General features: G+C 52.8%; 96 protein-coding genes and 1 pseudogene. 37 read left to right on the top strand and 60 right to left on the bottom strand.

What is annotated here, in order from left to right; all coding sequences use genetic code 11:
- Nucleotides 1-137 precede the first annotated feature (137 nt).
- Nucleotides 138-1,919, top strand: coding sequence for a GGDEF and EAL domain-containing protein (locus HFD87_RS19125; RefSeq protein ID WP_167423803.1), 1,782 nt, complete (start codon nt 138-140; stop codon nt 1,917-1,919).
- A 24-nt stretch (nt 1,920-1,943) separates the two neighbouring features.
- Here the strand turns inward: HFD87_RS19125 and HFD87_RS19120 are convergent, their stop codons facing one another.
- Nucleotides 1,944-3,527, bottom strand: coding sequence for a diguanylate cyclase (locus HFD87_RS19120; protein ID WP_033759894.1), 1,584 nt, complete (start codon nt 3,525-3,527; stop codon nt 1,944-1,946).
- 398 nt (nt 3,528-3,925) lie between these two features.
- Entirely contained in the window at nt 3,926-4,099 is a 174-nt protein-coding gene (locus HFD87_RS19115) for a hypothetical protein (protein WP_010256913.1), read from the bottom strand.
- A 518-nt stretch (nt 4,100-4,617) separates the two neighbouring features.
- Here HFD87_RS19115 and HFD87_RS19110 point away from each other — a divergent pair.
- Nucleotides 4,618-5,529: a GNAT family N-acetyltransferase gene (locus tag HFD87_RS19110; protein WP_033774047.1), complete on the top strand. Its 912-nt coding sequence runs from the start codon at nt 4,618-4,620 to the stop codon at nt 5,527-5,529.
- Nucleotide 5,530: 1 nt separating this feature from the next.
- Here HFD87_RS19110 and HFD87_RS19105 read toward each other — a convergent pair whose 3' ends face one another.
- The gene (locus HFD87_RS19105; protein ID WP_010256916.1) at nt 5,531-5,776 is read right to left on the bottom strand and encodes a hypothetical protein; all 246 of its coding nucleotides are present in this window, start codon (nt 5,774-5,776) and stop codon (nt 5,531-5,533) included.
- A gap of 381 nt (nt 5,777-6,157) precedes the next feature.
- On the opposite strand from HFD87_RS19105, the gene HFD87_RS19100 reads away from it, so the two are divergent.
- Together HFD87_RS19100 and HFD87_RS19095 are read left to right on the top strand one after the other, a co-directional pair.
- Nucleotides 6,158-6,703 carry a chorismate mutase gene (locus tag HFD87_RS19100; RefSeq protein WP_045139838.1) on the top strand — a complete coding sequence of 182 codons (546 nt, stop codon included), beginning with the start codon at nt 6,158-6,160 and terminating at the stop codon, nt 6,701-6,703.
- A gap of 22 nt (nt 6,704-6,725) precedes the next feature.
- Complete coding sequence (locus HFD87_RS19095) at nt 6,726-7,916, top strand: cytochrome P450 (RefSeq protein ID WP_167423802.1); 1,191 nt, start codon at nt 6,726-6,728, stop codon at nt 7,914-7,916.
- Between the two features lie 20 nt (nt 7,917-7,936).
- Here the strand turns inward: HFD87_RS19095 and HFD87_RS19090 are convergent, their stop codons facing one another.
- The 7 genes from HFD87_RS19090 to HFD87_RS19060 all read right to left on the bottom strand — a co-directional run bounded on the left by HFD87_RS19090 (nt 7,937) and on the right by HFD87_RS19060 (nt 16,827).
- The gene (locus HFD87_RS19090) at nt 7,937-8,941 is read right to left on the bottom strand and encodes a substrate-binding domain-containing protein (protein ID WP_167423801.1); all 1,005 of its coding nucleotides are present in this window, start codon (nt 8,939-8,941) and stop codon (nt 7,937-7,939) included.
- Between the two features lie 29 nt (nt 8,942-8,970).
- A complete protein-coding gene (locus HFD87_RS19085; RefSeq protein WP_022624228.1) occupies nt 8,971-10,380 on the bottom strand; it encodes a sucrose-6-phosphate hydrolase in 1,410 nt (469 codons plus the stop codon).
- The gene (locus HFD87_RS19080) at nt 10,380-11,750 is read right to left on the bottom strand and encodes a sucrose-specific PTS transporter subunit IIBC (RefSeq protein ID WP_010256928.1); all 1,371 of its coding nucleotides are present in this window, start codon (nt 11,748-11,750) and stop codon (nt 10,380-10,382) included. Before HFD87_RS19080 ends, HFD87_RS19085 begins: the two co-directional genes overlap by 1 nt.
- Before the next feature lie 67 nt (nt 11,751-11,817).
- Nucleotides 11,818-13,353, bottom strand: coding sequence for a carbohydrate porin (locus HFD87_RS19075; protein ID WP_064689869.1), 1,536 nt, complete (start codon nt 13,351-13,353; stop codon nt 11,818-11,820).
- Nucleotides 13,354-13,510: 157 nt separating this feature from the next.
- Entirely contained in the window at nt 13,511-14,437 is a 927-nt protein-coding gene (locus HFD87_RS19070) for an aminoimidazole riboside kinase (protein WP_022624231.1), read from the bottom strand.
- A gap of 219 nt (nt 14,438-14,656) precedes the next feature.
- The gene (locus HFD87_RS19065) at nt 14,657-15,628 is read right to left on the bottom strand and encodes a ParB family protein (RefSeq protein ID WP_010671957.1); all 972 of its coding nucleotides are present in this window, start codon (nt 15,626-15,628) and stop codon (nt 14,657-14,659) included.
- Entirely contained in the window at nt 15,625-16,827 is a 1,203-nt protein-coding gene (locus tag HFD87_RS19060; protein WP_010256940.1) for an AAA family ATPase, read from the bottom strand. Before HFD87_RS19060 ends, HFD87_RS19065 begins: the two co-directional genes overlap by 4 nt.
- A 2,042-nt stretch (nt 16,828-18,869) precedes the next feature.
- On the opposite strand from HFD87_RS19060, the gene HFD87_RS19055 reads away from it, so the two are divergent.
- Nucleotides 18,870-19,943 carry a RepB family plasmid replication initiator protein gene (locus tag HFD87_RS19055; RefSeq protein ID WP_010256943.1) on the top strand — a complete coding sequence of 358 codons (1,074 nt, stop codon included), beginning with the start codon at nt 18,870-18,872 and terminating at the stop codon, nt 19,941-19,943.
- A gap of 1,363 nt (nt 19,944-21,306) precedes the next feature.
- Here the strand turns inward: HFD87_RS19055 and HFD87_RS19050 are convergent.
- From HFD87_RS19050 to HFD87_RS19035, 4 genes are all read right to left on the bottom strand, one after another.
- On the bottom strand, nt 21,307-22,494 hold the full coding sequence (locus tag HFD87_RS19050; protein ID WP_167423800.1) for a diguanylate phosphodiesterase: 1,188 nt from the start codon (nt 22,492-22,494) through the stop codon (nt 21,307-21,309).
- 251 nt (nt 22,495-22,745) lie between these two features.
- Entirely contained in the window at nt 22,746-22,955 is a 210-nt protein-coding gene (locus tag HFD87_RS19045) for a YdgH/BhsA/McbA-like domain containing protein (protein WP_010256949.1), read from the bottom strand.
- A gap of 200 nt (nt 22,956-23,155) precedes the next feature.
- Nucleotides 23,156-24,940, bottom strand: a complete 1,785-nt coding sequence (locus HFD87_RS19040; protein WP_167423799.1) for a GGDEF and EAL domain-containing protein — start codon at nt 24,938-24,940, stop codon at nt 23,156-23,158.
- Nucleotides 24,941-25,460: 520 nt separating this feature from the next.
- A complete protein-coding gene (locus HFD87_RS19035) occupies nt 25,461-25,685 on the bottom strand; it encodes a DUF3606 domain-containing protein (RefSeq protein WP_033770153.1) in 225 nt (74 codons plus the stop codon).
- Nucleotides 25,686-26,053: 368 nt separating this feature from the next.
- Here HFD87_RS19035 and HFD87_RS19030 point away from each other — a divergent pair, with 368 nt between their 5' ends.
- Nucleotides 26,054-26,293 (top strand): hypothetical protein, encoded by a 240-nt coding sequence (locus HFD87_RS19030; RefSeq protein ID WP_022624236.1) that lies wholly within the window; start codon nt 26,054-26,056, stop codon nt 26,291-26,293.
- Between the two features lie 175 nt (nt 26,294-26,468).
- Nucleotides 26,469-26,957 (top strand): Hsp20 family protein, encoded by a 489-nt coding sequence (locus tag HFD87_RS19025; RefSeq protein ID WP_010256958.1) that lies wholly within the window; start codon nt 26,469-26,471, stop codon nt 26,955-26,957.
- A gap of 73 nt (nt 26,958-27,030) precedes the next feature.
- Here HFD87_RS19025 and HFD87_RS19020 read toward each other — a convergent pair whose 3' ends face one another.
- The 3 genes from HFD87_RS19020 to HFD87_RS19010 all read right to left on the bottom strand — a co-directional run bounded on the left by HFD87_RS19020 (nt 27,031) and on the right by HFD87_RS19010 (nt 29,589).
- Complete coding sequence (locus HFD87_RS19020; RefSeq protein WP_167423798.1) at nt 27,031-27,795, bottom strand: MerR family transcriptional regulator; 765 nt, start codon at nt 27,793-27,795, stop codon at nt 27,031-27,033.
- Between the two features lie 195 nt (nt 27,796-27,990).
- On the bottom strand, nt 27,991-28,200 hold the full coding sequence (locus tag HFD87_RS19015; protein WP_010256969.1) for a CsbD family protein: 210 nt from the start codon (nt 28,198-28,200) through the stop codon (nt 27,991-27,993).
- Nucleotides 28,201-28,371: 171 nt separating this feature from the next.
- Nucleotides 28,372-29,589: a diguanylate phosphodiesterase gene (locus tag HFD87_RS19010; protein WP_010256973.1), complete on the bottom strand. Its 1,218-nt coding sequence runs from the start codon at nt 29,587-29,589 to the stop codon at nt 28,372-28,374.
- Between the two features lie 959 nt (nt 29,590-30,548).
- Here HFD87_RS19010 and HFD87_RS23025 point away from each other — a divergent pair.
- Nucleotides 30,549-30,782 carry a DNA polymerase V subunit gene (locus HFD87_RS23025; RefSeq protein ID WP_243207491.1) on the top strand — a complete coding sequence of 78 codons (234 nt, stop codon included), beginning with the start codon at nt 30,549-30,551 and terminating at the stop codon, nt 30,780-30,782.
- A gap of 75 nt (nt 30,783-30,857) precedes the next feature.
- Here HFD87_RS23025 and HFD87_RS19005 read toward each other — a convergent pair whose 3' ends face one another.
- Entirely contained in the window at nt 30,858-31,187 is a 330-nt protein-coding gene (locus HFD87_RS19005) for a hypothetical protein (protein WP_010256979.1), read from the bottom strand.
- A 650-nt stretch (nt 31,188-31,837) separates the two neighbouring features.
- On the opposite strand from HFD87_RS19005, the gene HFD87_RS19000 reads away from it, so the two are divergent.
- Complete coding sequence (locus HFD87_RS19000; RefSeq protein ID WP_022624241.1) at nt 31,838-33,496, top strand: methyl-accepting chemotaxis protein; 1,659 nt, start codon at nt 31,838-31,840, stop codon at nt 33,494-33,496.
- A 600-nt stretch (nt 33,497-34,096) separates the two neighbouring features.
- Entirely contained in the window at nt 34,097-36,022 is a 1,926-nt protein-coding gene (locus tag HFD87_RS18995; RefSeq protein ID WP_022624243.1) for a methyl-accepting chemotaxis protein, read from the top strand.
- 55 nt (nt 36,023-36,077) lie between these two features.
- On the opposite strand, the gene HFD87_RS18990 is transcribed toward HFD87_RS18995, so the two are convergent.
- The 3 genes from HFD87_RS18990 to HFD87_RS18980 all read right to left on the bottom strand — a co-directional run bounded on the left by HFD87_RS18990 (nt 36,078) and on the right by HFD87_RS18980 (nt 40,636).
- Entirely contained in the window at nt 36,078-36,878 is an 801-nt protein-coding gene (locus tag HFD87_RS18990; RefSeq protein WP_167423797.1) for an MBL fold metallo-hydrolase, read from the bottom strand.
- 77 nt (nt 36,879-36,955) lie between these two features.
- A complete protein-coding gene (locus HFD87_RS18985) occupies nt 36,956-38,071 on the bottom strand; it encodes a metallophosphoesterase (RefSeq protein WP_167423796.1) in 1,116 nt (371 codons plus the stop codon).
- Nucleotides 38,072-38,308: 237 nt separating this feature from the next.
- Nucleotides 38,309-40,636, bottom strand: coding sequence for an FdhF/YdeP family oxidoreductase (locus HFD87_RS18980; protein ID WP_167423795.1), 2,328 nt, complete (start codon nt 40,634-40,636; stop codon nt 38,309-38,311).
- A gap of 267 nt (nt 40,637-40,903) precedes the next feature.
- Here HFD87_RS18980 and HFD87_RS18975 point away from each other — a divergent pair, with 267 nt between their 5' ends.
- Nucleotides 40,904-41,434: a cyclophilin-like fold protein gene (locus HFD87_RS18975; RefSeq protein WP_231905497.1), complete on the top strand. Its 531-nt coding sequence runs from the start codon at nt 40,904-40,906 to the stop codon at nt 41,432-41,434.
- Between the two features lie 173 nt (nt 41,435-41,607).
- Here the strand turns inward: HFD87_RS18975 and yajD are convergent, their stop codons facing one another.
- Entirely contained in the window at nt 41,608-41,955 is a 348-nt protein-coding gene (gene yajD, locus HFD87_RS18970) for an HNH nuclease YajD (RefSeq protein ID WP_003850685.1), read from the bottom strand.
- 334 nt (nt 41,956-42,289) lie between these two features.
- Nucleotides 42,290-42,457 (bottom strand): hypothetical protein, encoded by a 168-nt coding sequence (locus HFD87_RS18965; protein ID WP_009093121.1) that lies wholly within the window; start codon nt 42,455-42,457, stop codon nt 42,290-42,292.
- Nucleotides 42,458-42,744: 287 nt separating this feature from the next.
- Between HFD87_RS18965 and HFD87_RS18960 the strand changes: the two genes are divergently transcribed.
- Nucleotides 42,745-45,849, top strand: coding sequence for an efflux RND transporter permease subunit (locus tag HFD87_RS18960; protein WP_167423794.1), 3,105 nt, complete (start codon nt 42,745-42,747; stop codon nt 45,847-45,849).
- Between the two features lie 59 nt (nt 45,850-45,908).
- Here HFD87_RS18960 and HFD87_RS18955 read toward each other — a convergent pair whose 3' ends face one another.
- Entirely contained in the window at nt 45,909-46,934 is a 1,026-nt protein-coding gene (locus HFD87_RS18955; RefSeq protein ID WP_163763602.1) for an alpha/beta hydrolase, read from the bottom strand.
- A gap of 68 nt (nt 46,935-47,002) precedes the next feature.
- Nucleotides 47,003-48,127, bottom strand: coding sequence for an MFS transporter (locus HFD87_RS18950; protein WP_243207490.1), 1,125 nt, complete (start codon nt 48,125-48,127; stop codon nt 47,003-47,005).
- A 202-nt stretch (nt 48,128-48,329) separates the two neighbouring features.
- On the opposite strand from HFD87_RS18950, the gene HFD87_RS18945 reads away from it, so the two are divergent.
- Nucleotides 48,330-49,226, top strand: coding sequence for a LysR family transcriptional regulator (locus tag HFD87_RS18945; RefSeq protein WP_010257019.1), 897 nt, complete (start codon nt 48,330-48,332; stop codon nt 49,224-49,226).
- Between the two features lie 63 nt (nt 49,227-49,289).
- Here HFD87_RS18945 and HFD87_RS18940 read toward each other — a convergent pair whose 3' ends face one another.
- Nucleotides 49,290-49,466 (bottom strand): general stress protein, encoded by a 177-nt coding sequence (locus HFD87_RS18940; RefSeq protein ID WP_010257023.1) that lies wholly within the window; start codon nt 49,464-49,466, stop codon nt 49,290-49,292.
- 124 nt (nt 49,467-49,590) lie between these two features.
- On the opposite strand from HFD87_RS18940, the gene HFD87_RS18935 reads away from it, so the two are divergent.
- Nucleotides 49,591-49,776 carry a hypothetical protein gene (locus HFD87_RS18935; protein ID WP_045139850.1) on the top strand — a complete coding sequence of 62 codons (186 nt, stop codon included), beginning with the start codon at nt 49,591-49,593 and terminating at the stop codon, nt 49,774-49,776.
- 44 nt (nt 49,777-49,820) lie between these two features.
- Here the strand turns inward: HFD87_RS18935 and HFD87_RS18930 are convergent, their stop codons facing one another.
- Together HFD87_RS18930 and HFD87_RS18925 are read right to left on the bottom strand one after the other, a co-directional pair.
- Nucleotides 49,821-50,108 carry a type II toxin-antitoxin system RelE/ParE family toxin gene (locus HFD87_RS18930; RefSeq protein WP_010257030.1) on the bottom strand — a complete coding sequence of 96 codons (288 nt, stop codon included), beginning with the start codon at nt 50,106-50,108 and terminating at the stop codon, nt 49,821-49,823.
- Nucleotides 50,108-50,347, bottom strand: a complete 240-nt coding sequence (locus tag HFD87_RS18925) for a type II toxin-antitoxin system RelB/DinJ family antitoxin (RefSeq protein WP_010257033.1) — start codon at nt 50,345-50,347, stop codon at nt 50,108-50,110. Before HFD87_RS18925 ends, HFD87_RS18930 begins: the two co-directional genes overlap by 1 nt.
- Before the next feature lie 359 nt (nt 50,348-50,706).
- Between HFD87_RS18925 and HFD87_RS18920 the strand changes: the two genes are divergently transcribed.
- The 4 genes from HFD87_RS18920 (at nt 50,707) to HFD87_RS18905 (ending at nt 55,869) form a co-directional block, all read left to right on the top strand.
- Entirely contained in the window at nt 50,707-52,680 is a 1,974-nt protein-coding gene (locus HFD87_RS18920; protein WP_167423792.1) for a methyl-accepting chemotaxis protein, read from the top strand.
- Nucleotides 52,681-52,784: 104 nt separating this feature from the next.
- The gene (locus HFD87_RS18915; protein ID WP_010257039.1) at nt 52,785-53,801 is read left to right on the top strand and encodes an NAD(P)-dependent alcohol dehydrogenase; all 1,017 of its coding nucleotides are present in this window, start codon (nt 52,785-52,787) and stop codon (nt 53,799-53,801) included.
- A 220-nt stretch (nt 53,802-54,021) separates the two neighbouring features.
- Nucleotides 54,022-54,801 (top strand): MBL fold metallo-hydrolase, encoded by a 780-nt coding sequence (locus HFD87_RS18910; protein ID WP_010671936.1) that lies wholly within the window; start codon nt 54,022-54,024, stop codon nt 54,799-54,801.
- A 75-nt stretch (nt 54,802-54,876) separates the two neighbouring features.
- Nucleotides 54,877-55,869: a GlxA family transcriptional regulator gene (locus HFD87_RS18905; RefSeq protein ID WP_167423791.1), complete on the top strand. Its 993-nt coding sequence runs from the start codon at nt 54,877-54,879 to the stop codon at nt 55,867-55,869.
- 91 nt (nt 55,870-55,960) lie between these two features.
- Here the strand turns inward: HFD87_RS18905 and HFD87_RS18900 are convergent, their stop codons facing one another.
- Entirely contained in the window at nt 55,961-56,362 is a 402-nt protein-coding gene (locus HFD87_RS18900; protein WP_010257048.1) for an H-NS family nucleoid-associated regulatory protein, read from the bottom strand.
- A gap of 275 nt (nt 56,363-56,637) precedes the next feature.
- Here HFD87_RS18900 and HFD87_RS18895 point away from each other — a divergent pair, with 275 nt between their 5' ends.
- Both HFD87_RS18895 and HFD87_RS18890 read left to right on the top strand, forming a co-directional pair.
- Nucleotides 56,638-58,200 carry a sensor domain-containing diguanylate cyclase gene (locus HFD87_RS18895; RefSeq protein WP_167423790.1) on the top strand — a complete coding sequence of 521 codons (1,563 nt, stop codon included), beginning with the start codon at nt 56,638-56,640 and terminating at the stop codon, nt 58,198-58,200.
- A gap of 68 nt (nt 58,201-58,268) precedes the next feature.
- Nucleotides 58,269-58,706, top strand: a complete 438-nt coding sequence (locus HFD87_RS18890; RefSeq protein WP_167423789.1) for a VOC family protein — start codon at nt 58,269-58,271, stop codon at nt 58,704-58,706.
- Between the two features lie 237 nt (nt 58,707-58,943).
- Here the strand turns inward: HFD87_RS18890 and HFD87_RS18885 are convergent, their stop codons facing one another.
- Nucleotides 58,944-59,345 carry an H-NS family nucleoid-associated regulatory protein gene (locus HFD87_RS18885; RefSeq protein WP_010257055.1) on the bottom strand — a complete coding sequence of 134 codons (402 nt, stop codon included), beginning with the start codon at nt 59,343-59,345 and terminating at the stop codon, nt 58,944-58,946.
- Nucleotides 59,346-60,217: 872 nt separating this feature from the next.
- Here HFD87_RS18885 and HFD87_RS18880 point away from each other — a divergent pair.
- The gene (locus HFD87_RS18880) at nt 60,218-60,403 is read left to right on the top strand and encodes a DUF2256 domain-containing protein (protein ID WP_010671932.1); all 186 of its coding nucleotides are present in this window, start codon (nt 60,218-60,220) and stop codon (nt 60,401-60,403) included.
- Nucleotides 60,404-60,455: 52 nt separating this feature from the next.
- On the opposite strand, the gene HFD87_RS18875 is transcribed toward HFD87_RS18880, so the two are convergent.
- The 3 genes from HFD87_RS18875 to HFD87_RS18865 form a co-directional block, all read right to left on the bottom strand.
- Nucleotides 60,456-60,758 carry a hypothetical protein gene (locus tag HFD87_RS18875; RefSeq protein WP_029519489.1) on the bottom strand — a complete coding sequence of 101 codons (303 nt, stop codon included), beginning with the start codon at nt 60,756-60,758 and terminating at the stop codon, nt 60,456-60,458.
- A gap of 105 nt (nt 60,759-60,863) precedes the next feature.
- Entirely contained in the window at nt 60,864-61,406 is a 543-nt protein-coding gene (locus tag HFD87_RS18870; RefSeq protein WP_033770122.1) for a YfaZ family outer membrane protein, read from the bottom strand.
- Between the two features lie 63 nt (nt 61,407-61,469).
- Complete coding sequence (locus tag HFD87_RS18865) at nt 61,470-61,706, bottom strand: YgdI/YgdR family lipoprotein (protein WP_010257065.1); 237 nt, start codon at nt 61,704-61,706, stop codon at nt 61,470-61,472.
- A 972-nt stretch (nt 61,707-62,678) separates the two neighbouring features.
- Between HFD87_RS18865 and HFD87_RS18860 the strand changes: the two genes are divergently transcribed.
- The 3 genes from HFD87_RS18860 (at nt 62,679) to feoB (ending at nt 66,106) form a co-directional block, all read left to right on the top strand.
- Entirely contained in the window at nt 62,679-63,059 is a 381-nt protein-coding gene (locus tag HFD87_RS18860; RefSeq protein WP_010257071.1) for a YgiW/YdeI family stress tolerance OB fold protein, read from the top strand.
- Between the two features lie 495 nt (nt 63,060-63,554).
- Nucleotides 63,555-63,779 carry a FeoA domain-containing protein gene (locus HFD87_RS18855; RefSeq protein WP_022624265.1) on the top strand — a complete coding sequence of 75 codons (225 nt, stop codon included), beginning with the start codon at nt 63,555-63,557 and terminating at the stop codon, nt 63,777-63,779.
- Nucleotides 63,779-66,106: a Fe(2+) transporter permease subunit FeoB gene (gene feoB / locus HFD87_RS18850; protein ID WP_132499694.1), complete on the top strand. Its 2,328-nt coding sequence runs from the start codon at nt 63,779-63,781 to the stop codon at nt 66,104-66,106. The genes HFD87_RS18855 and feoB overlap by 1 nt, the downstream gene beginning before the upstream one ends.
- Before the next feature lie 436 nt (nt 66,107-66,542).
- Here the strand turns inward: feoB and HFD87_RS18845 are convergent, their stop codons facing one another.
- A complete protein-coding gene (locus HFD87_RS18845) occupies nt 66,543-67,580 on the bottom strand; it encodes a tyrosine-type recombinase/integrase (RefSeq protein WP_111534863.1) in 1,038 nt (345 codons plus the stop codon).
- A 933-nt stretch (nt 67,581-68,513) separates the two neighbouring features.
- Between HFD87_RS18845 and HFD87_RS18840 the strand changes: the two genes are divergently transcribed.
- A complete protein-coding gene (locus tag HFD87_RS18840) occupies nt 68,514-68,984 on the top strand; it encodes an SgcJ/EcaC family oxidoreductase (RefSeq protein WP_033770116.1) in 471 nt (156 codons plus the stop codon).
- Between the two features lie 294 nt (nt 68,985-69,278).
- On the opposite strand, the gene HFD87_RS18835 is transcribed toward HFD87_RS18840, so the two are convergent.
- The 5 genes from HFD87_RS18835 to ssuD all read right to left on the bottom strand — a co-directional run bounded on the left by HFD87_RS18835 (nt 69,279) and on the right by ssuD (nt 76,391).
- Complete coding sequence (locus HFD87_RS18835) at nt 69,279-70,496, bottom strand: monooxygenase (RefSeq protein WP_167423788.1); 1,218 nt, start codon at nt 70,494-70,496, stop codon at nt 69,279-69,281.
- Nucleotides 70,489-71,949 carry an MFS transporter gene (locus tag HFD87_RS18830; RefSeq protein WP_033781082.1) on the bottom strand — a complete coding sequence of 487 codons (1,461 nt, stop codon included), beginning with the start codon at nt 71,947-71,949 and terminating at the stop codon, nt 70,489-70,491. Before HFD87_RS18830 ends, HFD87_RS18835 begins: the two co-directional genes overlap by 8 nt.
- A gap of 359 nt (nt 71,950-72,308) precedes the next feature.
- The gene (locus HFD87_RS18825) at nt 72,309-73,718 is read right to left on the bottom strand and encodes an LLM class flavin-dependent oxidoreductase (protein ID WP_167423787.1); all 1,410 of its coding nucleotides are present in this window, start codon (nt 73,716-73,718) and stop codon (nt 72,309-72,311) included.
- Nucleotides 73,719-73,786: 68 nt separating this feature from the next.
- Nucleotides 73,787-75,199, bottom strand: coding sequence for an FAD/NAD(P)-binding protein (locus tag HFD87_RS18820; protein ID WP_062759505.1), 1,413 nt, complete (start codon nt 75,197-75,199; stop codon nt 73,787-73,789).
- 19 nt (nt 75,200-75,218) lie between these two features.
- A complete protein-coding gene (gene ssuD / locus HFD87_RS18815) occupies nt 75,219-76,391 on the bottom strand; it encodes an FMNH2-dependent alkanesulfonate monooxygenase (protein ID WP_010257094.1) in 1,173 nt (390 codons plus the stop codon).
- Nucleotides 76,392-76,665: 274 nt separating this feature from the next.
- Between ssuD and HFD87_RS18810 the strand changes: the two genes are divergently transcribed.
- Together HFD87_RS18810 and HFD87_RS18805 are read left to right on the top strand one after the other, a co-directional pair.
- Nucleotides 76,666-78,555, top strand: coding sequence for a sigma-54-dependent Fis family transcriptional regulator (locus tag HFD87_RS18810; RefSeq protein ID WP_050680244.1), 1,890 nt, complete (start codon nt 76,666-76,668; stop codon nt 78,553-78,555).
- Nucleotides 78,556-78,674: 119 nt separating this feature from the next.
- Nucleotides 78,675-79,601, top strand: coding sequence for a sulfonate ABC transporter substrate-binding protein (locus tag HFD87_RS18805; RefSeq protein ID WP_170933491.1), 927 nt, complete (start codon nt 78,675-78,677; stop codon nt 79,599-79,601).
- 314 nt (nt 79,602-79,915) lie between these two features.
- Here the strand turns inward: HFD87_RS18805 and yahO are convergent, their stop codons facing one another.
- From yahO to HFD87_RS18790, 3 genes are all read right to left on the bottom strand, one after another.
- Nucleotides 79,916-80,185, bottom strand: coding sequence for a DUF1471 family periplasmic protein YahO (gene yahO, locus HFD87_RS18800; protein ID WP_010257103.1), 270 nt, complete (start codon nt 80,183-80,185; stop codon nt 79,916-79,918).
- A 275-nt stretch (nt 80,186-80,460) separates the two neighbouring features.
- Nucleotides 80,461-81,597, bottom strand: coding sequence for an HlyD family secretion protein (locus HFD87_RS18795; protein ID WP_167423786.1), 1,137 nt, complete (start codon nt 81,595-81,597; stop codon nt 80,461-80,463).
- A gap of 1 nt (nt 81,598) precedes the next feature.
- A complete protein-coding gene (locus tag HFD87_RS18790) occupies nt 81,599-81,925 on the bottom strand; it encodes a DUF3302 domain-containing protein (RefSeq protein ID WP_010257107.1) in 327 nt (108 codons plus the stop codon).
- A 594-nt stretch (nt 81,926-82,519) separates the two neighbouring features.
- Here HFD87_RS18790 and pqiB point away from each other — a divergent pair.
- The 3 genes from pqiB to HFD87_RS18775 all read left to right on the top strand — a co-directional run bounded on the left by pqiB (nt 82,520) and on the right by HFD87_RS18775 (nt 84,848).
- Complete coding sequence (pqiB, locus tag HFD87_RS18785; protein ID WP_029519692.1) at nt 82,520-84,172, top strand: intermembrane transport protein PqiB; 1,653 nt, start codon at nt 82,520-82,522, stop codon at nt 84,170-84,172.
- A gap of 140 nt (nt 84,173-84,312) precedes the next feature.
- Nucleotides 84,313-84,564 (top strand): type II toxin-antitoxin system Phd/YefM family antitoxin, encoded by a 252-nt coding sequence (locus HFD87_RS18780; RefSeq protein WP_010257113.1) that lies wholly within the window; start codon nt 84,313-84,315, stop codon nt 84,562-84,564.
- Entirely contained in the window at nt 84,561-84,848 is a 288-nt protein-coding gene (locus tag HFD87_RS18775) for a type II toxin-antitoxin system RelE/ParE family toxin (protein WP_010257115.1), read from the top strand. Before HFD87_RS18780 ends, HFD87_RS18775 begins: the two co-directional genes overlap by 4 nt.
- 269 nt (nt 84,849-85,117) lie before the next feature.
- On the opposite strand, the gene HFD87_RS18770 is transcribed toward HFD87_RS18775, so the two are convergent.
- Together HFD87_RS18770 and HFD87_RS18765 are read right to left on the bottom strand one after the other, a co-directional pair.
- On the bottom strand, nt 85,118-85,408 hold the full coding sequence (locus HFD87_RS18770; protein ID WP_010257118.1) for a helix-turn-helix domain-containing protein: 291 nt from the start codon (nt 85,406-85,408) through the stop codon (nt 85,118-85,120).
- 30 nt (nt 85,409-85,438) lie between these two features.
- A pseudogene (locus HFD87_RS18765) lies at nt 85,439-85,714 on the bottom strand (SAM-dependent DNA methyltransferase); the annotation flags it as partial.
- A gap of 177 nt (nt 85,715-85,891) precedes the next feature.
- Between HFD87_RS18765 and HFD87_RS18760 the strand changes: the two are divergent.
- Entirely contained in the window at nt 85,892-86,083 is a 192-nt protein-coding gene (locus HFD87_RS18760; RefSeq protein WP_241773195.1) for a hypothetical protein, read from the top strand.
- Nucleotides 86,084-86,187: 104 nt separating this feature from the next.
- Here the strand turns inward: HFD87_RS18760 and arnF are convergent, their stop codons facing one another.
- Genes arnF through arnB form a run of 7 tightly spaced genes read right to left on the bottom strand, consistent with a single transcriptional unit; the run spans nt 86,188 to nt 93,536 of the window.
- Nucleotides 86,188-86,553: a 4-amino-4-deoxy-L-arabinose-phosphoundecaprenol flippase subunit ArnF gene (gene arnF, locus HFD87_RS18755; RefSeq protein WP_167423785.1), complete on the bottom strand. Its 366-nt coding sequence runs from the start codon at nt 86,551-86,553 to the stop codon at nt 86,188-86,190.
- The gene (gene arnE / locus HFD87_RS18750; protein ID WP_010257131.1) at nt 86,550-86,870 is read right to left on the bottom strand and encodes a 4-amino-4-deoxy-L-arabinose-phosphoundecaprenol flippase subunit ArnE; all 321 of its coding nucleotides are present in this window, start codon (nt 86,868-86,870) and stop codon (nt 86,550-86,552) included. The genes arnF and arnE overlap by 4 nt, the downstream gene beginning before the upstream one ends.
- Entirely contained in the window at nt 86,870-88,537 is a 1,668-nt protein-coding gene (arnT, locus tag HFD87_RS18745) for a lipid IV(A) 4-amino-4-deoxy-L-arabinosyltransferase (RefSeq protein WP_167423784.1), read from the bottom strand. The genes arnE and arnT overlap by 1 nt, the downstream gene beginning before the upstream one ends.
- Nucleotides 88,537-89,439: a 4-deoxy-4-formamido-L-arabinose-phosphoundecaprenol deformylase gene (arnD, locus tag HFD87_RS18740; protein ID WP_167423783.1), complete on the bottom strand. Its 903-nt coding sequence runs from the start codon at nt 89,437-89,439 to the stop codon at nt 88,537-88,539. The genes arnT and arnD overlap by 1 nt, the downstream gene beginning before the upstream one ends.
- Nucleotides 89,439-91,418, bottom strand: a complete 1,980-nt coding sequence (gene arnA, locus HFD87_RS18735) for a bifunctional UDP-4-amino-4-deoxy-L-arabinose formyltransferase/UDP-glucuronic acid oxidase ArnA (RefSeq protein ID WP_167423782.1) — start codon at nt 91,416-91,418, stop codon at nt 89,439-89,441. Before arnA ends, arnD begins: the two co-directional genes overlap by 1 nt.
- Nucleotides 91,415-92,398: an undecaprenyl-phosphate 4-deoxy-4-formamido-L-arabinose transferase gene (arnC, locus tag HFD87_RS18730; protein WP_167423781.1), complete on the bottom strand. Its 984-nt coding sequence runs from the start codon at nt 92,396-92,398 to the stop codon at nt 91,415-91,417. The genes arnA and arnC overlap by 4 nt, the downstream gene beginning before the upstream one ends.
- Nucleotide 92,399: 1 nt before the next feature.
- Entirely contained in the window at nt 92,400-93,536 is a 1,137-nt protein-coding gene (arnB, locus tag HFD87_RS18725; RefSeq protein WP_167423780.1) for a UDP-4-amino-4-deoxy-L-arabinose aminotransferase, read from the bottom strand.
- 696 nt (nt 93,537-94,232) lie between these two features.
- Between arnB and HFD87_RS18720 the strand changes: the two genes are divergently transcribed.
- Nucleotides 94,233-94,811 carry a YceI family protein gene (locus HFD87_RS18720; protein WP_167423818.1) on the top strand — a complete coding sequence of 193 codons (579 nt, stop codon included), beginning with the start codon at nt 94,233-94,235 and terminating at the stop codon, nt 94,809-94,811.
- A 22-nt stretch (nt 94,812-94,833) separates the two neighbouring features.
- Here HFD87_RS18720 and HFD87_RS18715 read toward each other — a convergent pair whose 3' ends face one another.
- The 4 genes from HFD87_RS18715 to HFD87_RS18700 all read right to left on the bottom strand — a co-directional run bounded on the left by HFD87_RS18715 (nt 94,834) and on the right by HFD87_RS18700 (nt 97,847).
- Complete coding sequence (locus HFD87_RS18715) at nt 94,834-95,619, bottom strand: anti-sigma factor (RefSeq protein WP_167423779.1); 786 nt, start codon at nt 95,617-95,619, stop codon at nt 94,834-94,836.
- Nucleotides 95,616-96,065, bottom strand: a complete 450-nt coding sequence (locus tag HFD87_RS18710) for a sigma-70 family RNA polymerase sigma factor (RefSeq protein ID WP_010257152.1) — start codon at nt 96,063-96,065, stop codon at nt 95,616-95,618. Before HFD87_RS18710 ends, HFD87_RS18715 begins: the two co-directional genes overlap by 4 nt.
- Before the next feature lie 87 nt (nt 96,066-96,152).
- Nucleotides 96,153-96,689, bottom strand: coding sequence for a tetratricopeptide repeat protein (locus HFD87_RS18705; protein WP_010257155.1), 537 nt, complete (start codon nt 96,687-96,689; stop codon nt 96,153-96,155).
- Nucleotides 96,690-96,833: 144 nt separating this feature from the next.
- Nucleotides 96,834-97,847 (bottom strand): Gfo/Idh/MocA family oxidoreductase, encoded by a 1,014-nt coding sequence (locus HFD87_RS18700; RefSeq protein ID WP_033786442.1) that lies wholly within the window; start codon nt 97,845-97,847, stop codon nt 96,834-96,836.
- A 108-nt stretch (nt 97,848-97,955) separates the two neighbouring features.
- On the opposite strand from HFD87_RS18700, the gene HFD87_RS18695 reads away from it, so the two are divergent.
- The 3 genes from HFD87_RS18695 (at nt 97,956) to HFD87_RS23090 (ending at nt 100,450) form a co-directional block, all read left to right on the top strand.
- A complete protein-coding gene (locus HFD87_RS18695; protein WP_167423778.1) occupies nt 97,956-98,966 on the top strand; it encodes a LacI family DNA-binding transcriptional regulator in 1,011 nt (336 codons plus the stop codon).
- 602 nt (nt 98,967-99,568) lie between these two features.
- Nucleotides 99,569-100,012 (top strand): PACE efflux transporter, encoded by a 444-nt coding sequence (locus HFD87_RS18690; RefSeq protein WP_033744181.1) that lies wholly within the window; start codon nt 99,569-99,571, stop codon nt 100,010-100,012.
- A gap of 234 nt (nt 100,013-100,246) precedes the next feature.
- On the top strand, nt 100,247-100,450 hold the full coding sequence (locus tag HFD87_RS23090; RefSeq protein WP_010257166.1) for an Hha/YmoA family nucleoid-associated regulatory protein: 204 nt from the start codon (nt 100,247-100,249) through the stop codon (nt 100,448-100,450).
- Nucleotides 100,451-100,987: 537 nt separating this feature from the next.
- On the opposite strand, the gene HFD87_RS18680 is transcribed toward HFD87_RS23090, so the two are convergent.
- Complete coding sequence (locus HFD87_RS18680) at nt 100,988-101,200, bottom strand: DUF333 domain-containing protein (protein WP_223566314.1); 213 nt, start codon at nt 101,198-101,200, stop codon at nt 100,988-100,990.
- Nucleotides 101,201-101,858: 658 nt separating this feature from the next.
- Between HFD87_RS18680 and HFD87_RS18675 the strand changes: the two genes are divergently transcribed.
- A complete protein-coding gene (locus HFD87_RS18675; protein ID WP_167423777.1) occupies nt 101,859-104,756 on the top strand; it encodes an autotransporter outer membrane beta-barrel domain-containing protein in 2,898 nt (965 codons plus the stop codon).
- 40 nt (nt 104,757-104,796) lie between these two features.
- Nucleotides 104,797-105,114: a NirD/YgiW/YdeI family stress tolerance protein gene (locus HFD87_RS18670; RefSeq protein WP_010257173.1), complete on the top strand. Its 318-nt coding sequence runs from the start codon at nt 104,797-104,799 to the stop codon at nt 105,112-105,114.
- Between the two features lie 62 nt (nt 105,115-105,176).
- On the opposite strand, the gene HFD87_RS18665 is transcribed toward HFD87_RS18670, so the two are convergent.
- The 4 genes from HFD87_RS18665 to HFD87_RS18650 all read right to left on the bottom strand — a co-directional run.
- On the bottom strand, nt 105,177-106,421 hold the full coding sequence (locus HFD87_RS18665; RefSeq protein WP_167423776.1) for an HlyD family type I secretion periplasmic adaptor subunit: 1,245 nt from the start codon (nt 106,419-106,421) through the stop codon (nt 105,177-105,179).
- On the bottom strand, nt 106,418-108,640 hold the full coding sequence (locus HFD87_RS18660; protein ID WP_254920086.1) for a type I secretion system permease/ATPase: 2,223 nt from the start codon (nt 108,638-108,640) through the stop codon (nt 106,418-106,420). The genes HFD87_RS18665 and HFD87_RS18660 overlap by 4 nt, the downstream gene beginning before the upstream one ends.
- Nucleotides 108,641-108,781: 141 nt before the next feature.
- Nucleotides 108,782-109,996 carry a TolC family protein gene (locus HFD87_RS18655; protein WP_167423775.1) on the bottom strand — a complete coding sequence of 405 codons (1,215 nt, stop codon included), beginning with the start codon at nt 109,994-109,996 and terminating at the stop codon, nt 108,782-108,784.
- Between the two features lie 394 nt (nt 109,997-110,390).
- The coding region (locus tag HFD87_RS18650) for an Ig-like domain-containing protein (RefSeq protein WP_243207489.1) at nt 110,391-115,343 on the bottom strand (4,953 nt) is incomplete at its 5' end.

Raw genomic sequence — 115,343 nt, 5'->3', positions numbered from 1 at the left:
AGCAATGGCGTGCAGTGGGATAAAAAATAAATGGTCATGACTCTTTCTTTTTGCAGAATTTGCCTGTAGTCATGACATCATACCCTTCAATTTTTCTGTTTAATTTCGCGCCGTAACCAGCCGGTGCGGAGGAATCCATGCTTATGAGTCTCAGCGGCGGCGACGATTGCCGCACGCGAACCCTGCACGCGCTGCGCAGTAACGACGAAAGTCGTGACGATGTGTTGCGACAGTTCGTCCGGCTGGCCAGCCAGGCACTCGGTATACCCGGCAGCTTTATCTCCGTACTGGATGATGAGATGCAGCATGTTAAGGCTGCGAAAAATTTCACACTCACTCAATCCTCCCGGCAGGACTCGCTCTGCCGGCATGCAGTGGACAGTGACAGCACCGTGGTAGTACCCGATACGTTGCTGGATACCCGCTTTGCTGAGCATCCGCTGATTGTTGGCGCGCCTTTTATCCGCTTTTATGCCGGCGTACCGCTTAAAAGCAGCACAGGTCTGATACTGGGTACGCTGTGCGTGACTGACACCGCGCCTCATCCCTTTAATGCGGATCAGGTCGCCATGCTAAAGATGCTGGCGGCACTGGTGATGTCATTTCTTGAGGCCTGGTACTCGGCTGGCTTTGCCGACCCGGTAACCGGTCTGCCCAACCGCCAGCGTCTGATTCGCGACCTGCAGTTTCTTGCCGCCTCCGGTGACACCACGCCACGGCGGCTGGTGCTGATTGACTGTATCGATATGCCGCGCGCCTACGAGCTTGCGCGCTCAATGGGCATGGGACCAGTTGAAAGCCTGTTGAAAGATGTGGCGACACTGCTGCCGCTGCGCCTGAGGCCTGCGCCAGGAGAGATGCTCTACACCGTAGCCACCGGGCGCTTTGCCCTGCTGACACGTCAGGAGAGCAGACTCACTGCCAACTGGGTGGCAAACAAGCTGGCCGGGATCAGCGCGGATCTCGGCGATGGGCTGTCGGTTGCACTGATGACCCACACCGGTGAGGCGAGTTTCAATACCGGGGAGATGCCTGCCCAGGAGATCCTGCGGCGTGCGGTCAGCGCGCTGCACGAGGCCATCACACGCGACGTCGCCTCGATGCCTTTCAGCGAGGCCACTGATACGCGCCATACGCAGGACTTTACCCTGATGCATGACCTGGCCATCGCGATACGCCAGGATAAGGGATTGTGGCTGGCGTATCAGCCTAAAATCTGTCTGCACAGCGGCAAGCCGATTGGCCTGGAGGCCCTGATCCGCTGGCAGCATCCGCAGCGCGGCGAACTGTCTCCTGCACAGTTTTTACCCTTTGCCGTGCAAACCGAGCTGCTCAGCGAACTGACCACCTGGGTGACAGAGCACGCAATCGCCCGGCTCTCCCGGCTGCGCAACAGCTATATTCAGTTGCCCATCACCATTAACGTCAGCAGCAGCGATTTTTCACGTGACGGTTTTGCCGACGAGCTTGAAGAACAGATGATCAGGGCGAAGCTCCCGGTTTCGCTGCTGGGCATTGAGTGTCTGGAGACGGAACGGATTCTGGAGAGCGCGACCGCAATGCGGGGGCTTGAGATGCTGAAACTTCGTGGATTCGGTATTTCACTGGATGACTTTGGTACCGGCTACAGCAACATCAGTTATCTGCGGCGCATTCCGCTGGATGTGATCAAGCTGGACCGTTCACTGATCAGCGAAATTTCATCTGACACCGCATCGCGCGTCATCGCCCGCAGTATTATTGCGATGCTTAAAGATCTCGATTATATGGTGCTGGCTGAGGGCGTGGAGAATGCGGAAACCGTTACGGCGCTGACCGAGTTCGGCTGCGACCAGGCGCAGGGCTTTTTCTACTCCAGGCCGCTGCCGGAAGCGGCACTGGATGAGTGGCTCGGCTGGCGATTACGCAGTAAGTGCTGAGCCTGTCCCACCCACCCCGGAATCTTACCCGGCCGAATCAGACGCGCTGAACTCCTCAGCTCCGGCAATGATGACGGTATTACGCCCGGCGGCTTTTGCTTCGTAAAGCGCTTCATCGGCACGCCGCAGCAGAGAGTCGCGATCGCTATCCTGATCGCTGCGCGAAGCCACCCCGGCTGAGATGGTCATCGTTCCGGCAAACGGAAAGGTGGTGGCGCTGACGGTCTCACGGATGCGCTCCGCGGTGCGGACGGCATCAGCCAGCGTGGTATGCGGCAGCAGCAGAATAAACTCCTCGCCACCAAACCGGCTGACGATATCGCCGGTGCGACAGGCCTGACGCAGCAACGCTGCCAGGCTCACCAGAACCGCATCGCCCGCGTCATGCCCGTACCAGTCGTTTATCTTCTTAAAATGGTCAATATCAATGGCGATGGCACACTGTTCATGCTCACTGTCTGACTGCGCCGCCAGCGCCGAAAATCCGCGTCGGTTGCAGAGCCCGGTCAGCGGATCGGTCATCGCTTCATCGTTTAGCGCGGCAAGATGACCCGCAACGGCGTGCCGATGCGCCTGCACGGCTTCTTTGAGCCGATCAGCCTCGTAATACCAGGTTTTAACCGTGGCGAGAGATTCCGCCTGGGCTTCGCTGCCGCCATCGCGCACTCTGTCCGCCAGCTTTTCCAGTGGAGAGGCGATTCGACCGGCCATAAAGGCAATAATGGCCGCTGTTACGGCAATAATGCCCAGAACGAACCAGACGGCGCTTTCTGCCGTGCGCATCAGAATATGCCTGACCGTTTCAGAGGTGCCGGTAATAAAAACGTTCCAGCCGGTTTTATGCAGTGTGCCATAGCCGGTCAGATAGTGCTGCCCCTCACTCTCCAGCGTGAAATGCCCGCTTTCCGTCGTGGCGAGCCGTTTCTGCAGTGCCAGACTCAGCAGCATCTTTGTTCCGACGCGCGCCGCGTCATGACTGAAAATAATCAGCCCTTCATTGCTGACCACGCTGACCGTTGAACCATTGGAATAGAAATGCTGGCTCAGGATTTCGCTCAGCATGCTCTGTTTCTTGAGATAAATAGTCCCGCCAATGTAGCCCAGATAGCGGCCATCTTCGCTGAACAGAGGTTGTGATAAAAACACCACATAGTTACCGGCCGCGGAGGTAAAAGGAGCTGAGATAAAAGGCTTTTGGGTCGCTATGGCCTGCAGGCTGGCAAGTGAGTGCAGCTTCACGCCAATAAGATTCAGACTATCGGGTGAGGTTGCTGCAATAATGGCACCATGATTTACCACCACCACCGAGTTGAAAAAACCCGACTGCATTCGCAGGCGATCGCTCTCTCCTTCCAGTCGTTTAATATCACTAAGCCCCTTGATCTGCGACGCACTCCAGGCCAGTTCACGTTGTGCTGTCGCCAGGTAACGATCGGTGGTATCAGCCAGCTTGCGGGCATAGGCAATGTTCCCTTCAAGCAGACTGTCTTCGATGTTGGCCTTCTGAAACAGCAGCAGCGCACTCAGCAGCAGACCGGAGGTCAGAATGACGCCCCCGATGGAAAGCAAAGTCAGCAGCGAGCGAAGGCGCATTTTTTCATGGGGCATTGCAGTCGGGATCCGGATTAAGTGTCATCTGAGTGTAACAGTAGACGTTTCACGTCAAGGGCCGAACAGAAGATGATTTACACAGGATCACGGCGCATTGCCGGGCGCAGCACACAACCGTCCAGCCCTGCATAAAGGATTGTTTAGCGTTTCGATAGCCCTGATAAGCAACAGCAGAAAATGATTAAGCGGTAATAATGATACTGAGCAGGCCGGTATCTGTGCAGATGACGCACTATTATTACCGCTGACCGTGATAACAACGCCATATGGTCGCTGAAAATAACGGGGCAGGCTCTGCCCCGTTTATCATTACGTTAAAAATATGCGTAGAACAGTTAAATAAAACCTGCATCAATAATAAGTAATTGTGCATCAGCCTTATCTTTTAAGCGAATTTAACGCCAGAACGATTTAATATAAGAGCGGCTGCTGAGCCTTTTAATAAAATGATGCGGACAGGTATAGCGGCGCCCTTCCCACTCCAGATTAAACCACTGAAATTCATCATTTTTAATTTTTTCCAGCAAGGTCATTGCCTGCATCGGCGTCTGAAAAGCATAAGCTTTCATCACGCCCTCCTGGGTGCATAAATCAATATGAACCATGTAACCCCCGGGTGTTAAAAAGATCGAACATTTTATAATTATTGAAAATCCTCTTTATCATAATCCATTTATCGGCTGCCGATTATCTGATTCCGTATTATTTACGTAAAAATTTCGCATCTATTTCCCATTTAAATTTTTGGGCAACCCTGCCTTATTTCATCAATTAATTTGACCATGTATACGAAATCCAGCCAGACCCGAATAGGTCGTAACCCATGTTTAATGCAGCTCAGAGGGTGGCGACGATAAGCGATCGCAGAAGATGACGTATACCTGCTCACATTGTCAGCATTGCACCGTCTGGCAGGTCCAGAGCCGTCATGCAGAGGGGATGTAATGGTGCTGGCTGAGAGGTTGAGATGGTCATAAACAGAGCACATCGTTTACACTCTCATCAGCCTCATCTGCAATCCGGTAACGGTACAGATGTATCGCGGAGCGAGGCAGGAGATCACTGACGGCGGGCAATAAGGAATCTTATGCTGGATTATATGGTGTCGCTCTACCGTACTGTTCCTGTCTCATCTGAACGTCTCAGCGACTGGCTTGCCAGCTGGCTGGCGCAGCAGCAGACACGATGCCACGATCACCATTTTTCTTCCGCCTTTCCATGGCGTGAAACCGGTCTGCCTCAGCACGCCTTTTTGCAGCGAGAACTGACGATAAACGGCCAGCGTTATCTCACCGGGCCGCGCTATCTGGGTGGCGATCCTGCACAGCCCTTTATTGAGGTTGTTGCGCGTGACGGCATCATCGATTACAGGGTCGCTAGCGCCATTATGCAGGCATGGCAGCCGCTGAAACCTCTGAAGCTGCGCATCCTGTTGCCTGCGACTTATCCTGACATCGGTATAACCGATCAACTGCTTTTCCTCAGCGACCTGGCTTCACTCTCTGTTCCTGTCGACGAAGATATTTCACTGGTGACAGCCCGCCGGAAGGATTATCCCGCCTGTATCACGGCGATTAACCGCGCCTATCGTGCCAGCTGGCACACGCTGCCGCATCTGCGCGATCAGCTACTGGCAACCAGCAGGCAGGAATTACGGGAGGATATCGCCGCGGGACATGTGTTTCTGATTATCTGGCAGGGCATAGTGGCAGGGCTGATGATTTGTGTCCCCCGGCGACTGACCTTTATTGAGGGGTTTCAGATTATGGATGAGGTGATTATGCCCGCTTATCAGGGCCGTGGACTCGCCGCGCGCGCTCAGCAGCGTTTGCTGCAGCAGCTTCATCATCATTATGGTGAGAAGGCACTGCTGACCGGTACCATTCTGCCCGGTAACACCCCTTCACTGCGCAGCGCGCAAAATGCCGGGCGACGCTGCGTGCTGAAATATCAGTTTTTTACCCCTGCCGATTTACGTGCGAGCCGACGGGCAATTTAAATCACCATAAAGCCAGCTCAATCAACTTATCCTGCACACTGTAAACGCGCTGCTTAAGGCTCAGGCTCTCGTCTGCGCTGATCCATTTTGCAGCAAACGCACCATTAATTTTTTCCAGTGCGATTTTGGTGCTGCTTTTCAGACCTTCGTGCCAGTTCGCGTCTGAACGTTTTGCCGCCTGTTTTTCCAGGCTCTCAACTAACGCCGCGACACTTTTACCACCGGTAGTAGCTTCGGATACAGACATACCTACCTCGTTTTGCTGCTAAAAAACGGCCACACTCGCGGAACATATTATACCTGAACCCTGATCGGCATGGCGCTTTCCTGTGCGCACTACCCGGCATGCCTCGTAAACTCATTCTGGCATCACAGAGATGACGTAAATGGCGCAACGCCACCTGCATCAGAAGGAATCCATTCAGACGTCATATCCAATCAACCCGCCAGCATTGCAAATTAATGTGAAGTTTTAATGACCATAAAGATAAAAAATAACTTTAAAATTAATGACCTGTTCTCATTTTACTGACCCGCCTTGTGATTCACATTTTGAAAACAAAATAATCACACTTAGTTATTTTTTCATGCCTAAATTAGTGCCAGTTTTCATTTATGGAGCAGGCAAATGACGCACTTTGTGGCAATTTTTTTCTCTTCACTGTTTATGTGCAGTAACGTTTTTGCAGGTTCGGTTTCATCTGTTTCTCTTGGATCACTCTCTTCTGCGCTCAATGAACGGATGCAGGTGATGAAAGCGGTGGCGGGTTATAAAGCACTGCATCATTTACCTATTGAGGATCTGCCACGGGAGCAGGTGGTGCTGGATCATATGCTGCAAAACGCACAACAGGCCGGGCTTGAACCCCACTCCGTGGAGCCGTTTGTTCACGCTTTGATGAACGCCAGCAAGGCGATCCAGTATCGCTATCGGGCTGACTGGCTCTCATCACCAGACAGCGCTGTTCCTGTCAGGGATCTGACCGAGACCAGACAGCAGATACAACAGCTGGATACCCAGCTCCTGACGGCGATCAGCCAGCGCCTGATGACTGGCGCCTTCTCGCAGGAGGACAAAGAATTTCTGATGTCACACCTCACGGCACCTCACCTCAGTGAAAGTGATAAAAACAGCCTGTTCGCTTCCCTCTCCCGCATTCAGCGCCAGCACTAATCCTCTATCAGCGGAGAACGCTATGCAGCTTCATGAACTCATGGACCCCGACTACTCTGACAATCCCTTTCCCCTTTATCGAAAACTGCATCAGCAAGGACCGCTTATCCCTGCCGGAGATAAGATCATCATCAGCGGCAGTCACGCGGTGGTGGACGCCCTGCTGAACGACCGGCGGGTCGGTAAAAATTATATGGAAAGTGTCAGAGTAAGATTTGGTGATGATGCAGCCGGACTGCCGCTGTTTCAGGGTATCAGCAGAATGTTTCTGGTGCTGAACCCACCCGATCATAACCGGTTAAGAGGACTGGTTATGAAGGCGTTCAGCGGCCGGGAGATTAAATCTCTTCGGGAGATGGCGCTGACGATAGCCAATGAACTGGTTGATGAACTGGAAGGGCGTCGTGCCTGCGATCTGGCTCAGGCATTCGCTTTTCCGCTACCGGTGCGCATTATCTGCCGGATGCTGGATGTTTCAGAATCTGATGCACCAGAACTGGGTCGCCTTACCTCTGCACTGGTCAGGGTTTTCGATCCTCAAATCAGTCCGCCAGATTTGCTGAAAGCCGCTGAAGCTTTTGCCGTACTGGAAAGTTACTTCAGTGCCGTGATCGTATCCCGACGTGATAGCACCGCCAGCGATCTGGTGTCGCTTTTTCTGCGCAGCGGCAGTGACGGCGACCGGCTGGATCACGATGAGATCATCGCCAATGTGATACTGCTGTTTCTTGCCGGTCATGAAACTACGTCAAACATGCTGTGCAACACCATTCTGGCCCTGCATGCTCATCCGCAGGAACTTGCGAGCCTGAAACAGAATCATGCGCTGATACCCGATGCCATAGAGGAATGTCTGCGCTACGACAGTTCGGTCCAGATGCTTTACCGCACGACTCTGGAAGAGATTGAGCTGGCAGGAGAGCTCATCCCGCCCGGAACCCGCTTCTTCCTTAGCCTTGGTGCAGCCAATCACGACCCGCTGGTATTTACCTCTCCGGAACGGCTGAATATCCGGCGGCATGAGGGGCGCTGTCTGGCATTCGGTGGCGGTATACATCACTGTATGGGCTACCGGCTGGCACTGGCAGAAATGGAGCTGGCGCTGGAAGTATTACTGACCCGATTGCCAGAGATGCGGCCCGTGGCCGCTGGCGTTCGCCGCAACCACAGAGCCAACCTGCGCGGCGTCAGCGCCCTGCCAGTCGAATGGTAAAGCACTGCAACGCCCGGCAGTTAACCGCGCAGCCGCAGCGTGGCGGGCAGGATAAGCTGACTGTCAGCGGGATCCTCACCAGCGATCATCGTGGTCAGCATAGAAAAGCAGGCCTGCGCCAGTGCCGGGACATTCTGCTCAACCGTGTCGATCGGAATGGAGAGTGAATCATAGAGATAGTGATCGTCGAAACTGGCAATGCGGATGTCGCTGGTCAGCAGGTTATGCTCGCTCATGTAGCGCAGTACTCCCTCCAGCAGACCGCAGGCGGCGGTGAACATCGCTTTAGGTGGGCGTCCCAGCCGGCAACAGAGCGCGGCAAACATCTCATAGCCACTGCCGGGATGGTAGTTACCCTGAATTATCCACTCCGGCCGCAGCGTCACACCCGCCCGCATCAGTCCCTCATTGAATCCCGCCAGACGATCCTGGGTCGGGGAGAGGTCAGACTGTCCGCCAAGAAAGTAGATCTCCTCCGGACAGGTGCGCGCCAGCTTTTCGACCAGCTCAGCGGTGGGCGTCACAGAGTCGGTGATGACCCAGGGCAGCCTGGTATTGTTCATGTGGCGGTCAAACAGCAGCACCGGCAGCTGTTCGCTGAGGCTGACATAGTCGCTGTCGCTCAGCATACTGGAGGCGACAATCAACCCGTCGACCTGACGCGCCACCAGGTTATTGACCACGGCTATCTCCTGACCGGCATTTTCATCGGTGCAGGAGATCAACAGTTGCAGACCGGCGGCGCGACAGAGATTTTCCAGCGCATGGGAAAAGGCCGCAAAGCCGTGGTTGGTGATCTCCGGCACCACCAGCCCCAGCGTATGACTGCGGGCGTCATGTAGCATACGGGCGTGTATGCTGGGCTGATAATGGTGTTCCCGGGCCAGTGTCAGAACCCGCTCACGCGTCTCCTTCGCCACCCGTAACTCTTCGCCACGGCCGTTGAGCACCAGGCTGGCAGTGGCTTTAGAAACCCCAGCCAGTCCGGCGATGTCACTGATGGTAACGCGTTTTGTTTTTCTCACGGCAAGGCATCGGTTAGTGAAACAAGGACTTATTCTACCATGCAGCGACGTAACGACCAGTAGCGGGCCTGCAGTTCTGCGCGACCGCGCAGGGTTAGCATCGCCGGGTGGTCCGGAAAATAACGGCTGCTCATCACCCCTTCCCCGTCGTTGATAAAGATCTCAACGCTGGAGTGATCACACAGGATCTGCAACCGGCGCGCAGCCCCTGTCCAGTAACGATAGGTCCATTGACCCGATACCAGGCTGCGACGGGCAAGCCGCAGTTCATTCTGCTGCCACGTCAGGATTAGCGTATCGGCGAAATTGAGTTCTATATCGCCCAGGCTCTCCAGCGCAAGCTCCAGCCGCTGCGCGGCGATTGGCGGCGCGTCATCGGCGCGGCCCTGGTAGTGCTGCTCCCTCTCCCGCAGCGCCTGCAGTTCTGCAATCGGCTGCTGACAGAGCCGGCCGTTGCGGGAGCTCAGCTCGCGCAGACAGGTCATCTGATGGATCCAGTGATGCGCCACGGTTGGCTGGGCCATCTCTTCACCGTCTGGCGTTCCCATCCAGCCCACCAGCAGACGCCGGCCGTCAGCGGTCAGCGTGGTTTGTGGTGCATAGAATTCAAACCCGGCATCCATTTCGTTCAGCGGGCCGTGCAGGTATGCAGCCTGCTGATAATCCAGCGAGCCACTCAGCCAGGCGCAGGCGTGACTGTTCAGGTAGCGTTTCTCTTCAGGCATAACACCCTGCGGACAGCAGATCAGATAGGTGCTGTCGCCGAGCGTGAACATATCCGGGCATTCCCACATGTAGCCAGCGGCGTCCAGCCCGCCCAGTTTGCTGCCCGCAATCTCGCCGAGATTCTGCCATTCGCGCAGATTATCAGAACGCAACAGCAGCACCCTGCCCTGCAGCTGGGTATTCTGCGCGGCCAGCACCATGTACCAGTAATCTTCATGACGCCACACTTTGGGATCGCGAACGTGGCCGGTGTAACCCTCCGGTACGGCGATAACCGGACCGAGTTTGTCGAAACCGCCCGCGCTGTTCTGCTGCGCCAGACACTGCCACGCGGTGCGCGAACCATCATCAAACTTCACATTACCGGTGTAGATCAGCGTCAGTACACCGTTATCCTCTACCGCACTGCCCGAGTAACAACCGCTGCGGTCATACTCCTCGTCCGGCATCAGGGCGATGGGCTGATGCTGCCAGTGCAGCAGATCGGCTGAGCGCCAGTGTCCCCAGCATTTTTGCTGATGCGCGCACTCCAGGGCGTTCCACTGATAGAAGAGATGATATTCACCGTCGAAATGGATAAAGCCGTTGGGATCGTTTAGCAGCCCGGTTACCGGTGCCAGATGCCAGCCAGGGTAGTGGCTGTCGATGAGCGCCTTTGGCATACCCTGCATCACCGCCTGCAGAATGGCGGCAAGACGTGTTGATGAGGCCATTATTCAGAATCCGTTTTGTATTTAAGCAGGTAAGAGATCACAAACGCAGTGGTAAACGCGATTGCGATGCCGATGACATAGTTGAGCAGAGAGCCCGCCTGGACAATCGCCATGCCCGGCAGACCGGTCAGCCCGACCGCAGTCATATAAACATGGACCGACACCACCCAGGCACCACCCAGCGCGCCACCCACCAGACCCGCTATAAAGGGTTTCATAAAGCGCAGGTTAATACCAAAGATAGCCGCCTCGGTAATCCCCAGCAGCGCGGAAAACGCTGAAGGCAGCGAAATCGCTTTGATCTTCGCATCGCGGGTTTTAAACCATACGGCCAGACAGGCACCGCCCTGAGCCACGTTCGCCATCGCCCAGATAGGCAGCAGGAAGTTCACGCCGATGGAAGGATTGCCCAGCAGCCCGGCTTCGATAGCGTGAAAGCTGTGATGGACGCCGGTAATCACAATCACCGAATAGAGTCCACCAAACACCAGTCCTGCCAGCCAGCCGGCGTGCGCAATCAGCGTACTGAGAATAAAGGAGATGCCATCACCCAGCATACGACCTGCCGGACCGATAATCAGCAGCGCAATAAAGCCGGAGATAATCACCGTCAGGAACGGGGTCAGGATCAGATCCAGCGCATCCGGGATAACCCGACGCAGCTGCTTTTCCAGCATGCTCATAAACCAGACCGCCAGCAGCACCGGGAACACCGTGCCCTGATAGCCAATCATCGCCACTTCAATGCCGAAGAAGTTCATGGTGTGGAAACCGGCGGCGACGCCCCAGGCGTTGGTCAGCGCCGGATGAGTGAGAATGCCGCCCAGTGTCGCACCAAGAAACGGGTTACCACCAAACTCGCGGGCAGCCGTAAAGCCAATCAGGATCGGCAGGATAATAAAGGCCGCCGAGCTGCACATATCCAGCATGATATAGAGCGCATTTTCCGGATTGACCCAGCCGTAAGTTTTGACCATCCCCAGCAGGCCCATCAGCAGACCTGATGCCACAATCGCCGGAATGATCGGCACAAAGATGTTCGACAACAGGCGGGCGATGCGCTGGAAAGGGTTGAGCTTACGTGCGGCTATATCAGCGGCCTCAGATTTGCTCGATTCACTGATGCCCGCCTCGGCGATAAAGGCAGCGTAGACCTTGTTCACCACGCCGGTGCCGAAGATAACCTGAAGCTGGCCCGCATTGCGGAAGCAGCCTTTAACGCCTTCAATCCGGCCAATCGCGGTCGTATCCGCTTTTTCATCATCCGCCAGCACCAGCCGCAGCCGGGTGGCACAGTGAGCAGCGCTGGCGATGTTCTCTTTACCACCCAGCAGGGGCAGCAATGCCCGCGATATTTTTACATAGTCCATACACACCTCAATCTTGTTATGTTTTTATCCATCCTGATCTCTGGCCCCGGCATCCGGGGCCGCCCGGTCAGAACCAGGTTTCCATCTGTACGCCGAAGTTCCATTCGCCACCGGCATCGAATCCTTTACTGCCGAAGGCGTCGTCACTGGCATAGTTATCCAGCCGGTGATCCCAGTTCATCCAGGTTGCAAAGAGACGAATTTCCGGACGTTTGAGGAAGTCACCGACATCACCGGCTTTCAGGGTTGGCGCAACGGTGAGTTTGGTAAAGCTGCCGCTGACCGCATTACGGTTGTTGTAGCCTTCGGGACGCAGATCCATGTACTGATAAGAGCCTTCATACTGCATCTCAAAGTTCTGGGTGATTTCCTGAATCAGCCGCAGGTTGACTGTCGCCCAGTCATAGCTGTCACCTTTGACGTAACGATCGTCACTACGCTGAGCCAGTAAAGCAGGTGCAATGTGCCAGCCACCGCCCAGCGGGGTAATACCGTAACTCGCCAGACGCCAGGTGTCCGCTTCCGGCAACAGTGCGCCATCAGAACCAATCGACTTCACCTCTGCGCCCAGTCCATGACCATAGAGCAGTGCAGTTTTCGACGTGCCTTCTCTCAGCCCATAAAAGCTGTCGTTATGCAGGCCAAGCAGCGCATGTACGCCGGTTTCTGCCGCATCGCTTTTGACTCTGAGGCCGTCGATGTCACGGCGATCGTCGTTATCCTTTGCCCGCATACCGCTGACCATCAGCTGTACCGGCCCGACAAAGTTATTCAGCGACAGGATGTAGTTCTGCGCAGTGTTTTCATTGTTTTCAATGTCGCCAAAGGTACGACCATAAAGGGAAATGTTACTGCGCGCCTGATCGCTCCATTTCATGTCGTAAATACCGGCACCGGTACCGGCAAGGAACACCACATCGGAGTCGATCCAGTGAATATCAAAGTTATCGCGATCAAAACGCTTACCGGCCCAGACCGTGGCGTTATCGAATGCGCCGCTGAAGGTGGGAAGCTGCCCGAGCTCGACAAACGCCTGACGCAGGTTGAGATCGCTGCTGGCGGCTGTCCAGTCGTTGTAGGTGCGCTGTCCATCGGCCAGCATCGCTTTGAAACGGGTGGTCGCGCCGTTGTCCAGCGTCTGTTTATGTTCGAGGTTGAGCTCAACGTAGGTATCCGGTTCATTACCAAGGCGACCAACGTGACCGCCGGTTTCCCCGGCAGGGGTAACGGTCGGGCCACCCTGAGTTTTGGCGGCCGAGCTGTTCATCAGCAATCCTGAACGGGCATAACCGTGGAACTCGAAGCCACCTTCATCGGCTGATTTTTGTTCCAGTTTCGCGGTGCGCTGCGCGACCTCAGCGGTGGAGTTTTGGGTCTGTTGTTGCACGGCAGCCAGCTGCTGTGCCTGCTTCTCAGCCATCTGTGCCTGTTTCTCCGCGACCTGTGCGCGGGTTTCCGCTGCATTCGCTCGCTGCTCGGCTGCCTGCAGTCGCTGCTCCATGGCCGCAAGGCGTGCTTCAATGCTGCTCATACTGGAGTCGGCCCAGACTGATGTGGAAAGTAATATCGTTGAGAGACTCACTGCTAACGTGCTTTTTTTCATTTTTTTATGTCCCTGAAGAGAGGCTATCATCACCGGATTTTTTGCTAAACCGGTTTAGGCGCAAATCATAGCCACGGGTAATTTCCCTGCGCAATGAAAATTGCTAAACCGGTTTAGTGATTGTGAGATAGCTCCCAAAACAGGGGCAATAAGATAATCAGCCTGGCAGGTCGTCCAGCTGGTGGAGCCGCGGAAGTGCTGTCATGGCCCCTTTAGCCGTGGTTGCCAGTGCACCGCAGCGTTGTGCACTGGTAAGGCAGATGGCCAGCTGCGATTCATCGGCAGGAAGACCCGACTTAGCCAGCCCCCAGAGTAATCCGGCCACGAAGGCATCACCTGCGCCCGTGGTGTCGATGCTGGCCACGGGCGAAGTAGCATAGTGGTATAGCTGGCCCTGATAGCAGGCGATCACACCTTCCCTGCCCCGCGTGACCAGCAATAATTTTATGCTGAATCGCACTGCCAGCTGCGGCATGGTGATAGCCGGTTCCTGATCCGGACAGAGAAAATTGAGTTCCTCGTCGGACAGTTTAACCACGTCCGCATGGCTCAGCGCCTCGTTCACCACCGCATGCAGCAGTTCCGGATCGGGCCAGAGGTCATGACGCAGATTTAAATCGAAACTGACATGCCCGCCTGCTGCCCGGATCTGCTCCATGGCAGTCAGGGTCGCCGTGCGTGAAGGTTCAGCTGATAAGGCAATCGAACAGCAGTGCAGCCACTCCCCGTGCCGGAATACGGGCAGGTCTTGCACCTCAAGAAACAGGTCAGCACTCGGCCTCACCATAAAGGTAAAGGAACGTTCGCCATGGTCATCCAGTCCGACCACCACGGTTGAAGTGCGGTGCTGCGTATCAGCGATCATGTAGCGGGTATCAACCTTCTCTTCAATGAGCGTTTGCCGCATAAACTCACCAAAGGGATCATCCCCTACCCGCCCGATAAAAGCGCTGTTTCCCTGCAGACGGGCAACTCCAACGGCGACATTGGCGGGCGCCCCACCCGGACACTGCATCAGGCGACCCGGCATTTCGGGAAGCAAATCAACCACGGCATCCCCGAGGCACCATACGCGTACAGACATAAAAAACTCCTCTGATTAAACCTGATAGCTAAACCGTTTTAGCTATAGCGATAAACCGTGCTGAGTTCAAGTATTACCCTGCGGAAATGATGCGTAATTAACAGAAGCCGTTATCAGGCGAAGCGATAAGATGCGGATTGCGCTATCGGGAGGCTGGTGGAGGAAAGAATTAAAAAACCGGCACAGGGGCCGGTTCTGGTATCCAAAACGTAAAGAGGATTATTTTAACGTGGAGAGTATCTGTCTGATTGACGCGTCGATCTGTTCAGCAATCTCTTTTGGCAGACGGCTGAATTCATACTGTACAGTGCGCTTCTCATCATTAGTTTTACGACGCGCATAGGTATTAGCTGTGGTAAAGGTAGCCAGCTTTTCCGTCACCGTCTTGCTGACGGGTGCAGGTTTTTTTAACTGACGACGGGCGCTTTTAAAGCCGTTAAGAATCGCGCTCTTCTTCTCATCCGCATTGGCGCTTAGCAGGGAATCATCAGCTTTCAGCGTTTGCTTAATATCGCTGACCAGCGCGGTGACATCAACCGCTTCCGCTTTCGCCTCTTCCCAGACATCGAGCAGTAGCTGGTAATCCTGAAGTGTCAGCTCTGATACGACCGGAAAGAGTTCAATAAATTCAGCGGGTACGGCTGCGGCCTGGAACGCTCGTGAGACCTTTGCGTTTGAGATGCCTTCGGCTTTAGCAATCTCTGTTTTGCTCATGCCATTTTCGTTCATCAGCATAAAGCGCAGACCTAATTCACGCAGGTTATGCTCTTTTGCTGTCTGAATGTCCGCAGCCAGCTGACGCGCATCACTGAGACTCAGTTCATCAGCGGTGACCAGTACTTCCAGACTGGCACCGGAAAGAATGCATGCGGCGCGGCGGCGCGAACCATCCATGATTTCAATCCGGTCACCGTTGACACGACCAATAGCCGGAAAAAATTGCTGCAGCGTAATAGTACGGGTGATCTCCTGAAGCGATTCCGGCGTCAGCGTGCTCTGGTCACGTCCGTTGATTTTTGGGTCAACGCTGGTTCTGGTTTCAATATCATCATGCAGGATTAGCTGGCGCACAAAGGTGGCCTTCGCGCCCGACTTCAGCGTAAATGTGCGCGACTGGCTGCTGCTGTCGATCATGTTTGCGATAGCAGAATCACCAAACTTGCGCCCGATGCGCTGTATAGGTTTGCTCACAGAGTACTCCTGATATATTCAATGCGGTCAAACACAGCCCTTGAGAACTGCTCGGCTTCATATTTAGCTTTGCGCAGAGCGTCCGCACTGCCCGGATAAGAGGAGGGATTGGCACTGATCACCGTATCAAAGGATTCGCCGCAGCGTTCAAATCCATCCAGTCGCGGCAGGCTGCAGTCGAGCATCGATTTAGTAAACACTTCCCTGGCATAGCTTTGCGAAGTCAGGTGATCGTGTTTAGAAGTCATTTTGGACATAAAGCCGATATTGGCTTTAAGCCGTGGCTCAATGCCTTCGGACTCAATACGCTCCAGCATTTCAGGCAGACGCGTCAGATACTTCATGGTGGAGTGGAAATCGACCTGTGCAGGAGGCGTCGGCGTCAGCAATACATCACTGGCCGCAATTGCATTCAGCATGAATGAATCAAGGTGAGGTCCGGTATCAAGGAAGATAAAATCGTAGTCGCCCGCCAGACGATCAATCACGTTGCGGCGTAGTACTTCCGAAGGCGCAACGCCTGGCAGATGCTCAGCAACCAGCTCTTCCCAGTCGCTTGCAACAAAACCATCGTCGATAGAGGCTGGGATCACATCAACGCCTGGCATGACAGTAGGTTTAATGAATTGCTTACGAAGCTGGTCAGCATCCAGATCGTTCAGCATCGCCTGCGCTGCCGTCTCCAGAACTGAACCGACACTGTTGGTATGGCTCAGGAACATCGTGCTTGATGCCTGTGGATCCAGGTCGATAACCAGAATACGCAGGTCATTATGTAACATAGAAGGATGTGCACGCATACCGTGGGCCAGCGTGACTGTGCTCACTGTTTTTGAGACACCACCTTTAAGGCTGACAACGAATACGACAAAGGGGCCATCGTGCCGATCACGATATTTCGGTACTTTACGATGCTGATAGATGTCGACCACATTCTGGATAGTCAGGGCATATTGTGAGGTGCTGCCGGTCTGTTTTTTCCCAAACTGATAACCTGCTGCTTCCATATCACCAATTGCGGCGACAACAGCATGCTTACTTAGCAATGGCATGTTGGCGACAGCATTCCGGGAGAAGGTCTGGTAAAAACCGGTCTGGTTAAATTCCTGACGCTGCTGCTCAATATGGTTACTCAGTCCATGTAACATGGAATTGGCACGTGTGGCCATTTCCAGCACTCCACCATAATCACGCTTCATAAGCCCCTCTGCGTTAATGTTTTTTGCATACTACACAAAAAGCACATACCTGCCAATTTTTTAGAAAAATGCCAAAAACCTGGATTTTTTCTCCGCGATGGTGAGATGCAAGCAGCATTACTTTTGTGAATCACTGGAAAGTGAATCGCTCTGCTTTTTTGTCTTACAGGCTGGTTGAGACAGATAACTTAAAATGGCGACATTAAACGAATATTTTAAGGACTAATGATTCGGAGCGGTGCATTCCGATTCTGATAAATCATCTGCCAGTCTGCAGGTTGCTCGTTAAATTGTTTTCGTGTTTTTTTAATGGTGTTTTCAGCATGAAAATTCAATAAAAGTTATTATAAATCATTTAATTAAGCGTGAAATGGCCTGGTGAAAAATTTCCAGGATTAATGCACTTTCACTCAACATTTACTGCTGACGTAGAGTTTTACTCAGAAGCTATTACAGTGCTTTTGAACCTGAAGGAGTAGGCATAACGGTAAAGTACGCAAGTAATCGTTACCGCTATCATTGCTAAATTAAGATCACTGCTTCCAAATCTATACCTTTTATGCCTTGTCATTATGTAGCGTTCATAATCTGCGTTGCTGCCTGTCAACATAATGTCAGGCGTTTTTCCGCATAGGGTTTTTATTGCAAGGCTTAATCCAGAAAAGATAGGGATTTAATTCCCTTCATCATTATGTGATGTCACGAATCAAAATCATGGAAGAGTTAAGACTGCCGATTTAAGAGCATGAGTAGGAGTAGAGAGCAGGCTTAATGCGGCAAGGCTTAGAGCGTTATTAATTGGGGCAAGTCACCATAATGTAGCTATGCCGGACAGTCAGAATTAACGCTCTGCTGTGCTTGATTCAGATCCGGATACTATCTCTTCATCTTCATCTTCATCTTCATGTCATTCTTACATTCCTGAAATTACTTCATTCATGCTAAGCCTATTTATTAGTTTAAGTTATTATGCCGAAAGCATTTTTTCTTACTGTCGTTCTTCCTGTTGTTCCTTCACTGGCGCCTTATTAATTTATTCCGGGAACGTTATTTTAAGTGCTTTTTTAGTATGTCTGACAGATTCTGAGTACTGACAAAACAAAGATATTACGTTAAGTAAAAATCGCATGGTGTTTTCATCATGAAAATGAAAAATAATTCATTATTTATCAAATAGATAGGCGATTAATGTCATGGTGAGTTTTCTGTATTTTCACTGACCGATTTTCTGAGGCCTGATTTAAACTTATAACCTTAAAGATTTAATGGTTATAGGTGTATGCAACATTCCAGTCTTACCTATGCTCAGCGTTAGATCGTTTTAGCAGTAAAAGACCTTCTCAGTCGTGCTTCTGATAAACCGCACATTCAGAACTGAAGGTGAAAATCACTTCTGACTGGGACTCTCAACTAATTCTTTGTTTTGTGTGTTTTATCCCCGTTATCCACAGGCCAGATCCAATTGGTCGATCCTCAATAGATCAAATTGAGATCCTTAACAGATCCCTGCAGCGTCTGAAGCCTTGTGACACAAGGCCTGGAAGGGGGTCAGTAACCACTGTAGCGAGAAGAATAACCACTATAACGAGTATAACAACCACTATAGCGAGAAAAGCAACCGCGCTGGCGAGTACTCAACAACCACTATAGCGAGTAATTGGCCTGAATCGGTGTGCATAACCCTGATTATGCGTAGATGACGGCTTCTTCCAGGGTGCTTGCGATGAAAGAGTGAGATCCAGTAAAGGGGGAGGGCGGTGGCTCGACTCTTTTTCAGTTAGTTTTCTCAGGTTATCCACTGAATAGATCCAATAACAGATCCATTTAAGATCCTTATTAAGTTCCTTAAAGATCCCAGCACCGCCTCAGGCCACGGTATGACTACGTTAAAGCCGGGTTGCTAACCACTATAACGAGTAAAACAACCACTATATCGAGAGAAATAACCACTATGGTAAGTAGATTAACCGCTGTAGTGAGTGATAGTATCCACTGTATCGAGTAACAGCGGCTCTCGCCTGTTCACATCACGGATCTTCCTAATGCCAAGAAAAGAACCAGATATCCTGAACATAGCTGATGCGTTTAGCGAAACAGATAAACGTACAGGTGAAGTTGTTACTCTTACCCCCAACAGTAACAACACCGTCCAGCCGGTAGCATTGATGCGACTCGGTTTATTTGTTCCGACGTTAAAATCCACAGCGCGCAGTCAGAAAAACCAGATGAACGCCATGGATGTGACCCAGGATCTTAAACAGTTATCCCTGGTCAGGTCAGAAGGCTATGACAACATTAAGATTCTGGGTGCCCGCCTGGATATGGATAATGATTTCAAAACCTGGGTCGGGATCATTCGTGCATTCGCTACGCATGAGTGTCTGGGAGACACGGTAACGCTCTCTTTCGTTGAATTTGCCAAACTATGCGGCATACCCTCAGTGCGTCTCTCCTCGAAGCTCAGGAGCCGTCTGGATGCTTCGCTGACGCGTATTGCCTCTAACACCCTGACTTTTACCAGTAAGGGCGGAGAGAACTACACGACGCATCTGGTGCAGTCTGCGAAATACAGCATCAAGAAGGACACGGTAACGCTGCAGGCCGATCCCAAGATCTTTGAGCTGTATCAGTTCGACAGAAAAGTTCTGCTGCAGCTTAAAGCCATCAATGAGCTGGCACGCAAAGAGTCTGCTCAGGCGCTCTACACCTTCATTGAAAGCCTTCCGCCGAAGCCTGCGCCGATATCTATGGCGCGTCTGCGCGCAAGACTTAACCTGACATCGCGTGTGATTACCCAGAATGCCACCGTCAGAAAGGCCATGGAGCAGTTAAAAGAGATTGGCTATCTCGACTACACCGAAACCCGACGTGGCTCATCAGTCTACTTCTGGGTTCATTATCGTCATCCTAAGCTACGCCCGGCCGAACTGCCGCTCAGTAAGTCAGGCCTGATCGATGATGAGATGGATGAGTTTGACGATCTTGATATCGATTCCGACGTAATTGACGTCAGCCTGCCTGAACCGGTGATTGAAGAGGATAGCAGTGAGCTGGTGATGGTCTCGCGTGAAGAAAAAGAGCTACTGAACAAAATCAGGAAGCAGAAGAAGCAATGACACGCTTTCTGCTAGCATGCTACTCCGCTTTCAATCTCTTATCGGGAACGCCGGGCTGAAAGGCAATAACCACTGTAGCGAGTAACGTTACTCACTATAGTGGTTGCCAGCACGACAGCAACATACGTAACGCCTGTCTGAACAGGGCTAATCGCGCTATTCATCACTCTCCATCGGCAGAACCTGAATTGAGCCCGGAGCTGTGTTTACTCTCTATAGTGGTTAGTCTCTCCCGGAAGAGCGGTCTCAAAAAGCGTAATAGCCAGAATGAGACCCAATGTTCACTCGCTATAGTGGTTACTCACCTGAACACAGCACAGAAAGTACGCCCGTCATGAAGTATTCACGCAGGCTGTGCAGGGGAATCGGTGTCATTACTCTACTCGCTATAGTGGTTATCTCCTCCGTTACCGCGCTTTTTCATCTCCGTTTTGTCCATCCAGGGTGAGTAAACTACTCGCTACAGTGGTTATCAGGTTGTTTTATCGCTAAAGCGTTCAGTTAATGATCAGATACTGGCGCTGATGAATGCGATATTCTCGCTACAGTGGTTGTTAATTGGAAGCAGAAATGAGGAGCTTACTCGCTATAGTGGTTGTTATTGTCACTGGCCTATGCTCGATATAGTGGTTACCTTAAATAGAGTAAGCACTCACTATCATTTATTGCACTGTCAGTAAAAGACTTCCTGTTAAATTGCCAAATTCCCACACCTAAAAATGGTTACTCGCCACAGCCGTTAAACGGTGTGCCGTGCTTCAGATTTTTGCAGTTAAAGAGCTTAGCTGCATTCATAAAAGCACCTTTGCGAGGACCCACACAGGGCGGATTCTGCAATCAAGGGTCAAAATTCATTGTTGAGAGGGAGATCGGTTTTTTACTCGCTATAGTGGTTATGACTGAATGAAACCGTACCTGGAGTACCTGAAACAAAGGCTAATGCGCCTTCGCGCTGCAATTTAGAAGGACGGATGACGATTTACTTGCTCTGCTTACTCGCTACAGTGGTTTCCGAACCCTGAATATCGTTACTTTACTCGCTACAGTGGATAGGCGATGAAGTTCGATCCTAAAAAGGATCCGCCACTGATTTGCTTACTGGAAGAGTTAAACAGGTAACTTTACTCGCTACAGTGGTTATCAAATAGAACTAAGCCAGAATGAGTACAGAGATTGAGGCATGGCCGGAACCATCAGGAAGGCGCTGCCGTTATCCCTGTCACAAGAACGGGTCCGATGGGGGCGCGGGGGAGGGGAGGTGTTTAGCGGGGCCGATGCGGCTTTGATACTGCTCTGCAGGACATCGGTGAAGAAAGCGGACTCGCGCTGACGTACCGCTTTATCACCGTTGGGACAGAGAGTGTTACATCGCCTCCCGGTATTCCGGCCAGGCAACGGATTGTGCTTCATAACGCCCTGCGGCTGCGAACAGCGTGCCCTGGAAGTTGATCACACCTGCAGCCTCCAGCCACATCCACTCTTCTGCCTGTACGATCCCTGCCGCGATGACGGTAATTTCCAGCGCGGAACAGCATTTAATAATCGCCTGAACCACCGCCTGCTTTGGCCCACTGCGATGAACATCGCGGGTGATACCGGCATCAATACGAATGCGGTCGGGCTGAATGTGAGTCAGCAAGGACAATCCCGCGGAGCCGTCACCAAAATTGTCGATCGACAGACTGATTCCGACCGCTTTTAGCGCGCGTACGGCTTCAGAGAACGCTTCCAGCTGCGAGATCACTGCGGTTTCACTTACGCCAACTACAATCTGCTCAGGAACCAGTCCCGCCTGCTGAATAGCGGTCACAATATGATCGACGGCATTGGGTATCACCACCAGCGTCATAGGCAGCAGGCTGACGTACAGTGTCATACCGTCCGGGCAGACCAGGCCAGCATGGGAAAACGTCTTTTTCACGGTTTCCAGATCGTTAACATAAAGCTGATCGCCTGAGGTGTCGTCGTTGGGAGCAGGTCGCAGAGTGGTCGCTTCAATCGCTGTGACCTGACGAGCGAGGGGATCCACCACCGGGCGAAAGCTGACGCCTTCTGTCTCCGGACGGGAGTCCGGCACATCATTGTGCTCAGAAATAAACTCCCAGTAACCCGGCGGGAGGACCTCGTAATAGTTCTCTTTCTCACGAGACTCTACAAACGTGCGCAGGAATTGCAGTGCCCGATCATCATAGGTCAGACGATATTTTGACGTCCCTTTATCCAGCACGGCCTGCAGGAGCGATGAGCGATCGTGTTCACGCAGGTCAAAGAGTGCCATGCCCGCATTACCAAAGCGGCGGTAAGGCGCATAGTCGCGCATCAGCTCCACCACATTGTGGTGCCGTCGATCTGCACAAATCCTCTGATAGACTGCCTGAATGCCTGCTTCCGGACCCTCAAGCAATTGAAAAAAATGGGTACCGTTAAATAATAATATGCCGGTCACGTCGTGAGTCGCATTTATTTTGCTGGCGTTGTCGACCATCGCGGGCAGGGTTCTGATGGGAAAGTCATCTGAAATATGGCTGCGGTATATTATGGTAGTCAGCATGTGCAGCTCCGTTTTATAAGATTGTTGCGCACACGCTAGCATTGTTCAAAAAATGTTTCATCTCTCCTTATTCACTGTCGCACAGACTGCACCACGGCAGGTGGCAATAAGCGAAACGGCAAATTACGTGGCACGGTTCCAACAATCATAATGGGATCAGAGACGCTGAACCTGAGCAGACGAACTTATGCTTCCTGCATAATAAAAAAGGCCGCCGTAATGGCAGCCTCATCGTATTGAAGGGGTAAATGTTATTTGATCAGTTCAGCAGAGACATAAGCTCGATTATCAACGCGTGCGCCGGTAATTTTATAGGATGCACCTGCATCTTTGGCCTGTGCCGCGACTTTAGCTTCAGCAGCATCCAGGGTAGACGCGGTAGCGGTAATAGTCTGGGCAAAACTACCGAATGAAATCAGAGAGAGTGCAGTAACAGCAACGAAAGTTTTGATGGATTTCATGGTCAATTCCTTAGCGTATTTCAGTCAGGGAGAGGCGTTTTGCCTCGATGGAATGAATGATAGGCGCGATCTCGCCAGACTGATATAGCTAAATTTTGCTGATATTGATCAAATATTTTGAATTATTACCATGGGGGGATATCAGAGATCGTTCAGATCGCTGAAAACGCAATCTGATATCAGATTGCGCCAGCTCCAGATTAATGACACTCGCCACGCAGCTTCCAGTGCAGCCAGTGATCCAATGCTTCTTCGTTCAACGGCTTCGAATAGAAATAGCCTTGAGCCTGATCGCAGCCATACTCGGTCAGGGATGTTACTGCATCCGGACACTCAACCCCTTCTGCCACCACGGTATAGTCCAGCTCTTTAAGCATGGCGATGATGCTGCGTGCAATGATGCGTGAAGCCGTGTCAGAGGAAAGCTCACTGATCAGGGAACGATCCAGCTTAATCACATCAAGCGGCATGCGACGCAGATAACTGATATTGCTGTAGCCGGAACCGAAATCATCGAGTGAAATAGTGAATCCTCGTGCTCTGAGCATCTCCAGCCCGCGCAGGGCGGTCGGGCTTTCAAGGATACGTTCGGTTTCCAGACATTCGATTCCCAGCAGAGAGGTCGGGAGCTTAGATTTGACCATCTTACTTTCCAGCGCTGAAGCGAACCCCTCGCGCGCAAAGTCACGTACGCTGACGTTTATCGTTAGCGGCAGCTGGATGCAGTTGTTCCTCAGCCGGCTGAGGCGCTCAACCGCCCGATCGATAATCCAGGCTGTCAGCACAGAGAGCAGATCGGTCTGCTCAGCCAGCGGGATAAAGGCGGCAGGTGAAAGCTCGCCCCGGCTGGGATGTTGCCAGCGGATAAGCGCTTCCAGACCCACGGGTTTACCACTTTGCAGGCAAATTTTCGGCTGATAGACCATATATAGCCCGGTGTTCTCGCGTAATGCCGTTTTAAGATCGGTCATCAGCAGGAAATCTTCTGAACGCTGCGTTTCAGCCTCAGCGTCAAAGCGCTGAGAGGGCAGTCCGCGGCCGACCGCTTCATGCAACGCACTGACCGCACGGCCTAATATTTCAGATGCTGGCATGCTGCCAGCGACAAAGTCAGCCTCACCGGTATGGGGAGTCAGCGCGACCGACAGACCTTCATCCATGTCCGCACTGATACCTTCCAGACGACCGGCTACCCACGCGGCACTGAGTCGGCTATCCGCTCGGGTCAGGATAGCAAAGCGGCCGGTGGCCACCGTATAGATCATCTCCCCAACCGCCGGACGCAGGCGCAGCGGCAGCAGAGTGGCCATATCTTTCAGCAGGCTCTCAACCGGGCTCATTCCCATGGTGCGGGCCAGTTCATAAGCACGCGACATATCGATGCAATCAATCAGAACCAGACGGCGTGGCGTGGTATCGCCGGCAACGGCAAGATATTGCAAATCACGTATCAGGCGCTGACGGTTAGGTAGCCCGGTCACCGGATCGGTAAAACCCGCCGAGTGCCAGGCTTCAAGAAAAGACATTACCAGCGTAGAGAGCAGCGTTAATGTCGTCACCTGGTCACTGGGAAACGCATGCGGCTCGGTGTCGGTCACACATAGTGTGCCCAGAATAATGCCATCGCGTGTTTTCAGTGGCACACCGACATAAAAGCGGATAAAGGGTGAGCCAGTGATCAGGGGATGCGTGACAAAACGCGCATCGTAATAAGTATCAGGGACGATCACCGCACTGTCGCTATCAACCACGTGTCGACAAAGTGAATCCGCACGCGTTGAGCGTTGCAGTTCAAAATTGTGTGATGCCCGAACGGTCTGGAACTCATCATCCAGCACCGATATAAAGCTGCCCGGGATACCCAGGGCCTGACTGGCTAACCGGACAAACTTCCGGAGAACTTCATCGCGGCTTTCATCAGGGGCGCGCAACGCCTGTAAGGCGCGGCTGCGGCGCTCATTGTCGCCGTTTAAATTGTTTAACATGTGTGTAGAACCCCCACACCGGCTGATTACGGAGCGAAAAAAGAAAACTGTCCGGAGCGAAATGTGATTCGGGCGGCAGGAATTATGGCGTGATTTTTTATTTTCAACTTGATAATAAGGGACTATGCAGCGGGTGTCTCTTAATATTTTCTTTAACGCATTAAAGGGGTTGTTACGATTCGAAAATTTAATCGAAGATGCGCCTGATTATTTACATTTGTACATTTTATATAGCCAGGAGAGGGTTTTTACGGTTGTTAATGTTTATTTTCCGTCAGGAGATGAATAAGCATTCAGGGTGGTTAATGTTATTTCTAAGTCAGTTTTACAATTAAACAGGTCTGCAGCCAGAGACGGATCGCTATCCGCTGGTTGCTCAGGAAGATAACCTATTAAAAATACAGGTAAAAGCCTGAAAAAATGAAGACCGGCAGATATGACCTGTCAGTGTACTCCTGACTGCTATAGGTCAATCCACCGCAAGACCGCCAGTAACGCGTCGCTTCAGACAGTAATCAATTTAACCTTTCATGCCGTGTATGAATTGTGTCGGACGACGTGGCGGCGGGTTTTGCTCCAGCCAGTCACGAACCTGTTCGGTCCGCGGCCCTCGCTCGCGGATCGCGCGTGTCAGCCTTTCCTGTGTTGTCCTCAGTTCCTGGGTCCAGTAGGTGATTTGCCACTGTTCACGAATTTCCACCTGCGACAGATCGTCGGGCGAGCGACGCTGGATAGGATTTTTCATTCATTATCCTCCTCTTTTTCAATGATGCTGCCTGAACATGACCCTCAGGCTATACCTCTATCCTGATGAAGAAAGGGCGCTTGAGGTAGCGGATTAATCCCTGAATGGCCCTTAAGGCAAATAACAGGATAATTCCTGGCAGGAGGAATAAAGCACTCTATGGAAATAGAAAAGTCTCCGTCAGGGCGAAATATGCCGCTTCGCTTATAAAAAAGCATGCATGATTTTTAAACCTGAAATTTGACATTTATTTAAAATAGTCAATTATTCTGTGGTCTTTTCGTTATGGCCGCTCTCAGGTTGCTTCGCTTTTATTGATGGCGAAGCGCTGTGCCTTTGCGGTTTAATCATGTTGAAGGAGTCTTTGTTTGGTGAATCGTCCCCCCAGGCCGCCTGTGGTCGTCCAGAGTAATGTGCGTGAACTTCGTCTTGCCGCCGGGCTCTCACAGCAGAGCGCTGCTGAGCGTTTTGACCTTAGCCTGCGCGTCTGGCAAACCAAAGAAGCCGCAGGTAACCCGACACTATTAAGTCAGGGAGAATATGAGTTGCTGTTATTACTGGCTGGCTGTCATCCCCATTTTGCTCTTGCACCTCAGAGCAAAAAGTAACGGCTGCGTTAATACCCTGAAATTTATTTCTGTGGTAACCGGCTGTCTGATAACGGTAAAAAAATTATATTTACCAACTTGAAAACTGACTACTGATCCCTATTTATGGAGATGATCGGAAATATGAGCCCGATCAGATGAACTTTTGGATGAACCTGTTCAGGAGATTATCACCATGTCAGTACAACAATTTTCAGTGTTCCCTTCGCTGTCTGATTCAGTCTTTTCAGACCGCTTTAATCGCATCGATAAATTGTTCAGTCAGCTTACTGGCGACAGCCCGGTAACGTCGGTTCCCGCTTACGATCTGCAGCGGGTAGAGGATAATCGCTATGCGTTGACCGTCAGTGTACCTGGCTGGAAAGAGCATGAACTGGAGATCGAGTTACGAGGCGGACGGCTTTCAGTGGCCGGTCACAGAGAGAAACCGTCACAGGAAGCGTCTGGCGAGGCCCGGGAAGAGAACACCAGCTGGATCCACCGCGGCATTTCCCGACACGATTTCCAGCTGAGCTTTTCCATTCCAGAGCACATGAAGGTCACCGGAGCCAGCCTGGCGGAAGGTCTGCTTAGCATTGATCTGATCCAGGAAATACCGGAGAGCGAGAAACCGCGCCGTATCCCGATTGCGATCGGCGGTCAACGTACTCTTGAACATCAGTAATATGAACAGGGCGGAAACGGCACAGGCTGTTTCCGCCTTTTTATTCACTGGCAGGTAAGAAAGTCAAAAGAGTTCAGGCGCTGGCTGCCATAAGGCTGATTTGCGACGGTAAGCCGGTATTCGTTCCGGTCAGCATGATCGGTTCACCCGCCTCAAGACTGGAGTGAAATGCAGCCTTCATCGATGCACTGATACCATCACCACACCACATCAGATGATGCTCAAAGCGGCGTTGCGCCACGGCGGGGATACCTGACGCATCTGCTGCAACTTCAACCCGAAAGCCCTGTCCGTTAAGCCGTATCGCTTCCATCCAGATCTCGGTTTCATCTGTGACGCTGACTGCTTCAAGAAACAGCGGTACGGTGCTGCGTCGTTGTGAGGCCAGCGCCAGGCGCTCCCACTGATTGACTACCGCTGAATGAAAGCGCTGCTGGCGCCGCGCCGCACCTTCGCTGAGGTCAGTGCGCAGCCAGAGGTTGAGCGGCCGCAGGTAGCGATTAACATAATCATCACCACAATAGTCGGTATTCATCATCTGTAGTTCGCGATCAACATCTGCGTCCGTATTATGCGCCAGCAGATGCAACATATCCTCTTCCCGACAGGCCCAGCCGCCAGGCAGAACAACGCTGGGCCAGTTAAATGCAGTATGGATATCAAAGAGCGTATGACCCCCTGAGGTCATTTCACGCACACAGAGCGCACGCGTAAGCTGATTATCTGAGTAACCAGCAGGGCCAGGCGGCGTTATTAGCCCGGCACGGCGCCAGCGGCGCAGAGTTTCAGGAAGAACACCGACGAGACCACATACGGTGTCGGTAGAGTGCTGGGGCATAATTGATATCCGAAAGGCATTGAGATCCCATGAACAGGGAAGATGACGCAGTATGCGCGTCAGGAATAAATAAAGAAACAATCATTTCCAAAATCTGCCGGTTTATCGTGTGCTGAGATGGCAGTGGGTGAGGGGGATTAAACAGGGGTACAGGGCAGATGCCGGACGCAGAGACGCCCGGCGATTAAGCACACGTTACCAGTGGTACTTGTTGGAATCTTCCCACTCTTTCACTTCTTTTTCGGCACGATCTTTCTCGTAGCCGTAGCGTTCCTGAATTTTACCGACCAGCTGATCGCGCTTCCCTTCTACAACGGTCATATCATCATCCGTAAGATCACCCCATTTTTCCTTAACTTTACCTTTGAACTGCTTCCAGTTACCGCCAATGCGATCTTCGTTCATGGTGGCTCTCCCATTTCCGGTTGTTTTCCAGTGACCTGATGAATATCTGTGTTGCCTGAAGGCTGTCAGATGAATCAAGCATGGCACAGCTTTTGCCTTTTGCAGCGAAGCGGTGTGAGCCGCATCAAATTATGGGCAAAAGGGAAGGAAAGGGGATTATCACGGCGGGGTCTATTCCGGGCGTCGTGCTGGCCAGCTTACTGCAGGCAGGGCATTGAGGGCTGGACGGGCAAACAGAAAGCCCTGGTAATAGCGCACCCCGGCACCTTCCAGCCAGAGCCACTCTTCAATTTTTTCAACCCCTTCCGCAATAACCGTAATTTCCAGCGCCTGACAGCATTTAATGATGGCCATCACAATCGCCTGACGCGGGCCACTGCGGTGGATATCGGTGATCAGCTTGCGATCGATTTTAACTTTGTCGGGCTGGAAATCGGCTAACAGCGACAGGCCGGCGAAACCGGCGCCAAAATCGTCGAGCGCCAGGCTGATCCCGGCCGCTTTCAGCTGCTGGACAGCAAACTGGAATGCGTCGAAGCGCGAGATGATCTCATCTTCGGTCACCTCAACCACCACCTGCTCTGGTCGCAATCCCTGCTGCCTGATCTGCTGGATAAGATGTTCAACAGCGTCGTCAATGACCACCAGCGACATGGGCAGCAGGTTGACGGAGAGCGTTTGCTCGCGCAACCCCAGATGTCTGGCCAGCTGGAAAGCGTAGGTTTTAGAGTGCAGATCGCCCTGATAACGCTCGCTTTCTGGCAACTGTGAAAAGTAATCAGCGGGTGATGCGCCGTGCTGACCACGTATCAAGGCTTCACAGGAGACAATCCGGCGATTCGCTGTATCCACGATAGGCTGTAGCGCAAATTCACAACGCTGACCCGGTGCCGGTTGCCAGGCTGGCTGAGATTCGGAGGTGACGGGTGTTGTCAGCGTCCACTGACTGGCAGGATCAATTTTGATAAACGTCTCTTTATCCCGCCCCTCGACGAAAGAACGCAGGAACTTCACCACCCGGTCATCTCTGATCCGTTCATCACTCAGGGTGACCCGCTTAAGCAGGGCATCAACTACGGTGTGTTTCTGATAATCACGTAAATCAAATAAGGCCATACCGGCATGACCGAAGCGACGCGCAGGGGCGTAATCCCGCATCAGCTCAATCAGGTTAAAATGCCGCTCATCCTGACTGATACGCTGGAAAACCGTGTGAACGTTGTCGACGCTACCCTCCAGCACCTGAAAAAAGTGCTGTCCGTCATAGAGCAGTATCCCGGTGACTTCAGCCTCAGCATTTTTGATACTGGCGCGCTCCACCAGCGCTTTCAATCTCTCTGGCGAGACAGAACCCGCAAGCTGGCTACGGTAAATAAGGGTGGAGAGCATAATCAGACTCACGTGGCAGAAAGTTACTGATTAAACATATCACAGAAATATTGCTGGTTAAGGGCACAACTACGACCATTATGCCGTTATATTTGCAGCATTAATTTAATCGTAGATTCAGGTAGTACTAAAGGATTCGACAATCATGACATCAGATCGCAGTGCGGCAATAACCGGGCATAGAAATGAAGGGAAAAGAAAAACCCCCATAAAATCGGGGGCGAACAGCAGATATAGCGCATTATTATAACGTTACAGCATCCCTGGTGAGGCGCTGGTCAATCTGATATTGCCAGATTATTACGCACTTTTTATTCTCCTTACCACGTCATTCTGGCGAGGCTTTTAAGCGGGTAAAAAATCCGTTTATTTGCTATTTCGGAAAATTGTTTTGAGATTCAATCCACTGTTTCAGGCTTCAGGCGATGTCAGCACAACCAATGAATTATCAGGTTACAAATCAACCACTTTTCCAGACACTCCCTTAACGTCATCAGCACAGTAGTCAGCAACGCATGAACGTTGTCGGTCTGCAGAGACAATCAGATGTTGATATCTGCCTTATCTGAAAAAACTGCCCCCTGTAAAAGGGGGCAAGGGTAGGAGTCAGATCGCTCTGTAAAAGAAGTGGATTTCATTACAGAGCCATTCAAAGATAGGGCAAAAACGATGTTTATGCCGCTACGGTTAACTCTTTTTTTAATTAGATATCAAACAATTAAAAAGCTAACAATATTCAATGGCTATTTAAATCAATACCTTAATCAGATATGAAAACGATTTCTAAGATTAGGATTAAAGTCCTGTTTCGGCTGCTGCTTCTGCTATAAATGGCCACAATTAAGCCATTGCTTAGCGATCTGAGACTGGTAAACAGAGCAGACTTGACCCTTAAAGCGAATAATTGTACTGTTTATATATACAGCATATTATCGATTGAGAGCCGGTGTGGGGTAGAGATGTCACAGGATGATGAGGTCTGGTCAGCATTCAGAGAAGCGATGAGGCGGGATGATACCGGTCAGTGCACAGTGAGTACCCGGGATTTTGTGGCTGAACTGGAACAACGCAAATCACCTCACACGCTTCGGGCCGCGAATACCTGGATCGAGATGCATGTCACGACTTTCAGTGATATCTCAATTGAGCCCGGGGAATGTCGGCTGTTCCGTGTGCCTGCGGCGCGTGATTAAAACGTGCCGCAGCGCAGACAGGATAAGAAAGGGTTTCAGCCTGACTGCTGTAACAGATACAGGCTGAAGCAGGCATCAGAGCCTGGATGTGTTCCGACGCATGTCAGACCGATCCTGGAATTTAGGATTCGCGGGGAAGCTCTTCTCGCACGCCATGCGCGCCAGATTCAATGCGACTTTGCGTTTTTTAAGCTTTAACTTCGGCAACCACTCTTTGAACTGTGCCGTTAGCGACGCTGCCTGCTGCTCGTTGGTGACACGACAGATAAATAGCTTGCTCTTGGTCTGACGACTGACATCAATGGCATAGATCTCTACACCTGCGCTGCACACTTCATATTCAACATCCGTAAACTGCATGTGTGGCCAAAGACCGGTTCTGGTTTCAAATGTGGCTAAATCCATGACGACTACCTTTTTTTATTTTAAGCGTTATTGCTACCCAACAGACTAAAGCCTGGTCGGGCCAGTGAGCATAGACCAGATTCAGCATTCCGCCAGCGATTTCACTGATTTAATCTGGCCCTGACACAAAAGGCTAAAATCTCCCACCGTCGCCTGTTATCTGACAGGTAGCCAGTCATCCTCTTATCAGAAAATCTGATGACAGACTGTCATGCTGGTTTTTCACCCCTTCAGCTCTTCAGCTCTTCAGCTTTACAAGCCCTGCCTTTGCTGCGTCTGCGACGGTATCCCACGAATTTAAATCGCCTTCTCCTTAACAATTATCATCAGCATCGCTGTTGAATTAGCGGGCTAATTATCAGATCCAAATGAATGGCTGCTTCCGCTTCATTGTGACCATCCGGCAGTGGAAATCTTCTGACAGGAGATGTGGCAAATTTATCTCAGATGATGAGATGTAAAAAGGCGTGTCAAAATAAAAATGAATAAATGGCAGAGTAGTGTTCTGGCTAGTTCACTCTGTACCATTCGCAAGGAAAAATAAAAAAATATATTCGCCATGCTTAATTAAAGCCCTGCAGACAAGAGCCGATAAGAACGATCCAACTTTAAATTATGTCCAGATTATTCTTTTTTTGCCGGGGGCAAGTATGACTATTACACAACGTCTGGTATTGATTTTCTCACTGCTTGCAATGTCACTGATTGCGCTGGTGATTATCTCTTTATCAGTAATTTCGGGCTTTCAATCCCGCTTTGAATATGTACAGATGAACGCAATACCCAGCATTCGCGATCTCAATAAATCGATCAGCGTGACCAATCAGTTGGGTATTGCGCTTTATCGCCACCACAGCACCAGCGATGCGGCAAAATTCCCTGCTGCGGAAGAGCGCATTGAGAATCTGCTTACGCAGATTAAGTCGCTCAATGATTACTACATGGCTAACGACATCTCGAACGATGAAGACAAAGCGATGACGGAACAGGCCTATAAAAATCTGGATGCGGTCCGCAGCGCATTGCCGGCATTTCTTGCCGCGTCACGCGCCCATAATGATGCGGTCACGCTGCCGTTATTGCAGAGTGAGGGCGGTATTGGTGCCGCATCCCGTAAGATGGAAGCGGATTTCACTCGTCAGATTCAGCTGAATATCGATATTGGCGAACAGCTCAGGGCGGAGAACAAGCGCGTTTATAGCCAGACCCTGTGGGCGATGTCTGGCGGATCGCTGCTGCTTATTCTGATACTGGCCGGTTTCTCCACTAAGGTGATTCTCGGCATCAAAAAGAGCCTCTCAGGCATGGTCAATACCATGACGCAGGTGAGTCATACCCTCGACCTGACTCATACCGCGGAGGTCCGCAGTAAGGATGAGATCGGCAAAACGGCGATGGCATTTAATCAGCTGCTGGCGCGCGTTTCCGGCACGCTGCTCTCCGTCAGTCACGCCGCGCAATCGGTGAGTACCGGATCAACGCAGATAGCGGCGGGCAACGAAGATCTCTCTGCACGCACGGAAGAACAGGCGGCTTCACTGGAGCAAACCTCAGCCAGCATGGCGACACTGAGCGAAACGGTGCGACAGAACTCAGAAGGTGCGCAACAGGCCAGCAGCCTGGCAAATAACGCGAATCACATGTCAATCCAGAATGGGACGGCGGTGAAGCAGATGCTCAGCACCATGGATGAAATCCGCGCCAGCTCTGCCAAAATCTCTGAAATTACCGGACTGATTGAAGGCATCGCGTTTCAGACCAATATTCTGGCGCTGAATGCGGCAGTCGAGGCAGCGCGTGCAGGCGAGCATGGTCGCGGCTTCGCCGTTGTTGCCTCTGAAGTGCGCAATCTGGCGCAGCGCTCCTCTTCTGCCGCCCGTGAAATTAAGGATCTTATCTCAACATCGGTTTCACAGGTCGAACACGGTTTAGAGCAGGCCAGCGGCGTTGGATCTAACAGTGAAAATGTCCGTCAGGCGATTCAGCAGGTGGCCGATCTGGTCAATGAGATTGCGGCGGCTACCTCTGAGCAGAGTAAAGGCATTGAACAGGTTCATCAGGCCATTGGTCAGATGGATGAAGTGACGCAACAGAACGCCTCACTGGTGGAAGAGGCCTCATCCGCCTCTAAGTCGCTGCAGGAGCAGGCAGAAACGCTGTCGGGACTGGTGGCGACCTTTAAGCTGGAAAGCAATCACCGTGCAGTGCAGTCGCAGCAGACCGCTGCAGTACGGCGTCCGGTATTACACACAAAGCAGCCTGAGCAGCAGACCATCGACCTGACTAAGGCGAACTGGGAAAGTTTTTAATGGTTGAGCAGTAACTTAAGGGCCTCCACAATGTGGGGGCTTTTTTTATCATTAATCAGAATAAATAAACGACTTTTTCTGAAATAAATATAAAATGAAATCGATTTCATTATAAAAGTGCAGGTAACTCTTTAGGGTTATAAGGTTTAAATTAGAATTTTCCGGGCGTAGATATTTGTTTTGATAGTCTGGTGATAATGAGTCAGATACAGGCAGGATGTCAGTTATCGGCTATTCATGACGCAACTTTAATTTCTTTATCTTCAAAACAATAACGCTGAAGTCAGGCTTGTGGCTTAATGATTTTTGCCAGGTGTTTTTATTTCAATTTTATGATTTTTAAGGGTTTTTTTAAGTTTGGCTTAGGTGAATATTGAAGTAAATATTGTCATTTTATTCACTGTAAAATAACGCAGCGCAATCTATACTCCCTTCCGTGTTATATGTACTTCTGATTTTTATACGAAACTCCTTTCTTCATAGCGACATTGTGCTGCATGAGGCATCTCTGGCTATGTCAAAGAAACGGTAAAAATAATATTACGAAAGCTATTTCGTGCGCTACACACCTGCACGTCTCACACATCAGAGCGGAAAAGAATGAAAAAAATACTCGACCGGATTAATTTGCCAGCGAAATTCCTGTTACTCGGATCCTTTGCGCTGGTGCTGTTTATTTTACCCACCTTTCTGTTTATTCAGACGGGCAACCAGCTTATTGATACAAAGAATGTGGAACTGACCGGTATACCGGTCGAAAGAAAGGTGCTCAAGTTACTGAACCTGCTGCAGCGGCACCGTGCGGAAAGCGCGATCGCTATCTCGCTGAACAAGCCAGATAACGCTCCACGTATGGCGTTGGTCAGTGAGGTTAATCGCTTATCTCAGACGATTGCTGACGAATTACGTCAGAATAATGAGCAGGCGCAGCCGCTGAAGCGGCTGGAGCGAGTTAATCAGGAGTGGAGCCAGCTGCAGACCGATATTAACGCGGGCAAACTGACCCTGGCAACCAGCCTGACGCGACATGCTCAGCTGATTCAGGTGCTACTCGATACGAATCAGGATGTACTTGATTTCTATCAGCTATCGCTGGATGCCGATCTGAATACCTACCAGCTGATTGTCAGTATCTTTAGTCGCCTGCCTCAGCTAACCGAAACGCTGGGACAGATTCGTGCTAGCGGCACGTCGCTTATAGCGGGTGGGAATGTGTCGGATGCCGATCGCAGCCGCATGGCATTTCAGCTTGATTATGGTAAAACGGCGCTGAGGCAGTTTAGCGGTAATATGGATAAAGTATTTTCCATTGAGCCAGAGCTTAAAACTACCTTTGGCAATCTGGCACAGGATGCGAACCAGCAGGCGCTGAGTGCGCTGAATCTGGCTGATAGTGTCTTTGTCAGCGGTCACGCCAGCGTGACGCCGGTTGACTATGTGCGGGTCTTTACCCAGGCGATTAACCGTTACGGCGAGCTGGGTGAACAAACCAGCCATCGTCTGGAAGGAATGATGCAGACGCAGATCCAGGAACGCCGCTATGCGCAATATCTGTTACTGGCAGGTCTGTTTGCCGTCGCACTGCTGGCCATTCTGCTGGCCGTCATGATTACCCGTTCAGTGACCCGTCCGGTTAAAGAAGCGGTCGAAGTTGCCAGCCGCGTCGCGGCGGGCGATCTGACGGCACAGCTGAACGTTTCCGGCAGCAATGAGATGGCTGAGCTGCTGAATGCACTGATGCGGATGCAGCAGCGTCTTGCTCAGCTGGTGTCGGATATCAAAGGTAACGCGGCTACCATCGCCAACTCCTCAGAAGAGATTGCCCGTGGCAATGGCGATCTGTCGTCGCGCACCGAGCAACAGGCGGCTTCACTGGCTGAAACGGCTGCAAGCATGGAGCAGCTGGCGGCAATCATTCAGCAGAACGCGGATAACACGCGCTTTGCCTCTGCCCGTGCAGAATCTGCCACGCAGGCTGCACTCTCCAGTGGTGCAGCAATGGATTCGGTGATGGAGACCATGCACAAAATTCGTGGCAGCTCAGGTAAAATTGAAGAGATTACCTCGGTGATCGACAGTATCGCCTTCCAGACCAACATTCTGGCACTGAATGCGGCCGTTGAAGCGGCACGCGCTGGTGAGCAGGGTAAAGGTTTTGCGGTCGTCGCGTCGGAAGTGCGGGCACTGGCACAACGTTCAGCCAGTGCAGCTAAAGAGATCAAGGGTCTGATTGAGCAGTCGGTCGGCCACGCCCAGGAAGGGATCGCCATGGCGCAGAACGCAGGCGATAAGGTGAAACAGAGCGTCAGCGCCATTGAACAGACCTCTCAGCTGATGCGCGACATCACTTCTTCATCCGAAGAGCAGAGCAGTGGCATCTCGCAGGTCAATATTGCGGTGAACCAGATGGATCAGGTGACGCAGCAGAACGCCGTGCTGGTTGAAGAGTCGGCCTCCTCAGCTGATGAGCTCGCCGCGCGCGCAGGGCAGTTACGTACGATGGTTGCGGTGTTCCAGACTGCATAATGGTGTTAAACAGCCGCCTTTGGGCGGCTGTTCTCTTCTCAGCATTTATTCCGCGCTATGCCTGATGATCCTGCAGACAGGCCAGATACTTCTCTCCCGACCGCATCACCTTCTCTTTTGCCTGCTGATGGATATCCTGCCCTTCAAACGCGCCATACAGTTGCCCGAATGTCACGCCGGAGAGCCGATGCAGTATGTCGCCTACCGTAGCGGCTGACAGCGGCAGCATATTCGGGTAGCTCCACATAAACGACACGCCATGCGCACCCGGCGTAACCTGGATAATATCACCCGCCAGAATCACCCCTTCGTCTTCGTTCCAGTGCAGCACGCTGCCGCCGGGAAAATGGCCGCCCAGCCGTAACAGCGTCACAGAGGGCATCAGCGTCAGCGACTCGCCCTGCCATAACTGGATATGCGGACTCTTCCGCACAATCCATTGACGATCGCGGGCGTGCAGATGAATGGGCGCATTAAACGCTTCAGCCCACTCCTGCATGGTGGTGTAGTAGTGCGGATGTGAAATCGCGATAGCATCAATGCCGCCCAGCGCCGCGATCAACGTGTAGGTGGCATCATCAAGGTTGGCAATGCAGTCCCACAGTACGTTGCCATGCGGCGTGCGCAGCAGAAAAGCGCGCTGGTTAATGGCAAACTCAGGCACGGTTTTAAGACTTAACAGCGCATCGCTGTGAGCCGTCCACTTATTGGCGTGGCTGGCGCGCAGTTCATCAAACGCGAGCCAGCGCTGACCGGCGGCTGGAACGTACTGGCGTTCATCATCACAGATTTTACAGTGCTGATGAGTGGAATGAGCGGGATAAGCCGTTCCGCAGGCGGTACATAACATCGTCATGGTGATCTCCTTTGTCTCACTCAATCTTATGCACACCTGCGAAAACCGCACTTTCCTGAGGCCATTTCGTTACGCGATTACGGCTGGCGGCGAAGGGTAATCCGGGTGAGTTCTGAGGGACGACCCAGCCTCACCGCCATGCCTGGCCAGAGTGCCGTGCCGTTATTCACATAGAGCTGCATTCCGCCGACCTGATAAAGCCCGGAAACAAACCCGGCGTTGGGTTTAGCAAACAGCCTGTCCAGCCCGATAATCAGGCCGCCATGTGTATGTCCTGAGAGCTGCACATCCACGCCCTGCGCTGCGTTCTGGCGTGCATTGCGTGGCTGGTGATCCAGCAGGATTACCGGCGCGTTTTCAGGTGCCTGTTCCAGCGCGCGGGCCAGATCCGCGCCGACCGCGTTTCTGCCGGGTGCGGAGGCGTCCGGCAGGCCGGCAATCACCAGCTTTGCGGTTCCGCGCTGGATCACGGTATGGCTGTTGAGCAGAGGTTGCAGACCCAGTGAGGCCAGATGCGCCGTCCAGATTGCCTGATGGAAGAAATATTCATGGTTGCCGGTGATAGCCCATACGCCGTCAGGCGCTGCCAGCCCGCGCAGCGGCGCAACGTCCTGCCGCCGATGCGCCAGGCTGCCATCGATCACATCGCCCGTGACCACAATCAGATCGGCTTTGAGAGACATTGCCCGTTCAACCATTGCGGCGGTCCAGGCCGCATTAAACAACCGGGTGATATGCAGATCGGTCAGCTGCAGCAGCTGATAGCCATCGAATTCAGCGGGCAGATTGGGCAGCGTAAGGGTCACCTCTTTGACTGGCGGCACGCGTATCGCCTGCTGAACGCCAACGGCAGCCAGCCCCATCGCCAGCACAACGGCCAGATAGCGAACACCGGGAACCAGCTCCAGCGGATGACGCAACAGCAGGGCAATCAGCATGACCGCATCCATCAGCATCTGAAGCAGCGCCAGCAGCAGCACGGTGCTGTACGCCCAGTTAAACAGAATGATGATGATGCGGGGCATTTCAGCGGAGAAGATCCCGCCCGAGGTAAAACGGCTCACCAGAAGATATTGTGACGCCAGCAGCACCAGAGCGGAGAGCAGGATCTTTACGACAAGTGGCAGGGACAAAGGAATAATGACGCGCGCAATTACATACCAGCTGGGTAAGCTGAAAATCAGGTGAAACATGGCATTTTTCCGGTAGGGCGCTGAACATCTGCGCAGGCAAAAAAGAGTCGATCGTTTATAGAGCCGTTTTCAGGACTGTAGTGTATATGATGTTACCGTCAGGCTTGCTTCACGTCGGGTGCTTTACAGGCGGTAAAGCAGGCAGAGAGGATCGATAAAACTTCAGGGCGCAACAATGAAAACAGCGTGACCGGAGCACCGGCCACGCTGGCAACATTCACGTATTGAGACGCCTGACTAGCGTAAAACGCCTGAGGTCGTCCGGGTCTCGTCAGTTACACGAGTCATGGATATCGGAATGCTTTTATAGGCGGGAATGCCGCTTTTGGTATCGTGGCTGTCAAGCGGAACCATCACATTGGCCTCCGGGTAGTAAGCGCCGACCGAACCTGGGGCCATATCAATAATCACGATGGTCAGGTTTTTCATCTGGCGCGAAGTGGGATTGCCATCCGGGTCCAGCGCCATCAGATCGACACGGTCACCGACCCGTAACTGTCGCTTCTCCGCCTCTTCTGCATTGATAAACAGCACATCGCGGCGGCCTGTCACGCCACGATAGCGGTCATTCAGCCCGTAAAGCGTGGTGTTGTACTGATCGTGACTGCGCAGGGTAGTGAGCACCAGATCATGGCACTTCAGCGAGCGGGGATCTTCATTGATGCCCTGCATCACTTTAAACTGCGCACGGCCAGATGGTGTGAGCCAGACCCGTTCTGATGCGGCGTTATAGAGCCGGAATCCACCCGGATGCTTAATCCTCTCATTGAAGTTTTCAAACGCCGGGAACACCGCTTCAATGGCATCGCGGATGCGGCTGTAATCGGCTGCCATGGCCGACCAGTCAACCACGCTGTCCGGCAGCGTTGCCTTCGCCAGTGAGGCGACCAGCGCCGGTTCAGACTTAAGATGGGGTGAGGCGGGATCCAGCGAACCGCGTGAGGCATGCACCATCGACATCGAATCTTCCACGGTGACGCTCTGCGCGCCGGTTGCCTGAACATCGGTCTCTGTTCGGCCCAGCACCGGCAGCAGATAATTATGTTTACCCAGTAACAGGTGCGAGCGGTTCAGTTTGGTCGCCATATGCACCACCAGATCAAGATTGCGCATCGCCGGGAACGTGACCTGTGGATCGGAAATCGCTTCCGCCAGGTTGCCGCCCAGACACAGCAACGCTTTGGCTTTGCCGTCGCGCATCGCCTTTATTGCCTCAATGGCGCCGTGACCATGCTTCTGCGGCGGGCGGAAACCAAACACCCTCTCTATGCCATCCAGCAGCGACTGCGGCGGGATCTCTGTGATGCCCACCGTGCGATCGCCCTGCACATTGGAGTGACCGCGTAACGGACAGATACCTGCACCCGGCTTGCCGATATTGCCGCGCATCAGCAGCAGGTTAGCGATTTGCTGCACGTTCTGAGTGCCGTACTGGTGCTGGGTAATTCCCATGCCATAACAGATGATGGTACGTTCAGCGCTGGCGTAGAGCCGGGCGATATGCTGGATCTCCTCACGCGCCATGCCCGAGACTTTCAGGATATGCTCCCAGTCCGTGCTTTCCAGGTCGGCTTTCAGGGCGTCAAAGCCTTCAGTGTGCTCAGTAATAAATGCTTCATCAATCACGCCGGGTTCGCCTTTGCTCAGCGCCTCCTCGTGCATAGTGAGCAGGATCTTCATCACCCCTTTCAACATCGCTGCGTCACCGCCAACCCTGACCTTGTAGTAGGTCGATGCCAGCTCAGTGGAGCTCATTGACAGCATCTCAATCGGGCTCTGCGGCGAAGTAAAGCGCTCCAGCCCACGTTCACGCAGCGGATTGATCGCCACAATAGTGGCACCGCGTTTCGACACTTCCCGTAGCGTGCCCAGCATGCGCGGATGGTTGGTACCTGGATTGTGACCGATACAAAGCACCAGGTCGCAGTGATCAAAATCTTCCAGCTCTACCGTTCCTTTGCCGACGCCAATTGACTCCGGCAGCCCGACACTGGTCGGTTCATGGCACATGTTTGAGCAGTCGGGGAAGTTATTGGTGCCATATTCGCGGGCGAAAAGTTGCCACAGAAACGCCGCTTCATTGGAGGCGCGTCCCGAGGTATAAAACTCTACGCTGTCCGGATCGTCGTAGCTGCGCAGATGCTCTCCAATCTCCCGGAACGCCGTCTCCCATTCGATGGGCTGATAGGTATCTGTAGCGGCATCGTACTTCATCGGATGGGTCAGGCGGCCTTCGCCCTCCAGATGCAGTGCGCTGCGCTCCCACAGTTCAGTCACGGTATGAGCGGCAAAAAATTCCGGTGTGGTGCGTTTGCTGGTCGCTTCCCAGGAGACGGCTTTTGCGCCGTTTTCGCAGAACTCAAATGATGAGGCATGTTGCGGGTCGGGCCAGGCGCAGCCCGGACAGTCAAAGCCCTGCGGCTGGTTGACTTTAAACAGGGCGATCACATCCTGTTTCACAGACATCTGGCCGCGGATAGCATCGGCAACCGCCTTCAGTGCGCCCCAGCCTCCGGCGGCACCCCTATAAGGAGCGATGCCATTTGTGCGATTTTGCTCTTTCATAATGCTCCACATTGTCTCTGTTGTTATTTGTTAAGCCTGGTACAGAAATAGTTGCAACAACGTGGAAACCGGCTGTTATTCAGGGAAAATATTTCTCAAAATGTTTCGACAGTCCGAAACGTAAGCCGCAAATCAGTTCAGCACATCAGATGAAGCGCAGCGCATCCAGGCTGTTGCAGAATAAGCGGCGCGCGAGTTCCGCCGACAGGGTGATGATGCAGGGAAAGGGTGAAGGATAAATCTTTACCATCAGATAACGGCGGGTAAGTGAGCCAGTTTATTCAGGGCTGGACGGCGATCGCAGTAACGCACTCCATGTCTGAACAGATGCGCCCTAATCCGGAGAGCAACCTTATGAAAAGAGCCTTACTTTTGCTGGTTTTACTTTCCACCTATAGTCTGATGCCCGTTAAAGCCAGTGGCCCGGTTCGGGCAGGAGAGCTGCGTCCCATGAAGATTATTATGACGATCAACCATCAGTCGTATGAGATTGCGCTGGCTGATAACGCCACCGCGAAAGCATTTGTACAGCAACTCCCGCTGACCATGACGATGGAGGAGCTGAACGGCAATGAGAAGTTTGCAGACCTGCCTGCTGCTCTTAATAGCGATCCGCATAAACCCGGCACGATCCAGCAGGGCGATGTGATGCTGTATGGCAATAAGACGCTGGTTCTTTTTTACGAGACATTCCAGAGCTCCTATAGCTACACGCCAATAGGAAAGGTGCTGTCGACAGATAGCCTCAAAAAGCGTGTCGGTGAGGGGGGGATTGACGTACGGTTCTCCCGGCCATAACTGATATCAAAATCTGAAATAACCGGCTGGTAAAAGATTCATATCGCGCTGAGTCTGGCCAGGGTGGCATCTGGCACGACGGACTACACTGCGTTCTGGCCGCGGCCAGACGTTGTGATGCTCTTCGGGAAGCGAGACTGTCACGCCGGTCGGCCAGCCTGACAGTTCAGTCATTACTTCTTCTTATTCAGCATCGACTTCAGGTCAGCAAAGGGATTGTAGGTTGCCTCACCGACATCTTTTTGTGCGTCCTCGCCAGCCACTACACGGGTGCCATACTGGTCAGCCTCGGTGTACTTTGAGTGCTCGTGGTCATGACAATAGAGACACAACAACTCCCAGTTACTGCCATCTTCCGGGTTGTTGGTGTGGTCGTGATCGATATGGTGGACCGTCAGTTCGCGCAGGTTTGAATAAACAAACTCGCGTGAGCAGCGTCCACACACCCACGGATAGATTTTAAGTGCTTTCTCACGGTAGCCGCTTTCCAGCCGCGTGTAGTTTTTAGGGATCAAAGCCATTGCCGGGATAACCTGTTATGAAGAGAAAATTTCACGATAGTGATGCCAATATATCCCATAACGGAACAGAAGAAGAAATCATCGTGTTCCTCGGGACGGGAGGCTTTAAAATCCAGAGGGTTAGCTGAAAATCAGCTTAGCCGCCTTATATGATTTTTCCAGCACGTCTCGCAATCCTGAATAACTGCCGGGCCTGTGAGAAGGCACAAAATCATGTCGCTGTGATGAAAACTCAAAAATGATATATCTCTACGTTCCCGCTCACGCTAACCCAATTAATCAGCAGGATAGCGCCCAAAACATCCCTGTTTACCGCTTTGCTTAAAAAATGACATCAAATGTAATGCATGACACCATAAACGGCCCAGAAAATGGCGTTAGCACCCAGATAAGTCCAGCATCCCCAGTAGGCTATGGGTTCACGACGGGTGCGGAGTTTAGGCAGGAAGGCCAGTAAATAGAGGGCAGAGGCGATAAGCGAAACGAAGTAGAAAAATTTCATGGTTTTCTCCTGATCAATATCCTTTATTTGAGAATAGTCAGGGCTCACCATTTTGCTTAATGCATCATCAGATTCGTTATGGATAGGCTTTCTCTTTGATGCCCACATCGGATGTCAGCACAGTTAAATCCGCGATAAATCGAAAATGCAGCGTCCCGGGATCCCTCAGCTTTAAGAAAAGAACACGCCAGGATGTTCAGCCTGAGGTTACACCCTATAATCAACGCTGTTTGTTAGCCTGCAGGAATGCAGGTTTTGCACCCGCCCAAAAGGAAGAGATCCCGCTGATGTTTTCTCGTTTTTTTATTTATCGTCCCGTTTTCGCATGGGTTGTTGCCATTTTAATCATGCTGCTTGGCGCGCTCTCTATTACCCTGTTGCCGGTTGAACAATATCCCGATGTTGCACCGCCTTCGGTGAATATCAGCGCAACGTACACCGGTGCTTCTGCAGAGACGCTGGAGAACAGCGTCACGCAGGTGATCGAGCAGCAGCTTACCGGGCTGGATAATCTGCTCTATTTTACCTCCAGCAGCAGTTCACAGGGGAATGTGTCGGTTACCGTCACATTCAGTCAGGGCACCGATCCGGACACGGCTCAGGTGCAGGTGCAGAACAAGGTGCAGCAGGCGCTCTCCCGTCTGCCCAGCGAAGTGCAGCAGCTTGGTGTTACCGTCACCAAATCGCAGTCAAACTTCCTGCTGGTGATGGGGTTGTATGACACCACGGGCAAAAGCAACAGCACGGATATCGGTGACTGGCTGGTCAGTAATATGCAGGAGCCGCTGGCCAGGACCGAAGGGGTAGGTGACATCCAGGTGTTCGGCGGTCAGTACGCGATGCGCATCTGGCTCGATCCCTTCAAACTAAACTCCTTTGCATTGCAGCCCTCCGATGTGTCGGCGGCGATACGCTCGCAGAACATTCAGGTTTCAGCCGGTAAAATCGGCGGCCTGCCATCGCCCGACAATCAGCAGCTTACCGCCACGGTCAGAGCGCAGTCGCGACTGCAGACGCCGGATCAGTTCCGAAACATCATCGTTAAAAGCGACAAAAGCGGTGCCATCGTGCGTGTGGGTGATGTGGCGCGGGTGGAGCTGGGCGGCGAATCCTATGACATGACCACCCGACTCAACGGGCATCCTGCGGCGGGTGTCGGTGTGATGCTGGCGCCGGGCGCGAATGCGCTGGCCACCGCGACGCTGGTGAAAAACAAAGTTGAAGAGTATCGCCACTCAATGCCGGAAGGTTATGAGGTGGCTTATGCACTCGACAGCACTGACTTCATCAAAATCTCCGTTGAGGATGTGGTGATCACCCTGATCGAAGCGATTGCGCTGGTGGTAGTGGTGATGTACCTGTTCCTGCAGAATATCCGTGCGACGCTGATCCCGGCGCTGGCGGTGCCGGTGGTACTGCTCGGCACCTTTGGCGTACTGGCGCTGTGCGGCTACACCATCAATACCCTGACGCTGTTTGCTATGGTGCTGGCCATCGGGCTGCTGGTGGATGATGCCATCGTGGTCGTCGAAAACGTCGAACGCATTATGCATGACGAAGGTCTGCCGGCGCGTGAGGCAACAGAAAAGTCGATGAAAGAGATCTCCGGCGCGCTGGTGGCTATCGCGCTGGTGCTCTCCGCGGTATTTCTGCCCATGGTCTTTTTCGCCGGGTCGACCGGTGTGATTTACCGGCAGTTCTCCATCACCATCATCGCCGCCATGACCTTCTCCGTGGTGGTGGCTCTGACCCTGACGCCTGCACTGTGTGGCATGTTGCTGCGGCCGACCTCACCCCATCGTAAAGGCTTCTTTGGCGGTTTTAACCGCTTTTATGCCGCCACCGAGCGCCAGTATCGTCACAAAGTGGTGAGCACTCTGCGCCGTCCGCTGATCATGGTATCGCTTTATGCGGCAATGGGCGTGGTGCTTTTTGTGATGTTTACCCGCTTGCCGGGCAGCTTCCTGCCGACTGAAGATCAGGGCAGCATCATGCTTCAGGCAACATTGCCAGCGGGTGCCACGGCCAGCCGCACTGAGGCAGTCAATCAGCAGATTGTTGACTGGTTCCTGACTGAAGAGAAACAGAATATTGATGTGGTCTTCACCATCAATGGTTTTAACTTCAGCGGTGCTGCGCAGAATGCCGGTATGGCATTTATCAAGCTTAAGAACTGGGATCAGCGACCGGGGAGTGAAAACTCTGCCGAAGCGATTGCCGGGCGCGCCACCTACGCGCTGGCGTCGATTCGGGATGCGCAGATCTTTGCGCTGACGCCGCCGTCGGTGCCGGGTCTGGGACAGAACAACGGCTTTACCTATGAGCTGCTGGCCAGCGGTGGCACCACGCGTGAGCAACTGGGCAACCTGCGCGATCAGCTGCTACAAAGCGCAGCGCAAAGTCCGGAACTGCTCGGCGTGCGGGCCAATATCCTGCCGCAAACGCCGCAGTTGCAGGTCGATATTGATACCAGCAAAGCGGTGGCACTGGGACTGCAGCTGGATGACGTGACCGATACGCTGACCAGCGCCTGGGGCGGTGCCTATATCAATGACTTCATCGACCGGGGTCGGGTAAAGCGGGTCTATGTGCAGGGCGACGGTCAGTATCGTTCATCACCTTCTGATCTGGATAAATGGTACATCCGTAACAGTGAGGGCACCATGACGCCATTCTCGGCGTTTGCCTCGACCCGATGGACCATGGGACCCGAAAGCCTTAACCGCTACAACGGCTCTGCCTCCTACGAAATACAGGGGCAGAACGCCGAAGGGTTCAGCTCCGGCGATGCTATGAACACCATTGAGCGACTGGCCAATGAACTCCCGGCAGGGACCACAGGGGCATGGAGCGGTCTTTCGCTGCAGGAGAAGCAGGCGGGCGGGCAGTCAACCACGCTGTATGCGATCTCGATTCTGGTGGTGTTCCTCTGTCTTGCTGCGCTGTATGAGAGCTGGTCGGTGCCTTTCTCCGTGCTGTTAGCGGTGCCGCTCGGCGTACTGGGTACCGTGCTGGCGGTGGCACTGCGCGGGTTAAGCAACGATATCTACTTCCAGGTGGCGTTGCTGACCACGGTCGGACTCACCTCCAAAAACGCGATACTGATCATCGAATTTGCGGAGGATGCGGTTCGTCGGGGAAGTTCGCTGAGCGCGGCTGCGTTGCAGGCAGCGCGAACCCGTCTGCGGCCGATTATGATGACGTCGCTGGCCTTTATCGCCGGTGTGATCCCGCTGGCGGTGGCGACGGGCGCCGGTGCTAACAGCCGCATCGCCATCGGTACCGGTATCATCGGCGGTACGCTGGCAGGCACGGTACTGGCGCTGTTCTTTGTTCCGCTCTTCTTTGTCCTGGTGAAGCACTACCTGACCCGCCATCGCAAAGGCCAATAACGCAGAAAGCCCGTCTGCAGGCGGCTGCAGACGGGCTGGGATCAATGATCAGCGGAAGATTACAAATGCTGTTTAAAGAAGGCGGTCAGCTTCGCAAACGGGATCAGGTCAGTGCGGTCATAAAGGTCCACATGGCCTGCATCAGGCACGATATAGAGCTCTTTGGGCTGTGCCGCACGCTGGAACGCATCTTCGCTGAACTCGCGTGAATGCGCTTTATCACCCGTGATGAAGAGCATCGGGCGGGGTGAGATGGTCTCAATGTCATTAAACGGATAGAAGTTCATGAATTTCACGTTGCTGGTGAGCGTCGGGTGCGTGGTCAGCACAGCTGAACTGTTTTTCGGGGTGAACTCACCGCGAGGCGTCCGGTAAAAATCATAGAACTCTTTGGCTATCGGAGGCGAATCAGCATCAATTTTATGTGGTGTACCACTGGTGTACTCAGTTTTACCTCCGGTGAACTCTACATAGCGTTGCTGTGCCGCCGCTTCAATGATTTGCTTGCGCTGCGCCAGTGTCTGGCTTTTATTCAGCGCATTACGGTTGGCTGACCCCATGTCATACATGCTGACGGTAGCAATGGCTTTCATGCGGGGATCAATCTTCGCTGCGCTGATGACAAAACTGCCACTGCCACAGATGCCCAGCACACCAATCCTGTCGCGATCGACAAATTCGCGGGTACCCAGGTAATCCACGGCTGCGCTGAAGTCTTCGGCATAGATATCCGGAGAGACCGCGTTGCGTGGCTGACCTTCACTTTCGCCCCAGAATGAAAGATCAATTGCCAGGGTAACAAAACCCTGCTCAGCCATTTTCTGCGCATAGAGGCTGGCGCTCTGCTCTTTAACTGCGCCCATCGGATGACCTACCACAATTGCCGGAAGGCGCGCCGTTTTACCGGCCTCTTTTGGTCTGTACAGCGTGCCGGTCACACCCATCTGATACTGGTTTTTAAAGGTGACTTTCTCGCGGGTGACTTTATCGCTTTGATAAAAGTTATCGGCGCCGCGTGACATATCGGCAGCGCTGGCCGCAAATGAACTGATCAACAGTCCAAACATCAGGGTTAATGCTCTCATAAGAAGATCCTTATCGGGGTTGACGACGTGAGGGCAACGGGTTGCCCGGTTAAACAACACATCTGCTATCAGGCAGCGCTTTCCTTACGGGCGGTGATCATCGCCAGTCCGGCGGCAGTGACCAGTAACGTGGCGCTGATGCCAAAGGTGGTCTGCCAGCCTGCATGGTCAAAGGCCAGGCCACCCAGCGTCGACCCCAAAGCAATCGACAGCTGTACGATGGCCACCATTAATCCGCCGCCGGTCTCGGCATTTTCCGGAAAGGTTCTGGCGATCCAGGCCCACCATCCGGTTGGTGCCGCTGTTGCCACCAGTCCCCAGATGCCAAGCAGTGGCGCCACCAGCCACAGGTGATGACCAAACACCATGAGCAGCACCGCAACCAGCGCCATAATCAACGGGATGATCATCAGGGTCAGATAGAATCCGCGCTGCAAAACAGCACTGATAATCAGCGTGCCGATAAAGCCGGCGACACCAATAGTCAGCAGCACCAGCGACAGCGCAGAAACGTCAACCTGCGTCACGGTTTCCAAAAAGGGACGGAGATAGGTAAACAGGGTGAACTGGCCCATAAAGAGCAGGCCGCAGGCGGTCATACCCACCGTAACCAGTGGCGAACGCAGCAGCTGCAGAATTTTTCCTCTGCGCTGCCGGGCCGAGTTGACCGGCATCGATGGCAGCGTGAACGCCTGCCAGAGCAGGGCGATCAAGGCTACCGGCACCAGGCTGAAAAAAGCCCCGCGCCAGCCAATGACAGAACCGAGATAGCTGCCCAGCGGTGCAGCGATAACTGTCGCCAGTGCATTGCCGCCGTTGAAAATGGCCAGCGCGCGCGGCACCTGCCCGGTGGGGACCAGCCGGATAGCGACCGCCGCTGACATCGACCAGAAACCGCCAATCACCACGCCAATCAATGCCCGGCCAGTCATGTAAGTCAGATAGTTGGGTGCCATCGCCACCATCAATCCGGATAGTGACATTACCAGCGTGAGCGCCAGCAACAGAATTTTGCGGTCGAGGTTCCCTGCGATGCGGGTTATTGAGAGGCTGGTGATCACTGCCAGTGCGCCGGAGATAGCGATGCCCTGTCCGACCAGACCTTCGCTGACCGCCAGATCTTGTGATAACGGCGATAACAGGCTGACCGGCATGAATTCAGAGGCGATGAGCGCGAATACACACAGCGTCATTGCCCAAACACCACCCCAGTGCGCTTCTTTATGCCGGGGGGAACAGTCAGTTGTTTCCGTGGAAGTCATGTTGTGTCCTGTTTCATTGTTTGCGGTGCTGATGAACTCAGGAAATTTTACTGTTTCGCTTTATATTGACTAGCTAATGAATCCTTAATGGGGTTATAACCAGAACTTATAAATCTATCGGCGGGAGTGCAGTATGAAGCGCAACATGAACGACCTGCAGGCTTTTATTACCGTGGCGCGTGAGGGCAGCTTTACCCGCGCGGCAGCGCTGCTGGGCGTGACGCAGCCCGCGTTAAGTCAGACCATTACAGCGCTTGAAAACCGGATGGAGATTCGGCTGCTTACCCGCACGACCCGTAACGTTTCACCGACTGCGGCGGGTGAACGGTTAATCCAGGCGATTGGCAATCGGTTCGATGAAATTGAAGCGGAACTGGATATGCTGACCGCGATGCGGGACAAGCCAGCCGGCACGGTACGGATCACCTGCGGGCCGCATATTCTGAGCTCACTCCTGATGCCAAAGCTGACGCCATTGCTGGCGGCTTATCCTGATATCCGGCTTGAGTTCGATGCTAATCATGGCTTACGCAATATCGTGGCCGATCGATTTGATGCAGGGGTCAGGATGGGAGACACCATTGATAAAGACATGGTGGCGATGCCGATAAGCCCGCCATTACGGATGGCTGCGGTGGCCACGCCCGACTACTTTCGTCGTCATGCTGCGCCGCAGGTTCCGCAGGATCTGCTGCATCACAACTGCATTAATATGCGGCAGGCCACAGCGGGTGGGTTGTACGTTTGGGAGTTTGACGGTGAAGAGGGGCCGTTAAATGTGCGGGTAGATGGACAACTGACGTTCAACACTTCGGCACACATTGCAGAAGCGGCTCTCGCCGGGCTGGGGATCGCTTTCCTGCCTGAGCAGGAAGTCGCAGAAGGGCTGGAGCAGGGCACCTTAATCCGCGTGCTGGAGCGCTGGTGCGAGCCGTTTCCCGGCTATTACCTCTACTATCCCAGCCGCAAGCAACATTCACCCGCATTTACCCTGGTCAGAGAGGCATTAAGGCTAAAAGAGGGGGCATGATGAAACTTATTGGAATAGATGCCATTCCATGGCGTAATACGTCCTAAAGCGCTTTATTCAGAATTACTTAGAAGGACGGCGACTAATTTTGCCTCCTTTCCGACCGGCTTCCCTGGCTTTTTCAGGATCGTTTTTGAAATTGCCCCCACTGGCCTTGCCTCCTGCACTGCCAGCTTCACTCGCCCGTTCTGGATCGTTGGCAAAATTGCCGGCACCACCTCTGTATTTCTGTTGTGTCATAGGAAGACCTCATATCAATGTTCCATTAGATAAAAAGGACTAGCTAGTCACATCTGCAAGCATAGTCGTCCGCTTCGTTTATGCAAATGCACAGAATTAAAGTATTGATAAGACTGATTTTAATTTGTCGCAGGGTGATAGCTGGCAGCAGCTGGATGAGAAAATCACGTTCGCCACGCAGGATGAACAGCAGGAAGCGAGGGGATCAATAGGCTACGGTTCCGGCGACACGCTGCCAGATTTACGCGACCTGCCTGCCGAAGCTCGGGAGCGCTGCGAACAGCACTGGAACCAGCAGAGTGACAGGTAAACAGGAATAGCGCCGCTTTGTTTGTTAGCGGTGAAGTCTCCTGTTTAAGAGAGACGCCTGGAAGCGGCAGAATAAACCTCTGAGCGCTCTCTTTTCCCGACAGCCACCACAAAAACCACCACCCGGTCATCAATAACCTGGTATACAAGTCGATAACCGGATGACTTTAGCTTGATCTTATAGCAGTCAGGTATCCCGCTGAGTTTGTTCGCCTCAATTCTGGGTGACTCAAGACACTCAGCCAGCTTCTTTTTAAGCTGTTCACGTACTGTCGGGCCCAGCTTGCGCCACTCTTTAAGTGCCCTCTGATCGAACTCCAGTTGCCAGGTCATTAAAGGTCATCCAGTGTGACCCGGACAGGCTCAGGGTTTCGCAGGCGTTCTTTAACTATGTCTACTAACGCCGCATCTTCGTCACTGAGTAACGTTTGCTTAAAGGGAAGACGTTCATTATCTGCAATATATTCAAGCATCAGGCGCAGCGCATCAGAAGGAGTCACACCCATTTTTTCGAGCGCAGCATAGGATCGTGTCTTCAGGTCATCATCGATTCGAATGTTAATTGTGCCCATAGCGAGTTCCTTTGTATTTACACTTGACATTACAATTGTCGCACTGATGAGTCTGTATCGCAAACAGTAAACATCAGTCACCCGCACAGCCTTATATCTTCCCGGTAAAATCACGCTAAAGCTTATTTTATGCTACGAAAATATAACATCTTCATCCATTAAACCAACTGCAGCAATCGTTAAAGGTTTTCCCGCTACTGGCGATAACCAACAGGCGTTGAGTGCGCCGATCATTGATGAACCCGGCACTCCGCGACGAGTTCTGAACGCGAACGGACCTGCTTTTAGCCCTCCTTTTATACACACCAGAAAGCGCTAATTTAAGCGCAAATTACTCAAATAAAAGCGAAAATAATAATATGTCGATCATTAAGACGATCAAAAGACACCTGCCTGTTGCCCGTCTTAGGCGTAGCAGTCAGCCTGCCAATGGCACCTACGATTGTCGTGCGTTGCCAGATTCACTGGCCTCCGTGGGTTTAAGCTCGCGGGCGGGCGGCATCCTGATGACCTTCGTTCCGCCTGAAGCCGATTTTCAGCGGGTCAGTCAGGCCTGGCAGCGATTCAATTCCGCCGACCTGACGGTATTGACGCTCTCTTCCAACGGCGCGCTGAGCAGCAGCAGATCGCAAAGCACCTACTGTGATGGCAATGGCCCGGAGGGAAGCTACCTCTGGCTGCCGGACACACTGATCGCACGCCATGAGACGCATATTGTTGATCTGCATGTCGCCGACACGCAGACGGCCAGCCAGCGCATCACCGCCATCCAGCAGGAGCTGGCGCGCTTGCAAGTGCGGATGCCGCTCTCGGCCGATCGTACTTTCGCCATGATTTACTGCGACGGATTATCGGCATCCGAAGGCTTTCTGATGCAGGCCTGGTATAACAGCGGGCGCTTTCCCTGCCTGGCGATTGGCGGTTCTGCCGGGGGTAAAATCACCTTTGATGGCACCTGGATTGGTACAGGTGGCAGGGTGTTACAGGGCAAGGCTGTGATTGTGTTCTGCCAGATGGCGTCAGGAAAATCATTTGCTCCTTTTAAAAGCCAGAACTTTACGCCACGCGATCAGAGCTGGCTGATTGCTGAAGCCGATCCGGTTGCGCGTACTGTAACGTCAGTATTTAACCGCCAGGGGCAGCAGCAATCGTTTGTTGCGGCGCTGTGTGAACATCTCAACTGCAACGAAGCGCAACTGAGCGAACGGCTAAAGGGACTCACTTTTGGCGTTAAAGTTGGCGGCGAGTACTTTATTCGCTCGATCGCCAAAATTGAATCGGGCGGCGTACACTTTTTCTGCGATCTTGAGTTTGGCGATCGACTGTTCCTGATGGAAGAGAAAGACTTTAAACAGACGACGCAGCAGGAGTGGCAGGCTTTTACCGCTCAGCATGGCAAACCCGCGGCGATCCTGATGAACGACTGTATTCTGCGCCGTGTCGGCAATGCCGATAAGCTGCATAATGCCCATTTCTTCAAAGGCATTGCCACCGCCGGTTTTTCCAGCTTCGGCGAAATCCTGGGTGTGCCCATCAATCAGACGCTCTCCGCGCTGGTGTTCTTTAATCATGACGTCAAAGCGATGAGCCAGTTCCCGGTAGAGTACGCCGGCTACGCGGCACACTACGCGCAGCGAGCGTTGCGTCGCTGGGAAGCGCTGAACAGCATCCAGACGCGGGTGCTGGATCGGGTTATCACTTATCAGCAGGCGCTGACGCCGCTGATGGAGGCGCTGCCGGTGCTGGAAACAGCCACTCAGAGCCAGGGAGAAACCCTGAGCCTGGCAGAGAGCAGTATCCGTAACATCAGTAACATCGCCACCGAGAGTCAGCAGGCGCAGGGCCGGCTGGATGATGGTCTGGACGATCTGGAGAAAATTTCCAACGGCATCAATGAGATTACGCATGGCATCAGCAATATTGCTTTCCAGACCAATATCCTGGCGCTGAATGCCGCAGTAGAAGCGGCTCGTGCAGGCGAGGCTGGGCGGGGATTTGCTGTGGTCGCGGGCGAAGTTCGTCGTCTGGCGCACTCCTCAAAAGAGCAGGCTGAAGCTACGGCCAGTAACATCGGTGAGGCAGTCAGCACCATCTCACGTATCCGGCTGGTGGCCAGTGATTCGGCGCAGACCGCCGCCCAGATGGCAGAGCGCAGTATCAGTGCAGCCGATACGCTGGCGGCCATGAATCAACAGACGCGACATGAGCGCGCTGACATTGCGAAGCATCTCGGCAGCCTGCGTGAACTGACGCAGGGGATGGATGCGATGCAGGAAGCCGTCGCGCAGCTCAAGGTGTTACAAACTCTTTCCGGTGCGCAGGTTAAGGGCTGATTTATCAGCATAAAAGACAAAAAAGTGCGGTGTAAGCGTAACGACCAGGCAGGGCGGGCTTTCAGTTGTTACACTTGTCGGTGATTAACCACGCAGAGGTATGAATGAAAATTAAAAGTTATGCAGCCATGCAGGCTGGCCAGGCCCTTGAACTCTATGAGTACGATGCCGCCGAACTGGCAGCCGAAGAAGTCGAAGTCCAGGTCGAATATTGTGGCGTCTGCCACTCAGATCTGTCGATGATCGACAACGAGTGGGGCATCTCTCAGTTCCCGGTGATTGCAGGACATGAAGTTATTGGCCGGGTTTCAGCCCTGGGCGAAGCGGCTAAGAACAAAGGTCTTTCAGTCGGCCAGCGTGTAGGAATCGGCTGGACAGCAAAAAGCTGTCAGCACTGCGATGCCTGTATTAACGGCGAGCAGGTTAACTGTCAGCAGGGCAGCATCCCGACCATCATGAACAAAGGTGGTTTTGCCGAGAAGCTGCGTGCTGACTGGCAATGGGTTATTCCGCTGCCAGAAAAACTGGATGTGGCGAGCGCCGGTCCGCTGCTGTGTGGCGGTATCACCGTGTTTAAACCGCTGCTGATGAGCAACATCACGGCAACCAGCCGTGTGGGTGTGATTGGTATCGGCGGACTGGGCCATATCGCAATCAAGATCCTGCACGCGATGGGTGCCGAAGTGGTGGCATTCAGCTCAACGCCAGATAAGAAGCAGTCGATCCTGGATATGGGCGCGGATGAAGTGGTTAACAGCCGTGATCCAGAAGCTCTGAAAAAGCAGGCAGGCCGTTTTGACCTGATCCTGAGTACTGTGGCGGTCGACCTGGACTGGAAACCTTATTTCGCTGCGCTGGCACCTCAGGGTAAATTCCACACCGTGGGTGCCGTGATGAAGCCGATTGAAGTGAGTGCTTTTGATCTGATCCTGGGCGACAAAGCGGTGACCGGTTCATCAACCGGCTCACCAGGCCAGTTGCGTTCGCTGCTGCGACTCGCCTCGCGTGCGGATATTGCGCCACAGGTTGAGTTCTTCCCGATGTCTGACATCAATAAAGCGCTGGATCACGTTCGCGCCGGTAAAGCCAATTACCGTGTGGTTCTGAAAGCCGATTTCTGATGCGAATCTGAAATGACATGCCGCAGCCTGCTGCGGCATTTTTTTATCCTCAATTTGTCAGCAATCCCTTAATCCTGCCACAAAAAAAATCGCAGTTTGGCCCGATTCCATCGAACACTGTCCTCTGAGCCTGTTACGCGCAGGTAAACAGTGCCGTAAAGTGACCTCATGGTAGCCAGTAAGCCTGGCTGATTTCACTGAGACTGTTCACGGAGACAAAATGAAGCTGACCCAGATTCGTAATGCCACCCTGCTACTGGACTATGCAGGCAAAAAATTCCTGATCGACCCGATGCTGGCCGAAAAAGAGGCCTGGCCCGGATTTGCCGGAAATGCCCGTCCCCATCTGAGAAATCCGATGGTTGAGCTGCCTGTCCCGGTCGCTGCACTGCTGGCAGTCGATGCGGTTATTATCACCCACACGCATATGGATCACTGGGATGAGGCTGCGCAGCAGCTAGTGCCGAAGACGATGATGATCTACAGCCAGGATGAAACGGATGCAGCGCTGATTCGTTCGCAGGGGTTTGAAAATGTTCGCGTGCTGCAGGATGAGAATCCGTTTGTTGATGGCCTGACGATTTATAAAACCGACGGTCAGCACGGCAGCAATGCGTTATATGCCGACAAAGTGATGGGCGATATTCTGGGTGACGCCTGTGGCCTGGTCTTTACCCATCCGGCAGAAAAAACCCTCTATATAGCTGGCGATACCGTATGGGTCAAACCCTATGTCAGAGCGCTGCAACGTTTTCAGCCGCAGGTGGTGGTAATGAATATCGGCAATGCAACCAACGATCTCTATGGGCCGATTATTATGGGAAAAGAGGATACCCAGCGCACGCTGAATATCCTGCCTGACGCAACGCTGGTTGCCTCACACATGGAGGCGATCAACCACTGTTTGCTGACGCGCGCAGAGCTGCGAGCCTGGACTACCGAACAGGGTATTGCTGACCAGGTGCTGATCCCGGAAGATGGTGAAACAATGACGTTCTGAGCGTCGTGGCACTAAACCGGCACAATTGTGCCGTGAGTTCTCAACACTACGCTTTCACACAATAAGGGGGAGAGGATGGCTGCTCTGAGAGTCGCGGTGCTGGCAACGGCCGGTTTTAGTCCGTTTCATTTTTCAGTTCCCTGTATTCTGTTCGGCTCAGCCCTGCCGCAGCCGGATCTGTTTCATGTCGATATCTGCGCACTGAAACCAGGCCCGGTCATCTCAGAGATGGGGTTGTCAATTACGGTGGAACAGGGTCTTGACCCGCTTGATCAGGCGGACATTATTATCGTGCCCTACTGGCATAATCCGGCTGAAAAACCTGCGCAGGCGCTGCTTGATAAGCTGGTGGCAGCCTGGCAGCGCGGCGCAGAGATCGTTGGACTATGTCTGGGCACTTACGTACTGGCTTATGCAGGCTTGCTCGATAAGCATCGTGCTGCCACTCACTGGGAATTTGAGCGTGACTTCTGCGAGCGCTTTCCGCAGGTTCACCTCGACAGTAATGCTCTTTATACCCGGGACACTCGTCTGATCACTTCTGCCGGCACCGCGGCGGGCATCGACTGCTGCCTGGATATCATCCGTCACCACTATGGCAGCGCCATGGCTAATCGGGTAGCCAGACGCATGGTGGTGCCGCCTTACCGTGAAGGCGGTCAGGCGCAGTTCATTGAGCGGCCGGTTCCGGAAACAACGCGTGACAGTAAGATCAACGCGTTGCTGGCGTCCCTGCGACAGAATCTGCATCAGCCGCAGGATCTTGACTCACTTTCGCGGACGCTTGGCATGAGCAGGCGAACGCTGACGCGTCATTTTCACAAGGCAACAGGCATGTCCCTGGGAGAGTGGCTGACAGCAGAGCGTCTGCAACGCAGCCAGCTATTACTCGAAACCACCGGCATCAGCATTGAATGTGTGGCAGAAAAGGCGGGTTTTGATTCGCCCGTGTCATTTCGTCAGCGTTTTAAATCCCGGTTTGGCGTCTCTCCCAGCGAGTGGCGCCGGACATTTCGGGGGCCGCATCCGGTGATGAGTGATGAGACATTACGACAGGACGATGAGTGACCAGGCCCGGATGAATTTCTGCGCCTGTGACTTTGCCTGCCGGAATATTCCCGCGTAATGACGGTCACTATTCCGGCAGAAATAAATGCGACTACAGCAGGAAATCATCCAGCGACTGGCCGTTTTCAATGGCCGCCTTAATTACGGAGGGCGTTCGGCCCTGACCCGTCCAGTAACGAACCTGACCATTTTCGTCATTGTAACGGTATTTCGCCGGACGCTTTGCGCGTTTCTTTTTGCCGGTTACCGAGGGGGATGCGCTATTCACCAGCTCCGCCGGGTTAATCCCTTCTTCCATTAACAGCTCCTGGTAGAACGCCAGTTTTTCTGCTTTCTCACGGGCTTCCGCTGCCCGCGCGTTTTCCTCTTCACGACGTTCATTTACCACGGTCTCTAATTTCTGGCGTAACTCTTCCAGCATATCTAAAGCCATATTGCGCGCCTCTGCACGAAGCGTGCGGATATTGTTCAGGCTGCTCAGGTTCTTACTCATAACAAATCCTCAAATACTCAACTTAATCAATGAAGTGCAAATTATTCAGCTGGCAAGGGTAACATTTACCCACGTGATATTTGAAGCGCTAGTGTAGCCTTATTCGCTATTAATCCTCTATTAAGGGTGCTGGTTGAACCAATAAAGAAGAAATTTTAAGCGAAATCTGCTGGTTAATTGCGGATTATCATTGTTGAAACAGGATTGTGGGATTTGCATTTTTGCTTTTGATTAACTGTGCTTAAATCAGTCAACAGGGTTTATTAAGGACAGGCATGAAGTTTCGCCAAAAAAATGAGGGTTCAGCGCCAAAAATCTCGCCGCTGCTAAGAAGTATTATCCTTTCAGGCGTATTGCTCAGCGTGGCGGTGATTGGCTTAAATGTGTGGACGCTGCGGGAAGACTGGAATGAAACCGTCGATAAAGCTGAAGATACGGCGGTTAATCTGTCGCTGTCACAGGCGCGTCAGGCGGACGATACATTTTTGCAGACCGAGCTCTCTTTGCGCGAGGTGCAACGCGAGCTCGAAAAGCAGATTGCCACAACCGGTGTAGATGGCGAGGCGCTGAGCCAGACGATGCGCCTGTTGCAGAGCCACCTGCCACAACTACATGGCTTATTCTACTATGATGCGCAGGGGAAATGGATAGCCACTTCTATGAGCCGGATACCGCCTGACATCAATAATTCCGATCGTGAATATTTCGATTATCACCGCACCAGCCCGCGCGATACCCTGCACGTCGGCCCGGTGCTTCGCAGCCGCACCACTCACGAGCTGGTGATCCCGGTTACGCTGCGTGTGAACGATGCCTTTAACGGCTTTCGGGGTGTCTTACTCGCCACCGTCAAAGTGGACTATTTCCGCCGTTTCTACAGCTATTATGAACTTAGCGAAGGCGATGTACTGGTACTGATGCTGGCAGACAGTACCGTGCTTTACGCCCGTCCGATGCCGGATAGCTACATCGGCAAAAACCTCTCAGTGAGTCCGCTTTTCCTCAGGATGCTGGCCCATGCGGATAAAGGCAGCGGTCAGTGGACCGCTGCGCTTGATGGTAAAAAACGCATCTTTGGCTTTGTCCGCTCACAGCGATACCCGCTGGTGGTTGCCGCGGGATATGACAAGCGCGCGCTGTTTAACCACTGGCTCAAGAGCTGGGTACATGATCTGATTCTGAGCCTGGCGCTGCTGATTGTTATTCTTTTACTGGGTGCATTTGTACTGCGTCAGGCACGGCATACACTGCGTTATCAGCTTGAGCTGACCCGATTACGCGATGATCTGACCGCGGCTAATCGCGCACTGGAAAATCTGGCACAGAGTGACGGGCTGACGGGTGTTGCCAACCGGCGCCATTTTGATCACATCCTGACTGAATGCCTGCAGAACGCGGAGCGCAGTGGCCAGCCGGTGTCATTAATCCTGCTCGATATCGATTATTTTAAACGTTTCAACGATACCTACGGCCATGTGGCGGGTGACGACTGTCTGAAAAAAGTGGCTACTGTTCTGAAGAACGCCGCCCGCCGCAAAAACGAACTTACGGCCCGATATGGCGGCGAAGAGTTTGCCATTATTCTGCCCGGACAGCCGTTGTCAGCCGCGTTGAACTTCGCTGAATCGATCATCGATGCTGTTAACAGGCTCGATATCCCGCATCTCACCACGGAACTGCCGCAAAAGCACGTCACCCTGAGTGCAGGCTGCGCCGTCTATCTTGCTTCAGGCTCACAACAGGAAAAAGAATCGCTGATAGCGCGCGCGGATGAGGCTTTGTATCACGCGAAACGGGCAGGGCGTAACCAGGCCATGTGTGAAGAACGTAGCGGCTGAGCATCCGTGATCAAATCCTGAATCCTGCCTGTGGCATGGTGACTGCTCAACTTAAACAGGGAGCGGCCATGTCAAACGATATCGGTTTCACTCATCTTGCTTTACAGGTACGGGATTTAGAGAAGAGCGTAGATTTTTATCAGCGTTATGCCGGGATGCAGGTGATACATCAGCGTGAACCTGGCATTCCTGAAGCACAGAAAGTGGCGTGGCTGTCGGATTTAACCCGACCTTTTGCGCTGGTGCTGGTGCAATCTGACAACAGTGTAGATACGCCGCTGGGTCCATTTGGTCATATAGGGGTGGCCTGTAGCAGCCGTGAAGAGATAGATGAAAAAGTGGCACTCGCACGGCTCGAAGGTGTGTTGCGACGCGACGCGCAGCAATCTGGTGTGCCAGTCGGCTACTGGGCATTTTTTGCCGATCCTGATGGCAATACGCTAGAGCTCTCTTATGGTCAGCAGATCGGACTGGAAATTATCACAGCCGCCACACGCAATCGCTGAATAAATAAAGCGGTTGAGAGAACAGAATGAAACCCATTACCTGTTGCGTGACTGCGTAAAGCTTTTCAGTTATTGAGTTCAGGGTAACGCCTGAGCAGGATTATGGATGGAGAGACAATAACAAGATGAGAAAGGAAAGGGTACAGGCTGGCCGGTAATTGAGATGCTTGAACCTGACCATTTATGGTGAAAAAACCGCCTGCCTGATGCAGGCGGTGTTTCATTATGCATACTGGATTAAATCAGGAAATCATCCAGCGATTTACCTGCATCAATGGCAGATTTAATAGCAGATGGGGTACGGCCCTGGCCAGTCCACTGCTTAACCTCACCATTTTCGTCGGTGTACTGATATTTAGCCGGACGAGGCGCGCGTTTTTTCTTCACGGCTGGTGCAGTCGGCATACCATTTAACAGTTCGTTAGGATCGATACCTTCCTGCAACAGTAATTCACGGTACTTTGCCAGTTTCTCAGCTTTTTCACGATTAGCTGCTTCAGAAGCCTGTGCTTCCTCACGTCGCTCACTCACCACAACCGACAGTTTTTCCAGCATTTCTTCCAGGGCAGCAAGGTCAAGCTCGCGAGCGTTTGCGCGAAGGGTACGGATATTATTCAAGCTGTTGAGAGTGTCACTCATCAAAGTCACCATAGTCATGTTCAGATAATAAAATACAGAGCGGGTTCACGCTGATGCTTTTCGTCAGACCTGCTTTTTTAAGATGCTTGCCTTCGAAGAATCAAAATACAGAACCGATAGTTCAACGCCAACATATTAATCGCTTTCTCAAAGAGTTTAAACTGTAATTAACGTAAGACCCTTAAACAAAAGTAAAGTTACTCTTTTTTTTACACTCTTCGCTCAAAATGTCAAAAAGGTGCCTCATCTGATGATGCTCAATAATTTAGTTACGTTATGGATAAACCAGGCTTTCACGCCGCTTTTCCAGCAGAATCGCTTCGCTAATCGCGGACCTGCTTTGTTCCGAGAGGCAGTCACCGTGCATACTTCTCCAGATAAGGCTGGATATGTCCATGAGGCCACCATAATAGGGTTGTAAAGGACGCATAGCAAAATTACTAAAAAATAACCATCAGGCGGCTGATTTATTCAGACAATATCTAAGGCCATGAAATCAGATTAATTTATCACTTAAATAACGTTCTGGTTAAGGCGATCATCACCAGACGGGTTATGGCTTTGTTTTAAAAGCCTGGAGAGACAAACCCCAGTAAAGGGGGATAAAACAGTCAGATTCACGCGTGACCTGTATGACCCTGGATTGATTATTTAGGGGCGTAATGACTTTTTAGCCGCCGTATGGGGCCAGAGAGGCTTTCCGCTAATCAAGGAAACCTGAGCCACATCATCCGGGTACCATATTGCCTTATGCGCCGATGAAGCGGTAAACAGTGCGATCTCAATTGCCCTCAATACTTACTCACAAGCAAGCTAAACTGTATAAGAGACGCTATTGTCAGCGTTATAAGGGGTTTTCAGGAGAGACTGGCGTGTTCAAAGGCAATAAAAAGTCATTACCGGTTCGCTACTGCAAAACGTGTAATAAACCGATGTCATGGCGAAAAAAGTGGGAACGATGCTGGGACGAGGTGTTGTATTGCTCGGAACGGTGCCGGCGGCAGCGTACTGATCGGCAAGAGGATGATACAGAAATAAAACCTGAACCTGACCTCTGACGCTGATCAAAGCTGGCCAGGGATTGACCTGGCCTCAGTCAGGGGAATGGGGCTATTGCTGTACCTCGATCTGTTGCCAGCCTCTTTTAAACATACAATCTTTAACCAGTATCTCTCGCTGGCTTTCATTGGCGTCGCTGGTGGAGTAATCGGTGTCAGTGGTTTTATATTTACTGTCTTTTGAGGTGTATTTACCGCTAACGACATTGTCAGGGGGTAAATCCCGCAGTGCCTGGGCCCGACAGGCTGTTTCCGTTATTGTTTCCTGCTGTTCAGATGCATCTGGCTTGACCCATTTATACTGCACACATCCGGTCAGACAGAGAGTAAATAACATCAGCATAAGAGGTTTCATAATCTGTTTCTCAGTGCTCCCCGCCTGAGTTGAGACGAGTGATTGAGTAAGGAAACCGATCGGCAGGGTTTCCTCACCACAAAAAAAGGGAAGAGTCATCCGACGTTAAAATGTCAGGCCGCCACCGATATAGGGACCATCGATCAGGGTATGACCCGGACGTCCATCTTTGCCATCAACACCCGCATAGCGATAGCCCACTTTTAACACCAGTGGATCCACAGGTGACCAGCTGACACCGCCATTGGCCTCAACGAAATTCTTAACGCTGTTGGTCAGCTGTTCCGGGGCGGAATAACCTTCTCCATACAACGCAAAATTAGCGGGCAGATTGATTTTCACACCGCCGCCAACAGGAAACGCAACGCCGTTATCTCCTTTTTTGCCGCCGATGTAAGCGGCTTTAACGCCAGCCGTCAGCATCACAGGTCCAATTTCAAGGTTATAACCGGTACCCGCCTGACCAATCTGAACACCATCCGCCGTATTTTTGATCCACTGACCATCAACATAAAGCCCGCCGGATGAACGGCCGATTTCTGCGTCCAGTACCGAGGTGTTTTTACTTTGTTCGGCATTCAGGCCAATGGCCATGGCTGAGGAGGATGCACACAATAATAAGCCAAAGCCAATTACAGAAATTTTCATTGCTCAGTTTTTCCACAGAATCAGATTTTCAGGATAATGATTAAGATTGCTATTAAAGCAGGATTACTTTTGCACAATCTCTTTAACATCGTGCTGTTGTAACTGATGCATGTTTCCATCCGTGTCTTTATAAGAGATCATGCCTGTTTCTTTATCTTTTGCGGGTTTGCCATGAGTCGTAATCATGTGCCCATCGTTGGTGGAGATCACATAATTGCTTGAGCAGGCGGAAAGGGACATAACAGAAGTTATCATCGCAATAGCAAAAGCGAATTTCTTGCCAGAATTAAAAGATGTCATTTTACTTTCCTGTCGTTTCTTTTTAAGAAGATGCGGCATTATTCGCTGTGATTGTTAAACGACATGCTAACAATCCGGCTGTTTGCCTCTTTATCAGGATGATAATGATCTGGATCAATATCATGGGTTGCTCAGGAGTAAGCAACCATGGCGGGTATTGATTGTTTTGCGACCAGTACTTGCGGAAGCGAAGGCAGAAGTTTGTACTGAGAGAATCAGGAAGAAAACCAGCAAGGTAGAGGAAAAGAAACTTAAGCTCGAATCCGCAAAAATGAATCTGAAAGAAGCACAGGCTGATGTTCAAAGACTGAACTAAACGCATTTACTCGTAGGCTCACGCTGGCGAATCTCCGAACTTCGGTAAATTCCGCATGTTCCTTTATCTCTTGTCAGTTTGGGTAGGCATCAGGCTATCACCACTCTCCTCTTCTGTTTATGCATGTTCAGACAGTATCAGGCAACATTCTTCCCCTTTTAATGCCAGAAAGGGCTGCATTCCGAATGGGAGCCGTTGTCGATACACTGCATACGCAGCGTTACTGGGTTCTATTACTATCATCGGGAACCAGGCATAGAAAAAAACCACTCAGTTGAGTGGTTGTAAAAAGAAAAAAATAGTTAATGAGCAAAACTGCGATACATAATGTTTTAATACTGGGATATATCTATGCCAGGAAATAATATCTGTTAACAGACATGTTAGCTATGGGATTTATAAGAAATGATGCAAAGTGAAAGCGTAACAATGACCATAATACAGTGAATGTTAAAAGTTCAGCTCTCACGTAACTGTTTATCTATCAATTTATTTTGTTAACAACATGGATTTAACTTTGATTGTTTTTCTGATGCGGATTTATCGTGCGCATCATGCTCATTACATTTTTAAAACACATGGAGGTAATCAATTTTCTTAAGATCCCGTTAAGATCTGCATCGTAAATTAGCCCGACAATTTTAACGGAGATAAATATGAAAAAGTTTCTTTTAGCAGCATTGTTTGCCGGTATGAGTTTTGGAGTTGCTGCACAGGAAGGTTTTGTTAATCCAGCAGGGCAGGGGTATTCTCAGGGCGGATTTAAAGGTCCGACACCCGGCGTCTCTTCTGTCGCTCAGGTTAAGACGCTGCGTGATGACGCATGGGTCGTTCTGGAAGGTAACATCATCAGACAAGTGGGGCATGAACTTTATGAGTTCAAAGATGCTACCGGAACGATTAATGTCGATATTGATGACAAGCGCTGGATGGGACAATCGTTATCACCGAGTGATAAAGTCCGTCTTGAAGGTGAAGTTGATAAAGACTGGAACAGTGTTGAGATTGATGTAAAAACGGTTCGGGTTCTTAAGTAATCCTTATTCGCTCATCACCTGGTGGTGGCCTGAAAATCAGGGCACTGCCATTGTGAAAATGATCCTTCCAGGACGCCTTTCTTTCATTACAGCGGCCGCAGTTTAGTTACAACACCCTGTTTGAGCAGATTACGTTACCGGCGATATCCTGCCAGATTGGTTTTTTTGATTAAACCTGAACGGAGCCGTTCTGTGAATCCGAGTGCTCATTGACTAGCCGCCCCGCACGGCCCGAAGGGCCGTAATAGTTATTTACGGCAGATTGAATGATGTAACTAAATGGATACTCTCTGCTAGAGTGCGGGAATGATTCTACATTCTCCACATCCGCCTTTAACTGTTGAACCCGCGCCTGGAAGAACCCCCATTTAATGCGCTGTTGACCTGCCGTTGACCCTGACGGCCGTTTTCTTCTGCCTGCCCGATGCCAGATCAAAAACCGAAACGAGTATCATTTATAGAATGAGTGCTTCTTACTTTTAGGCAGGGCGTGATATGGCAATGAATATGGGCAGCACCTACCGGATCCTTGGCTATCAGCCATCGGTAAATTCCGCCTGGCGCCAGAAATTACTGACAATGGGTATGCTTCCCGGCGCAGTTATTGAGGTCATTCGCGTGGCGCCAATGGGCGATCCGGTGCAGATCTCTACCCGCCGTGTCAGCCTGGCGGTGCGGCAGCGTGACCTGGACGACATCATCCTGGAGGAAATCGTCTGATGAAGAAGATAACCATCGGGCTGATTGGTAACCCTAATACCGGCAAAACCACGCTGTTTAATCAGCTCACCGGTGCCCGACAGCGGGTCGGGAACTGGGCTGGCGTCACGGTTGAGCGCAAAGAGGGTCAATTTTTTACCGCGCAGTCAGATGTCAGGCTTATTGATCTGCCAGGCACCCGATCGCTGACAACGCTATCTGCTGAAAGCTCGATAGATGAGAGCATCGCCTGCCAGTATCTCTATCAGGATCACGCCGATTTGGTGATTAACGTCGTCGATGCCTCCAGTCTGGAAAGTAATCTGTTCCTGACCTTTCAGCTGCTGGAACTGGGCGTACCCTGCATTGTCGCCCTGAACATGCAGGATATTGCCGCCAGCCAGAACATCACTATTGATGTCGCAGCACTGTCAGCTCATCTGGGATGTCCGGTCATTTCACTGACCTCAACCAAAGGTGATGGCATTGCCCAGCTCAAAGCGCTGATTGACCAGCCCCATATTTACCGCGCACCTGAACGGGTACGTTATCCGGCCGCGATTGAAACGGCCATTGAGCAGCTCTGCCAACAGATGCCCGCCGCCATAGCCCCACAAAAACGCTATTGGCTGGCCTTGCAACTGCTGGAAGGGGATATCAACAGTCAGAAACTTTGTCCGGCGCTGGTTCCGCATTTGCCCGAGATTATGCAGCAGGCCGGTGGAGAGACCGGCGTACAGATTGCCGATTACCGCTATCGCACCATCAATGCGCTTTGCGCGGCAGTGAGTAACATTCATCACGCAATGCCCGCCGGTCTGACCCGCAGGATCGATAAAATTGTGCTGAACCGCTGGCTGGGCATTCCGATATTCCTGGCAGTGATGTATGTGATGTTCGTGCTTTCAATTAACATTGGTGCCGCGCTACAGCCACTGTTCGACAGCAGTTCGGTGGCGATATTCATTCATGGTGCGCAATGGCTGGGCTATGTCTGCCACTTCCCTGACTGGCTGACGGTTTTCCTGGCGCAGGGTATCGGTGCCGGTATCAATACCGTGCTGCCGATCATTCCGCAGATTGGCCTGATGTTCCTGTTCCTCGCTTTCCTTGAAGACTCCGGCTACATGGCGCGCGCCGCTTTTGTGATGGATCGTCTGATGCAGTCACTGGGCCTGCCGGGAAAATCCTTTGTGCCGCTGATTGTCGGCTTTGGCTGTAATGTCCCGTCGGTCATGGGGACACGGACGCTGGATACATCGCGTGAGCGTCTGCTGACGGTGTTGATTGCGCCTTTTATGTCATGTGGCGCACGGCTGGCGATTTTTGCGGTTTTCGCTGCGGCATTCTTTAACACCCACAGTTCCAGCCTGGTTTTCTCCCTCTATCTGCTGGGCATTGTGGTGGCCATCGCGACCGGGCTGGTGCTTAAGCATACCCTGCTGGGCGGAGAAGCCTCGCCGTTTATCATGGAGTTGCCGGTCTATCACCGGCCTCACCTTAAAAGCCTGCTGTTGCAGACCTGGCAACGGCTGAAAATGTTTGTGGTGCGAGCCGGACAGGTGATTATCCTGGTGAGCATGCTGATTGGCGTACTGAGCAGTTTTGCCTTTAATGGCCAGATGGTTAATGACATTAACCACTCTGCGCTGGCGGCGACCAGCAAAGCGATCACGCCCGTGCTGTTGCCGATTGGTGTCACTCAGGATAACTGGCAGGCAACAGTGGGGCTGGTGAGCGGCATCATGGCGAAAGAGGTCGTGGTCGGCACGCTCAACAGCCTTTACACCACAGAGGCAATCCAGAGCAGTCCATTTGATCCGCAGGCTTTTGACCTGCCTGGTGAGCTTAAAGAGGCGCTGACAGAGACCTGGGCGGGGTTAACGGCTGCCTTCAGAATTGATGCGCTGGCCCATCCCATCGATGCCAGTAAAGGCGATGGTGAGATGGCGACTGGTTCGATGGGCGTGATGTCAGCCAAATTTGGCAGTGGCTTTGCCGCTTACAGTTACTTAATTTTTGTCCTGCTTTATGTTCCCTGCGTCTCGGTCATGGGGGCTATTGCGCGGGAAGCCGGTAAAAAATGGATGATGTTCTCATTCTTCTGGGGACTCAACATCGCCTACACCACCGCCACGCTGTTTTACCAGACCGTCACTTTTGCCGACCATCCTGCATTCAGTGCGACCTGCCTGATAAGCGTGCTGGTGCTGAACGGAATCATCCTGCTGGCATTGCGAAAAGCGGGAAGCCGGGTGCAGTCAATACCGGTCATGCTCAGGGAGGAAAAGGGGAGTTGCAGCGGCTGCCACGGCGGCTGTGATAAGCAGAAAGGCTTTGCCCGGTAAAAATAAGTACTGATGACATTCACTCTTTCCGCTGCCGGCGATTCCTGGCCGCAGCGGACAGGTGAGGATTGTCCTGTTGATTGTTCTTACGATTTGAAGCCAGAATAGTGGGATGATTAGCGTATGAGCAGTGACAAAGGCCACATGACAATTAACCCGGCCAGAAGCATTATCCTTCCCGCTGAAGGCAGATGTTTACCAAAGCAACTCTGACCATGCACTGCAGCATGCGCTTATTATGGATAGCGGCTCCTGTTTTGCAGACAGATTTGCAGCATGCGGTATGACAGTAAGAATAAATCAACTAAATCAGCCGGATGAGCTCTGTGGATGGCCAACACAGTGATAATCCGTACCGGCTTACACACAGGCTGTCCACTTTTTCTGTGGATAACTTCAGCCTGAATAAGGGCTTTATTCTCTTTTCAGGAGGCCATCAGTCAGGATAATCAGGGTCACCGTATTGTTCCATAAACTCCACCATGGCACCTTTGTGTGCATCCACATGGCGGATATAGCGCATCAGTGTTTCTGGTTTTTTCCACGTGCCTTCTTGCATGATCCTGGCAATCGGATAGCCTTTATCGGCCATATCCTGCGCAGCACCCACCCTTGCGCTGTGGCCACTCCAGCCGGTGTAGCGATTTTTGTTGGCCTTCACTGCGCCCTCTTTTCCGGCAGTACGCCATGCACGGCTAAATATCTGTTCCAGTGCCCTTGTGCTCATCGGCTTTTCGGCAATCAGTGGCCGGCCAGACCGATGTACTGCAGTAAACAGCCAGGCATCAGGCTGGCTGGATAGCCCTGACGCTTCAATCCACTCTTCCAGTCGCTGAGTTGAACGGGCGCTGAGCGCCTTAATCAATCCGCCGGTCTGCACAATAGTTTTTGTCCATGCCACATCCAGAATGATGCGACCATCGCCGGCACGCATCACATCCCGCACCCGCAAACGCGACAGTTCACTGATACGCAGTAGTGTTGCATAAGCCACATGTAAAAAAGCCAGATCGCGAAGCGCCTGAAGGTTATCAGAACCTGACCATTCTTCATCCAGCGCCAGCAGGTCACTCAGCCTGAAGGGCACGGCCTGGCCTGCCCGCTCACCGTTGATCACCGCCACACGGTTTATCTTCTTCATCGTCCGGAAAACCAGCGGAGAGACATTGGGCACCGGCAATCCGGCGTTACGGTGTAACATCGAAATTAACGCCGCGTGTGAAGTGACGGTTGAGGAGGCCCGGCCGCTTTCAGCCAGAAAAGAAAGATAGTCACGCAAATCGTCTGCACTCATCGGCAGGAAGCTGCGCTGGTTATCTTCCGACCAGCGATTGCAGATTCGCATTACGCTAAGCAGCTGTCGCCAGGTGTTAGGTGAGAAAGCCTCTTTATCCTGAACGAACTGCCGGAGCCGCTCGGTGATATCGCTATTCCGGTCAACCGTCAGAGGGGTTAACGGCACTAACTCACTCATATTTGCTCACTTATCAACCAAAGATGCCGATGATCGCGCTACGTTAATTCTGAGAACTAAGCAGGGGGATAACCGGGCAGAATTTACGTAGCGTTGTCATTTTCAGGACGAACTCTACTGCTATCCATCTTAACCCGGCACCTTCCCTATGTCATGACTTCGTATAAGAACAATTATACGAAGTTAGTGTGGCGTAACCGATCCCGTCTGGCTTTTAACGGATTGACGCTCATCGCAGTCAGTCAGGGAAGGTACAGGTCACACGCTTTATCGATAGCTGAACGTAACTCACTGCGAGTTGTTCAAGTGAAACCACGATGCAAAAAAATGTCTCAAACTAAGGCGCGTTTAAACCAGGGTATGAACGGTTTAATCATTATTTAATTAAATCAGCGCATCACGATGCTTTATTTTCCCAGCGCAATAATGAGCAGGAGCATCAAAATAGAGATGTTGAAAAATGGCAGACTACGTTAATTAGTTAGTCAGTTAAATTAATAACTCATAAAAAGGTTCCATATAACACTGCTCAAAGGCAATATCCTTTTAAAATTTTTATAGAGTACATAAATTAAACACAACTTCCCGATATTACGTTCATAGTTCTGAACAGGCGACATGTCATTTACGCTACCACAAGAGATCCAGGCATTAATCCTCAGAACAAAAAACTAAATACCAGCTTATCGCCGATTTAAATACCAGACAGCACTTCCTTTCATCTATCTTGTTCCCCTGCATATCAAAAGCGTCGATAAGTATATGCATCAGCTTTTTAATCGAATAAAGCGGCTAATGTATTTATCGCAGCAGTATTATTCTGGCTGATCAGCCGGATTAAGACGTATTAACGAGTTATACACATTTTATGGCGGCGTCTGGAAGAACGCACAGAACGCTGGCTTCACCCAGGGTAAATATGAGGATATTTTCATGAAAAAAACGTTATTATCGCTGTGTCTTTTAGGTCTTTCCTGCGCCCCAGTTGTTACGCAGGCACAACAGTCAGTGACCTGTGTCAGAGCCTCAGAGCAGGATGTGGCCAACCTGTTTGACGCCTGGAATGACTCTCTGGCAACCGGTGATGCAACAAAAGTCTCTGAATTATATGTCAGCGATGCCGTTTTGCTGCCGACCATTTCAAATCAGGTACGTCTGACCGATCAGGAACGTATCGATTATTTTAAAGATTTCCTGAAAAAAGGGCCGAGCGGTAAAATTGATTCCCGGACTATCAGAATTGGTTGTAATAAAGCGATTGATACCGGCGTTTATACATTTACTTTTAAAGATAACACGCACGTCACAGCACGTTACACCTTCACTTATGTCTGGGATGGTAAGGGCTGGAAAATCTCAACCCATCACTCTTCAGCTATGCCAGAGCCTGTAAGCAAGCCTTAACAGACGCGCTGATGAAAAAATAGCCAGCGTCATGATGTGATGCTGGCTCTTTTCCCTTTACGCAAAAATAAACGTTCGGGCTTGAAGATAATAACGCCTGGCTCATACTTAATAAATGGCAATTAATATCCTTCGCATTTAGCGTGTCTGTTTCCTGTATCACGGACAGTATAAGTGCTATTAAATGGCCAGCGTCAGTTTCTCATCCGAATAAAATGAAATCTGTCGGTTTGGTGTTTCCATTTCAGGCTGATCAATTCCCAAACGCAAATATCTGCCCATGAAACAGCGGTTTTATACTCCATTTCCATTGCCTATCTGCCAGATAAAGGTCGGATCGGTGCCGTTCACCTCCCAGTCACCCACGTTACGTAGCTTGTAGATCACCGGATTGTGCGACGACACCGTTCGTGCATTACGCCAGTGCCGGTCGAGTGCCTTGCTGACTCGGGTATCAGATGCACCCAGCGCATTGAAGAATTCTGTTGCCGCACGCGTCACCAGCTCAACGGCCACCGCCTGTGCCTGAGCGGACTCTACTTCGGCCAGCACATTTGCCGCATGAAGCTGTGCCTCATCTGCGCCACTCAGTTGCAGCTCAAATGCCCGCTGCAACGAGTGCGTCGCCCGGTCGACGGCGGCTTCGGCTGCCCATGCCCAGCTGCTTATCTGACCGACCACCTGCAACACCTGCACATCCTGCTTCACCTGCGGCGCATTACCGTGGCTGTAAATACGCTTACGCTGCGCCACGCCCTGAGCAGCATCGCGCACCACCGCCCGCCCGATGCCCGCCAGCGTGGCCAGTAAGACATGCTGATAGAATGCCGTCTGATAGCGGAAACGCTCACTGAAATCATAGACATGTGGCAGTTCAACCCGGGCCTGATGAAAGCGCGTAGTACCACTGCCGGTCAGTCGCTGCCCGAAGCCATCCCAGTCATCATCGCGCTCCACCTCATTCTGGTGGGTGTTCACCAGGGCAATCACGTCACGACCGTTATCCGCGCGCTGAGCATAGACATCAATCCAGTCCGCATAGAGTGTGCCGGTGCTGTAGAACTTCTCACCGCTGATCCGCCATCCCCCCTCATCGGGAGAAACCTGAGTGTTGACTTCACCCAGCTTCACCGCGCCGATCTCGCTCCAGCCGCTGCCCACCAGCTCACCGTCCACAAAGCGGCGGAACCAGCGACGCCGATCCTCACTGGCTGGCTGGTTCAGGCGATCCTCAATAAATGCGAAGTGCGCACGCAGCGCCTGTGGCAGGTTGGAATCTGCCTCAGCCAGTTCGGTCAGCAGAGCAAATAACTGCGGCAGGGAAACCCCAAAGCCGCCTTCTTCTTTAGGGATACGCAGGGTGCCAAAGCGCGCCGCTTTCAGCCAGCTGATCGGTTCATGCAACAGTGTGCGTTCGGTTTCACGGGCACTTGCCCCCTCAGCGATGCGGGCGAACAGCGGCCTGAAATGCTGAACCAGTTCGTCAAATTCGGTACGATTTAATTCAGACATGATCCTCTCCTGAGTCGGGTTGTTCATCGATGTCCTGTCGGGTCGGTTCAAAACGAATGATTAACAGGAAAATAATCGGGATAAGGGCGGCCAGCGAGACAATCCAGAACATATTGGTGCCGTAACGCGCCTGCAAAATTGGCAGAATAAACAGCGCCAGCGCGCTGCCCACACCGGAGAGCGAACGACTAAAGCCGACACCGGTGGCGCGTATGTGGGTCGGGTAGGAGAGCGCCGGATAGATCATCAACTGCGCGCCGGGTCCGAATCCCTCTGCAAAGAGCCACAAACCCAGCATCAGCACCGCAAACACCACGCCAGCTGTCGCCTGGGGATGACCAATCAATGCCAGCGAAATCAGCGCGATAAACTGCAGCGCAAATCCGGCGATTGCGACATGCCGTGAGGGAAATTTCCACGCCAGTCGCATCCCCAACAGCCCGCCGGTAAAGGCGAACAACGCATTCAGTCCCAGCGAGGCAGAGATAGTTTCAAATACGCCCGCGCCGAGAAATTGCGCCAGGATAGAGGGCAGGAAGAAAGCGATGGCGGTGTATTCAAATGAAATACAGACGTTCATCACCGCACTGACGACCGTGCGCTCCAGATAAGGCTTCTGAAACAGTACGCGGAAACGCACTTTCGGCTTCGCTTTCACCGCATCGGTTTTAGCGGGCGGCTCCTCATGCGCAACAATGCCGTAAGAGTCACGCAGAATACGCACCGCACCGCTCAGGTCGCCCTGATTCGCCGCCCACAGCGGTGACTCATTCATAAACTTACTGCGCACCGCAATAATCAGTAGCGCCGGTACGGCGCCAAACAGCAGCGAGGCGCGCCACAGCCAGTCGATATGTTCGGCGGGCAGCAGGAAATAGAGTGCAAAAATAATAAAGAAGCAGGCAGACGAAGCGGCATACCACATCGGGCACCAGGCTGCGAGGCGCGATGCTTTATTGCCCTTGCCGGAGAACTTAGAGAATTCTGCCAGATAGGCCATGGCAACCGGCAGATCGATCCCGACGCCGATGCCCATCAGAAAACGGGCACCAATCAACACCCAGACGTTGGGGGCCAGACCTGCCGCAATGGCGGAGACGACAAAAAACAACATGTCCGCCATAAACACTGAGTAACGGCCATATTTATCGGTCAGCCAGCCGCCGACCAGATTACCCACAATGGTGCCGATCATGATTGACGACGTCACCAGGCCCGTGAGTACCGGGGTTAAACCAAACTCCTTCACCACATCATCAATGCCGTAGGAGAGGGTAGTGAGATCGTAGGCATCAAGAAACACGCCGCCCAGCGCCAGGAAAACAATCCAGCGCGCATAGCTGTTTTTTTCGGTGTTACTGTTAATCAGCCGGGCCACATCACTCACCGATCGAACCGGTTGAGAGTGAGGCGGTGGCGCAGTTAAGGTGTTGTCAATTTCTAATGTACTCATCGTATCCTCGTTATTATATTCAGCAGGTAGCGAGGGTTTTATATGAATTACTGGCATAGTTAACAACCAACAAAATCAGATAACTATTATAATTAATTCAATAAGATAGGATTATATCTCACCCACACCAGACCCCGCATGAAATATAAAATTCATCCGGTAGCGTTCAGCGAAATGTTGTTTTTTATACTGCTGAAACGGGTGAAGTTTCAGCAGTATATGGCAGACCTGTTTAGCAACGGTTAACAGCAATGACCGGTCCGATAATGCCTGTCTATCTACCGGCGACAAGACGTACTCTTGCCTCTTTGCACTTTGCTATGCGCCGGTTATTCATGCCGGGCAGCCAGCCGTCTCTGTTATGAAACTTCCACCCTTGCTGCTGGCTGTTCCACATCCGCACTCCGGCGATAACCGGCACCCGAATGCGGCAACGCCAGCCGCGGCCCCTGGCCAAATAACTTTTCACGCAGCGTACCGGGCTGATACTGCTGCTTGTAGACGCCACGCTTTTGCAGTTCCGGCACCAGCAGTTCCACCACGTCAGTAAAGGTTTCGTGCGTTACGGCGTAGGCGAGGTTAAAACCATCGACGTCTGTCTCTTCGACCCAGCTTTGCAGCTCATCGGCCACCGTTTCAGCGCTGCCCACCAGCAGCGGACCAAATCCGCCAATGCCCACCCAGTCTGCCAGGCCCTGTACCGTCCATTGGCGGTTGGGATCGGCAGTGGAGAATGTCTCAACCGCCGATTGAATCGCATTGGTGTGCAGATGTTTCAGTACCTGATCCGGCTGATACTGCCCGAAATCAATGCCGGTCCAGCCTGAGATCAGCGCCAGCGCGCCTTCGTAACTGACATAGCGTTTGTACTCCTGCCATTTGGCCTGCGCCGCCAGGTCGGTTTCACCCACAATGACTGTCTGCAGGTTGAAGATCAGTATGGAGCGGGGATCGCGTCCCGCTTCAGCGGCTCTCCGGCGAATATCCGTCACGGTTTTCTTCAGCAGAACTTTCGAAGGTGCCGCCACGAACACGCATTCGGCATGCTCCGCCGCAAACGCTTTACCGCGGCTGGAGGCGCCCGCCTGATATAGTACCGGCGTGCGCTGCGGCGAAGGTTCACACAGATGGATGCCGGGCACCTGGAAGAATTTACCCTGATGATTTATCGGATGGATTTTATTCGGGTCGCTGAAAATATGACGTTCACGATCGCGCAGGACCGCGCCATCTTCCCAGCTTCCCTCCAGCAGCTTATAGATAACCTGCAGATATTCATCGGCATAGTCGTAGCGCGCATCGTGATCGGTCTGGGCCTGATGTCCAATATTACGCGCACCGCTTTCCAGATAGGAGGTTACAATATTCCAGCCAATGCGGCCTTTGGTCAGATGATCCAGCGTCGAGATCCGCCGCGCAAACGGGTAGGGGTGTTCAAACGACAGTGAGGCGGTCAGGCCAAAGCCCAGATGTTCCGTCACCAGCGCCATCGGCGTGATTAACGCCAGCGGATCGTTTACCGGCACCTGCGTGGCGTGCCGAATCGCGGCCTGGTTATTGCCGTTGAGCACGTCGTAGACCCCAAGCACGTCAGCAATAAACAGTCCATCAAACCTGCCGCGCTCCAGCAGGCGTGCTAAGTCGGTCCAGTACTCCAGATCTTTGTACTGCCAGGAGCGATCCCGGGGATGCGCCCATAAGCCGGGCGATTGATGACCGACACAGTTCATATCGAAAGCATTCAGGCGAATTTCACGTTGCGATGACATAGCGACTCCTCGGCGGATGCGGCAATCGCTTGCCGCCCACCTTTTAGTGATTGTTCCGGAAGGGTGATTCAGTAGATGAGTGAGCCGGGACATCGCTCGCTGAGGGGCAGCGGCGTAGTGGAGAGTAGCTGCCGTGCTACGGACTCAGCATGTTCTGCAACCTGCGGTAATCCCATGAGTTCGCCAAAGCGACCACGCGCGGCAGGCCCGGCTACATAGAGATGAGGATTGGCATCACCCTGCGCATTCAGCGTCTGTGACAGCGCGTTCACCTGGATGCCCAGCGCCAGCGGGTCGGGCTGAATCACGCCGTCGCCGTGGAGCTGGCGCAGCAGCGCGTTACTTTTAAGCAGTGCGTTGTGCGCTGGCCCGGTGGTGACAATCACTTTTTCCACCACCCGGATTTCTGATTGCGCTCCACGCCGGCGCAGCGTCAGCTGAAGATTGTTTCCCACCGCTTCCGCGCCCATCAGACGCGCCGCCAGCAGTGACAACTGACCGCTCGCCTGCTGCTGGTTGAGTATCTGGCTTACCTGCGGGGCAATCCGGTAGCGGTGAACATCCCACCAGGGGCGTAGATGGTGCAGAAAACGCTGCTGCTCATGCAGTGAAAGGCTCTGCCAGATACGCTGGCCGTTACGGCGGATATCATCCAGCACCAGCTGCCAGGGGAGATTTAACGCGGCTGCCTGTTTTACCTCCTGACGCACCCGATGTAACCAGCCACGTGCGCTGGCGGGCTGTGGCTGACTGTAATCCAGGGTGTAGCTCTCATCGCTGCCGCTCAGGTTGGCTCGCGGCAGCTGTCCACGGCGTGAGAAGGCGGTAATCTCTCCGCGATGCTGCTGGCGATGCAGCGATGCCACCACATCGGACATGGTCAGCCCTGAACCGATAATCGCTACCCGATCGTCAGGTGCGACCTGTGCCAGCGCGCCATTCTGCCAGGGATTGGCAATCAACCCCGGATGCCCCTGTAAGGGCTTCAGCAGCGCAGGCAGGTCCGGCGGTGGATGGCTGATGGCCAGCACCACCTGATCGGCCCGGATCTTCTGCCCTGAGGCTGTGGTCACTACACCATGCTGCAGCGCAACCGCGCTATCACGCAGATGACTAAGTTTTACCGGCGAATGCTGCTGCTGATGCACAAACTGCGCATTGACCCAGCGACTAAACTCCCCGCGTTGCGGGTAGACATTGCCGTCACGCCACAACGCGTCGGGGTCGGCCTGAAAGGCGGGCGATGCGCGATAGTCGCGGTCAAATATGCCCTCCTCATCCCCAGCAAGCTGCATTCTGGCGGCTGGCACATTGATGCGGTGGGCCGGATCGGTGGTGCCGTATGCCACACCCTGAGCAAGCTGCGCTCGTGGTTCAATCACCGTCACATGCAACCCTGCCTGGCCAGCCCGGGCCAGATGGATCGCCAGCGCGGTGCCGGTAAAACCACCACCGATAATGACTATCTGCTGCTGTGACATAAGCGAACCTTCTCTTCTGTTAACTGGCGCTGGCCTGTTTATCAGGACGACGGTCGCCGCCAATGGTTTCACCAAAAGGACCGGTGTTCACGCTGCGCTGTCTCTTTTCGGCGTTTGCAGCCAGCGGTAACAGCGGCATCACCAGTTCAGCGAAGCGGTGCGCCTCTTCAAGGTGCGGATAGCCGGAGAAAATAAAGTTCTCGATCCCCAGCGCCTGATACTCCCGGATGCGATCGGCTACCTGCTGCGGACTCCCCACCAGCGCAGTACCCGCACCGCCGCGCACCAGGCCGACGCCTGCCCAGAGATTGGGGCCAATGCGCAGGCTGTCTCGCGAGCCCTGATGCAGCGCGCTCATCCGCGCCTGTCCGGCTGAGTCCATGCGGGCAAAGATCTTCTGCGCGGCGGCAATGGTCTCTTCATCCAGATGAGAAATCAGCCGATCGGCCGCCGCCCAGGCTTCCTCTTCGGTTTCACGGACAATGACATGCAGCCGGATGCCGTAGGAGAGGCTACGGCCACTCTCCTGCGCCCGCTGACGAACCACCGCCAGTTTTTCCGCCACCTGTTCAACCGGCTCGCCCCACGTCAGATAAGTGTCGATCTGATTCGCCGCAACGTCGATAGCGGCATCAGACGAGCCACCAAAATAGAGCGGTGGGCCATTTTCCTGCACCGGCGGAAAGAGGATCTCAGCGCCTTCCACGCGGATGTGATCACCCGAAAAATCGACCTTCTCGCCTTTCAGCAGGCGGGAGTAGACCTCAAGAAACTCTCTGGTCACCTGATAGCGCTCTTCATGACTCAGAAAGATGCCGTCACCTTTGTTCTCAACCGGATCGCCACCCGTGACCACGTTAATCAGTAAACGTCCGCCAGAAAGCCGATCCAGCGTAGCCGCCATACGCGCCGCCAGGCTTGGCGGTTGCAGACCAGGACGCACGGCCACTAAATAGCGCAGCTTTTTGGTGATCGGTGCCAGCGCAGAGGCGACCAGCCAGGAATCCTCACAGCTCTTACCGGTCGGGATTAATACACCGTAGTAGCCCAGATTATCTGCCGCCAGCGCAACCTGCTGTAAATAGGGTAAATCGACTGCTCTGCCGCCTTCGGTGGTGCCAAGATAGCGCCCATCGCCATGGGTGGGCAGAAACCAGAAGAGGTTGAGGTTTTCCTGTGTCGCATGACTCATTAGCAGATTCCTTTATAACGATATTTGAATTTAATACATAGGCATAAATTCTTTAGTTATATAGCTGTTAGCAGGATGCGTGCCAGTCTGCTACTTAATATTTATCTCATTAATTCAACGATATATTCATAATTTCGCTTGATGCATATTGCTGCATTTGCGACAGGTAAATTTACAGCCTGCTGCATTGGCAACAATCCGGTCCGGTTAGCCTCTCGTTTCCGCGTTAGCCACGCGGTATGGTCATGGCTTTCCAGTTAACCCGGTAAATGAGATGCAAATTACCAGCCCTGAGTTGATTGACCCCGCATCGCGCGCCTTTAAAAGCGTGCTGGATCAGCTTGCGCCTACCGACGCGACGGTGCTGATCATTGGTGAAACCGGCACCGGCAAAGAGGTGATGGCGCGCTATCTGCATCATCACAGCGCCCGCAGCAGACAGCCATTTCTGGCGGTCAACTGCGGTGCCCTCACTGAGAGTCTGGCGGAGTCGGAGCTCTTTGGTCATGAGAAAGGGGCATTTACCGGCGCACAGGATCGGCATCGCGGCTGGTTTGAGGCGGCAGAGGGCGGGACGCTGCTGCTGGATGAAGTCGGTGAACTGAGTGCGTCGCTGCAGGTGAAGCTGCTGCGCGTGCTGCAGGAGCGCGAGATTACCCGTGTGGGTTCCTCCCGGGCTGTAAAGGTCAATGTGCGGGTCATTGCGGCCACCAACCGCGACCTGGCGGTGGCGATTCGTGAACGGCGCTTCCGGGAAGATCTCTACTACCGGCTGAATGTGGCCAGCGTCACGCTGCCGCCGCTGCGCCAGCGATGCGAAGATATCCCGGTGCTGGCCACTCACTTCCTGCAGCTCTATGCGCGCCGTCTGGGCCGACCTCAGTTACGTCTCAGTGAAGATGCTGTCGCCACGCTGATGGACTACAGCTGGCCGGGCAACATTCGCGAGCTGGAGAACACCCTGCATAATGCCGTCCTGCTCAGCAAAACCTCGCTGGTCACGCCGCAGCAGCTCCGGCTGAATAACCTCACGGGTAGCGAGTTACCACCGGGAGAGGAGGCGCTGGATCAGTTTTTACGGCAGCAGATGCAGCAGAGCGAAACACCGCTCTATCCCCGGGTGATCGAGGCGCTGATAAAGAATGCGCTGGAACTCACTCAGGGCAATCAACTGCAGGCCGCCGCGCTGCTTGGCATCAGTCGTCATACGCTGCGCACCCAACTGGGCCATCTGGGAGTGATTAAACCGCGCCGCACTTCACTGCGTCAGCGCGACACTTCTCTGAATCAGCAGCCCGAACGGGAGCGGGAACTGCGCATCGGTTATCAGAAATTTGGCAACCTCGGCATCCTGAAAGCGCGCCAGTCACTGGAACAGCAGCTGGCCGATAGAGGCGTCAGCGTGCTGTGGAGTGAGTTTCCTGCGGGTCCGCAGCTTCTGCATGCGCTGAGCCAACAGGAGATCGATTTCGGGACGACTGGTGAAGTTCCCCCCTTGTTTGCGCAGGCCAGCAACAGCCCGATGGTTTATGTGGCCTGGGAACCCGCCGCGCCGCAGAGCGTGGCACTGCTGGTACCGAACAGCAGCCCGGTTCAGCAGATTGGCGATCTCAGAGGAAAACGCATCGCCGTAAATCGTGGTTCCAACGTTCACTATCTGCTGCTGCAGATTCTGGATGAAGCGGGTTTAGGGCTGGATGATGTGCGCATCGTCTATGCACCGCCCAAATATCCGCTGACGCCCAGCGATCTCAACGCAGTGGATGCCTGGATGATGTGGGATCCGCTGCTCAGCGATGCAGAGAACAGCGGACAGTTCAGGGTGATCGCTGATGGCACCGGCCGGGTCAATAATCATCAGTTTTACCTTGCCGAACGCGGGTTCGCCGCGCAGTCGGGCGATCTGCTGCAGGTTCTGCTCACCGCGCTGGAGCAGACTGGCCGCTACATCGATGCACACCGTGCTGAAGCCGCTGCGTTGCTCTCAACCGAACTCGGGATATCAGCGCCTTCACTGATGCATGCCTTAGCGCGGCGCAGCCACCAGACCCAGCGCATGAACTTAGCCATCATCCGGGAACAGCAGACCATCGCTGACCGCTTCTATGCACTGGGGCTATTGAGTCGCGCCATTCGGGTACGTGAGTCGGTCTGGCATCCATAGCGTTTTTTTCGCTAAGCATCGAACATTTTATCGCTAAGCGCTTCAACCTGCGTTTGTTATGTTGCGCTGACAACAACCAGACTCAGGAATGAGAGATGAAAAGAGTTTTGCTTAGCGCAATGATTATTGCCGCCCAGGCGGGATTAGCGTTCAACACCCAGGCTGCAGCAGAGAAGCCCGAAACAGTTAACATTGGTTTTCAGAAAGCCAATATCTTCGCCCTGCTGAAATATCGCGGCACGCTGGATCAGGAATTTAAGAAACAGGGGATTGCGGTTCACTGGATTGAGTTCCCGGCTGGGCCGCAGATGCTGGAAGGCCTGAACATCGGCAGTATCGATCTGGCCGCAACCGGCGACGCGCCACCGACTTTTGCTCAGGCCGCACAGGCCGATCTGGTTTATCTGGCACATTCTCCCGCCAACCCCAAAACTGAGGCGATTGTGGTGCCCGCCGACTCCCCCATTAAAAGCGTGGCGGATCTCAAAGGCAAACGCGTGGCGCTGAATAAAGGCTCTGACGTTAACTATCTGCTGGTCACTGCGCTGGAGCAGGCGGGGCTGAGCTATAAAGACATTACACCGGTCTATCTGCCACCCGCGGATGCGCGTGCCGCTTTCCAGCGCGGTGCAGTGGATGCCTGGGTAATCTGGGATCCTTACTACGCAGAAGTTGAAACCAACGCCCACGCGCGGCTGATTAAAAATGCCGAAGGCCTGGTGCCACACTACACCTTCTATCTTGCCAGCCGTAAGTTTGCGGAAACCTGGCCGCAAATCGCCAGCCAGGTGGTGGATGAGCTTGGGTCGCTAAGTACCTGGGCCAATCAACATCAGGAAGAGGCGGCAAAAATCATGTCCACCTCAACCGGTCTGCCGCAGCCGATCTGGCAACGGGCGCTGGCAAGGATGCCGTTCGGGGCTGAGCGGATGACACCTGAAGTCTTCACGCAGCAGCAGGCTCTGGCCGATAAGTTTACCCAGATTGGTCTGTTACCAGTGAAGGTCGATATCCGCAGTGCAACCTGGTCGCTGGATAAGAAATAGGGGGAGGCGGGCGGCGGCTGATTAGGGGAACCTTCGCCTGACGGCTGATAACGTCATCGCCTGGAGTTAATCAAGTGCAGGCGGATTAGCGTGACGTGTTATCCGCGCATCAGCCTGGGCAGATAAGGTCCTGTCACCGACGTTCAGCTCATCCTCGCTGAAAACGGTTTAAAGTCCTGATGGTGCTGTAAGAAAGATGCCCTTTACGTTAGTAAAGGGCATCGATTAACCTGTATTAAGAACATATTTCCTGAGGCTCCGAAAAAAATCATCTATTTCAGTCTGTATTTCAGACAGATAGCTTCGTTATTTCGCTATTTTTTCTTGTATACATCAGCGGTACCTTTAATTTTGTTATTCGTATTGGCTGAGGTCAGCACGAACACATCGCCGCCTTTTTTATCGGCCATTTCTGATAGCTCCGCTTTTGCATCTGAAGGGCTGGTCTCACCTGATGTTGAGATATCGCCTATCTTTTCATACTGATCCTTCACTTTCATAAAATCATTCTTTGACATCATTTCGGCAGCAAATGAGCCAAACGATAAAGAGCAAATAACCACACCAAAAATTAATTTTTTCATATGTGTATCCTCGGAATGTTATAAAAGACGATTAGAATTCGTAACTACATTTAAAACATAGCATATTCAATGCAAACAGCTATTTCAAAAGCTTATTTACGATCCTGTTTTGTGATAACCGATCAGTAATTTAATTAACCACCCATCGTGTTTTCAGGGTAATTTCAAATCAGGGCTTATTACAAAGTCAGGCCGCTCATAACTGTTCTGATTAACTTCTTCTGAAAGGGGGCAAACGGTTAATCGATGGACAGTTAAGGATATATTTATCATCATCAGTGATCCAGGTAGAGGTAATGCACCCAGCTGGTCATTCTCAGCAAAATTTTACGCATGACCGAAACATGCGTGAAGTGGTCAGAATAGACCGCAACCTGAGCAAATATGCCGTCTGGCAATGCATCAACGTCCTGATTTGGGTTTAATTCAATTATGGCTAATACGCCATCAGAACCTGAAGCAAGGCTCAGTGATTGCACCGTTCCCTGTGCCTGATAAGCTCCGCCTGGAACCACTGGCAAAACTCTGAGCAGTTTTCCTGAGAATACCTGTCCCGGAAGGGCATTAAAAACGACCTCTGCTTCATCTCCCGCCGTCAGGCGAAGCAGGGAATTTTGTCTGAACTGAGCAATGATCTGACGTTTTTGTACAGGAATGAATATCATGACCGGGCGCAGCGGCAGGGCGGCTGCGTAGCTTCCGGGACGGATTAAGACCTGAGTGACATAACCATCACTGGGTGCGCGAACAACCGTCTGATCCAGGTTATACCGGGCTTCTGCTAATTGCGCGCGCAGACTGGCTATCTGGGATTGTTCTCCTCCTGATACACTGGTCAACTGGCTTCTGAGCTGCTCCTGTTCCGCCAGTGAACCTTTTACCAGGGCATCCTGCGCCAGAAATGCATGCCTGGCATTATCAATGTCACGTTCGGAGAATGGATTGACTTTCGCCTTACTGCCTTTGAGATAGCGTTGATAGTCCAGAAATAATCTATCCCGCTCAGCAGATACATGGGTTGTGTAGGCAACGGCTTCGCTTAATTGTCCTTTCATCGCTTCAATATTGTTAATAGCGGTGCTCAGGTCGGCTTGTAATCTTTCGACGCGGACCTTATAACGTGTCTGATCCAGGGTGAAGAGCATTTCTCCCTTTCTAATAAGCACTTCTTTTTTATCAGTAACTTCATTTACGACGCCGGTCACTTGTGGAGTAACAGGAATCGCGACAACCGCTTTTTGTGCCAGTGACGTATAGGGATGGTTATAATTCATTAGCAGAATTAGCGCACTGACCAGAAAAACGCCACCGAGGGCCGCTGTTGGCACTGTCCATTTATTGACGGGTATGCGAAATATTTTAAAAACAGCCCAGGCTATCGCAACGTAGCTTAAAATAATGAGCAGATCCATATCATCGCTCCGGTCGCAGCGGTTTCGAATCAGCCTGTAAACGCTCCAGTTCTGCTACGCGCTGCTGCAGTTCCAGTAATGAAGTGTATTGACTCTGCATCCCCCAGCCGCGCTCAGGACGATAAAGAGTGGCCCAGATCCACAGGAAAGGCCATATGACATGCAGTGTAAACAAACTTACCCAACCTGCGACGTGAATGGCATCGGCATGAGGATGATTACGGGACTTTGCGATTAAATAGGGAATATCATGAAGAACGATAATTCCATAAAAAATAATTATGAAAACGAAGATCAGCATACCCAAAGCAAAATAGTTAAGGAACATAGGTGCCTCTGCTAAATTGGAATGCGAAGTAAAAATAGATCGGCTGCAAGAATATTTCAATTCGTAAAAGAGTTAACCTGACACACCTCGTTGACAGACGCAATACCATAAAGTCATGCAGCGCCCAGGGATTTGAGGCACTTCAGCAATGACGTAGTTGGGCAACACTGTTCATTGGTGATGATTTTAGTGGATTTATTACACTTTAAACGCAGGGTAATTCCACTTTATTTTGAGCCGCTAACCTCCATGATGTTGGTAACTGATTGATTTAATTTTATTAAAATAACATGACACATTGATCACAGATTTGTATTTTTTAAGCTTTATTTAAAAAAATATCTTTATACTTATTAACCCTCCTGTTCCGAAGTTATTACAGACTATCCGATCCATTATTTACTGGAAAATAATGGATCTCCGTTTGATAGTAGATTTTATGATCCTGACTTATCGAAATTTAACGCTTAATGATGAGATTAACTATCATGGCCTCAGGAAAGACGAGCGAATACATAGCCCTGAGATCGAATCCTGCTTCAACAGAACGCCCTGAAAAGTTCAGGTTACTCTGTTCTTACACGAGTCCATACTTTGTCGGATAATCCGGATAGTGCTCATGTAAATCCCAACAAAAGATGGTCTTCTGTCTGGATCATTCCCTTTGTCACGCTGCTCATCGGTCCCTTTTTATTGTATTACCATAAAAGCCAGCAGGGACCTTTGGTGATTCTGATGACCGAAAACGCACAGGGGATTAAGGCAGGTAAAACCGTAATAAAAAACCGCAACATTGATGTGGGTGTCGTTGAAAGTACCGAGCTTACTGACGATCTTAAGCACGTCGAGATCAAGGTTCGCATGCACACTGGTATGCAAAAACTATTGAACGGCAATAGCGCATTTTGGGTGGTCAGGCCTGAAATTGGATTCGAAGGAATAACGGGCTTAAGTACCTTGTTCTCAGGCGCCTATATAGCCTTACAGCCAGGTTCTCCGGGGCCAGCGCTGGAACGCTATCGGCTGTCAGATGCGCCTCCCCAGGCCTCACCGAATGCAAAGGGGATCAGAATCACGCTTAATAGTCGTGAAGCGGGGCAACTCATGCCGGGCTACCCGGTTCTGTTTCGCGGCCTGCGTGTCGGGTCAGTCGAGAACAGCCGGTTTGATATGGAAAAAAGGATGATGCGTTATCAGATTTTTATCGCTTCGCCCTTTGATCAGCTTGTCACCTCAAACGTTCGTTTCTGGAAGAATAGTGGGATTGCTGTAGATTTATCCTCATCCGGGATGCGCGTGGAGATGGGGTCTATCACCACATTATTAAGTGGCGGGGTCAGTTTTGACCTGCCTGAAGGCGTGGCCCTGGGCCAGCCGGTTAGGGGCGTAGCAACTTATACTCTTTATGACGATCTGCGAAGCATCGAGAATTCTCGTTATACCGAACACCTCGACTTCTTATTGTTCTTTTCCGATTCTGTTCGCGGACTTCAGGCAGGCGCGCCTGTCGAGTTTCGTGGAATACGCCTGGGGACGGTCGCTCAGGTTCCTTTTAACTCGCCTGAGATAACCCAGAATTTTCGCAGCCATTATGAGGTTCCCGTACTGATTCACATTGAACCCCAGAGATTCATGAGCGGTATGAGGGAAGACTTTGACCTGGGGAAAAAGCTACAGCTGGGTAAAAAACAGGGGTTAAGAGGCTCGCTGAAAACAGGCAGTCTGCTTTCCGGTTCGCTGTTTATCGACTTAGACTATTATGCAAATGTTGAGCCTGACAAAGGACCGGATATCGTCGCGGGTTACAAAGTCATCCCCACAACGCCTGGTGGTTTAAACCAGATACAGCAAAAGATTATGGCTATAGTGGATAAGATGAACAGCCTTCCGCTTCGGCCACTGATTTCAGTTGCGACCGGTACGCTAAAACAAAGTCAGCGCACCATGACAGAAATACAAAAATCGCTCAGGCATATTGATGGATTTATCAGCAGCCCTGCAATGAAAACACTGTCTGAGGATATGCAGCAAAGCCTGCAACAGCTCAGCCGCAGCATAAAAGGTATTCAGCCTGGATCGCCCGTATATCAAAAACTGACGGGGGATATGCAGCGTCTGGACCTTATGCTCAGAGAATTGCAGCCGCTTCTCAAGACCTTAGATAAGAAAAGCAATGCGCTGATTATTCAGGATGCTGCAACTGACGATCCTGTTCCTGTCGGCGCGAAAAAGAGAAATGAAAAATAATCCCATCTTCCGGCATTTCAAATAGCTCATTCAGCTTTTGCAGTTCATCAAACATAGCCATTTGTATCTATTGAAAGAGACTGGTTATCAGGTCTTCAGGCTGCTACTATAAAGACCTGTTAAGCAGTCCTGGAGGCTCTATGCCAAACATTATTTTAAGCGATACCAGTGCCAGCGTAAGCGAACTGAAGAAAAACCCGATGGCCACGGTTAGTGCAGGTGACGGTTATCCTGTCGCCATTCTTAACCGCAACAAGCCTGCATTCTATTGCGTCCCGGCTGAGCTTTATGAACAAATGCTTGATGCCCTTGACGATCAGGAACTGGTTAAGCTGGTCAGTGAACGCAGCGGCCAGCGTCTGCTTGATGTCGATTTGGATGCGCTTTTGTGAGTTATACCGTCAAATTCAGGGAAGAGGCTTTTAAAGAGTGGCAGAAGCTGGACAAATCTCTCCAGCAGCAGTTTGCCAAAAAACTGAAGAAATGTTGTGATAATCCCCATATTCCTTCTGCCAGACTACGTGGGATTAAAGACTGCTATAAAATCAAACTCAGAGCGTCCGGGTTTCGCCTGGTTTATCAGGTAATAGACGATCAGCTGGTGATTGCCGTTGTTGCTGTGGGTAAACGCGAGCGCAGCGATGTTTATCATCTTGCCAGTGAGAGGATGCGGTAGGGAGGGAGGGCTGTGTCCGATGAGTATTGACGTAATTCAAGCGATATTGATAATCAAACACTTTATTTAACATAAATTACATTATGCGCACTTCTGCAGATGGCCAATTTGGTAGTGTCACTTGATAGCAGAAACGGCAAGCTATCAGCGTCAGATGGGAAGGGATGAAGACGGTCAGGTGAAAGGGTATAGCCGGTGCATCAGCACCGGGTTTATCCTGCCCCGAAGGGGCTACCGTCCTGGCAGTTCGCGCGAAGCAAAAAGGCAGCTCAAGCTTCCTCTGGTTCGCTTATCTCAATACTGGTTATGTGCAGTCCGGCATGTGACATCATGCTGACCAGCTTATCAATTGAAAAGCAGTTGATCCGACCTCCTGCCAGCTCGGACACTCTGGGCTGTGAAACGCCCAGCGCAGCAGCAGCAGTGGCCTGATTCAGGCCATTACGTTTAATCCAGCTATTCAGGCGGCCTACTAACTCGGCGCGGAGTTTCATATTTTCCGCCTGCTCTGGCGTTTCGCTGATAACGTCCCACACATTATTAAAAGTCTGAATATTCATTTTGTAGTTTCCTGCTGTTTTGTCCATTCCCTACATTGCCCTGATAAAAGCCAGCATCGCCTTGATCCGGCGCTGGCTTTTGAGACGTTCTTCAAAATCGTTGAGATAGTAAGCCGGTGTATAGCGCACCCGGTTAAACTCCAGCGTCAGCGTATTACCGGTGACAACCTCAGCTGCAATGCCCAGCAGGGAAAGCTGTATAAACGCCATATCCACCGTGACAGGATCAATATCAAATCAACTGACGGACATCTGAACTGATGGATTAAATCCGGCTTCAATCAGGCAATCTGCATAAGGTAGCATCGGTCATGTGGGTGTAATTAAGCAGGCGGAAGTAACGCACACCGATACGGGCATAAATGTCCGTTATCCCGCCGCAGTACATTTCTGCAAACATGAACGTTTCACAGTCCCCGTTCTCATTGCATGCCTGTTTCAGCGGATAGAGTCTCCCCAGCGCATCAGTAAGCGATGAAAGAGATGGGCAAGCCCGTATCAGAGTGCATGATGGTGGCTGCGCACGGCTGGGATGTGGGTGGAGCAAAACGTGCAGACATGAAAACTGCATTTATTACCCGCAAAGGACAGGCACTCTACCCGCTGGCACCTGCACCCGATCTAATCGTCAGTGATATTGGCGAGCTGACTGCAAAGATAAAACCGCTTTGCTGACCCGCCGTTTACCGCAAATACTTTAATGCCGCGAGAGTTACTCGCTGCCCGAAAAGGCTAATAAAAGGCGCAGTTGATGCGCAAACGCTAACGTCATTCTTAAATCAGGGCTTAACCACAATACACAGCAGGCCGATGACAATAATCACTACGCCCGCCAGGCTGTGCCAGCTGAACGCCTCATGGAATACCGGCAGACAGACAGCCACCAGCCACACCAGCACATAACTGAGGCTGAGCAGCGGATAGACGCGGTTCAGCGGAAAATAGCGCAGCGCCCGAATCCAGCAGAGCATTGAAACACCATAAGCGCCCAGCCCGGCCAGCAGCAGCAAGGCGGGCAGCAGGGCAACAGCAGGCATCGACGTTATGCTGCTGACATCGGGCAGACGCGGCATCGCCCAGCGCATCATCAGCTGTGCCGCTGAGACCAGCAGCACGCTGCATGCGACCCATCCATACCCTTTCATAGCTGGCTCGCCATCAGCGCCACACCCGTCACCACCAGTAGCGTGCCGAAGATCTGGCGCAGCGTCAGGCGCTCGCGCCAGAGGATGCGTCCTGCCAGCGCAACGAAAATGAAGTTAAGGCTCAGCATCGGATAGGCCTGGCTGACAGGCACCCGCTGCAGCACCAGCAGCCAGAGAAGCATCGCGACACCCAGCAACAGCACGCTCACCCCAATCCAGCTTAAGCGGACCCGGCGCGATGCCGCGTGAGTCGCCTGTTTCTGGCACAGTTGCGCGCTGCAACTGAGCAGACTGACCAGTACAATCAGCAGCAGCATCACTTCATCTGACTGTAATAGAGGCAGACCAGCCTGCCCTGGCGATAGACGGCGTCCGGCACCGGAACATCCTCGCCGATATCACTGTGTACTGAATCAACCAGCAACAGCAGTGATACGCTTCCCGTACGGCGATGATCGGCAAGCCAGCCGCCGAAGTCCGCCTGAGAGACAAAGCGGGATTGCGCATCCGGGTAGCTCAGCCCATATTCCAGCTCGCCTTTGGTGTCATAGAAGCCGATATCGCTACGTTGCAGATGCCAGGCTGCGGCAGATGCCACGCCGGGATTGTCCGCCAGGATAAAGTGACTTGAGGCCAGACGCTGGCTAATCGTCGAGACAAAACGCTGCGGCTGTTTGGCGTCGCGGATTTTATCCGGGATTGCCGTACCAATAAACAGGGCGACGCCCAGCGGGCAAAACGCGGCCGCCAGCCAGCGGCGCTGTGCAGAGCGGCAGCTATATGCGCCCACCAGCCCCCAGATGAGAAATGCCAGTGCCCCCAGCGCAAGCTTCAGCATCTCGTGCGTGGCGAACAGCGGATGATGCGTCACACTCCAGGGAGCGAGCACCAGCACGACCGTTGCCAGGGTAATGATGCCAAAAATCAGGTTGAGCCAGCCATTGACTGTTAATGCGCGCCCTGCCCGCTGTGCGGCGTTCAGGCCATAGTGCGCCATCAGCAGCGACAGCGGCACAAAACAGGGGAGGATATAGGTTGGCAGCTTGCCTTTTGCCAGGCTGAAAAACAGCAGCGGCATCACCGTCCAGCTCAGCAGATAGAGCGCACCGGGATGCTGCTGACGCTCGCGCCAGCCGGTCATCAATGCGCCCGGTAACAGCGCCAGCCACGGCAGCGTTCCCAGCAGCAGAACCGGCAGGTAATACCAGAAAGGCGCTTTGTGCTGGGCATTGTCCTCAGCAAAGCGCTGAATATGCTCAACCCAGAAGAAGTAGTGCCAGAAATCCGGTGCCTGATGATAGATCGCCAGCGCCCAGGGTGCGCTGATCGCCGCGGCTGAGAGTAGAGCCAGCGGACCGAAGCAGAGCAGTTCGCGCAGTCGCTGCCGCCAGATCGCCCAAGGCAGAATCGCCAGCACAGGCACTGCCAGCGCCAGAAAGCCTTTGGTCATGAATCCCATGCCGCAGGCGAGACCCAGCAGCAGATAGCCGCCCGCCCGCCCGGCGCGTCCGCTGGCCTCCGTCGCCAGCCAGAAGCTGCACATCGCGGCCGCCAGCCAGAGCATCAGCATCGGATCGAGCACCGCATAGGTGCCAACGCCATAGACCAGCAGCGAACTGAGGAAAATAATCGTGCCGACGGCAGCCGTGCGTGCCGAACTAAACAGCCGCCTGCCGAGCCAGTAGATCAGCACGGCGGTCATCGCCGTGGAGAATATCGAACCCGCCCGCACGCCAAAATTGTTGTGGCCAAACAGCCACTGACCCAGCGAGTTGACCCAGTAACCCGCAATCGGTTTTTCAAAATAGCGCAGGTCGAAAAAGTGTGGTGTCACCCAGTTACCGGTTGTCAGCATCTCCCGGCTGATCTCCGCATAACGGGTCTCATCCGGTTGCCAGAGGTCGCGGAACATCGGCGGAAGCAGGTAATAGAGAATAAAAAAGCTGAAAAAAAGTAGCCACTTCGTGTTGTTATGTATCCGCACTAGTTCGCCTCTTCAGTCAGTTTCTGGCAGCCCAGCCACCCTTCCCGTCCGGGGATTTCGCCCCTGACTACTTTGCCCACTGGCAAAGTAGTCAGATCGTCGGGCAGCAGCTCGCTTAACGGGCAGAACTGAATGCCGTGACGGTCCGCAGCAGCCAGCAGCTGGTCAAAGTCCGGGTAGCCAATAATCCCTTCGACTTCGGCATGCACGGTGTAGACCGCCCCATCGTCAGAAGAGAGCATTTTCGCCAGAATGTAGTCGTTATAGCCTTCTGCGCTGACCTCGCGGCCAACCACTTCATCCCATGTGGGCAACGTCACCGGAATCTGTACAGTACCAATCTGTCCATCCGGCAGCATGGGCCGGAACGGGCCGCTGCCGCGACAGTCGCTGTTGTAGTGAAAGCCAAAGTCCTGTTTGGCGGCGATCACCCGGCCATCGGCTCGCCAGCCCGCGACGGCCGAACAGCTGACAGGATGACCGAGTATCTCACTCAGCGTTTCGGTGCCACGTGCTATCTGCTCAACCAGCTTATCCTGCGGCCATACACCGGCCCAGGTCTGCCAGGCAAAATGGTCCCAGGCGTGCAGACCGACTTCGTGCTGACGAGTGGCGTCCTGCATGATGTGCCGCAATCTCTGTCCCATCTGCTTTCCCGGCCAGGCCGTTCCGGCGAGCAGGATGTCCCAGCCATAGAGCGATGCAGCGCGGGAGCGCAGCATCTTCATAAGAAACGCCGGTTTCACCAGCCGCCAGAGATGGCGGCCCATGTTGTCTGGTCCCACGCTGAAGAAAAAGCTGCCCCGCACCGCATGACGCCGGAACAGCTCAAGCAGCGCCGGCACACCCTGCTTCGTGCCGCGCCAGGTATCTACGTCAATCCGCAGACCGATCTTCTTCATCACTTATCAGCCTGTGGCTCAACGGTGCGCAGGAAGAAGTCGAGCGTGTTGTCGATAGTGACATCCATCGTCACGGTCGGTGTCCAGCCGAGCAGGCGACGCGCATTGCGGATAGCCGGTTTACGGTGCTCCACATCCTGATAGCCTTTGCCGTAGTAGCTGCTGCTTTCTACTTCGCGGAAACCGGCAAACGGCGGGAACTGGCTGCGCAGCGGATGACGTTCAAAGCTGGCCAGCAGTTGCTCTGCCAGCTCTTTAATACTGGCTTCGTTGTCCGGATTACCGATATTGATGATCTGACCATCACAATTCAGCTGTTTGTTTTCGATAATGCGGAATAGCGCCTCAACGCCATCCTGAATATCGGTAAAGCAGCGCTTCTGTTTGCCGCCGTCAATCAGCTTAATGGGCGAACCTTCTACCAGGTTGAGGATGAGCTGGGTTATCGCGCGGGAACTGCCGATGCGCGCTGCATTAAGGTTATCCAGACGCGGTCCCATCCAGTTGAACGGACGGAACAGGGTAAACCGCAGCCCCTCTTTTTCGCCGTAGGCCCAGATAACGCGGTCCAGCAGCTGTTTGGATACCGAGTAGATCCAGCGCTGTTTGTTGATCGGCCCGACGACCAGATTAGAGCAATCCTCATCGAAGCTGGCATCGGTACACATGCCGTAAACTTCTGAAGTGGATGGGAAAATGATGCGCTTCTGATACTTCACACAGTCGCGAATGATTTTCAGGTTCTCTTCGAAATCGAGTTCAAACACGCGCAGTGGATTACGGGTGTACTCAATTGGCGTGGCGATGGCCACCAGCGGCAGGATGACGTCGCATTTTTTGATGTGATACTCAATCCATTCGGAATGGATAGCGATATCCCCTTCGACGAAATGGAAGCGCGGATGATCCAGGAAGCGGCTGATCGCGTCTGAACTGATATCCAGGCCATAGACCTCGAAATGCTCATCCTGTAACAAACGCTCAGTGAGATGATTACCGATAAAGCCGTTAACGCCAAGGATCAGCACGCGGGTACGACGTTGCAGCGCTGACTGCGGTTTTGAATAGAGCAGTGCGCCAGGGACGATGCCCAGACTCTGCGCCAGCTGGCTGCCATTCATGTAAACGCCATGCTCGGACTGGCCGGTCTGGATTTCCAGCGCGCCTTCGCCACAGGCGATCAGGAAGGGCTGCTTAGAGAGTACCGTCCCTGGCTTTGCCTGATGCTGCTGTGGAAGAACCCGACTCTTCCAGACGATAAATTTAACCGAACCGGCAAAGGCGAATGCGCCAGGCCAGGGATCGGTAACCGCCCTGATTAGATTGTGAATCGTCTGAGCAGACTGATTCCAGTCAATGCGGCCATCTTCGGCCGTGCGACGATCTACCCGTGTCGCCTGACTTTCATCCTGTGGCCATTCACTCACCTCACCCTCGCGCAGACGAGGTAAAACGTCGCCGAGCAACTGCTCCGCAGCCTGGGTCAGTTTACGATGCAGCGTCAGCGCGTTGTCCTGATCCTCAATAGCGACCTTCTGCTGCGCCAGAATATTACCGGCATCCGCACGCTTCACCATGCGATGTAGCGTAACGCCCGTTTCAGTTTCGCCGTTGACCAGCGCCCAGTTCAGCGGTGCCCGGCCGCGATATTTTGGCAGCAGCGAGCCGTGCAGGTTAAAAGCACCCTTTTGAGCGCATTGCAGGATCTCATCACTCAGCAGATGGCGATAGTAGAAAGAGAAGATCATCTCTGGTGCCATGGTGCGGATGCGGTCAAGCCAGATCGGGTGATTCGCCTCGTCAGGTGCATAGACCGGAATGCCATGCTCTGCCGCCAGACGGGCTACTGAGCCGAAAAAGTGGTTTTCGGTCGCCACATCGTTGTGAGTAAAAATGGCGGTGATTTCATAGCCTGCACTCAGCAGCGCATTGATGCCGACACAGCCCATGTCGTGATAGGCGAAAACAACGGTCTTCATGATTGAATATCCTGTACTGAAGGCTCTTCTGGAGCGTGAACAATGCGTTGAACGAAATAGCGCGGACGCGCCCGAACGTCGTTGTAAATGCGCCCGATGTACTCCCCGAGCAGTCCCATACCCACAAACTGGGCGCCGATAAACATGAACAGCACGGCGAACAACACGAAGACGCCGTCACCCGCCCAGGCCGCACCAAAAAAGAGTCGCAGTACGATCAGCACCAGCGAGAAGGCGAAGCCGGAGAGCGCAATCAGGCTGCCGACCACGCTGAGCAATCGCAGCGGCGTGGTGGTCAGACAGGTCACCAGGTCATACATCAGGTTAATCAGGCGCATAAAGCTGTATTTCGAATCGCCAAAAGCGCGCTCGGCATGGATCACCGGCAGCTCAATGGTGTGTCGGGCAAAGGTGTTGGCCAGGATCGGAATAAAAGTGCTGCGTTCGTGACAGTTGAGCATCGCCTCGACGATGTGGCGACGGTAGGCGCGTAGCATGCAGCCGTAATCGCCCATCGCCTTGCCGGTGACCCGCTGAATCAGCCGGTTGAGCGTGCGTGAGGCTTTACGACGGAACCAGCTGTCCTGGCGCTGCTGACGGACGGTACCCACCACGTCATAACCCTGACGCGCGGCGTCAACCAGCCGCGGGATCTCTTCCGGCGGGTTCTGCAGATCGGCATCCAGCGTAATAATCAGATCGCCACGAACCTGGCTGAATCCGGCGATGATGGCGGAATGCTGACCGTAGTTGCGGTTGAGCAGCACGCCGGTTATCCGGCTGCCGGGAACGGTGGCGGCCTGTTCAATCAGTTCGGCAGAACGATCGCTGCTGCCGTCATCCACCAGCAGAATTTCATACTCAATCTTAATTGAGTCACAGGCGGCGCAGGTGCGCTGAAGCAGCTCCGGCAGACTCTCCTGCTCGTTATAGACCGGGATGACCACGGAGAGCATATTGATCGGTTTAATATCGCGCATCTCAGGCTCCGGCAATGTCATGTAAAGCCTGAATCACACGTTCGACATCCAGATTCGTCATTGACGGAAACAGTGGAATCGAACACATCTGCTGGCTGTTAAGTTCACTGGCGGGAAGACGTAAATCGGGATAGTGCTCGCGATAATATTTATGGGTATGCGCCGCACGGAAATGCAATCCGCTGCCGATATCCCGCGTCTTCAGTGCCTGCATAAAGGCATCGCGCGACAGACCGCAGCGCTGTTCATCAATGCGAATAATAAACAGGTGCCACGCATGCTGATGTGGCCAGTCGGGCAGTGACAGCGGCGTGAACGGCAGCGTGCGCAGCGCTTCAAGATAGCGTTCAGCAATCTCACGGCGGCGGGCAATAAAGCCCGGTAGTTTCTGTAACTGCACCAGCGCAATCGCCGCGCTGATATCGGGCAGATTGTATTTAAAGCCCGGCATCATGACTTCCGCCTGCGGCAGACGTCCCTGGGTCTGACGATCAAACGCATCCACCGCCAGGCCATGAAACTTCAGGCTGCGTATACGTTCGGCGAGAGTGGCGTCATCGGTCACCACCAGGCCCCCTTCCGCGCAGGTGATATTCTTGATGGCGTGGAAAGAGAAAATCGCCGTACCGCGCTGCCCGACCGGCTTTTCGTGATAAGTGGTGCCCACCGCGTGAGCCGCATCTTCAATGATGGCAATCCCACGCTGCTCAGCCAGTTGATAGATTGGCGCGAGATTGGCAGGTGCACCAGCGTAATGCACCGGAATAATCGCGCGGGTGCGGGGCGTAATCGCCTGCGCTATCCGGTCCGGCGTGACCATCAGGTTGTCGGGATCCACATCAATCATCACCGGCGTGGCACCCAGAAGCGTGATCAGGTTCAGGGTAGAGACCCAGGTCATGGACGGCGTGATCACCTCATCGCCAGGCCCGATCCCCATCGCCATCAGCGTGACATGCATTCCGGCAGTGGCAGAGCTTACTGCAATGGCGTGCTGGTTGCCGGTCATCTGAACAAAGGCCTGCTCCAGTTCGGCGCATTTTGCCCCGGTCGTTATCCAGCCAGAGTCAAATACCGCTTTAACAGCAGCCAGCTCTTCATCACCGAATGAAGGCCGGGAAAATGGCAAAAAATCCATGCTAAAACTCCTGCAGATCAAACCCATAAGCTGTCGCGCGTTGTTAATCAGGCACAACGCCAGAAAATAATTGAAATAGCAAATGACTCACAGTCGGCCAGGGTGTTATCGACACCACGCTTTCCCGTTCTGGAATTAAGGTTACCGGACTGCTAATACAAACTACCGTATGAAAGTTAACTGAACATTAAATGAAGAGTGTGAATTGAAATAAAATCAAGGGAGAGCAAGTTAAGGATTTCAGAAAAAGTTCACTATTAAATGGCTAATAATAGCCCTGACCTCAACTCTTTTTGATTTATTGATATTTTGTTTAAAATCAGCAGACTCTGTCAGTCACCAGAGCAGGGTTCAGCTCATCCGGATGAAGTCACTTCTGGAGAGAAAAATTAACACGCTGATATTGCTGGGCTAAATTCAGCCTGCTACTCACAGTATCACATCGAAAAAATAGCGCTCCGCTCATATCAGGAGAATCACAGATTAATAAAGCCGTCTTAATGTATTCTTAATATTTTTCGTTATTAATGTTCTGCCCTTGCAATAATCATTACACTTTGGTGATTCTCAGGTGACAGTCAGTTAATATCTGTCAGATTATCTGTGCCTGTAAGGTAAAAACAGTGCTAAAAAAAGTGAATAGGATCGCGGTTTCAGGCGTTAACGTTGGGTCTGCCTAAAAAAGAGAAAATAGTGATGATGCGTGCCGCCTGTTTATGCACTCTGTTAGCCCTGCTCAGCCCGGTGCTTTACGCCGCGCCGGTAACCTATGCCATTACCCCCGATAAAACGTCGATAGGCCTTTCATGGCGCGCCTTTGGTCACCAATTTTCGCAGGCCAGACTGCAGGGTGTGACCGGTACGGTGACACTCAATCCTGATGAAGACCGTGACGATCATATTGAAGTGACTATTCCGGTAGGAACGCTGGTGGCCTCGAACAGCCTGTTAACCTGGCAACTGAAAAGTAACCTGTTTTTTGATGCAGAGCGTTACCCAAACATTCACTTTGTCAGTAGTCGCTTGGCCTCACTGGGTGGCGGCAATTACCGTATTTTTGGTGTGCTGACGGTTAAAAATGTCAGCCGGCCAGTCGTGATGCTGGCCTCGCTGGACAGCGGAAAGACAATTGATCCGGCTTCAGGTTCGCTGGCGCTACATGCCTCCACCGCCATCTCCCGCTCAGCCTTCGGAATGGATCGGCTGGTCGGGGTGGTTGATGATCGCGTCAACATTGCGCTGGCCATTGCCGCGCAGGGCAGAAAGCCGCTGTAACGGTAACCGCTGAAGGGTCCGATTAACTGAGTGCTGTCTGCAATGTTTCCGCTGTTGCAGCCAGTTGAGCCGGTGGGTTGCGGCCAATCAGCACATATTGATAGCCGTCACGCTTCCACCAGGCCAGCTGCATGCCATGGCGCTTTTCATGGGCGATGGGATTCGCGCTGTCCGGCTCAGGCGAGATACAGAGCGCCATCGGGCCATAATCAGCATGCAGCCAGGCGATTTGTGCAATCGACGTCCGTTCGTAGCGCAGGATCCGCACCATTTTCAGTTCAGCCCCTGGCAGGCTGAGTTGCTGTTGATGCAGCTGCAATCCTAAATCGAGTCGGGTACGGTCCAGCCCCCTTTGCAGCATGGCGGCGTCATCAGGTGTGTCGGCCAGCGTTTCAGCACTGTAGAGCGACATATAACGCGCCTCCAGATCGCGGATATTCTGGCTTTCATCTTTCTCATCATCTTCCGGTCTTGCCAGGAAACCGATGCTGCTGCCCACCAGCAAAAAGCTGACAGACGCAGCAATCAGTGCCCGACGGCTGTAGCCTTTGGCTGGCATTGACTCTGGTGCCGTGATGGCTGCCAGTTGCTGTGCCATTCTGGCCTGCGGTGCCTGTTCCAGCAGCGGCGCAAAAGCCTGTTCAAAATCGAGATTACTTTGCTGTAAATGCTCAACCCGTGCCGCCAGTTCGGGATCCCCTGCCATCGCCTGCTCAAACTGCACGGCTTCCTGTGGCGTCATCTCACCATCCAGCCAGGCAACGATTGCCTCATCGCGCCACGGTGGCGTCAAAGTTTCCCTGTTCATCTCCGTTTCTCCTGCGGTGCGGGCGAGGTCGCCGGCTGTCTGGCCAGCGTGGCACGTGCGGCGGCCAGACGGCTCATAATAGTGCCAATGGGAACCGAGAGCGTCTCTGCCGCCTCCTGATAGGTCAGACCTTCGACATACACCAGAAACAGTGCATTACGCTGCGCCTCGGGTAAGGCGTTAACCTGTAGCATAATGCGCTGGAAATGGCGGTTGTCGTCGCTGTTGGTGTGGTTATCTGCGGCCAGCAGCGCATCGGGATCCACGAATCCCTGTCCCTGCCGGACCTTTCGCGCCCGTAAATCACTGGCCCAGATGGAGTGAAGGATCGAAAAAAGCCATCGATCAATGCGTGTGCCCGGCGTGAACTGCGCGCTGCGTTCCAGCGCGCGTACGCAGGTTGACTGCACCAGCTCTTCTGCCATGTCACGGTTGTGTGACAGCACATAGCCGTAACGCCAGAGCCGCGTCAGATGTTCCGCAAGATGCTGACGGATGTCACTGTGAGTGATTTTTCGCTCCTCCCTGCTGCATCAGACCTCGGGGTGGCCATTGATCGCGGCCTGCAGATCGCGATATTCCTCGCAGTCTGTGCCACAAATCCCGGCAATGGTTTTTAACTGTTCGCGCGCCAGATCCGGACGCCCTTTGATCATCCAGGCTTCGCCCAGATATTCACGCACTTTAGCGTAACGGGGATCAAGTGCAATGGCGCGCTGATAATAGCCAATGCCCTCGTCCGTGCGGCCCAGTTTGCGGGTAGCGTAACCACGATAGTTCCAGGCTTCGCGGGTATCCTGATTTTTCAGCGTATCCAGCAGGTTCAGCGCCGCCTGATATTCGCCCTTTTTCGCCAGATGCCATGCATAGCGGGTTTTATCGTCGTCACTCAGCTTGCTGGTCTTCTCAGGCACACAACTTTTAGTGTGACTGTCATAGACCTGACCTTTGGGGCAGTCAGGCGTCTTTTTATCACTGTCATTGTCGCCCATCGCCATACTCAGCGGAGAGTGCAGCATCAGCAGCAGTGCCGGAACGGCAAGCAGAGAAAAACCAGAACGCGTTGTCATAATTTATCCTTATCGGGTCTGTGAGACAGGCGATAAAGCCCGCCGGATGCAGTCCGCTAGCGCGGCGCTGTACGGTAAACAGCTCAGCGCCGGTTTCTATTCGATAAAAATAAAATTATTTTTTTGCCAGGGTGCCACGCTGAATCAGAACGGTAGTTTTTCCACCGCACAGAAACGCCGTTCCGCCAGGGAGATCACCGCAGCTTCCGCAATCGCCTGGGCTTTCAGTCCATCCTCAAGGCCAGGAAGATCGTCAACCTGCTCACCGTTCAGCGATCGGATAAACGCATCCAGATGAGCATAGTAAGTTGGCTGCACCCGGCTGAACCAGTCGGGCAACAAGCCTGGCTGCTGAATCTGCGCACCCTGATAGCAGCTGACGCCCCGCTGTGGCTGAGAGGCTGATTCCAGCATCCCGTGCGGTCCCATCACACTGATGCGTTCATCGTAGCCATAGCCGGTGCGGCGGACATTATCGAGTTGTGCCAGCGCCCCGCCCTGCAGCCGCAATAGCAGCGTGCTGGTGTCCACGTCGTCAAATTCGCTGATCGAGGGCAGAGCCAGCGCTGCACCCATCGCTGCCACCTCTGTCACCTCCTCTTCAGTCAGCCAGCGCAGCAGGTCAAAAAAGTGGATAGCCTGATCGCGCATCTGTCCTCCGGACGCCTGAAGATAGGCCAGCGGCGGCATGGCTGAGGAGCGGCAGACCATCTGAATCAGTTCCGCCGGGCCGATCCGCCCCTGGCGGAGTTGTTGCTTCAGCTGCTGATGGCTGACATCAAAACGGCGATTAAACCCTACTGTGACCGGCACGTTGTAGGGGAGAACATTAGCCACGGCAGAGCGGGCCCGCTCAAGAGAGAGATCGACCGGTTTTTCACAGTAAATAGCTTTACCGGCGCGGGCTGCGGCTTCCAGTAAGTCAGCATGGGTCGGCGTCGCGCTGGCGATCAGCACCATACCAATCTGCTCATCATTTATCGCCTCGGTGACAGACGCGGCCCGGGCACCAAAGCGGGTCGCAAAGGCGGCGGCGCGCGCGGGATCCGCATCCGCGACCCATACCAACTCAACTCCGGGGTGCGCCTGAAGATTCGCGGCATGAACTTCACCAATAAAGCCACACCCCAGCAGGGCAACACGTTGCTTTTTATTCATTTTTTTGAACTCCATCATAGTCCGGCAGAAAGATGCATCTGCAGGATAACGCTGCGTTTTACACTGGCGGCACGGTGTTTTGAGGTGTTTACCTCACAGGAGAGCGGCATGTCGCTGAAAGAGGTCGCCCGACGGGCAGGTGTGGGACTGGCAACCGTGGATCGGGTGCTCAATGAACGTGGCGGCGTCGCGCCGGAGACGGTTCACAGGGTGCTGCAGGCAGCACGTGAAGTCGGGCTGAAGCGGATCCTGCCGGAGGAGCATCGTCATCCGTGGCAGATAGAACTGCTGCTGAGCAGCAACGATTCGTTTTTCTTTAAGCAGCTGGCACAGGATTTTACTGAGGTTGCCTCGCATCTGGGCTATCGCCGGTTAACGCTGCGCCGCACTTTTGTCCCCGAGGCTCAGCCAGAACGTCTGGCAAAGCTTATCAGGCAGGGCGGTGAAACGCGGGATGGTCTGATCGTTTTTGCCCATGAACATCCGGCGATCTATGAGGCGCTGGACCATTGCCAGGCGCGTGGCGTACCGGTGATCTCGCTGGTCACCGATTTACCCGGTGCCGCCCGGCTCTGTCATGTGGGGATCAATCAGTTGCAGGCAGGACGTACAGCCGCTCAGCTGATGGGCAAAATGCTGCATCAGCCCGGTGAGGTGTTGATGGTCAGTGGGCACCGGGATTACAGTGCGCATCGTCAGCGTATTGAAGGGTTTCGTGACCTGATAACCAGTCGGTTTCCCCATCTTCAGTTACGTGAAGTTCTGGCCGCCCAGGAAAATCGCGACACCCTCAGTAAGTTGCTGGAGAAGCAGCTGGTACAGAGCGGTCATCTCCAGGGCATTTATAACACCGGGCTGGGGAATACCGAGATCGGGCAGGCGCTGGCACGACATCGTCGGCTGAATCAGTGCATCTGGATTACTCATGAGCTTTACGCCACCACCCGCACGCTGATGGCGCAGCAGAGCGTTGCGCTGACACTGGATCAAAACACCCGGCAGCATGCCCAGCTCGCGCTGCAGCTGATGCTGAATTATCTGGAGCAGGGAGACAAACCCGATATCTACATTAACGGAAAAGTGGATTTCATCATTTATACGGCAGAAAACTGTCTATAAAGATTGCCCGTTGTGTCATATCCACCGGTAAAGAAATATGCTTTACCTGCCGTCGATCATTGCATTCAGCACTATTTCCCGCGCGAGACAGTGCCCGGGAAAGTGGCTCACTGGCTCAGAAGTGCATAGAAAATAGCCTGCCACAGATAATCTGATCGCAGTGACAAGCTGAAACCGCCCCTTTATGTCAGATAAAAAATCTAACTATCATCTAAATATTAAAAGATAAATCTATATATGCATTTTTTATGGTTTTAATATTCAGATGCAGGCTGATGACGTTAATATCGTATCCGACTGAACAAACAGCGAAGTGAAACGGGTGAATTAATGTGCGACAGAGGTGCGGAAACAGAGCAGGAATAACACTCGCAGTCCTGAACGGTTAGCCATTAAAAGCGTACTTTGCAGAGTTGATCAATATCAAAACTTAATGGGTTTTTATCGTCATATTCCTATTGGGTTTCACTTTCTGCCAGGTTGATGCTAAGTTCTCGTCGGTTTAAAACAGGGCAGTATGAAGAACCGTTTCACTGATATTACGGCCACCCTGAATTTTTCCTGCGCCAGTTCGGTGCCTGACTAATTAATGAGCGTATGATTTGGAAAAGTGTTTATATCCGGTGCGTACCAGAACTGAGAGAGTGCTGCACGCGGTGGTATTCGAAGTTGTCGCTAATGTGCTGGTTTTCTTTATCCTGATTATTTTTACCTCCGCAGCACCATCGCAGTCGTTGTTGCTTACATTGGTTTCATCAACTCTGGCTATGGGATGGAACTACCTTTTCAACCTGATGTTTGACAGTGTTCAGCTAAAAACAGGATTTAAAAAGAACTTGCGAGTGAGATGCCTCCATGCCGTTCTGTTTGAGGCGGGTCTGTTATTAGTGTTAATCCCCTTTGCAGCATGGTGGCTGGATATTACGCTATTCTCAGCGTTGAGACTTGAATCCGGACTGGTGCTATTTTTTCTGACCTATGCTTTTCTGTTCAATTTGTTATGGGATTGGGGAAGATCAGCAAAATCAATGAAGATATTAAATTAATGTATCATGCCATTAAAATTTACTTTCAGAAGTTAACCTTTCGCTTAGCCGGCTAATGGAACTTCGCGTGCGAGTGATCGCGCCCGAATGTATCCGATGCGTAAGGAAACAAGTATATCTGGTGTCAGGAGCCGCTTACTCTCGCCTGGCAGCATTGATATAACGGCGCGTCTGCATAAATTAAGTTCAGACTGCGTATAAGCTCATTTCACAGGTTAAATCAGCAAGAATATTATGGACAAAGTCTACTATCTGAATAAGTTAAGGAACTGCCCGTCAACCGATATTCTGGATATCGTAACAAGCTATATGCGGAAAAAACTTCCTGGTGACGATCTCTCTTCATTTGAAGGCGCTTACGATCATCGTAAAGCCGAACTAATAATGAATGAAACCTACAGTGAAGTTCCTTCAGAAGTATGGAGACTGGTGTGCTGAGGCGTAAAAAGGAGAGCAGGATCACTCATAACCCATTATCTGCTGAGGGCTGATCACCCTGCAGATCATCAATTCCTGATAATCCTGGCGCGATGCATTTTGATCTCCGTCGGGCAGAATCGGTGAACAGATAAATCAGAGCATCACCTTTAGTGCTGTGATGCTCTGTCATTCTCAACAAACGCACGACATAAAGCGCTGTAAGAAATAGTAAGACAAACCTGCCAGACCACTGTAAACCGTTTTAAATATGACGCCAAAACTGGCTTCATCTGTTGTATTCAGAAAAGCTCGTACAAATAATGCCTTCCGGACTCACATGACTACGATAATGATTATCTGTTCAGGCGATATGCTGCCAATATAGCTCATGATCCACCAGCACCGATCCCGGAACGGCAAATCGTGTCAGGGTGATAAAAAAAGCTGCTCAGTCGTTAAGCAAGGGTGTATTAAGCTGATTCAGACGATGCAATACCATTAAATTTAAATGTTGTTCGCCCGAACAGGGAGCATGCAGGCGAACAAAACGGGAATTCATTTCAGATGGTCACGATGATACAGAGCCCACTGCTCAATCCTTTCTCCAGAGGGTAGCAGGCAATAGGTTGTTATACCTGCCGAAGATTTTTCCTGGACCTGCTGACCACCGCGATTAACGCAATATTCACTGGCTGGATTACGCATTGTTAAACGCTGCGGTTCCTTGCTGTGCGGTGTGCAGGCGATAAGTAGTGAAGCCAGTAACATCAGTGAAACTCCTGCTAACCTGTTTGTGACGGTCATAAAACCTCTCTTAACCTTATTTTTGTGAATTAAGCATTTACCCTCCAGTGGTGTGATTAAGTCTGATAGCACAACAACGACTTTATCAGGAATCCTCCTTTCTCCTGCCACATGTTAACCTCAGGGGTGACAATCATCATATTTCCATTCTGCCGTCCACTCTGGACTCACCACTGCTGGTAGCGATACATAATTATAGCGTGCTGCCACTAAACCCGCGCTTAACAACCTCACGCGACACATAAGCAGATAGACCTTTAATGCAGTGATTAAAAAATGAATAAAGCCAAAATTAGAATGCATGTGAAGATAATTAACAAAAACCCCATTATTACAATCGATGCATTATCTTAATTTTTAATGGAAATTCATCGCGAATAGGGCATCGCCTTTAACGTTTACTTAAAACAGGCACACTTGCGATGCCTTTACATAAATCCTTTTCCCGCTGCATAATCCCGCAACATTTGTATGCGCACTGCCATTAATGGGATCAATAAAACCTACAACTTATTGGTATCGCTTAAATATCGCTGCTGCTTAACACCTGAATAACAACTCACGATTCAGGTGCCATTTAACGATCAGACTATCAATAAATTCTTAAGGAAGAGTGACTGAGATGAATAATAAATTCCCGCGAAATAAAATCGCAAAAGCATTAATGCTGGCAAGTGGGATGGGGGTTGTGCCTCTGATTAGCTATGCTGCAGTCATCGGAAGCCAGACAGGCAATGAGATCATCTTAACTGATGGCACCACGCTGATTGCCGACCAGTCATCTGGCGACGGTTATTATGGCATCCTGGTTAATGGCGCTACCGCCGCAACGGTTACCATCGGCAGCGGCAGCACAGTTCGCGTGACAGATGCTGAACGTTATGCAAAAGGGATTTTTATTGAAGCGGCAAACAGTGAATTTACTGCAGATAAGTTAACCCTCAACGTTTCCGGTAAAACAGCGGTCGGCATTGAGTTCGGCGGAAAAAATGTAACCGCCAGTTTAGGATCAGGTTCCTCGGTCACCACGGTAGCATCAGGTGATTCTTTCGCCGAGGGCGTCGTTGTCAGCAATAGTTCCTCGCTGCAGGCAAATAACCTGCAAATAAGCACCCAGGGCACTGGCGGAACGGCTCTGCGCGTCAGTGGTTACGGAAGTCACGCCAGTCTGGGCGACGACAGTAATTTACAGACGAATGGTCTTAACAGTAATGCCGTTCAGGTTGATAACCTGAACGGTGAGTCGATTAATGGCGTGGCCACGTTGAAAGCAAATGCATTGACGATCAACACCCTTGGCAATAATTCGCAGGGTATTAATATCCAGGATAATGGTTCGGTTGATCTGGGCAGCAACTCGACCATTATTACCACTGGGGATCTTTCTGCTGGCATCTGGAGCTGGGGTGAGCTGAAGGCCGATCATCTGACAATCAGTACTGCGGGTGAGACCTCTGCAGGTCTGTCAGGCCGTGACAACAGCCTCTCAAACATTGGTGCTGGTAGCGTGATCTCCTCTGATCAGACTGGCGGCATTGTGGCTATGGGCGACAATGCCATCGTTAACTTCATTGGTAGTGAAGAAGAACGCAATACGGTCTATTCAGCAGGTTTTTATGGCGTATCCGCACAGTCAACCGGCGCAACCATTAATCTGCAGAACACCGATATTATGATGAAAAATGTGGATACCATGACCCTGGGTATTTGGTCCACAAGCGGTGGCACAGTTAACGGTGATGCAATGACCATTACCGGTCCGGAGAATGCTACAGGTGTCTACGCCATGGCTGGTGGTAAAGCGAATCTTACGGGTGATCTGACCATTGATATGGGCTCTCCGAATGGGATAGCCATGGCTACGCAATATGATGATGGTTATGCAGCAGGTGTCATCACCACCGACGGAAAAGCGCAGATCGTTGGTAGCGTTTTATCCCGGGCCGGACTCATCGACCTCAATCTGACATCGGGTTCACTCTGGTCTGGCAGCGCCAGCAGCGATAACGTCAATAATGGCCATCTGAACGTTAATCTGACCGACAGCACCTGGAATGTATCGCGAACATCCAATGTCGATAATCTGACATTGAGTAACTCGCTGGTTGACCTCTCTGCAGCCTCGGATGACGCAACCTATTCAACATTGACTATCGCCAACCTCAGCGGCAGCGGCGACTTCGCCTTGCGCACCAATCTGGCAGGCGATGGTGCTGGCGTGAATAACATTGGCGATAAAGTTGTGGTGACAGAGAGTAGTTCCGGTGATTACGGTCTGACCATACAGAACCGCGGCAGTGCCGTCACCACTGGCAACGAAGTACTGACTGTGGTTGAAACGACTGATGGCATCGCCACCTTTAAAGGTAACGCCGACGTGGAACTTGGTGGCTATGTTTACTCGGTCAATAAGCAAGGCAACAACTGGGTACTCTCCTCACCTAAAGCACCAGAAACCCCTGAAGCAGATGATCCGGCCGTTATCCCTGCGGATGAGCCTGCCGCGACTCCTGCTAATGAGCCTGCCGCGACTCCTGCCAATGAGCCTGCCGCGACTCCAGCCGATAACGGTGGCACGGCGCCTGCCGGGCAAGACAACGCAACTTCCCCTATTACCAGCACGGCCAACGCAGGGGCTAACTTCCTCAACACTGGCTATCTGATGAACTATGCCGAAATGCAGACGCTGATGCAGCGTATGGGTGATGTTCGTCAGGGTAAGACAGCCGGGAATGTCTGGCTGCGCGCTATAGATGGACGGTTCAGCGGCTTTGATAATGGCAAGCTGAGCCGTTTCAGCCTGAACTACACCGGTTATCAGTTTGGGGTCGATAAACGTTTGTCCGATGAAATTCCGATCTATCTGGGCCTGTTCATGGGGGTAACTGAAGGATCGCCTCATTACCAAAATGGTAACGGCAACATCCGTTCTGAGCATTATGGCTTCTACACCACCTGGGTAAATGATGCCGGTTTCTATGTTGATGGCGTTGTGAAAGTCAACCGGCTAAGGAATCAGTTCAATGTTCACGATACACAGAATAACCAGGTATCCGGTAACGGTGTCTCTTCAGGTCTGAGCGGATCGCTTGAGGCGGGCAAAAAGTTCAGCTTCTCTGATCGGCTGGCAGGTTTTTATCTTGAACCACAACTACAGCTGACAGCAGGTCATCAGGATGGTGCTTCCGTAGGTGCGTCTAATGGTCTCAATATCACACTTTCAAGCTACAAATCACTGATGAGCCGGGCAAGCGTGCTGGCAGGGTATGAAATCAATCAGAGCAATTACAAACTCAACACCTATGTAAAAACGGGTGTAATGCGCGAGTATGCCGGGGATGCTGCTTATGCTCTGAACGGATCAAATGAACGTCTTTCCTTTAAAGGAAATGGCTGGAATAACGGCGTCGGCCTGAGTGCCCAAATCAGCAGCCATACGCTCTTCCTGGAGGCCGATATGGTAGACGGAAAACGTTTTAACCAACGTCAGGTTAATGCTGGCTACCGTTTTAGTTTTTAGAATCAACGTGCAGCAAGCGCTCGTATAACAGGAGGTGTTAATGAAAAAAACATTATGGATGCTGCTGGCCTTGATCTGCTCAGGATCCGCTTTCGCACGGCAGGAGTCCACCATCGCAGAAGCAAAAAACATGCGAGACGAACGTCATGTTACCCTTACCGGTACGATTAGTGGACGGGCTGACGATGACCACTACTGGTTACAGGACTCAACGGGTCGTATCCGTATTGATGTCGACGAGGATGACGAAGACGACAACGGCTTCCTTATTGGTAAAAAGGTACGGATAACGGGTGAGGTAGATCGCGATGACGGCCATAGCGAAATCGATGTTGATCGGCTCTTCATTCTGAAATAATTCCGGACTTCTGTGTAAAAAAGCCAGCTATAGCGCTGGCTTTTTTACATTCAGGGCAGGTTTTACTTTTCGCGAAACGCTTCCTGTACGCGCAACAGAGGACGCAAGAGATATTGCAGCAGGCTCTTCTCGCCCGTACGAATATCAACGGTGGCCGTCATACCGGGAATCACACGTAGTTCCTGACTGCCGCTTTTCGTCAGCGTATTATTTTCCGTTAATACCATCACCCGGTAATAAGTATCATCGACGCCTGGCCTGCGGGCAGCTTTACTCTCCTCATCTTTTAGCGCGCCCGAACTGATACTTTGAACATGTCCGGTCAGGCCGCCATAAATCGAATAGTCATAGGCAGAAATTTTTACCTCAGCTTCCTGACCGGGCGCCAGAAAAGCCACATCAGAGGGCCGGATACGGGTTTCCACCAGCAGCTGGTCATCCAATGGTGTCACCTCCATTATTGCGGCACCAGGCTGGATCACACCGCCAAGCGTATTGATTTTAATACTGTTAACAATGCCTCGTACTGGCGTGCGGACTTCAGTACGCTCAAGCGTATCATGGCGGCCATGGGCAGTTTCCTGCAGGCTTGTCATCTCAACATCGACTTTGGACAGTTCATCGTTAGCCTCGTTACGGTAGCGGTTTTTTCGCTCGGTAATTTGCAATTCGGCATCATTCATCTGACGCTCAAGTTTCAGAACCTCAGTTTTTGACAGCAGCGATCTGGCTGAGAGCTGTCGCGCCATTTCAAGCTCTTTCTGCAGCAATGTTTTTGACTTCAGATAGCCTTCAATTGACTCATTTACCGCCCTTTTGCGTAGTTTCCAGGCATCGGTTTCACGGGTAACCAGTTCAGGTACTTTCATGACCTCTGGCGGGAACACAAGCTCGCTGCCGGTCGCTTCTGCTTCAAGACGCGCGGCCTGGGCTTTCAGTGCCAGCAGGCGGTTAGCGCTTTCGCGGAAGGAGGCTTCGGCGCGCGTGGGATCGATTTTGGCCACAACCTGACCTTTTTCAACCGTATCGCCTTCATGCACCATTAACTCCTGCAAAATACCGCCCTCAAGGCTTTGCAAAACCTGTTCGCGGGAACTGGGAACAATTTTGGCTGACCCGGTTGTCACCTCTTCGATGTTGAAATTGGCGGCCCAGACGATTACCAGCACCATTAACGCCACGCTGCCCCAGGCAATAAATAGCCAGCCTTCCCAGCGATCCTGACGGGCGGCCCTCACCATGTCACTGGCTGTATGTTCGGTCAGGCGCTTTTGATCAACGTTTTTATCAGGGGACAGGCTGCTCATACTGTTACCTCGCCAGATTGTGGCTGACGCTCTGTGCTTATCTCAACGCCAGCATGTTTCGCTGCGTTACGCAGCACCGATGCGGCCGGGATCTTCCCGCTGTTTAATAAACCGATAATCTCTTCACGCGGCCCATCAGCTACTTTGATGCCTTCATCCATTACAATCACCCGATCAACATATTTCAGCACTGCAGGACGGTGGGTCACGATAATCACGGTTCGGCCTTCCATTGCCGGGATGAGCGCCTGCAGGATAGTGCGTTCCGACCCCATATCCATCCCCGATGTAGGTTCGTCCAGTAGCAGAACATCCGGATTCGACAGAATGGCGCGAGCCAGGGCTATCGCCTGCTTTTGTCCACCGGAAAAGTTTTCACCACGCTCACTGACAGGCATACCAAAGCCCATGGGATGGGCCGCGACAATATCACTCACCCCGGTCATTTTTGCAGCGGCCATCAGTTCTTCGTCGCTGGCGTAGGGTGCTCCCATCACCAGGTTGTCACGCAGCGAACCATACATAAAACGTGGTTCCTGATTGACCAGCGCGATACGCGTCCGTAATTCCACCGGCTCGACCTGGCCTATATCTACGCCAGCAACGGTGATCGTGCCTGTTGTGGGTGGATATAGCCCAACCAGCATGCGCAGCAGCGAAGATTTACCGCTGCCCATTTTGCCCAGTATGGCAACCCGCTCGCCCTGACAGAACCGGACATCAAGCTGCTCAACGATGGCCGGTAAATCGTCTTTATAACGTAATGAAACGCCTTGACAGACAATCCCGGTCTGGCTGCCCTGGGGAAGCTGCACATAAACCTTCTCATTATCGCGTTCAGCAGGGGCCTGCATCACTTTATTGAGGATGGCCAGCGAGGTTTTTGCCTGCTGAATACGCAATCCCAGCGCGGCAAGCGTTGCTATGGGCATTATGGCGCGCCCCATCAGGGTCATAGTGGCAATGATGCCTCCCATTGAGATATCACCATCACCGACCAGATAAGCACCCCAGACCAGCAGAATAACGGTACCAAACTGCTGGGTCGTCTGAATGACGCTTGAGCCCATAGTGGCAAGGAACCGCGATTTCATATTCACTGCAGAGAGTTTTACGCTGGCAACATCGTGTTTAGAGGCGACCAGGTTTTCAGCACGCAGAACTTTAATGGTTTCAAGATTATCCAGTGATTCAATAACCAGACCGTAACGGTTACTGCCTATTTTCATTGACTCTTCAGCGTGGCGTTTCAAAGGGATCTGCATCAGCAGCACCATCGCCACGATGACCACTAATATCAGGATCACACACCAGACCAGTGGCCCGGCAACCAGATGGATTACAACCAGGAAGAGTAAAACAAAGGGTAAGTCAGCAACCGTCGTTAAAGCGGCTGACGTAGTAAGCTCGCGGACGCTGTCAAAGCTTTGCATGACATTGCCAAATGCACCGCTGGATTGGGCTCGACCCGACATTTTGCCGTTCAGCACGTGACGAAAAAGTTGTGCGCCCAACACCAGATCGATCTTTTTACCGGCGCGATCGGTAATCCAGGCCCGACCCAGCCGTGCAGCCAGTTCAAACAGCAACGCCAGACTCACGCCGATAGCCATCGTCCAGAGTGTTACGTAGGTCTGGTTAGGCAGTACCCGGTTATAAACCGTCATGGTGAATACGGACATCGCCAGAACGAGCAGGTTAATAACGACTGACAATGCGGCGGCTTCAAAGATATAACGTTTGAATCCCCACAAAGTATTCCAGAACCAGTGCCCTTTACCGACATGGACAATGTCATCGGCACGATGATCAAGATAAGACTTAGGTCGCAGCAGCAGCAACTCGCCGCTATAGTGCTGAGCCAGGCGAGCGAAATCGACCTCAACAGGCTGGCTGCCCAGTGCGGGATCGATAATGGCGCACTTCTTTTCGCTACACTGTGTCAGCACGCAGTAGCCCGTTTCCAGACGCATGATGGCGGGGAGAACAAAGCTTTTCACATCCGTCAGGTCAATCTTCTGCCAGGCAGCACTCATGCCGCGGCTCTGCAGCGTGCGCAATGCCCAGTCATTCTGGGCGCTGATATCAGCGTCTGGTGGAAATGCAGGCATACCCACACGTAAAGCATTTAGCGTAAGCCGGACGTCAAACAGGCGCAGTGCGCTTTGCAGTGCAACCAGCAAAGTCTCCTGCGTATCTGATGGCGATCTGGATAACACTCTGTTTTCAGCATTCAGTTCAGAGCCAGCAGGCTCAAATTGTATATCAGTCACAATGGCGTCCCCTGGACAACTAATTCATTCTGGTCTGGCGGCAAAGCATGACAGCGGCCAGAAATACTCGTTTTTACGTCAGCGTGATTAGTGCACCGCTTCGATGGTATTCGCTGGTAAAGCGTTAACCTTCTGCACCAGTTGGCTGGTTTTACCCAGTGCCGCAACGATGTTCCATTGCGCAGCCAGATACTGCATCTGCTGCTCCTGATAACTTGCGAGACTGGTGTAATAGTCGGTAGCAAACGAGATTAAATCCGTTAACGGGCGCTGCCCCGCGAAGAACTGCACTTCCCCCGCTTTCCAGGTTTTCAACGCGGTTTCTGACTGTCTCTGTAATGCATTGAGCTGGCGTTCACGAAGCGGTAAGGAGACCCACAGCTGATCCAGCTGCTGTTTCAATGTCCGGAGTGTTGCATCCTGATCCGCCTCTGCAGCAATGAGTCGATGAGTTTCAGCTTTAGCATTTGCCCTGCCAGCCCCACCATCCCAAAGATTGATATCGCTGCTCACCTGTAACGTCACCGCTTTAAACGGTTCCATTTCACCGTTGCGCTTTGGACTGTCCATACTCAGTTGCACACTCCATTTCGGCCTGTTCCACTTAGAGGCCAGATCCACTGCGGCTCTCGCTTCTTCTTTACGCTCGCGTGAGACCGCCCAGTTGGGATTTTCTTTCAGTACCTGTTGTGCCTGTGCCAGTGACGCGGGCAACAGACCCGCTTTTTTCAGATCGGGCAGGCCTCTGGTGATAACAATCTCGTGGTTCAGCAGCGAGCTGAGTTGCTGCTGCGCTTGTATATAGGTGGTGTAGCTCATTTCACGACTGGCAATCACGGAATTGAGGCGAGTCGCAACCTGATTGATCTCAGAAGCTCTGCCGCTATCAATACTGGCAATATTCTTTACCCGATTAAGCAGATCCTGCAGTGCGTTAATTTCTTTATCCAGCACAGCGACAACTGTGGCATTAGTGGCTGCAGAGGTAAAAAGAGTAAGCACCTGCTCGTTGAGATTTTCGCGCGTGACATTTACCTGAGCCTGCTGCATGGAATAAGCAGCCTGCTTTCCGGCAACGCTCGCATCAGTACGTCCGTGATCGTAAAGTAATTTACTTACAGTGATATGCGGGGAGACCGGGTTATTCTCATAACCGGGTTGACCTGAATATCCTGATGCGCTGATACCCGTGCTGACCTGAAAACCATCAGCGGCTTTTGCCTGATCGATATCATACATAGCACCGGTGCTGTTTGATAAAGCAGACTTTACCGACGGATGGTCGGCTGTCATACGAATCATTTCAGTAAAGTCCGTTGCATGGGCATTTAACAGGGGATTAAAAAATAGCAATCCCGCAATTAAACCATGCAGCGAACATCTGGATTTTGTAGTAAACAAGTTTTTTTTCATAGTTAACTCAAAATAACAAATAAAGTGGGATGGCTAATTTTCTCTGTCGCTAATTCAATCCTGCGACCGGAACTGTTTTAACCGTCCGACATGTCATATGGCAACGTTAATTCTGCAAAAAAGAAATATTTAGGTTTTACATGCTGCTCACATGCCTTTATTTATTTTTTTCATCTGCACAATCAGATCTGGGGCTCACCTGATGGGCCTGCCTTAAACAGGCCCATCAGGTGAGTTTGATGTAAAAAAAAGCTGGCGATGACCGAAGTCATCGCCAGTTCTATCAGATAACGTTTAAGCCATGCTGGATTAACAGCTTGACAGTGGTGTCATCATTATTGGTATAGACGTCATAATTAACGCCATTTTCAGTTTGTGCGGCCGAAGCCGTCCATTCTGACTTTCCAATATTAACGGTATCAGTTGCATTACTATTGTTTGAGCTTCCCACATCTCCCGTAATATGTAATGTGTTCGCTTCACTACCATTATCTTTAGTAATTTCGAGCACATCGCTGGCGCTGATAAATAATGTCTGCGCCGTGTTATTACCCAGATGGATAGCTTCAATTCCACTAATTTTGCCTGATACCGTTCCGAGTTCTAAATCGTTATTAGAATCCCAGACCAGCGTATCGTGACCTTCTCCTCCTTTCACACTGCTAAAATGAGTACTGTTAATGACGATAGTATCATCGCCCTCTTTTGCATCGACGGAATTCGCGCCGCGTGCATCCAGTACATCATTACCTGAAGTGCCATTAAGATCGTACTGAGCAGGTTGATACTCAATATGCGTCGATCCCGTTTCAGACGTCAGTCCCAGTGTCTCGTTCAGATCAACTAAGCGGCCTTTGATTGCTGAGCCATCGCCGTCGCCCACGCCCTGATCGGTCCAGGTCACGTAGAGCTGACCGCCCGCCAGGAAGGTCGCATCGACTTCAACCTGCTCACCATAGGTCAGCTGGTTGATCTGGATCTGCTGGCCCACTTTATTACCCGCAGCATCAAAGTACTGTGCGTAGATACCGCTGGTACCTGCACCCGGCGCGATGTCGGTTGTTGACAGGAAAACGGCAATAAAGCTGCCGTCAGCCTGACTGACCACCCTCGCCATGTGCTGATCGCCAGCCGTCGTGGTGTTGATCAGGAACTCGCTGGTCAGCGCCGTACCGTCTGCCGCGTAGATGCGGCCCCAGACGCTGTAACCATTCTGATCCGGTCCGCTGGTATCGTTAGAGTCCCAGGTCACCACGTAGTTACCGTTTTGCAGCGCACTGACTGCGGATGACGCCTGATTGTTAGTCAGGGTCTGGTTCGCTACGAAGCTGCCTGTTACAGCATGCGTTGACGGATCATAAACTGACACACCAACATCATATCCGGTGGCTTTAATCGCATAAGTAATCGCAACCTGGCCATTTTCCAGCGTTGTAACAGATGGCAACGGCTCCCATTCAGGAATGATGGCATTTGCGTTCAGGGTCGTGGTTGCCAGCACGGTCTCCGCCGTGACCGGCGTGCCGTTTGCGTCATACTGACGGCCATAAACCGTCCAGTTGCCGTTCAGGCTCGCTTCCCAAACCACCAGATAACCGCCGTCTTCCAGCGAAGTGATCACCGGAACGCGCATTTTGCTGGCGGCGGTGCTGGAGTCCACATTGTACTCTGCGCCATTAGTCACGACGCCGTTCACGTTACCCGCACCGTCGTAGCTATAGGTATAACCCTGACCCTTGATATGCGCACCGGAATCCGTGCTCCACACCACCTGGAAAGTGCCATCTGACAGCACGGTAACCTGCGGCGTGATCTGGTCGCCCGCTGTGGTGGTGTTCACCGTGAACTCCGCCCCGACCGGCTGACCTTTCGCATCCAGCAGCTGACCCTTGACGCAGCTGCCGGAGCCGTCTCCGCTCGCCGACTGCCACACCACGATGGCGCCGCCGTCCGGCAGGCTGGCTACCGACGAGACCGTCTGCGCTCCCGTGGTGGTGGTGTTCACCGTGTACTCGGAGTAGAACGCCGCATCCACGTCAATCACGATACCTTCAATGCCGGTTCCCGAACCGTCCACGTTGTCCGACTGCCACGTCACGTATACGCTGCCGTCCGCGGTCAGCACGGCGTCAAAGATGTGCGTTGCATCCACCGAGTCGCCACCGGTACCCTGGTTGCCGCTCGTGGTGGTGTTCACCAGGAACTCGCGTCCCACCCTGTTATCGTTCGCATCAAAGCGCTGTGCGTAGATGGCCGAGCCATCCCCGTCGCCGCCTTCAGAGCCCCAGATAAGCAGGTAGCCGCCATCATCCAGCGCCACGCCGACCGGCTTATACTGCTTGCCGCTGGTGTAGCTGTTGACGATGAAGTCACCGCTGCCGACCAGCGTCAGCGTTCCGGTGGCGGCATCCACGCGGTAGTGCACTGCGCGGATGTCAGAGCCGCTGGTGCCGCTGTCGCTGCTGTCCCAGAACACCACGATGCTGCCGTCGTTCAGGGTGATAACGTCCGGATAGTTCTGGGAGCTGTCCGTGGTGGTGTTCACCTGGAAGTTACCCCCCAGTGGCGTGCCGTCTGCGGCAAAAATCTGCCCGACAACCCCGCTGCCGCTGGTGTCACCCGGACCGCTGGTGGCGTTCCACACGGTCACGTACATGCCGCCGTGCGCCGCATCGGTAAAGGCCGCCATTTCCGGACCGCCTGAGCTGCCCATGCCCTTGCCGGTTGCCACCGTCACTTCGCCCGTCACCGGCTGGTTATCCGCCCCGTAGCTGCGCTGCACGATGCCTGTGCCCTGGTCTTCCCAGCTGATGATGTAGCCGCCGTCGGCGGTTGCCATCGCACCCGGACGGTTCTGCGCACCGCTGTAGGTGGTGTTCACCTGGAACTCGTCGGTCACCGCCTGGCCGTCGGCGCCGTAGCGGCGCGCCATCACGCCGTCGCCGCTGTTGTCCAGTCCGTTAACGTTGGACTCGTAGACAATCAGAAAGCCGCCGTCGGTCAGCGCTATCACCTGCGGGCTGTCCTGATTGTTGGCCGTGCGCTGGTTCACCTGCTGCTCGGTGCCGATTTTACGTATACCGTCGGCCTCAAAGAGCTGCATGTAAACTTCGGTGCCGGAGACACCTGCGCCCTGCCACGTCACCACGATGCGGCCGTCCGCCAGCCGGGTCGTCGACGGGTTAAGCTGGTCTCCAGTGGTGGTAGTGTTCACCTGCATACTTTCATTCAGCAAGCTATACGTAGCCAGTGCAGATCCCTGGAAGGCCACTGTATCGCCCTTGTTCCCTGCTGGATCGATAGCGTAGATCTCTCCTGACTCGCCAGCTGAGATTGGGTTAGGTGCTATCACCCACTTACCCTGCTGATCGGCTACTACGCTATATTCCGTGCCGTTCTTATCGACAATGACAACCACAACGCCAGGCTCAGTAACACCGCTCAGTGACTCCTCTGAGTTTCCTGAAATCCCAACGTTAGGCGCTGTGATATCGATAATAAAATCCCAGCTACTGCTGATTTCACTGACGTTACCTGCAGCATCCGTTGCCGTCGCCGTAATACCGTGTGTCCCTTCCAGCAGGTTAGTGGTCGGCGTATAGCTCCACTCACCCAGTGCATCTGCCGTCACTGTCGCAAGCAGGATGCCATTGTCATAAAGCGTAACCAGCGAGCCTTTTTCCGCCTTGCCGGTAAAGGTCGGCGCCGGATCGTCAATGACATTACCTGCCACTGGTGAGGTGAACTGCAATGTACCGACGTCATCCTGTAATGACTGGATGATCACTGGTTCTGGCGGTGTGGTATCCACATTCAGGGTAAATTTCGCCTCGCTGCTGTTGCCCGCCGCATTGGTTACCGATGCCGTAAAGACGTGCTCACCGTCTGCCAGCTCCGCCACCGCGAATGTCCACACGCCGCTGCTGTTTGCCGTGCTGCTGCCCAGCACCGCGCCCGATTGGTCGCTGATGGTCACCACCGCGCCCGCCGCCGCCGTGCCCTGCAGCTCCGGCGTGCTGTCGTCGGTCAGGCCGCCGTTCAGTACCGCGCCGGTGATGCTTCCCGCATCGTCGTTCGCCTGGTCAATGCTCAGCTCCACGCTGCTGCTGTCCAGCCTGAAGGTCGCGCGCTCGCCGCGGGTTTCGTTCCCCGCCGCGTCCGTCACCTTCACCTGCCAGCTGTAATCGCGGTCCGTCAGCGTGCCCAGCGCCAGTGTCCAGTTGCCGTCCGCGTCCGCCACCGTGCTGCCTGCCGGCGTGCTGCTGTCGTCCAGATATACCGTCACCGTCGCGCCCGCTTCCGCCGTGCCCTTCAGCACCGGCGCGCGGTCGTCGGTTACCCCGCCGCTGGCGACTTCGCCCTGCACCTCACCCTGGGCGTCCATCAGCGCCGCCACGGCCGCCTCCGGTGCCACGGTGTCCAGCACCACGTTAAACGCGCCGGTCTCCGCCGAGGAAACCCCCGCCGCGTTCACCGCCGTCGCCGTCAGGTCATAGCGGCCGTCCTCGCCCAGCGCCGCCGTGGTAATGCTCCAGCGGCCGTTGTCATCCGCCACGCCCGACCCCGCGTTTACCCGGTTGCCGTCCGCATCAGTGGCCCACACGATGACCGTCAGTCCCGCGCCCGCGGTGCCGTTCAGCGTCAGCGTGCCGTCGTTGGTGAACTGGCCCTTCTGCAGGAAGCCGCTGTCCGCATCCTCGCCCTGGCTGTAGTCGTCCACCACGTTTTCAATCGCCGGCTGCGCCGGGGCGCTGGTCAGGACGCTGAAGTCCCACGCCGCATCCGCCGTGCCGCTTACCTGCGGGCCTTCATTGCCCGCCGCGTCCACCGCCGCGACCGTCAGGGCGTGCGCCCCGCTGCTCATCGCGCTGTCCGGCGTCCAGCTCCACTTGCCGTCCGCCTCTACCGCTGCGCTGCCGATCAGCTTGCCACTGTCGTAGATATTGACGTAACTGATGTCTGCGGTAGTCGTGCCTGAGTAGGTCGGACGTGCATCGTCAGTGACAGAGCCATCTTCAATCTTGCCCTGTACCGGACCGACGTCATCTGTCAGTGTGATGCTGTCCGCCACTAAACCCGATGTCTGGTTATCCGGCACCGAGGTGTCAACGGTAAAGCTCCAGTCGCCGTCTGCCTGCGGGCCCTCATTGCCCGCCGCGTCCACCGCCGCAACCGTCAGGTCGTGAGAGGTGCCGTCCGCCATATCCTGCTCCGGCGTCCAGCTCCACTTGCCGTC

Source organism: Pantoea sp. EKM21T (assembly GCF_011800405.1).
Classification (GTDB): domain Bacteria; phylum Pseudomonadota; class Gammaproteobacteria; order Enterobacterales; family Enterobacteriaceae; genus Pantoea; species Pantoea agglomerans.
This window is presented reverse-complemented; position numbering and strand designations above follow the sequence as displayed.

Bases quoted from the DNA above. Each gene is read 5' to 3' on its own strand.
- HFD87_RS18780 (WP_010257113.1), top strand. From the start codon at position 84,313: ATGCCAAACATTATTTTAAGCGATACCAGTGCCAGCGTAAGCGAACTG.
- HFD87_RS19010 (WP_010256973.1), bottom strand. From the start codon at position 29,589: ATGCTCTCCACCCTTATTTACCGTAGCCAGCTTGCGGGTTCTGTCTCG.
- HFD87_RS18860 (WP_010257071.1), top strand. From the start codon at position 62,679: ATGAAAAAGTTTCTTTTAGCAGCATTGTTTGCCGGTATGAGTTTTGGA.
- HFD87_RS18655 (WP_167423775.1), bottom strand. From the start codon at position 109,996: ATGATTCGTATGACAGCCGACCATCCGTCGGTAAAGTCTGCTTTATCA.
- HFD87_RS18700 (WP_033786442.1), bottom strand. From the start codon at position 97,847: ATGAATAAAAAGCAACGTGTTGCCCTGCTGGGGTGTGGCTTTATTGGT.
- HFD87_RS19025 (WP_010256958.1), top strand. From the start codon at position 26,469: ATGTCAGTACAACAATTTTCAGTGTTCCCTTCGCTGTCTGATTCAGTC.
- HFD87_RS18830 (WP_033781082.1), bottom strand. From the start codon at position 71,949: ATGAGTACATTAGAAATTGACAACACCTTAACTGCGCCACCGCCTCAC.
- HFD87_RS19060 (WP_010256940.1), bottom strand. From the start codon at position 16,827: ATGAAGCGTGATTATGGTGGAGTGCTGGAAATGGCCACACGTGCCAAT.
- HFD87_RS19100 (WP_045139838.1), top strand. From the start codon at position 6,158: ATGACGCACTTTGTGGCAATTTTTTTCTCTTCACTGTTTATGTGCAGT.
- HFD87_RS19120 (WP_033759894.1), bottom strand. From the start codon at position 3,527: ATGCCCCATGAAAAAATGCGCCTTCGCTCGCTGCTGACTTTGCTTTCC.
- HFD87_RS19070 (WP_022624231.1), bottom strand. From the start codon at position 14,437: ATGTCTGTACGCGTATGGTGCCTCGGGGATGCCGTGGTTGATTTGCTT.
- HFD87_RS18680 (WP_223566314.1), bottom strand. From the start codon at position 101,200: ATGTTACTGGCTTCACTACTTATCGCCTGCACACCGCACAGCAAGGAA.
- HFD87_RS18890 (WP_167423789.1), top strand. From the start codon at position 58,269: ATGTCAAACGATATCGGTTTCACTCATCTTGCTTTACAGGTACGGGAT.
- HFD87_RS18925 (WP_010257033.1), bottom strand. From the start codon at position 50,347: ATGGGCACAATTAACATTCGAATCGATGATGACCTGAAGACACGATCC.
- HFD87_RS18960 (WP_167423794.1), top strand. From the start codon at position 42,745: ATGTTTTCTCGTTTTTTTATTTATCGTCCCGTTTTCGCATGGGTTGTT.
- arnA (WP_167423782.1), bottom strand. From the start codon at position 91,418: ATGAAGACCGTTGTTTTCGCCTATCACGACATGGGCTGTGTCGGCATC.
- HFD87_RS18855 (WP_022624265.1), top strand. From the start codon at position 63,555: ATGGCAATGAATATGGGCAGCACCTACCGGATCCTTGGCTATCAGCCA.
- HFD87_RS18865 (WP_010257065.1), bottom strand. From the start codon at position 61,706: ATGACATCTTTTAATTCTGGCAAGAAATTCGCTTTTGCTATTGCGATG.
- HFD87_RS18675 (WP_167423777.1), top strand. From the start codon at position 101,859: ATGAATAATAAATTCCCGCGAAATAAAATCGCAAAAGCATTAATGCTG.
- HFD87_RS18945 (WP_010257019.1), top strand. From the start codon at position 48,330: ATGAAGCGCAACATGAACGACCTGCAGGCTTTTATTACCGTGGCGCGT.
- HFD87_RS18885 (WP_010257055.1), bottom strand. From the start codon at position 59,345: ATGAGTGACACTCTCAACAGCTTGAATAATATCCGTACCCTTCGCGCA.
- HFD87_RS18985 (WP_167423796.1), bottom strand. From the start codon at position 38,071: ATGTTTCACCTGATTTTCAGCTTACCCAGCTGGTATGTAATTGCGCGC.
- HFD87_RS18900 (WP_010257048.1), bottom strand. From the start codon at position 56,362: ATGAGTAAGAACCTGAGCAGCCTGAACAATATCCGCACGCTTCGTGCA.
- HFD87_RS19040 (WP_167423799.1), bottom strand. From the start codon at position 24,940: ATGTTAAACAATTTAAACGGCGACAATGAGCGCCGCAGCCGCGCCTTA.
- HFD87_RS18955 (WP_163763602.1), bottom strand. From the start codon at position 46,934: ATGAGAGCATTAACCCTGATGTTTGGACTGTTGATCAGTTCATTTGCG.
- HFD87_RS19105 (WP_010256916.1), bottom strand. From the start codon at position 5,776: ATGTCTGTATCCGAAGCTACTACCGGTGGTAAAAGTGTCGCGGCGTTA.
- HFD87_RS19005 (WP_010256979.1), bottom strand. From the start codon at position 31,187: ATGGATTTAGCCACATTTGAAACCAGAACCGGTCTTTGGCCACACATG.
- HFD87_RS18790 (WP_010257107.1), bottom strand. From the start codon at position 81,925: ATGTTCCTTAACTATTTTGCTTTGGGTATGCTGATCTTCGTTTTCATA.
- ssuD (WP_010257094.1), bottom strand. From the start codon at position 76,391: ATGAGTCATGCGACACAGGAAAACCTCAACCTCTTCTGGTTTCTGCCC.
- HFD87_RS19110 (WP_033774047.1), top strand. From the start codon at position 4,618: ATGCTGGATTATATGGTGTCGCTCTACCGTACTGTTCCTGTCTCATCT.
- HFD87_RS18930 (WP_010257030.1), bottom strand. From the start codon at position 50,108: ATGACCTGGCAACTGGAGTTCGATCAGAGGGCACTTAAAGAGTGGCGC.
- HFD87_RS18950 (WP_243207490.1), bottom strand. From the start codon at position 48,127: ATGACGCTGTGTGTATTCGCGCTCATCGCCTCTGAATTCATGCCGGTC.
- HFD87_RS18915 (WP_010257039.1), top strand. From the start codon at position 52,785: ATGAAAATTAAAAGTTATGCAGCCATGCAGGCTGGCCAGGCCCTTGAA.
- HFD87_RS18965 (WP_009093121.1), bottom strand. From the start codon at position 42,457: ATGAAATTTTTCTACTTCGTTTCGCTTATCGCCTCTGCCCTCTATTTA.
- HFD87_RS19095 (WP_167423802.1), top strand. From the start codon at position 6,726: ATGCAGCTTCATGAACTCATGGACCCCGACTACTCTGACAATCCCTTT.
- HFD87_RS19015 (WP_010256969.1), bottom strand. From the start codon at position 28,200: ATGAACGAAGATCGCATTGGCGGTAACTGGAAGCAGTTCAAAGGTAAA.
- HFD87_RS18990 (WP_167423797.1), bottom strand. From the start codon at position 36,878: ATGACGATGTTATGTACCGCCTGCGGAACGGCTTATCCCGCTCATTCC.
- HFD87_RS18715 (WP_167423779.1), bottom strand. From the start codon at position 95,619: ATGAACAGGGAAACTTTGACGCCACCGTGGCGCGATGAGGCAATCGTT.
- HFD87_RS19045 (WP_010256949.1), bottom strand. From the start codon at position 22,955: ATGAAATCCATCAAAACTTTCGTTGCTGTTACTGCACTCTCTCTGATT.
- HFD87_RS18995 (WP_022624243.1), top strand. From the start codon at position 34,097: ATGAAAAAAATACTCGACCGGATTAATTTGCCAGCGAAATTCCTGTTA.
- arnB (WP_167423780.1), bottom strand. From the start codon at position 93,536: ATGGATTTTTTGCCATTTTCCCGGCCTTCATTCGGTGATGAAGAGCTG.
- HFD87_RS18825 (WP_167423787.1), bottom strand. From the start codon at position 73,718: ATGTCATCGCAACGTGAAATTCGCCTGAATGCTTTCGATATGAACTGT.
- HFD87_RS18910 (WP_010671936.1), top strand. From the start codon at position 54,022: ATGAAGCTGACCCAGATTCGTAATGCCACCCTGCTACTGGACTATGCA.
- feoB (WP_132499694.1), top strand. From the start codon at position 63,779: ATGAAGAAGATAACCATCGGGCTGATTGGTAACCCTAATACCGGCAAA.
- HFD87_RS18770 (WP_010257118.1), bottom strand. From the start codon at position 85,408: ATGAATATTCAGACTTTTAATAATGTGTGGGACGTTATCAGCGAAACG.
- HFD87_RS18980 (WP_167423795.1), bottom strand. From the start codon at position 40,636: ATGAAAGAGCAAAATCGCACAAATGGCATCGCTCCTTATAGGGGTGCC.
- HFD87_RS18695 (WP_167423778.1), top strand. From the start codon at position 97,956: ATGTCGCTGAAAGAGGTCGCCCGACGGGCAGGTGTGGGACTGGCAACC.
- HFD87_RS18665 (WP_167423776.1), bottom strand. From the start codon at position 106,421: ATGAGCAGCCTGTCCCCTGATAAAAACGTTGATCAAAAGCGCCTGACC.
- arnE (WP_010257131.1), bottom strand. From the start codon at position 86,870: ATGCTGCTGCTGATTGTACTGGTCAGTCTGCTCAGTTGCAGCGCGCAA.
- HFD87_RS18720 (WP_167423818.1), top strand. From the start codon at position 94,233: ATGATGCGTGCCGCCTGTTTATGCACTCTGTTAGCCCTGCTCAGCCCG.
- HFD87_RS18895 (WP_167423790.1), top strand. From the start codon at position 56,638: ATGAAGTTTCGCCAAAAAAATGAGGGTTCAGCGCCAAAAATCTCGCCG.
- HFD87_RS18940 (WP_010257023.1), bottom strand. From the start codon at position 49,466: ATGACACAACAGAAATACAGAGGTGGTGCCGGCAATTTTGCCAACGAT.
- HFD87_RS18835 (WP_167423788.1), bottom strand. From the start codon at position 70,496: ATGTCTGAATTAAATCGTACCGAATTTGACGAACTGGTTCAGCATTTC.
- HFD87_RS18805 (WP_170933491.1), top strand. From the start codon at position 78,675: ATGATTATTGCCGCCCAGGCGGGATTAGCGTTCAACACCCAGGCTGCA.
- HFD87_RS23025 (WP_243207491.1), top strand. From the start codon at position 30,549: ATGTCACAGGATGATGAGGTCTGGTCAGCATTCAGAGAAGCGATGAGG.
- HFD87_RS19020 (WP_167423798.1), bottom strand. From the start codon at position 27,795: ATGCCCCAGCACTCTACCGACACCGTATGTGGTCTCGTCGGTGTTCTT.
- HFD87_RS18840 (WP_033770116.1), top strand. From the start codon at position 68,514: ATGAAAAAAACGTTATTATCGCTGTGTCTTTTAGGTCTTTCCTGCGCC.
- yahO (WP_010257103.1), bottom strand. From the start codon at position 80,185: ATGAAAAAATTAATTTTTGGTGTGGTTATTTGCTCTTTATCGTTTGGC.
- HFD87_RS18795 (WP_167423786.1), bottom strand. From the start codon at position 81,597: ATGGATCTGCTCATTATTTTAAGCTACGTTGCGATAGCCTGGGCTGTT.
- HFD87_RS18705 (WP_010257155.1), bottom strand. From the start codon at position 96,689: ATGACAACGCGTTCTGGTTTTTCTCTGCTTGCCGTTCCGGCACTGCTG.
- HFD87_RS18845 (WP_111534863.1), bottom strand. From the start codon at position 67,580: ATGAGTGAGTTAGTGCCGTTAACCCCTCTGACGGTTGACCGGAATAGC.
- yajD (WP_003850685.1), bottom strand. From the start codon at position 41,955: ATGGCTTTGATCCCTAAAAACTACACGCGGCTGGAAAGCGGCTACCGT.
- HFD87_RS19125 (WP_167423803.1), top strand. From the start codon at position 138: ATGCTTATGAGTCTCAGCGGCGGCGACGATTGCCGCACGCGAACCCTG.
- arnF (WP_167423785.1), bottom strand. From the start codon at position 86,553: ATGAAAGGGTATGGATGGGTCGCATGCAGCGTGCTGCTGGTCTCAGCG.
- arnC (WP_167423781.1), bottom strand. From the start codon at position 92,398: ATGCGCGATATTAAACCGATCAATATGCTCTCCGTGGTCATCCCGGTC.
- HFD87_RS23090 (WP_010257166.1), top strand. From the start codon at position 100,247: ATGGACAAAGTCTACTATCTGAATAAGTTAAGGAACTGCCCGTCAACC.
- HFD87_RS18670 (WP_010257173.1), top strand. From the start codon at position 104,797: ATGAAAAAAACATTATGGATGCTGCTGGCCTTGATCTGCTCAGGATCC.
- HFD87_RS18810 (WP_050680244.1), top strand. From the start codon at position 76,666: ATGCAAATTACCAGCCCTGAGTTGATTGACCCCGCATCGCGCGCCTTT.
- HFD87_RS18905 (WP_167423791.1), top strand. From the start codon at position 54,877: ATGGCTGCTCTGAGAGTCGCGGTGCTGGCAACGGCCGGTTTTAGTCCG.
- HFD87_RS19085 (WP_022624228.1), bottom strand. From the start codon at position 10,380: ATGGCCTCATCAACACGTCTTGCCGCCATTCTGCAGGCGGTGATGCAG.
- HFD87_RS18870 (WP_033770122.1), bottom strand. From the start codon at position 61,406: ATGAAAATTTCTGTAATTGGCTTTGGCTTATTATTGTGTGCATCCTCC.
- HFD87_RS19115 (WP_010256913.1), bottom strand. From the start codon at position 4,099: ATGAAAGCTTATGCTTTTCAGACGCCGATGCAGGCAATGACCTTGCTG.
- HFD87_RS19075 (WP_064689869.1), bottom strand. From the start codon at position 13,353: ATGAAAAAAAGCACGTTAGCAGTGAGTCTCTCAACGATATTACTTTCC.
- HFD87_RS19035 (WP_033770153.1), bottom strand. From the start codon at position 25,685: ATGAAAAATCCTATCCAGCGTCGCTCGCCCGACGATCTGTCGCAGGTG.
- HFD87_RS18875 (WP_029519489.1), bottom strand. From the start codon at position 60,758: ATGAAACCTCTTATGCTGATGTTATTTACTCTCTGTCTGACCGGATGT.
- HFD87_RS18920 (WP_167423792.1), top strand. From the start codon at position 50,707: ATGTCGATCATTAAGACGATCAAAAGACACCTGCCTGTTGCCCGTCTT.
- HFD87_RS19050 (WP_167423800.1), bottom strand. From the start codon at position 22,494: ATGCTGACTACCATAATATACCGCAGCCATATTTCAGATGACTTTCCC.
- HFD87_RS18820 (WP_062759505.1), bottom strand. From the start codon at position 75,199: ATGTCACAGCAGCAGATAGTCATTATCGGTGGTGGTTTTACCGGCACC.
- HFD87_RS18760 (WP_241773195.1), top strand. From the start codon at position 85,892: ATGGGCAAGCCCGTATCAGAGTGCATGATGGTGGCTGCGCACGGCTGG.
- arnD (WP_167423783.1), bottom strand. From the start codon at position 89,439: ATGAAGAAGATCGGTCTGCGGATTGACGTAGATACCTGGCGCGGCACG.
- HFD87_RS19000 (WP_022624241.1), top strand. From the start codon at position 31,838: ATGACTATTACACAACGTCTGGTATTGATTTTCTCACTGCTTGCAATG.
- HFD87_RS19080 (WP_010256928.1), bottom strand. From the start codon at position 11,750: ATGGACTATGTAAAAATATCGCGGGCATTGCTGCCCCTGCTGGGTGGT.
- HFD87_RS19055 (WP_010256943.1), top strand. From the start codon at position 18,870: ATGCCAAGAAAAGAACCAGATATCCTGAACATAGCTGATGCGTTTAGC.